Annotated in this window: 71 protein-coding genes and 1 other RNA gene; 36 read left to right on the top strand and 36 right to left on the bottom strand. The window is 74.1% G+C overall.

Annotated elements, in window-relative coordinates; translation table 11 throughout:
• Positions 1-341 precede the first annotated feature (341 nt).
• Entirely contained in the window at positions 342-2,183 is a 1,842-nt protein-coding gene (locus tag ACFVHB_RS19120) for a regulator (RefSeq protein ID WP_380323088.1), read from the bottom strand.
• Between the two features lie 320 nt (positions 2,184-2,503).
• Here ACFVHB_RS19120 and ACFVHB_RS19125 point away from each other — a divergent pair, with 320 nt between their 5' ends.
• The 7 genes from ACFVHB_RS19125 (at position 2,504) to ACFVHB_RS19155 (ending at position 10,191) form a co-directional block, all read left to right on the top strand.
• Positions 2,504-3,265 (top strand): 3-hydroxybutyrate dehydrogenase, encoded by a 762-nt coding sequence (locus ACFVHB_RS19125; RefSeq protein ID WP_380323091.1) that lies wholly within the window; start codon positions 2,504-2,506, stop codon positions 3,263-3,265.
• Positions 3,266-3,458: 193 nt separating this feature from the next.
• Positions 3,459-4,832 carry an MFS transporter gene (locus ACFVHB_RS19130; protein WP_380323094.1) on the top strand — a complete coding sequence of 458 codons (1,374 nt, stop codon included), beginning with the start codon at positions 3,459-3,461 and terminating at the stop codon, positions 4,830-4,832.
• Positions 4,833-4,933: 101 nt separating this feature from the next.
• Positions 4,934-6,892 (top strand): helix-turn-helix domain-containing protein, encoded by a 1,959-nt coding sequence (locus ACFVHB_RS19135; RefSeq protein ID WP_380323097.1) that lies wholly within the window; start codon positions 4,934-4,936, stop codon positions 6,890-6,892.
• 99 nt (positions 6,893-6,991) lie between these two features.
• Positions 6,992-7,756, top strand: coding sequence for a lipoyl(octanoyl) transferase LipB (gene lipB, locus ACFVHB_RS19140; protein ID WP_380323298.1), 765 nt, complete (start codon positions 6,992-6,994; stop codon positions 7,754-7,756).
• Positions 7,757-7,897: 141 nt separating this feature from the next.
• Positions 7,898-8,851: a lipoyl synthase gene (lipA, locus tag ACFVHB_RS19145; RefSeq protein WP_380323100.1), complete on the top strand. Its 954-nt coding sequence runs from the start codon at positions 7,898-7,900 to the stop codon at positions 8,849-8,851.
• A 334-nt stretch (positions 8,852-9,185) separates the two neighbouring features.
• Complete coding sequence (locus ACFVHB_RS19150) at positions 9,186-9,383, top strand: hypothetical protein (RefSeq protein WP_380323103.1); 198 nt, start codon at positions 9,186-9,188, stop codon at positions 9,381-9,383.
• 109 nt (positions 9,384-9,492) lie between these two features.
• Positions 9,493-10,191 carry a DUF4191 domain-containing protein gene (locus ACFVHB_RS19155; protein WP_380323106.1) on the top strand — a complete coding sequence of 233 codons (699 nt, stop codon included), beginning with the start codon at positions 9,493-9,495 and terminating at the stop codon, positions 10,189-10,191.
• 209 nt (positions 10,192-10,400) lie between these two features.
• Here the strand turns inward: ACFVHB_RS19155 and ACFVHB_RS19160 are convergent, their stop codons facing one another.
• Positions 10,401-10,868, bottom strand: coding sequence for an RDD family protein (locus ACFVHB_RS19160; protein WP_380323109.1), 468 nt, complete (start codon positions 10,866-10,868; stop codon positions 10,401-10,403).
• Positions 10,869-11,145: 277 nt separating this feature from the next.
• Here ACFVHB_RS19160 and glnA (ACFVHB_RS19165) point away from each other — a divergent pair, with 277 nt between their 5' ends.
• Complete coding sequence (gene glnA / locus ACFVHB_RS19165; protein ID WP_380323112.1) at positions 11,146-12,558, top strand: type I glutamate--ammonia ligase; 1,413 nt, start codon at positions 11,146-11,148, stop codon at positions 12,556-12,558.
• A gap of 372 nt (positions 12,559-12,930) precedes the next feature.
• On the opposite strand, the gene ACFVHB_RS19170 is transcribed toward glnA (ACFVHB_RS19165), so the two are convergent.
• The 4 genes from ACFVHB_RS19170 to ACFVHB_RS19185 all read right to left on the bottom strand — a co-directional run bounded on the left by ACFVHB_RS19170 (position 12,931) and on the right by ACFVHB_RS19185 (position 21,872).
• The gene (locus tag ACFVHB_RS19170; RefSeq protein WP_380323115.1) at positions 12,931-14,292 is read right to left on the bottom strand and encodes a protein kinase; all 1,362 of its coding nucleotides are present in this window, start codon (positions 14,290-14,292) and stop codon (positions 12,931-12,933) included.
• A 15-nt stretch (positions 14,293-14,307) separates the two neighbouring features.
• Complete coding sequence (locus ACFVHB_RS19175) at positions 14,308-16,821, bottom strand: AAA family ATPase (protein ID WP_380323123.1); 2,514 nt, start codon at positions 16,819-16,821, stop codon at positions 14,308-14,310.
• Positions 16,818-20,351, bottom strand: coding sequence for a protein kinase (locus ACFVHB_RS19180; protein WP_380323126.1), 3,534 nt, complete (start codon positions 20,349-20,351; stop codon positions 16,818-16,820). Before ACFVHB_RS19180 ends, ACFVHB_RS19175 begins: the two co-directional genes overlap by 4 nt.
• A 303-nt stretch (positions 20,352-20,654) precedes the next feature.
• The gene (locus tag ACFVHB_RS19185; protein WP_380323129.1) at positions 20,655-21,872 is read right to left on the bottom strand and encodes a cytochrome P450; all 1,218 of its coding nucleotides are present in this window, start codon (positions 21,870-21,872) and stop codon (positions 20,655-20,657) included.
• Positions 21,873-21,989: 117 nt separating this feature from the next.
• On the opposite strand from ACFVHB_RS19185, the gene ACFVHB_RS19190 reads away from it, so the two are divergent.
• Complete coding sequence (locus ACFVHB_RS19190) at positions 21,990-22,355, top strand: arsenate reductase family protein (RefSeq protein WP_380323132.1); 366 nt, start codon at positions 21,990-21,992, stop codon at positions 22,353-22,355.
• A gap of 23 nt (positions 22,356-22,378) precedes the next feature.
• Here the strand turns inward: ACFVHB_RS19190 and ACFVHB_RS19195 are convergent, their stop codons facing one another.
• Entirely contained in the window at positions 22,379-22,849 is a 471-nt protein-coding gene (locus ACFVHB_RS19195) for a pyridoxamine 5'-phosphate oxidase family protein (protein WP_380323135.1), read from the bottom strand.
• 133 nt (positions 22,850-22,982) lie between these two features.
• Between ACFVHB_RS19195 and ACFVHB_RS19200 the strand changes: the two genes are divergently transcribed.
• Positions 22,983-23,549 carry a DUF1697 domain-containing protein gene (locus ACFVHB_RS19200; RefSeq protein WP_380323138.1) on the top strand — a complete coding sequence of 189 codons (567 nt, stop codon included), beginning with the start codon at positions 22,983-22,985 and terminating at the stop codon, positions 23,547-23,549.
• Between the two features lie 123 nt (positions 23,550-23,672).
• Positions 23,673-24,218, top strand: a complete 546-nt coding sequence (locus ACFVHB_RS19205; RefSeq protein ID WP_380323141.1) for an FHA domain-containing protein — start codon at positions 23,673-23,675, stop codon at positions 24,216-24,218.
• Between the two features lie 24 nt (positions 24,219-24,242).
• Here the strand turns inward: ACFVHB_RS19205 and ACFVHB_RS19210 are convergent, their stop codons facing one another.
• The gene (locus tag ACFVHB_RS19210; protein ID WP_380323144.1) at positions 24,243-25,205 is read right to left on the bottom strand and encodes a DUF1152 domain-containing protein; all 963 of its coding nucleotides are present in this window, start codon (positions 25,203-25,205) and stop codon (positions 24,243-24,245) included.
• Between the two features lie 60 nt (positions 25,206-25,265).
• Between ACFVHB_RS19210 and ACFVHB_RS19215 the strand changes: the two genes are divergently transcribed.
• The gene (locus ACFVHB_RS19215; RefSeq protein ID WP_380323147.1) at positions 25,266-25,859 is read left to right on the top strand and encodes a DUF6891 domain-containing protein; all 594 of its coding nucleotides are present in this window, start codon (positions 25,266-25,268) and stop codon (positions 25,857-25,859) included.
• A 54-nt stretch (positions 25,860-25,913) separates the two neighbouring features.
• Here ACFVHB_RS19215 and ACFVHB_RS19220 read toward each other — a convergent pair whose 3' ends face one another.
• Positions 25,914-26,567 (bottom strand): TetR/AcrR family transcriptional regulator C-terminal domain-containing protein, encoded by a 654-nt coding sequence (locus ACFVHB_RS19220; protein WP_380323150.1) that lies wholly within the window; start codon positions 26,565-26,567, stop codon positions 25,914-25,916.
• A gap of 155 nt (positions 26,568-26,722) precedes the next feature.
• On the opposite strand from ACFVHB_RS19220, the gene ACFVHB_RS19225 reads away from it, so the two are divergent.
• Positions 26,723-28,219, top strand: a complete 1,497-nt coding sequence (locus ACFVHB_RS19225) for an FAD-dependent monooxygenase (RefSeq protein ID WP_380323153.1) — start codon at positions 26,723-26,725, stop codon at positions 28,217-28,219.
• Between the two features lie 83 nt (positions 28,220-28,302).
• Here the strand turns inward: ACFVHB_RS19225 and ACFVHB_RS19230 are convergent, their stop codons facing one another.
• Together ACFVHB_RS19230 and ACFVHB_RS19235 are read right to left on the bottom strand one after the other, a co-directional pair.
• Complete coding sequence (locus ACFVHB_RS19230) at positions 28,303-29,061, bottom strand: hemerythrin domain-containing protein (protein ID WP_380323156.1); 759 nt, start codon at positions 29,059-29,061, stop codon at positions 28,303-28,305.
• A gap of 383 nt (positions 29,062-29,444) precedes the next feature.
• Positions 29,445-30,518 (bottom strand): alpha/beta hydrolase, encoded by a 1,074-nt coding sequence (locus ACFVHB_RS19235; protein WP_380323159.1) that lies wholly within the window; start codon positions 30,516-30,518, stop codon positions 29,445-29,447.
• A gap of 392 nt (positions 30,519-30,910) precedes the next feature.
• Between ACFVHB_RS19235 and ACFVHB_RS19240 the strand changes: the two genes are divergently transcribed.
• Positions 30,911-31,672 (top strand): SDR family oxidoreductase, encoded by a 762-nt coding sequence (locus tag ACFVHB_RS19240; RefSeq protein WP_380323162.1) that lies wholly within the window; start codon positions 30,911-30,913, stop codon positions 31,670-31,672.
• Between the two features lie 118 nt (positions 31,673-31,790).
• Here ACFVHB_RS19240 and ACFVHB_RS19245 read toward each other — a convergent pair whose 3' ends face one another.
• Positions 31,791-33,536 (bottom strand): carbohydrate-binding module family 20 domain-containing protein, encoded by a 1,746-nt coding sequence (locus ACFVHB_RS19245; protein WP_380323165.1) that lies wholly within the window; start codon positions 33,534-33,536, stop codon positions 31,791-31,793.
• Between the two features lie 226 nt (positions 33,537-33,762).
• Between ACFVHB_RS19245 and ACFVHB_RS19250 the strand changes: the two genes are divergently transcribed.
• Together ACFVHB_RS19250 and ACFVHB_RS19255 are read left to right on the top strand one after the other, a co-directional pair.
• Complete coding sequence (locus ACFVHB_RS19250; RefSeq protein ID WP_380323168.1) at positions 33,763-34,284, top strand: SigE family RNA polymerase sigma factor; 522 nt, start codon at positions 33,763-33,765, stop codon at positions 34,282-34,284.
• Between the two features lie 48 nt (positions 34,285-34,332).
• Entirely contained in the window at positions 34,333-35,283 is a 951-nt protein-coding gene (locus tag ACFVHB_RS19255) for a hypothetical protein (protein ID WP_380323171.1), read from the top strand.
• 61 nt (positions 35,284-35,344) lie between these two features.
• Here the strand turns inward: ACFVHB_RS19255 and ACFVHB_RS19260 are convergent, their stop codons facing one another.
• The 4 genes from ACFVHB_RS19260 to pulA all read right to left on the bottom strand — a co-directional run bounded on the left by ACFVHB_RS19260 (position 35,345) and on the right by pulA (position 45,762).
• Positions 35,345-35,683, bottom strand: a complete 339-nt coding sequence (locus ACFVHB_RS19260) for a P-II family nitrogen regulator (protein ID WP_380323173.1) — start codon at positions 35,681-35,683, stop codon at positions 35,345-35,347.
• Entirely contained in the window at positions 35,680-37,005 is a 1,326-nt protein-coding gene (locus ACFVHB_RS19265; protein ID WP_380323176.1) for an ammonium transporter, read from the bottom strand. Before ACFVHB_RS19265 ends, ACFVHB_RS19260 begins: the two co-directional genes overlap by 4 nt.
• A 252-nt stretch (positions 37,006-37,257) precedes the next feature.
• Positions 37,258-39,594, bottom strand: coding sequence for a M4 family metallopeptidase (locus tag ACFVHB_RS19270; RefSeq protein ID WP_380323179.1), 2,337 nt, complete (start codon positions 39,592-39,594; stop codon positions 37,258-37,260).
• A 642-nt stretch (positions 39,595-40,236) separates the two neighbouring features.
• Positions 40,237-45,762 (bottom strand): pullulanase-type alpha-1,6-glucosidase, encoded by a 5,526-nt coding sequence (gene pulA / locus ACFVHB_RS19275; protein WP_380323182.1) that lies wholly within the window; start codon positions 45,760-45,762, stop codon positions 40,237-40,239.
• Between the two features lie 319 nt (positions 45,763-46,081).
• Here pulA and ACFVHB_RS19280 point away from each other — a divergent pair, with 319 nt between their 5' ends.
• Positions 46,082-47,047, top strand: coding sequence for a phosphatase PAP2 family protein (locus ACFVHB_RS19280; protein ID WP_380323185.1), 966 nt, complete (start codon positions 46,082-46,084; stop codon positions 47,045-47,047).
• A gap of 93 nt (positions 47,048-47,140) precedes the next feature.
• Here the strand turns inward: ACFVHB_RS19280 and ACFVHB_RS19285 are convergent, their stop codons facing one another.
• Positions 47,141-50,164: a bifunctional [glutamine synthetase] adenylyltransferase/[glutamine synthetase]-adenylyl-L-tyrosine phosphorylase gene (locus ACFVHB_RS19285; protein WP_380323188.1), complete on the bottom strand. Its 3,024-nt coding sequence runs from the start codon at positions 50,162-50,164 to the stop codon at positions 47,141-47,143.
• 247 nt (positions 50,165-50,411) lie between these two features.
• On the opposite strand from ACFVHB_RS19285, the gene ACFVHB_RS19290 reads away from it, so the two are divergent.
• The gene (locus ACFVHB_RS19290) at positions 50,412-51,173 is read left to right on the top strand and encodes a class E sortase (RefSeq protein WP_380323191.1); all 762 of its coding nucleotides are present in this window, start codon (positions 50,412-50,414) and stop codon (positions 51,171-51,173) included.
• 166 nt (positions 51,174-51,339) lie between these two features.
• Here ACFVHB_RS19290 and ACFVHB_RS19295 read toward each other — a convergent pair whose 3' ends face one another.
• A complete protein-coding gene (locus tag ACFVHB_RS19295) occupies positions 51,340-52,686 on the bottom strand; it encodes a hypothetical protein (RefSeq protein ID WP_380323194.1) in 1,347 nt (448 codons plus the stop codon).
• 235 nt (positions 52,687-52,921) lie between these two features.
• Positions 52,922-54,283: a type I glutamate--ammonia ligase gene (gene glnA, locus ACFVHB_RS19300; protein ID WP_380323197.1), complete on the bottom strand. Its 1,362-nt coding sequence runs from the start codon at positions 54,281-54,283 to the stop codon at positions 52,922-52,924.
• Between the two features lie 151 nt (positions 54,284-54,434).
• On the opposite strand from glnA (ACFVHB_RS19300), the gene ACFVHB_RS19305 reads away from it, so the two are divergent.
• On the top strand, positions 54,435-56,189 hold the full coding sequence (locus tag ACFVHB_RS19305) for an NAD+ synthase (RefSeq protein WP_380323200.1): 1,755 nt from the start codon (positions 54,435-54,437) through the stop codon (positions 56,187-56,189).
• Positions 56,190-56,228: 39 nt separating this feature from the next.
• Here the strand turns inward: ACFVHB_RS19305 and ACFVHB_RS19310 are convergent, their stop codons facing one another.
• The 3 genes from ACFVHB_RS19310 to ACFVHB_RS19320 form a co-directional block, all read right to left on the bottom strand.
• The gene (locus ACFVHB_RS19310; RefSeq protein WP_380323203.1) at positions 56,229-57,392 is read right to left on the bottom strand and encodes an endonuclease/exonuclease/phosphatase family protein; all 1,164 of its coding nucleotides are present in this window, start codon (positions 57,390-57,392) and stop codon (positions 56,229-56,231) included.
• 250 nt (positions 57,393-57,642) lie between these two features.
• Complete coding sequence (locus ACFVHB_RS19315) at positions 57,643-58,329, bottom strand: TetR/AcrR family transcriptional regulator (RefSeq protein ID WP_380323206.1); 687 nt, start codon at positions 58,327-58,329, stop codon at positions 57,643-57,645.
• Positions 58,330-58,544: 215 nt separating this feature from the next.
• Entirely contained in the window at positions 58,545-60,170 is a 1,626-nt protein-coding gene (locus tag ACFVHB_RS19320; RefSeq protein WP_380323208.1) for a DHA2 family efflux MFS transporter permease subunit, read from the bottom strand.
• A 286-nt stretch (positions 60,171-60,456) separates the two neighbouring features.
• On the opposite strand from ACFVHB_RS19320, the gene panB reads away from it, so the two are divergent.
• The 3 genes from panB (at position 60,457) to ACFVHB_RS19335 (ending at position 63,375) form a co-directional block, all read left to right on the top strand.
• The gene (gene panB, locus ACFVHB_RS19325; RefSeq protein WP_380323211.1) at positions 60,457-61,326 is read left to right on the top strand and encodes a 3-methyl-2-oxobutanoate hydroxymethyltransferase; all 870 of its coding nucleotides are present in this window, start codon (positions 60,457-60,459) and stop codon (positions 61,324-61,326) included.
• A gap of 214 nt (positions 61,327-61,540) precedes the next feature.
• Positions 61,541-62,563, top strand: a complete 1,023-nt coding sequence (locus tag ACFVHB_RS19330; protein WP_380323214.1) for an ATP-binding cassette domain-containing protein — start codon at positions 61,541-61,543, stop codon at positions 62,561-62,563.
• Positions 62,560-63,375, top strand: coding sequence for an ABC transporter permease (locus ACFVHB_RS19335; RefSeq protein ID WP_380323217.1), 816 nt, complete (start codon positions 62,560-62,562; stop codon positions 63,373-63,375). The genes ACFVHB_RS19330 and ACFVHB_RS19335 overlap by 4 nt, the downstream gene beginning before the upstream one ends.
• A 45-nt stretch (positions 63,376-63,420) precedes the next feature.
• Here ACFVHB_RS19335 and ACFVHB_RS19340 read toward each other — a convergent pair whose 3' ends face one another.
• The gene (locus ACFVHB_RS19340) at positions 63,421-66,852 is read right to left on the bottom strand and encodes a BTAD domain-containing putative transcriptional regulator (protein WP_380323220.1); all 3,432 of its coding nucleotides are present in this window, start codon (positions 66,850-66,852) and stop codon (positions 63,421-63,423) included.
• A 177-nt stretch (positions 66,853-67,029) separates the two neighbouring features.
• Here ACFVHB_RS19340 and ACFVHB_RS19345 point away from each other — a divergent pair, with 177 nt between their 5' ends.
• Complete coding sequence (locus tag ACFVHB_RS19345) at positions 67,030-67,848, top strand: site-2 protease family protein (protein ID WP_380323223.1); 819 nt, start codon at positions 67,030-67,032, stop codon at positions 67,846-67,848.
• A gap of 32 nt (positions 67,849-67,880) precedes the next feature.
• On the opposite strand, the gene ACFVHB_RS19350 is transcribed toward ACFVHB_RS19345, so the two are convergent.
• Positions 67,881-68,066 (bottom strand): hypothetical protein, encoded by a 186-nt coding sequence (locus ACFVHB_RS19350; RefSeq protein ID WP_380323226.1) that lies wholly within the window; start codon positions 68,064-68,066, stop codon positions 67,881-67,883.
• A gap of 130 nt (positions 68,067-68,196) precedes the next feature.
• Positions 68,197-68,889: an NADPH-dependent F420 reductase gene (npdG, locus tag ACFVHB_RS19355; RefSeq protein WP_380323229.1), complete on the bottom strand. Its 693-nt coding sequence runs from the start codon at positions 68,887-68,889 to the stop codon at positions 68,197-68,199.
• A gap of 47 nt (positions 68,890-68,936) precedes the next feature.
• On the opposite strand from npdG, the gene ACFVHB_RS19360 reads away from it, so the two are divergent.
• From ACFVHB_RS19360 to ACFVHB_RS19370, 3 genes are all read left to right on the top strand, one after another.
• Complete coding sequence (locus ACFVHB_RS19360; protein WP_380323232.1) at positions 68,937-69,536, top strand: hypothetical protein; 600 nt, start codon at positions 68,937-68,939, stop codon at positions 69,534-69,536.
• 157 nt (positions 69,537-69,693) lie between these two features.
• On the top strand, positions 69,694-71,037 hold the full coding sequence (locus ACFVHB_RS19365; protein WP_380323235.1) for an MFS transporter: 1,344 nt from the start codon (positions 69,694-69,696) through the stop codon (positions 71,035-71,037).
• A 68-nt stretch (positions 71,038-71,105) separates the two neighbouring features.
• Positions 71,106-71,780, top strand: a complete 675-nt coding sequence (locus tag ACFVHB_RS19370; RefSeq protein ID WP_380323238.1) for a GNAT family N-acetyltransferase — start codon at positions 71,106-71,108, stop codon at positions 71,778-71,780.
• Between the two features lie 3 nt (positions 71,781-71,783).
• On the opposite strand, the gene ACFVHB_RS19375 is transcribed toward ACFVHB_RS19370, so the two are convergent.
• Positions 71,784-72,017, bottom strand: coding sequence for a hypothetical protein (locus ACFVHB_RS19375; RefSeq protein ID WP_380323241.1), 234 nt, complete (start codon positions 72,015-72,017; stop codon positions 71,784-71,786).
• A gap of 110 nt (positions 72,018-72,127) precedes the next feature.
• Between ACFVHB_RS19375 and map the strand changes: the two genes are divergently transcribed.
• Positions 72,128-72,973 (top strand): type I methionyl aminopeptidase, encoded by an 846-nt coding sequence (gene map / locus ACFVHB_RS19380; RefSeq protein ID WP_380323244.1) that lies wholly within the window; start codon positions 72,128-72,130, stop codon positions 72,971-72,973.
• A 43-nt stretch (positions 72,974-73,016) separates the two neighbouring features.
• Here the strand turns inward: map and ACFVHB_RS19385 are convergent, their stop codons facing one another.
• Complete coding sequence (locus ACFVHB_RS19385; RefSeq protein WP_380323247.1) at positions 73,017-73,718, bottom strand: bifunctional DNA primase/polymerase; 702 nt, start codon at positions 73,716-73,718, stop codon at positions 73,017-73,019.
• A gap of 427 nt (positions 73,719-74,145) precedes the next feature.
• Here ACFVHB_RS19385 and ACFVHB_RS19390 point away from each other — a divergent pair, with 427 nt between their 5' ends.
• Both ACFVHB_RS19390 and ACFVHB_RS19395 read left to right on the top strand, forming a co-directional pair.
• Complete coding sequence (locus ACFVHB_RS19390) at positions 74,146-74,376, top strand: hypothetical protein (protein ID WP_380323249.1); 231 nt, start codon at positions 74,146-74,148, stop codon at positions 74,374-74,376.
• Positions 74,377-74,452: 76 nt separating this feature from the next.
• Complete coding sequence (locus tag ACFVHB_RS19395) at positions 74,453-74,608, top strand: hypothetical protein (RefSeq protein WP_380323252.1); 156 nt, start codon at positions 74,453-74,455, stop codon at positions 74,606-74,608.
• Positions 74,609-74,644: 36 nt separating this feature from the next.
• Here the strand turns inward: ACFVHB_RS19395 and ACFVHB_RS19400 are convergent, their stop codons facing one another.
• Positions 74,645-75,313 (bottom strand): PadR family transcriptional regulator, encoded by a 669-nt coding sequence (locus ACFVHB_RS19400; RefSeq protein ID WP_380323255.1) that lies wholly within the window; start codon positions 75,311-75,313, stop codon positions 74,645-74,647.
• 163 nt (positions 75,314-75,476) lie between these two features.
• Here ACFVHB_RS19400 and ACFVHB_RS19405 point away from each other — a divergent pair, with 163 nt between their 5' ends.
• The gene (locus ACFVHB_RS19405) at positions 75,477-75,875 is read left to right on the top strand and encodes an ACT domain-containing protein (protein ID WP_380323258.1); all 399 of its coding nucleotides are present in this window, start codon (positions 75,477-75,479) and stop codon (positions 75,873-75,875) included.
• A gap of 165 nt (positions 75,876-76,040) precedes the next feature.
• Positions 76,041-76,301, top strand: coding sequence for a Prokaryotic metallothionein (locus ACFVHB_RS19410; protein WP_380323261.1), 261 nt, complete (start codon positions 76,041-76,043; stop codon positions 76,299-76,301).
• 99 nt (positions 76,302-76,400) lie between these two features.
• On the opposite strand, the gene rnpB is transcribed toward ACFVHB_RS19410, so the two are convergent.
• The 5 genes from rnpB to ACFVHB_RS19435 all read right to left on the bottom strand — a co-directional run bounded on the left by rnpB (position 76,401) and on the right by ACFVHB_RS19435 (position 80,636).
• Positions 76,401-76,799, bottom strand: an RNA gene (gene rnpB / locus ACFVHB_RS19415) — RNase P RNA component class A.
• A 13-nt stretch (positions 76,800-76,812) separates the two neighbouring features.
• Positions 76,813-78,324 carry an MFS transporter gene (locus ACFVHB_RS19420; protein ID WP_380323264.1) on the bottom strand — a complete coding sequence of 504 codons (1,512 nt, stop codon included), beginning with the start codon at positions 78,322-78,324 and terminating at the stop codon, positions 76,813-76,815.
• Positions 78,325-78,350: 26 nt separating this feature from the next.
• Complete coding sequence (locus tag ACFVHB_RS19425; protein ID WP_380323267.1) at positions 78,351-79,826, bottom strand: RNB domain-containing ribonuclease; 1,476 nt, start codon at positions 79,824-79,826, stop codon at positions 78,351-78,353.
• Between the two features lie 61 nt (positions 79,827-79,887).
• Complete coding sequence (locus ACFVHB_RS19430; protein ID WP_380323270.1) at positions 79,888-80,259, bottom strand: type II toxin-antitoxin system death-on-curing family toxin; 372 nt, start codon at positions 80,257-80,259, stop codon at positions 79,888-79,890.
• Positions 80,256-80,636 carry a hypothetical protein gene (locus tag ACFVHB_RS19435; RefSeq protein WP_380323273.1) on the bottom strand — a complete coding sequence of 127 codons (381 nt, stop codon included), beginning with the start codon at positions 80,634-80,636 and terminating at the stop codon, positions 80,256-80,258. Before ACFVHB_RS19435 ends, ACFVHB_RS19430 begins: the two co-directional genes overlap by 4 nt.
• A 138-nt stretch (positions 80,637-80,774) precedes the next feature.
• On the opposite strand from ACFVHB_RS19435, the gene ACFVHB_RS19440 reads away from it, so the two are divergent.
• Together ACFVHB_RS19440 and yaaA are read left to right on the top strand one after the other, a co-directional pair.
• Positions 80,775-81,215 carry a DUF3995 domain-containing protein gene (locus ACFVHB_RS19440; RefSeq protein ID WP_380323276.1) on the top strand — a complete coding sequence of 147 codons (441 nt, stop codon included), beginning with the start codon at positions 80,775-80,777 and terminating at the stop codon, positions 81,213-81,215.
• A 121-nt stretch (positions 81,216-81,336) separates the two neighbouring features.
• Complete coding sequence (gene yaaA, locus ACFVHB_RS19445) at positions 81,337-82,122, top strand: peroxide stress protein YaaA (protein WP_380323279.1); 786 nt, start codon at positions 81,337-81,339, stop codon at positions 82,120-82,122.
• Positions 82,123-82,182: 60 nt separating this feature from the next.
• Here yaaA and ACFVHB_RS19450 read toward each other — a convergent pair whose 3' ends face one another.
• From ACFVHB_RS19450 to ACFVHB_RS19460, 3 genes are read right to left on the bottom strand one after another with little or no spacing between them, the layout of a single operon-like run.
• Positions 82,183-83,340 carry a bifunctional RNase H/acid phosphatase gene (locus ACFVHB_RS19450; RefSeq protein ID WP_380323282.1) on the bottom strand — a complete coding sequence of 386 codons (1,158 nt, stop codon included), beginning with the start codon at positions 83,338-83,340 and terminating at the stop codon, positions 82,183-82,185.
• 4 nt (positions 83,341-83,344) lie between these two features.
• Entirely contained in the window at positions 83,345-84,088 is a 744-nt protein-coding gene (locus tag ACFVHB_RS19455) for a zinc ribbon domain-containing protein (protein WP_380323285.1), read from the bottom strand.
• Positions 84,089-84,111: 23 nt separating this feature from the next.
• Positions 84,112-84,948, bottom strand: a complete 837-nt coding sequence (locus tag ACFVHB_RS19460; RefSeq protein WP_380323288.1) for a Nif3-like dinuclear metal center hexameric protein — start codon at positions 84,946-84,948, stop codon at positions 84,112-84,114.
• 620 nt (positions 84,949-85,568) lie between these two features.
• Between ACFVHB_RS19460 and lanL the strand changes: the two genes are divergently transcribed.
• The 3 genes from lanL to ACFVHB_RS19475 all read left to right on the top strand — a co-directional run bounded on the left by lanL (position 85,569) and on the right by ACFVHB_RS19475 (position 91,041).
• Positions 85,569-88,730, top strand: a complete 3,162-nt coding sequence (gene lanL, locus ACFVHB_RS19465; protein ID WP_380323291.1) for a class IV lanthionine synthetase LanL — start codon at positions 85,569-85,571, stop codon at positions 88,728-88,730.
• A complete protein-coding gene (locus tag ACFVHB_RS19470) occupies positions 88,727-90,751 on the top strand; it encodes an alpha/beta fold hydrolase (protein ID WP_380323294.1) in 2,025 nt (674 codons plus the stop codon). Before lanL ends, ACFVHB_RS19470 begins: the two co-directional genes overlap by 4 nt.
• A 146-nt stretch (positions 90,752-90,897) precedes the next feature.
• Positions 90,898-91,041, top strand: coding sequence for a VenA family class IV lanthipeptide (locus ACFVHB_RS19475; RefSeq protein ID WP_153882823.1), 144 nt, complete (start codon positions 90,898-90,900; stop codon positions 91,039-91,041).
• Positions 91,042-91,109: the final 68 nt, after the last annotated feature.

Here is a 91,109-nt window from a genome sequence, read left to right on the forward strand (position 1 = left end):
AGCCCTGGCGGGGTGGGTGCCCACTGGTGGCCCCCCCACCCCCCCACCCGCCGCACCGAATTCCGGGGGACCACCCGGCGGGCCCCCGCCGGGCGGGTCCCCGGGCCACCCGGCCGGTGGCCCCCCCCCGCGGCCGCGATCGCGGTGGACGCCGGGTACCCGCCGTCCTCCACCGCGGCCGCGCCGGTCGGCGCGGGCGTGCTCCCGGTGCCGGCGGTTCCCGCTGCTCGCCCCGCGGCCGCGCGGGGACGTCCGCCCGCCGGCCGCCGTCGAGGGCGACCGGCCGCGGGTGAACGCCGAGAGCTGGTGGCCCCCGCCCCCGCGGGCGTGTCGGACACCCCCTAGATCACCCCCGCCTGGCGGGCCGCTTCCTCGAAGGCGCGGGCCACCGGGCTGCCGCGGTACGGGGTGAGCCGGCGGTGGAAGTCCCGCACGTACTCCAGCGAGCGGGCCGAGCGCATCTCGCCGGCCGCGCGCAGGGCGTCGGTGGCCATGGAGCACGCCTCGTCGAGGTCGCCCATGCCGAGCCGGGCGGTGGCCAGCACCAGCCGGCAGAAGATCCGGCTGCGGGCGTAGGCGGGCGAGCGCAGCCGCAGCGACTTCTCGGCGTGCTGGGCGGACGTCCGCCACTGCTGGAGGTCCCGGTAGCAGTGGGCGAACTCGTCGGAGAGCTGGGCCTCGTCGAAGTACCGCGCCCAGGAGGGGAGTTCGTCCCCGACCCGGGCCGCGGCCAGCGACCGCTCGGAGCGCACCAGCGCGGTCGTGCAGGCCCGGACGTCGCCGAGCAGGCCGTGCCCGCGCGCCTCGGCGGCGTGCAGCAGCGCCTGCACGGTGGGCGGAACGGCGGTGCCGACGCCCTGCTGGGCGACCCGGGCCAGCTGGACGGCCTCGCGGCCGTGGCCGAGGTGCACCGCCTGCTGGCTCATCGTCACCAGCACGTACCCGCCGAGCGCGCGGTCCCCCGCGGCCTGGGAGAGGCGCAGCGCCTGGACGAAGTAGCGCTGGGCCAGGCCGTGCGCGGCGATGTCGAAGGACGTCCAGCCGGCCAGCCTGGTCAGGTCGGCGACGGCGCCGAACAGCGCCCGGCCGATCTGCTCGCCGTACCGGCCGCGCAGCATCGGCTCGGCCTCGCTCTCCAGGTAGCGGACCAGCGCCTGGCGGGCGTGGCCGCCGCCGTAGGCGTGGTCCAGCGCGCGGAAGAGGTCGCCGACCGCGCGGATGGCGGCGATGTCGCCACGGCCGACCCGCAGCGCCGGGCGCGGCTCGCGGGCCGGGTCCGTGTACGGCGGCTCGACGGCGATGGGCGGGCGGCGGCTCTGGGTCGGCACCCGGCCGAGGGCGGTCGCCCCGGCCTGGGCGGCGGCGGCCGCGGCGGCGGGGACCCGGGCGGACGGCGCGGCGGAGCCGCCGGAGGCCGGGCCGCGGGCCGGGGCCGCGGCGGACGCGCCCGGGGCGGCGGCGGGCTGGGGGCCGGTGGCGTCCGGCCGGGGCAGGGTGGAGCCGTCCCGGGCGACCCGCTCGTCGGTCCGGCCGATCAGCCAGTCACGGCTGGGCACGACCAGCCCGGCCGGGGTGAAGGCGATCCGGCGCAGCTCGGACTGCGGGCCGTTGTCCTTGCGCCACATGCTCGCCACGATGTCCACCGCCTCCTGCGGCGTCTCGGCGAACTCCAGGCCGGCGTAGACCGGGGCGCAGGCGTCCAGACCGAGGTCCTGGGCGGTGAGGCGGCGGCCGAGCCGGCGGGTGAAGACCTCGGCGATCAGCGCGGGGGTGGCGCCGCGCGGCTGCTGGCCGCGGAGCCAGCGGGTGACCGAGGTCTTGTCGTACCGCAGGTCGAGGCCGTGCTCCAGGCCGAGCTGGTCCACCCGGCGGGCCAGGCCGGCGTGCGAGAAGCCGGCCTCCTCGATCAGCGCGGCCAGCTGGCCGTTCTGCGGGCCCGGGCCGGAGTGGCCGGCCGCGGGCGGCGGCGGGGCGGGTGCGGGCGCGGCGGACTCGTCCGGCTCGGTGACGGCGCCCTGGTGCGGTTCGGGGGTGACGGACGTGACCTGCACGGGCACTCGCAACTCGTCGGCGGTCGGGGCGTCGGGGGCGTCCGGAAGGGCCCGGCCGACCGGACCTCGGTGCTGGTCGAGCGGGTCGAGCGGTCCGTACGCCGGGCTGTCGGTTGCAGGCCGTTGGGGCATAGTCAGTCAACACCTCTCGGACGCCGCACCGGCTCCACCAGCCCATCGGCTGCCCGTGGCGGCGCCCCCTGTCGGGAATCGGCGTGAATGTAGCGAGCATTCGGGCGCTATGGGCGGTTCTGACCGAGCAATCCTCCGAACGGGTGAAGCATCGGCGCCCATTGTGGGGAAGCCAGGACAGGATGGGTTTGGCTGGTGACGGTCGGACGGCCGTTCGCCGGCCGCGGTCCGGTCATGGTGGCGTCCACCACAGTTCAACCGGGTGCTGTAGTGGCCCGCTCCATAGGAGGTGGGCTGCCGGATTCCTACCGTTCTCGACCATGGACACCACTTCAGCCCGCCCGCTCGACGGCCGCACGGCCCTGGTCACCGGTGCCGCCTCGGGCATCGGCCGGGCCTGCGCGGAGGCCCTCGCCGAGGCCGGCGCCCGGGTCCGCGTCGTCGACCTCGCGGCCGCTCCGGCCGAGGAGCTCGCCGAGCGGATCGGCGGCGTCGCGCACGTCGCGGACCTCTCCGACCCGGAGGCGGTGGAGGCCCTGCCGGACGACGCCGACATCGTGGTCAACAACGCCGGCCTCCAACACGTCGCGCCCGTGCACGAGTTCCCGCCCGACCGGTTCACGCTGATCCAGCGGGTGATGGTCGAGGCCCCGTTCCGCATCCTGCGCCGCACCCTGCCGCACATGTACGCGCGCGGGTGGGGGCGGGTGGTCAACATCTCCTCCGTCCACGGCCTGCGCGCCAGCGCCTTCAAGTCGGCCTACGTGACCGCCAAGCACGCCCTGGAGGGGCTGAGCAAGACGGTCGCCCTGGAGGGCGCGCCGTTCGGCGTCACCAGCAACTGCGTCAACCCGGGGTACGTCCGCACCCCGCTGGTGGAGCGCCAGATCGCCGCCCAGGCACTGGCGCACGGCATCCGCGAGGACGAGGTGGTGGAGCGGATCATGCTCGACCGCACCGCCGTCAAGCGCCTCATCGAACCCGACGAGGTGGCCCGCCTCGCCGTCTGGCTCTGCTGCCCGCACGCCTCCTACATCACCGGCGCCAGCCTCCCCGTCGACGGCGGCTGGACGGCGCACTGACCGGCGCGACGGCCCTGCACCCGGGCCGGCGGCGGGCGCGGCCCCTGCGGCGCCGCACCGGCCGCCGCCGCCGAGCACCTGGCCTTCTCCCCTATATCGCGCGGCAAGAGTATGTGCCCCGCCCACATGGGCCGCCGACCGGCGGATTCCTACCTTGTGGCAACACCGACCCCCCGTCCGGAAGTGGTGACCCATGAGCGGCTCCGACGCCCCGAAGAACACCAGAGCCTCACTGCCACGCGTCGTGGCCGCGAGCCTGATCGGCACGACCATCGAGTGGTACGACTACTTCCTGTACGGCACGGCCGCCGCGCTCGTGTTCGGCAAGCTGTTCTTCCCGACCAGCGATCCGCTGACCGGGACTCTCCTCTCCTTCCTGACCTACGCGATCGGCTTCGCGGCGCGGCCGCTCGGGGCGCTGGTCTTCGGGCACTTCGGGGACCGGGTGGGGCGGAAGAGGCTGCTGGTGGTGAGCCTGCTGCTGATGGGCGGCTCGACCACGCTGATCGGGCTGCTCCCGACGTACGACTCGGTCGGAGCCGCCGCGCCGGTGCTGCTGACCGTGCTGCGCCTGGTCCAGGGGTTCGCGCTCGGCGGGGAGTGGGGCGGGGCGGTGCTGCTGGTGTCGGAGCACGGCGACCAGCGGCGGCGCGGGTTCTGGGCCTCCTGGCCGCAGGGCGGCGCACCGGCCGGGAACCTGCTGGCGGCGGGCGTGCTCTCGCTGCTGACCACCGTGCAGTCCGACGCGACCTTCCTCTCCTGGGGCTGGCGGGTGCCGTTCCTGCTCTCGGCGGTGCTGGTGGCGGTCGGGATGTGGATCCGGCTGGCGGTGGACGAGTCGCCGCTGTTCAAGGAGGCGTTGAGGAAGGCCGAGGCCCGGCAGCGGGCCGAGCAGCCGCCGCTGGTGGCGGTCCTGCGGCACCACTGGCGCGAGGTGCTGGTGGCGATGGGCGCGCGGATGGCGGAGAACATCTCCTACTACGTGATGACCACGTTCGTCCTCGCGTACGCCGTGACGCACGCGCACTTCGCCAAGCAGACCGCGCTGAACGCGGTGCTGATCGCCTCGGCCGTCCAGTTCGCGCTGATCCCGGTGTTCGGGGCGCTCTCCGACCGGGTCGGGCGCAGGCCGGTGTACCTGGTGGGCGCGGTGGGGGTCGGCGTCTGGGCGTTCGTCTTCTTCGGGTTGGTGGACGCCAGGTCCTTCGGCTCGCTCCTGCTGGCGGTCACCGTCGGGCTGGTCTTCCACAGCGCGATGTACGCGCCCCAGGCGGCCTTCTTCTCCGAGTTGTTCGCGACCCGGATGCGGTACTCGGGCGCGTCGATCGGCGCCCAGTTCGCCTCGGTGGCGGCCGGCGCGCCGGCGCCGCTGATCGCGACCGCGCTGCTCAAGGACTACGGCAGCGCCACCCCGATCGCGGTGTACGTGGCGATCGCGGCGGCGATCACCGTCCTCGCGGTGCTCTGCGGCCGGGAGACCCGGGGCAGCGACCTCACCGAGGCCGGGGCCGAGGCCCCGGAGGCGACGGACGAGCAGGCCGTGACGGGGAGGGCCGCGACCGTCTGACGCCCCGGCGACCGGCGCTCGCCCCCTGAGCGAGCGCCGGCCTGTCGTACGTCTCGCGTACCATCGCGCTTCCCGTTCACTGCCGATTGGCGGCCCGCACCATGAACGACCCGCACACCAGCTCGGCGCCGGCCCTGCGGCGGCTGCTCGACCTGCTCGCCTCCGGCGCCGCCACCGAGGACTTCGCCGACGTGCTGGCCGACGCCCGCCGGCAGGGGGCGCCCGCCGCCGTACTGAACGAGATCGACGGCGCCACCTGGCAGGCGCTGCGGGTGCACCGGACGCTGCGTCAGCACCGCCGCCGGGAGGCCGAGCTGACGGCCCTGTTCGACACCGCCGGGGACCTCGCGGCCTCCCGCGACCTCGACACCGTGCTGCACGCGATCGTGCGCCGGGCCCGGATGCTGCTGGGCACCGACACCGCGTACCTGACCCTCCCGGACGAGGCCGCCGGCGACACCTACATGCGGGTCACCGACGGCTCCGTCTCGGTGCTCTTCCAGACCCTGCGGCTCAGCCTCGGCGACGGCCTCGGCGGCCTGGTCGCCCAGACCGCCCGCCCGTACGCCACCCCCGACTACCGCACCGACGAACGTTTCCACCACACCGGCACGATCGACGCGGGCGTGCTGGACGAGGGCCTGGTGGCGATCATCGGGGTGCCGCTGCTGCTCGGCGGGCGGGTGATCGGCGTCCTGTTCGCCGCCGACCGCTCCCCGCGCGCCTTCTCCCCCGACGAGGTCGCGCTGCTCTGCACGCTGGCCGCGCACGCCGCGATCGCGCTGGACACCGCCAAGTCGCTGGCCGACACCCGGGCCGCACTCGCCGAGCTGAACGGCGCCAACGAGCTGATCCGGGCCCACGCGGCCGCCGTCCAGCGCGCCGAACAGGGCCACGACCGGCTCACCGACCTGGTGCTGCGCGGCGCCGAGGTGCCCGACGTGGCCGCCGCCGTGGCCGTCCTGCTGGGCGGCGAGATAGCCGTGCTGGACACCGGCGGCGAGCCGCTGGCCGGCCGCGCCGCGCCCGCCGAGGGCCTGGCCGAGGCGGTCGCCGCGTCCCGCGCCGAGGGCCGGTCGGTGCGGCACGGCGACGCCTGGGTCTGCGCCGTGCTGGCCGGCCAGGAACCGCTGGGCACGCTGGTCCTGCTCGGCCGGCCGGACCTGGACGACGCCGACCGGCGGCTGTTCGAGCGGGCCGGCGTGGTCACCGCGCTGCTCCTGCTGCTGCGCCGCTCGGTGGCCGAGACCGAGAACCGGGTCCGCGGCGAGCTGCTGGCCGACGTGCTGACCGCGCCCGAGCGCGACCCGGCCGGCCTCACCGCGCGCGGCCGCCGGCTGGGCGTGGACCTCGGCCGCCCGCACCTGGTGCTGGTCGCCGAGCCGGCCGGCGCCGCCCTCGCCCCGGGTGCCGGCGGAAGCACCGCGACCCCCGCCACCGCCGCTGCCGCCACCGACCGCGGCCGGCTGGCGGGCGCCGCCGGGCGGTACCTGTTCGGCTCGCGCGGCATCAGCGCCGAGCACGGCGAGGCCGTCGTCCTGCTGGTCCCGGACGACGGCTCCGCCGGCGCCCCCCAGGAGGCCGCCGAGCGGGCCGCCGAGCGGCTCGCCCGGCTGGCCGGGTTCCCGGTCACCGTCGGCGCGGGCCGGCCGGCCGCCGGACCGGTCGCGCTGGCCGCCTCGTACGCCGAGGGCCTGCGCTGCGTCCGCGCGCTGCGGGTGCTCGGCCGGGCCGGGGACGGCTCGTCGGCCCGGGCGCTCGGCTTCCTCGGGGTGCTGCTCGGCGACGGCCACGACGTGGACGGCTTCGTCGGCGCGACGCTCGGCCCGCTGCTGGACTACGACGCCCGCCGCGGCACCGAGCTGGTCCGCACCCTGCGCGCGTACTTCGACTGCGGCGGCAGCCTGACCCGGGCCAAGGACGAGCTGCACGTCCACGTGAACACGGTGGTGCAGCGGCTGGACCGGGTCGAGGTGCTGCTCGGGCGGGACTGGAACCACCCCGAGCGCTCGCTGGAGCTCCAGCTGGCGCTGCGGCTGCAGCTGCTGTCGGGGGCCTGAACGAGTCCCGAACGGTCGGGCGTACAGTGGCGAGGTTGGTCTCGAACGCCCGGCAAGGAGCAGTTGGTGAGCGAGAACGTGCGTTTTGTGCGCTTGGGCATGGGCGAGGGCGCCGTCCCGTACCAGGAGGCCTGGGAGGAGCAGCAGCGGCTGCACGCGCTGCGGGTCGCGGACGAGATCCCCGACACCGTGCTGCTGCTGGAGCACCCGCCGGTGTACACGATGGGCCGGCGCACCAACCCGGCCGACCTGCCGCTGGACGGCACTCCGGTGGTCGAGGTCAACCGCGGCGGCGAGATCACCTGGCACGGCCCCGGCCAGCTGGTCGGCTACCCGATCGTGAAGCTCCCCGAGCCGATGGACGTCGTCGCGTACGTGCGCCGGCTGGAGGAGGCGCTGATCCGGGCCTGCGGCGAGTGGGGCGTGGAGACCACCCGGGTCGAGGGCCGCAGCGGCGTCTGGGTGCTGGGCGAGACCATCCCGGACGCGGTGGTCGACCCGTCGCAGGTCGTCGACATCGGCAGGCTGACCCTGCGGATGGGCCTGCCGCTCGGCATCGACCCGCGGCTGGCCGGCCCGGAGTACGCGCCGTCCAACGCCGGGCAGCGCGGCGACGACCGCAAGCTCGCCGCGATCGGCGTGCGGGTCTCGCGCGGGGTGACCATGCACGGCTTCTCGCTGAACTGCAACCCGGACATGACCTGGTTCGACCGCATCGTGCCCTGCGGCATCCGGGACGCGGGCGTGGCCTCGCTCTCCGGCGAGCTGGGCCGGGACTTCCCCGTCACCGAGTCGCTGTCCGTGGTCGAGAAGCACCTGGCGGACGTCTTCGCCGAACTGCCGGAGCCGGCGCTCAGCCGCTAGCCGCCCGGGTAACCCGGCGGTTCCGGGGAATCTACCCGCCAGTAGCTCTGTTGCCCTGCGATTGCGGGCCGCAGGCCCTGCGGAGGCCGTACAAGCACAGGCGTACCCTGGGGGTACCCCGTCTAGTTCTAGGAGTCGCACGTGTCCGCTGTCGCACCCGACGGCAGGAAGCTTCTCCGCCTGGAGGTCCGCAACAGCGAGACCCCCATCGAGCGGAAGCCCGAGTGGATCAAGACCCGCGCGAAGATGGGCCCGGAGTACAACGCCCTCCAGTCGCTGGTGAAGAAGGAGGGGCTGCACACGGTCTGCCAGGAGGCCGGCTGCCCCAACATCTTCGAGTGCTGGGAGGACCGCGAGGCCACCTTCCTCATCGGCGGTGACCAGTGCACCCGCCGCTGCGACTTCTGTCAGATCGACACCGGCAAGCCCGCCGAGTTCGACCGCGACGAGCCGCGCCGGGTCGCCGAGTCCATCGTGACCATGGACCTCAACTACGCCACCATCACCGGCGTCGCCCGCGACGACCTGGAGGACGGCGGCGCCTGGCTGTACGCCGAGACCGTGCGCCAGGTGCACGCGATGACGGCCGGCCGCGAGGGCGGCCGCACCGGCGTCGAGCTGCTCATCCCCGACTTCAACGCGGTGCCGGAGCAGCTGGCCGAGGTCTTCTCGTCCCGCCCCGAGGTGCTGGCGCACAACGTCGAGACCGTGCCGCGGATCTTCAAGCGGATCCGGCCCGCGTTCCGCTACGAGCGCTCGCTGGACGTCATCACCCAGGCCCGCGCGGCCGGGCTGGTCACCAAGTCCAACCTGATCCTGGGCATGGGCGAGACCCGCGAGGAGGTCAGCCAGGCGCTGGCCGACCTGGTCGGTGCCGGCTGCGAGCTGATCACCATCACCCAGTACCTGCGCCCCTCGCTGCGCCACCACCCGGTGGAGCGCTGGGTGAAGCCGCACGAGTTCGTCGAGCTCCAGCAGGAGGCCGAGGAGCTGGGCTTCGCCGGGGTCATGTCCGGCCCGCTGGTGCGCTCCTCGTACCGCGCCGGGCGGCTGTACCGGCAGGCGCTGGAGCGCCGCGAGCAGGCCGCGGTCTGACGACGGCCGCACACCGTGGACACCTGAGGGCGGGGCTTCGGCTCCGCCCTTCGGGTTCCCGGGGCCGCACCCTCCGGGGCCCCGGGCCGGACCATCAGGGCCCGGAGCGCCAGGGGCCCCGGGCCGGACCGTCAGGGGGCCCTGCCGGAGCGCCACGGTCCACGGCACCGCGCCGCCCAGATCCAGGGCGCTGCGCCCTTCCGGGTTCCGGGGGCTCCGCCTTCCGGGTTGCCGGGGTTCACCGGGCTTTGACGGCCGGGTCACCGACTGGTAACACGGGGTGGTGAGGATGGGACCGTTCGAATCATTTCCGCCACGAGGGGAGTCGTTCGACATGCAGGTCCGCATGCAGGCCGGAATCCGGTCGATGGGCACCGCACTGCGACTGGCCGAGAGCGTGCTGCTCGCCGGCGGCCAGCGCCAGGCCCGGCGCAACGCCTGGGCGGCGGTCTGCGAGAACCGCCGGTACGCGGCGGACCGGGAGCGCGACGCACGCTCCGGCGCGCCGGCCGCGAAGTCCGCGGGTCGTTGACGCGCGGTACCGCGTTGGTTCCGGTACGGAGTCGCGCCGGTCCGCCCGGGTCACGGTTCGGGGCGAACGGGTACCCGGGCTTGGATATCCCGTACCCACGCCACGTACCATGAGCGTTATGGCGAGGGAAACATCCGAGAACCCCGGGCGGCTGAAGCAGATCCGCCTGGCGTACACCATGACCAAGAAGGTCGACACCAAGATCGGCCTGATCATCGCCGGCGTCGGCCTGCTGACCTTCGGCGTGTTCCTCGCCATCGGCTTCGCGATCGACCACCCCATCTACCTGGGCATCCTGGGCTTCATCGTGGCCTTCCTGGCCATGGCGATCGTCTTCGGGCGCCGGGCCGAGCGCGCCGCGTTCGGGCAGATGGAGGGACAGCCGGGAGCCGTCGCGGCGGTGCTGAACAACATCCGGCGCGGCTGGAGCGCCAGCTCCACCCCGGTGGCGGTGACCCGTAACCAGGACGCGGTCTACCGCGCCGTGGGCCGGGCCGGCATCGCGCTGATCGGCGAGGGCAACCCGAACCGGGTGCGCCAGCTGCTGGCGTCCGAGAAGAAGAAGATGGCCCGGGTCGTCGGCGACGTGCCGGTGCACGACATCGTGGTGGGCAACGGCGAGGGCGAGATCCCGCTCAAGAAGCTGCAGATCCACCTGATGCGCCTGCCGCGCGCCATCACCCCGGCGCAGGTCACCGAGACCAACGACCGGCTGCGCGCACTGGGCGACCTGCTCTCCAAGGCGCCGATCCCCAAGGGCCCGATGCCCAAGGGCGCCCGGATGCCCAAGGGCGGCCAGGTCCGCTGACCCACCCCTCCCCATTCGCACGAAACGGCCCCGCCGCGGAAGCTCCGCGGCGGGGCCGTTCGACGTTGCCGCCCCTCGGGTCGCGCCCTCGGGGCCCGCGCCCCACTGTCGCGCCCCCGGTCGGACCGCTCGGGGTCGTGCCGCCCCTCGGGGCCACCCCTCGGGGCCGCCCCCCGGGTGCGGCCCCCGGGTCGGTCAGCTGCGGACGGTCAGATCCGGACCTCGACCGTGCCGACCGCCTTGTCGTGCAGGCCGCGGGTGTCGCGGTCCCAGACCAGGGCCGGCACCAGCAGGCAGAGCAGCACGGTGCGCAGCAGCACCTGCGGGATGGTGGCGCGGCTGCCGTCCAGGCGCATCACCCGCAGGCCGAACAGCCGCTTGCCGATGGTCGTCCCGGTGGTGGCGAGCAGCAGCACGGTGACGGTGAAGAACAGCGGGGTGGTCCACATGTTGGCCGAGGCCGGGGAGCCCTTGGCGATCAGCCCGAAGGCGACCAGCGAGACCAGCCAGCCGTCGACGAACAGCGCGCCCAGCCGTCGGCCGGGGCCCGCGATCGAGCCGGGGCCCTCCTCGGGCAGTCCGAGGCGCTCACCGCGGTAGCCGAAGTCGGCGCCCATCTTCTCGGCGGCCGCCTTCGGGCCGTCGATCCACGATCCCAACGCTTCTCTGGTGTCCACGAATCCACACTAACCGGGCGCACGGTCCGGGCCCGCACCGCCTCCCCGTGCCGCCGCCGCGCCGTCTCCCCCGGAGGGTGAATCGCGCTTCCCCGCACCCCCTGAGTGGTCCAGACCACTTGGCGGATGCGGACCGCACGGGCGTAGCGTTTTGCCCCGGAGCGTACGACTTTGCCGCCCGCGCGAGGGCGGCGGTTAACATTCAGGAAACGACCGGGTCACCGGTTGGAAACGGGCCATTCCTAGGGTGACCCCATTCGCACGCCGAGGAGGATGGATGTTCAACAACGCCGCCGAAGTGAAGCAGTTCATTCAGGACAACGATGTGAAGTTCATCGACGTCCGGTTCTGCGATCTCCCGGGCGTCATGCAGCACTTCTCCGTGCCCGCGGCGACCTTCGACCCGTCCGAGACCCTGATGTTCGACGGCTCGTCGATCCGCGGCTTCCAGGCCATCCACGAGTCCGACATGGCACTCGTCCCCGACCTGGCCACGGCCCGCCTCGACCCGTTCCGCAAGGACAAGCACCTCAACATCAACTTCTTCATCCAGGACCCGGTCACCGGCGAGGCCTACAGCCGCGACCCGCGCAACGTCGCCAAGAAGGCGGAGGCCTACCTCGCCTCCTCCGGCATCGCCGACACCGCGTTCTTCGGGCCCGAGGCCGAGTTCTACGTCTTCGACTCGGTCCGCTTCGACACCAGCGCCAACGCGTCGTACTACCACATCGACTCCGAGGCCGGCGCCTGGAACACCGGCTCCGCCGAGGGCGACGTCCGCGGCTACAAGGTCAAGTACAAGGGCGGGTACTTCCCGATCCCGCCGGTCGACCACTTCGCCGACCTGCGCGCCGAGATGTCGCTGGAGCTGGCCGCGGCCGGCCTGGAGGTCGAGCGCCAGCACCACGAGGTGGGCACCGCCGGCCAGGCGGAGATCAACTACAAGTTCAACACCCTGCTGCACGCCGCCGACGACCTGATGCTGTTCAAGTACATCATCAAGAACGTCGCCTGGCGGAACGGCAAGACCGCCACCTTCATGCCGAAGCCGATCTTCGGCGACAACGGCTCGGGCATGCACGTCCACCAGTCGCTGTGGAGCGAGGGCTCGCCGCTCTTCTACGACGAGCAGGGCTACGCCGGCCTCTCCGACACCGCCCGCTACTACATCGGCGGTCTGCTCAAGCACGCCCCGTCGCTGCTGGCCTTCACCAACCCGTCGGTCAACTCGTACCACCGCCTGGTCCCCGGCTTCGAGGCGCCGGTCAACCTGGTGTACTCGCAGCGCAACCGCTCGGCCGCGATCCGCATCCCGATCACCGGCTCCAACGCCAAGGCCAAGCGCATCGAGTTCCGCGCGCCGGACCCGTCCTCCAACCCCTACCTGGCCTTCTCCGCGATGCTGATGGCCGGCCTCGACGGCATCAGGAACAAGATCGAGCCGCTGGAGCCGGTCGACAAGGACCTCTACGAGCTGGCCCCCGAGGAGCACGCCAACGTCCCCCAGGTGCCGTCCTCGCTCCCGGCCGTCCTGGAGGCCCTGGAGGCCGACCACGAGTACCTGCTCGCGGGCAACGTCTTCACGCCCGACCTGATCGAGACCTGGATCGACTTCAAGCGCACCAACGAGATCGCCCCGATCGCCCTGCGCCCGCACCCGCACGAGTTCGAGCTCTACTACGACCTGTAGGGCCCCCTCCGACCTGCGGAAACGCAGGTTGGTCTCTCATCGTTTCCGCAGGTCAGGCAAGGCCCTGACCTGCGGAAACGTCTCGGGAGGGGTCGACTGCGATAGCCCCTGGGACTCGCGAGGTGAAACGAGTGTGAGCACGCGCAGATCGAACTCGCGATGATCACCCCGTTGCCCTTGCCAGCACTGGGCAGTACGCCATCTCGCCACTTTCCGTAGTCATCGCTCGCGGGCTGCCGACTCGACAGGTTCGATCTTTTGCCAGCAGCCGGGGCCGGCCCGCGCGGCCACGGGGACGACCACCACGCAGTGGGCGCCGTCCTCGCGGTGTTCCGCTGAGTACGGGTACCTGCTCCTGGACGGGCCCTCGGGTCAGAGTGCGGTGAGGAGTGCCCGGCGCAGATCGGCGCTGGTCTCGAAGCCGATCTGGGGCTCCTCCGTGAGAGCGTGGTCGATCACCTCGGCCAGGGCGCGGGGGATGTGGGGCACCCGCTCGCGGATGGGTACGGCCGGTGCCCGGAGGACCGCCAGCCACGGGTCCTGCCCGGCCGGGAAGTCGCGGGGCACGTGGCCGGTCAGGGTCCAGTACAGGCTGGCGGCGAGGGACCACAGGTCCATGGCGGGGGTCGCCCGGCGGAAGTCGACCACCTGCTGTCGCGGCACGAAGGACGGCTTGCCGGCGGTCGTGCCGGTGCGGGTGAGCCCGCTCAGGCCGGCCAGGTCGAAGGCCTTGGCGATACCGAAGTCGCTGATCTTCACGGTCGGATGCCCACCATCATTGTGGTGCAGCAGGATGTTGGAGGGGCTGATGTCCCGGTGGACGACCGAGCGTGCGTGGGCGTGCTCGAGACCTTCCAGCGCCTGGGCGTACAGCCGGACCGCCTCCGGGATCTGTCTCCGGTCCCCGCGGAGCGTGTGGAGTCGATCGAGGCTTCCCCCGGTGCAGAACTCGGTGGTGAGGTAGAAGGTGCCGTTCGCGAATCCGGCGTCGTGGAGGGTCGCGATGTTGGGGTGCCGCATCTCCTGGGTGACGAGTACCTCGCGCAGGAAGCGGGTGCGGGCCATCTGGTTCGCGGCGACCCTGGGCAGCATCACCTTGAGCGCCACCTCGTGCCCGGTGGCCTCGTGCCGGGCCAGGTAGACGGCGCCCATTCCGCCGCGGCCGAGTTCGCGCACCAGCGTGTACCCGGAGATGCCCCGCAGCTCCCCGTCGCCCGTGCGCGCGAGGTCGAGCAGGAGCGCGGCCGCGGCCTGCGGCTCGGTCCGGCAGGCGGCGCACAGGTGGTCGCCCGCGCGGGCGTTCAGCTCGGCGCTCTCCTCGCGGCCGCAACTGACGCAGCGTACGACGGCCGGGGCGAGCTGCTCGCCGCGGATGGTGACGCGGAAGACGGTGCTGCCGATCCGCAGTTCGTCGCCGTCGGCGAGCCGGTGCTCCCGGAAGGCGGTGGCGGCGCCCTGCTCCGGGGTCTGGCCCTCCTCCCGCTGCCCGATCTTCCGGTCGTTCAGGTAGGTGCCGTTGCGGCTGCCGAAGTCCCGGATGCACGCGTCGGGCGGATTGATGTCGAGCAGGCAGTGGTGGCGCGACACGGTCCGGTGGTAGTCGTCGTCGGGCAGCCGCGGGTGGCAGTCGCGGGCGCGGCCGATCAGGCAGGTGGTGCGTTCCTCGAAGGCGAACTCGGTCTTCTCGAGCTGCCCTTGGACGACGGTCAGGGTCACGGCGGCTGGGCGGGGCATGGCTGTCCGGTCTCCTCACTTGATGCCGACGGCGAAGCCGAGCACCCCGTCGGTGCACCGGACCTCGACCGACGCACCGTCGGCGAATTGCCCGTCGGCGAACCCCTCGTCGGCGAGCAGCAGCTGGCCGAGCGGCTGGACGACCAAGCGTTCGACGGCGTGTTCCAGGCCGCGCGCCCCCGCGCGGCCGGCGGCGCGGCCCTCCCGGAGCAGCAGCTCGCGCGCGGACGGGGACAGGGTCAGCGACACGGCGGGGCTCCGGTCGGCGAGTCTGGCGCGGACCTGATCGATGATCTTGTCGAGGATCTGCCCGACCGCCGTCTCGCTCAGCCGGTCGAACACGACGACCTGCCGGATGCGGCCGAGCAGCTCGGGCCGCAGCCGCTGCCGCAGGGCCTCGTGGACCGCCTCCGCCGCGGACGGCTCGGATTCACGCCCCGCCGCGGGTGGCGCGAAGCCGAGCGGCTTACGGCCGGGCGGCTGCCCGGGCACGGCGCCGAGGTTGGAGGTCAGGATGACGACCGCGTCGTTGAACGGGACCCGCCGCCCGTGCGCGTCGGTCAGGGCGCCTTCGTCGAAGATCTGCAGGAACAGGTCCAGGACCTCCGGGTGGGCCTTCTCCACTTCGTCGAACAGGACCACGCTGTGCGGGTGGTCGCGCAGCGGTCCGCTGAGCGCTCCCTCCCGGTCGTGGCCGATGTAGCCGGGCGGCGCGCCGAGCAGACGGGAGATCGCGTGCCGTTCCTGGTACTCGGACATGTCGACGCGGATCAGCCGCCGCTCGTCGCCGAACAGGAACTCGGCCACGGCCTTGGCCAGTTCGGTCTTGCCGGTGCCGGTCGGGCCGGCGAAGAGGAAGGCACCGACCGGGCGGCGCGGGTCCGCCAGCCCGCTCCGCGCGGTGCGCACGGCCGCGGCGACGGCGGCGACCGCCGCGTCCTGGCCGATGACCCGCGCGCGCAGGTGTTCCTCCATGCCGCGAAGCCGCCGCGCCTCGTCGGCCGTCACCTGGGCCAGCGGCAGCCGGGCCCGCCGGGCGACCACGGTGGCCACCTCGGTACGCCCGACGCGCGCCGTGCCCGGGGGCACCCATCCCGGGGGCACGCTGCCCGGGTCCGACGCCTCCGGCGGGACGGAACGGATCCGGAGCGCGGCGCACGCCTGGTCCAGGACGTCGATGGCCTTGTCCGGAAGCCGCTGCTCGGGCAGGTGACGGATGGTGAGGTCCACGGCCGCCACCACCGCCTCCGGGTCGATGGCAACGCCGTGGTGGGCGGTCAGGTCCTCGGCGACGCCCCGGACGATCACCAGCGCCTCCGCCCGGGTCGGCTCGTCGACCCACAGCACCTCGAAGCGCCGTTGCAGGGCCGGGTCGCCCTCGATCGTGCTCCGGTACTCGGCGGGGGTGGTGGCGCCGATGCACCGCAACTCGCCGCGGGCCAGGGCGGGTTTGACGATGTTGGCAGCGTCGGAGGCCCCGCGCCCGCCGGCGCCGAGCACAGTGTGGAGCTCGTCGACGAACAGGATCAGCCCTGGTCGTCGTGCCTCGGCCAGCACAGCATGGAAGCGTTCCTCGAACTCGCCGCGGTACTTGGTCCCGGCCACCAGAGCGGCCACCGACAGCTCCACCACGCGTGCGCCGGCCAGGCCGGGCGGCGGGTCGGCGGAGACGATCCGCCGGGCGAGCTCCTCGACGATGCTGGTCTTCCCGACGCCCGCCTCTCCCACCAGCACGCAGTTGGACTTCCACCGGCGCAGCAGCGACCGGGCCAGGGCCCGCAGTTCCCGTTCCCGGCCGATCGCCGCGGGCAGTTCCCCGGCGCGCGCGAGTGCCGTGAGGTCGCGGCCGTACCGGTCCAGCACGGGTGTCGCGCCGGAGGCGGGGGTGGCGACCTCAGCGCCGGGCTGCCCGGGTGCCGACTGACGGTTCGCCCCGGCGGCGGGCTTCGGTTCGGCCTCGGGCTTCCGGTCGGCCTCGGGCTTCGGTTTCGGTTTCGGCTCCCCCACCGGCTTCGGCCCGGGCCGGTACTCGGGGAAGAACGCGGCGAGCGGGTCCGCGACGCCGATGGAGGCGAGGAGTGCGCGGGTCGGGGCGGAGGGCTGCTCCAGCAGGGCCCGCAGCAGGTGCTGAGCCGTGGCGGTGCTGCCGCCCGCGAGCTCGGCCGCCCGGGTGAAGGCCTGGCGCGCCTGGGCGCTGCGGCGGGGTGCCGCGGCCTCCACATCACCGGGCCCGCCCTGGTCGGGCCCGCCGCCTTGGTCGAGGAGGCCGCGCAGCCGTCGGCGGAAGCGGCGCGGGTCGACGTCGGCCGAGGTGAAGCAGAGCCGCGCCAGGGCCAGTTCGATCCCGAGCCCGAGCCGCTCCTGCGCGTCCAGCCGCTGCCGGTCCAGTACGCCACTGAGGTCAGATCGGCACAGCACGGCCAGCCCCAGGAGCAGATGGTCCGGCCCGACCTCGTGCGCGCCGCCCGCCCGGGCTTCCTGCCGCGCCATCGCGAGCGTGAGCACCACGCCGCCGGCGAAGTCCGTCACCACTCCTCCCTGGCCCGGAGGTCCCAGTCGAGCTCCCACAGCCGCATGACGCCGTCCTTGTCGATCGCGAGGACGAAGTTCGTGTCGGGAGTCACCGCCAGCGCGGGCACGGTCTGCATGTGCCCGCCCAGCGTCCGGAGGCAGCGCCCGGTGGCGAGCTCCCAGAGCCGGACCTCGCTCTCCGTGCCGAAGGACAGCGCGAACTGCCCGTCGGCGCTGATGGCGAGGCTGGTGCCGTGCCTGGAGCCCGCGTCGAAGGTCCGCAGCCGGTCGCCGGTCGTGGCGTCCCACACGTGCAGCCGGCCCAGCACGCTCTCGGGGCCGCGGGCGTCGGGCATGGCAGGGTCGCGGTAGCCCTCCACGGACAGGACGAAGCTCCCGTCGGGGCTGAGCGTCGCGGTGTTGAAGGTCAGCGACGGCGCCGGGACGGCCTGGACGCACCGCCCCGAGGGCAGGTCCCACAGCCGGATCACGTTCTCGCGACCGCAGGTGAGGGCCAGGCGCCCGTCCGCGCCGAGCGACACGGAGGTGATCTTCCGTTCGGGCGCCGCAAGCCGCTGGAGCTCCCGGCCCTCGGCCAGGTCCCACAGGGACATCGTCATCGCCGTCTCCTCCACGACGAACGCGAACCTGCCGTCCGCGCTGAGGGCGGCCCGCGTGAGCCCTCGGAAGGGAAGGGTGGCCAGGCACTCGCCGGTCTCGACCGACCAGGTCTGGACGCTGCCGCCCCCGGCGTGGCCCAGGGAGACGAGTCGCTGTCCGTCCGGGCTGAACTGAACCAGGCTGACGGACCAGTGCCCGGTGTCGATGACCCGTTCGCGTCGGCCCGTGCCGAGGTTCCAGAGCTGGATCTGCCCGTCGAAGTCGGCGCGGGCGCCCGTGCGGGCGTCGGGGGTCAGCGCCACGGCGCGCACGCTGGATGCTTTCCGGGACTCGTCGTTGCCCGTCCGGAGCGACCGGGCGGGCCAGGCTCCGCGCACCCCGGTGCGTACGGTCCGGTCGCCCAACGCACGCAGCGCGCCGAGGACTTCGGGCGCGCGCTCGGAGCCGGGCAGCGCCCGGGCCCGGCCGAGCCGGTCGAGGGCCTCGCGCACCCGGCCGCTCGCCGCGGCCTGCCCGGCCTCCGCCACCAGCGCCTTCAACTGCTCCTCGGCGCCCAGCAGTTCGGTGTGCCGTCGCGGGCGGCGCAGCTGCGTGGGCGCGAGGAAGCCGCCGGGCAGCCGCCACAGCCGCACCGCGTCGTCGTAGCCGGCGGACCAGCCGTGCCCGTCGGCCGTGAACCCCACGCTCCGCACCCGGTCCTGGTGCCCCCGGAAGGTGCGCAGCACGCGGCCGGAGACCAGGTCGCAGTACAGGACCTGCCCGTGGAAGCCGCCGACCAGCAGGGAGCGGCCGTCCCGACTCAGCGCCGTGCAGGTGACGTGGAAGTCCGACTCGAGGTTCACGGTCCGCAGGCAGCGGCCGTCCCGCAGGTCCAGGATCCGGATGCCACCGCCCAGCACCGCGGCCGTGTCCCCGCTCGGGCCGAACCAGATCTCCGACACCGCGACCGGGTCGTCGACGGACCAGAGGCGCTCTCCGGTGTCCGCCCGCCACAGCTGTACGACCGACGACTCCTGGGCCTTGGTGGCGGACAGGACCAGCCGTCCGTCGGCGCCGAGTGCCACCACGCGCGTGTGCGCGGGCGTGTCGAGCGTCGCCAGGTGCCGCCCGGCGATCAGGTTCCAGACCTGGATCCGGCCGTCGACCTCGGCCCACACGGTGACACCGCCGTCGGCGCTCACCCGGACGGGCGAGCTCGCGGTGTGGTAGACGGAACTGTCCGGGTGGGGCCGGTGAACGCTCGGCGTCGGGATACCCGCGGCCTCCTTCGCGGCGTCCTCCCTGCGCTGCTGTTCCCGCTGCGCCGGGCCCCGGCCCTGGTCCCACGGGGTGACCTGGACGCTCCGGACCGTCCGGCCGTCGGTGAGGTCCCACAGCCGCACGGACCGGTCCTGGGCGGCCGTGACCGCATACCGTCCGTCGGCACTGAGCGCGGCGGAGTCGACCCGGTCGGTGTGACCGGTGAGAACCATGAACTGCCGCCCGGTACGGACGTCCCACAGCCTGACGCCGCGGCCGCCGCCGGAGGCGCGGTCGTCGCCGGAGGTGAGGGCGAGCCGGAGGTCCGCGCTGACGTCGATCGTGCAGGACGGGGTGATCCAGGACGGGAAGCCGCTCCGCCACGGCACCTGCCACTGGCCGACACACCGGGCGTCGGCGGCCTGTCCGGAGCTGAGCGCGGTGAGCGCCTGCCGCGTCTCGGGCTCGTCGCCGGCGCCCGTGCCCCGGGGCCGCAGGATGCCGCCGGCGGCCGCGAGGTCGCCGCGCTCCAGATGGACCAGGGCGGCCAGCCGATCGGCCTCCCGCGGGTCGGGCAGGTCCCGGCGCACGGCCTCGATCTCGGCCAGCAGCCGCTCGTCGGTCATTGAACCGTCGCGCCAGCGCAGCAGCCCGGCGTTGTAGACGGCCTGCGGATGCCGGGCGTCGAAGGTCAGCGCCTCGGCGAAGAGCTGCTCCGCCGCCTCCTTCCGTCCCAGGTCGAGCAGCGACAGCGCGCGGTTGTTGAGCTCGTCGGCCCGGAGGTCCGCCATGGCGGGGGCGCGGCGCCGGTAGTCCAGGCCCGTGGTCTCCCGGTGGATGCCGGCGAGCAGGTCGGCGACCTCGGCCATCGAGCCCGGCCGGACGGCGGGGTCGTCGTCCAGGCAGCGTTCGAGCAGGTCGGCGACCTGTCGGGGCATCGGCGGACGCCCCTCCCGGCCCGCCTGCTCAAGCCTGTGCGCCCGCAGCGCGGCACCCGCGGCGACCCCGGCCATCCAGGTGACACCGCCGTTGAACATCTCCAGCACCGACACGGCGAAGCTGAAGACGTCGGTGCGTCGGCCGACCCGCCCGCCCATCGCCTGCTCCGGCGAGGCGTAGGCCGGGGTCATGCCACCACCGGTGACCAGGACGGACAGCTGCCCCGCGGCCGTCACGAAGCCCGGAGCCGTCGACTGCACCGGCCTGGCCCGCGCGAGGCCGAAGTCGGTGACCTTCGCCACCGCGTCCTGAGCGCCGGAGCCGCCGTCCGCCGGGTCCAGCAGGACGTTGGCCGGCTTGACGTCCTGGTGCACCAGACCTCGTGCGTGGGCATGCTCCAGGCCCCAGGCCACCTGAATCGCGAAGTCCAGGATCCGTGCCAGGGAGCGCCGTTCGCCTCCCTCGTACAGCCGCCCGTCATGGATCCAGTCGGCCAGGCTGCCGCCGGTGACGTACTCGGCGAAGACCCGGGGCGAGCCGTCCACCGTCCGCACGTAGTGGCAGCCGCAGACATGCGGGTGCAGCCCCAGCGACACCCAGTGCTCGGCCTCCGCCACGAACCGCTCACGCGCCCGGTCGTCGCGCAGCAGCTCCGGACGCGGGCTCTTGACCGCGAGGTCGATGCCCCAGCCGAGATGGCGCACCCGGTGGACCAGCCCCATGCCGCCCTGCTGATGCACCTTCAGCACCTCGTACCGACCCTCGACAACGTCGCCCACCCGCCACGAGGACGCCCGCGCCACAGCATGCCCGCCGGCTTCCACCACCTGCGTCTCCCCCTCCGTCGCAGCCCGCGCTCCTCAACGCAGTACCCGCGTACACATCAACGCCGCCCCACTCGGCCCGGTTCCACCGGGCCACGGTCAAGCCCGGAGGCTTTCGGCCCGCGGGCCCCGGGCTTCCGCGCTGCGCGCCCTGCACCGACGACCCGCAGTGCGGAACGCCCACCACCGTCCGCGACCAGGACTCCGGCGTCTCCGCGAACCGCCCCGTCAGCGGACGGTGACCGGCAGGGTCTCGTAGCCGCGCAGGACCAGGCGGTCGCGCCGGGTGGGCACGCCGCCGGGGGCGAGCCGGGGGAAGCGGTCGAGCAGCGCCGGAACGGCCACCTCGGCCTCCATCCGGGCGAGCCGCGAGCCGAGGCAGAAGTGCGCGCCGCCGCCGAAGCTGAGCGGCTGGCTGTCGGTGCGGTCCGGGTCGAACAGCTCCGGGCGCCGGTAGCGGGCCGGGTCGTGGTTGGCGGCGCCCAGCAGGACCATCACCCACGTGCCGGCCGGCGCCGGAACGCCCGCCACGTCCAGCCCGTCGGCGACCGCGAGCCGGGTGGTGAGCTGCACCGGTGAGTCGAAGCGCAGCACCTCGTCGGTGAAGAGCGCGGGGGCGACCGCGCCGGTGCGCAGCCCGGCAGCCGTCTCCGGGTGGCGGAACAGCAGCGCGAGCCCGTTGCCCAGCAGATTGGTGGTGGTCTCGAAGCCGGCCACCAGCAACAGGACCAGGTTGGCCAGCAGCTCCCGGCCCGAGATCCGCCCGGGCGCCTCGGCGGCGATCCGGGCGAGGTCGCTGACCAGGTCGTCCTGGGGGCGGGCCCGGCGCTCGGCGACCAGCGCGGTGAAGTAGCCGGCGAGCTCGTCGGCGGCGGTGTCGGCGGCGTCGAGCTCGCCGAGGTCCTGGATCAGCTCCAGGGCGATGGTGAGGTCCCCGGCGAGGCCGCGGAAGCGGTAGCGGTCCTGCGGGGGCACGCCGAGCAGCTCGCAGATCACCTCGACCGGCAGCCGGAAGGCGAAGGCGTCCATGAAGTCGACGGGTGCGCCGTCCGCGCCCCGCTCGGCCAGGCCGTCCAGCAGCCGGGCGACCGCCGCCTCGACGGCCGGGCGGAGCGCGGCCACCCGGCGGGCGTTGAAGGCGGAGGCGAGCAGCGAGCGGACCCGGCCGTGGTCGGGCGCGTTGCGCTGCAGGACCGAGCGGCCGAGCAGCGTGACGGAGGCGTGCGCGGCGAGCCGGGAGTCCGCCTCCACCAGGGCCTCGGTGTCCTCCAGCGCGAAGGCGGGGTTGCGCAGCACCTGGTTGGCGGCGGCGTGTCCGATCGCCAGGACGGTGCCCGCCCCGGCCGGCGCGGCGGCGCCCAGTTCGTGCGCCCGGGCGTACAGCGGGTACGGATCCGACCTGCCCTCGGTGGTCATCAGCCGCTCGATGATCGACGAGCCGTCCATCCCGCCCTCCCCCTCCGGAAGCCCAAGTCCTGTACGGTGAACCGCCGTTGGCCCGGCTGGAGTTCCCGCTCGGTTCGGGTCCGCCCGATCGGGAGGGGCGGTCGGTAGGCTGGCGGCATGGAGATCTGGATCAATCCCCGCTGCGGGAAGTGCCGGACGGCGCTCGGCGAGCTGGAGGCCGTGGGCGCGGAGTACACCGTGCGGCGCTACCTGGAGGACCCGCCGACCGCCGCCGAGCTGGAGCAGGTGCTGCAGCGGCTGGCGCTGGAGCCGTGGGACATCACCAGACTGGACGAGCAGGCCGCCAAGGACCTCGGGATGAAGCAGTGGACCCGGGAGCCCGGCGACCGGGCGCGCTGGATCGCGGCGATGGCCGAGCACCCGATCCTGATCCAGCGCCCGATCATCACCGCGGACGACGGCCACGCCGTGGTGGCCCGGACCCCCGAGGTGCTCAAGTCGGTCCTGCCGCGGCAGGCCTGATCCCGCCCGGACCGGCGCCGCCGTCAGTGCCGCTGGATCCGCTCCACCGGCTTGCCCGGATGCCACGAGGTGATCACCAGGTGCTCCCCCTCCACGGCGGTGTGCACCACCTGCTCCAGGTCCAGCCGGAACGCGTGGTACGGGCCGGGCGGCGGCTCCGGCAGATCGGCCTCGTAGCCGGCCAGCTCGGCCTGGTCGGTGATCTCGACGGCCCGGCCGGAGACCTTGGAGTCGCCGCCCTCCATCGTCTCGTCGCCCGGGTGCGCGTGCAGGGCGAAGCGGCCGTCCCGCTGGAGGTCGCGCGCCTTCACCGCCCCGAACATCGACCCGAGGGTGAGGTCGGCACCGATGAACTCCACCTCGGTGCCGCTCACCCGCGGTGAACCGTCCTTGCGCAGCGTCGCCAGGACGTGGTGCTTGTTGGCCTCGAAGCGGGCCCGTACGGCGGGGGCCAGGTCCGGTGCCTCGTGCTCGAAATCCTGCCAGGTAGCCATGGGCCCAGTGTGGCACCGGTCACCGACGACGCCCGTGCGCGATCGGCCGGACGGCCGGTGGCGCACGGGCGTCGTCGGCGCGCGCGTCCGCGGTGAGCGGGGCGTTGTCGGTGCGTGGTGCCACACTGGCGAGGTGACCACCACGACCACCTACATCGCGTTCCTGCGGGCCGTCAACGTCGGCGGCCGGACGGTGACGATGGAGCGGCTGCGGGCCCTGTTCGGCGAGCTGGGCCTCGGCAACGTGCGCTCGTACATCCAGAGCGGCAACATCTTCTTCACCGTCGACGAGGGCTCGGCCGACGCGGCGGACCGCGCCGCGCTCACCCGGCGGATCGAGGAGCACCTGGCCGCGGCGCTGGGCTACCCCGTCCCGGTGATGCTGCGCACCGTCGAGGAGGTCGAGGCGGTGCTCGCCGCCGAGCCGTTCGCGGGCGTCGAGGCCACCCCGGACGTCCGGCTCGTCGTCAACTTCCTCTCCGAGCCGCTGCCCGCGGACTTCCCCGTCCCGTACACCTCGCCGAAGGGCGACTACGAGGTGATCGGCGCCGATCCGGGCACCGCCTTCGTCGTGGTCCACCTGCGGGACGGCCGCTGGAAGGCCCCCGCCAACCTCTTCGGCCCGTCCTTCCGCGGCTCGGCCACGGCCCGGTTCCTGCACACCACCGCCAAGATCCTGGCCGCCGCCAAGAAGAGCTGACGCCGGGACGGCGGGCGGCGGTTCCCCGGGGGCGGTTCCCGGGGCGTTGCCGGCGGCGGTGCCCGTCCGCGGACGGGACCGGCAATCTGGACAGGTGGGGGCGGGTGAGCCGACAATCGGGCCATGACGTCTCCTGAGATCCGGACGCGCGTGGTCCGGCCGTCCGAGGTCGAGCGGGAGCACGCGCTCGGGGTACTGCGCGAGGGGGCCGGCAGCGGCCGGCTCTCGCACGAGACCTTCCTCGGGCGGATGGAGCTGGTGCTGCACGCCAACAGCCGGGCCGAGCTGGACGAGGCGATGGCGGACCTTCCGGCCGGGAACCGGTTCGGGCGGTTCGTGCTGCGCGCGGTGGGCCAGGTCTCCGCCTTCGGGGTCCGGCTGCGCGGGGCGTGGCGGTTCGAGCGGCTGCCGGGACTGAGCCTGCCGCAGGACGGGGCCGCGCAGTTGACGATCGGTCGGGTGCCGGGCTCCGGGCTGCGGCTGCACGACATCTCGGTGTCGCGCCACCACGCCGAGCTGCGCCGGGAGGGCGACGGCTGGGTGCTGTACGACCTCGGGTCGACCAACGGCACCCATGTGAACGGCCTCCGGATCGCGGGCGGCGTCCGGGTGCGCCCGGGCGACCAGGTCCGGTTCGGCAACCTGGAGTTCCGGCTCGCCTCGGGCTGAGCCGGACGGGCGCCCGGGCGGCCCTCAGTGCGGGAACTGCCGGGGTGGCCGCTGGGCGGGCAGGCCGTCGCGGAACTCCTCGATCACCGTGCTGATCTGACGGGTCAGCACGGTGTGCTCGATCAGCTCCAGGTACCGGTGCTCCGCCGCCAGCGCCTCGACGGTGACGCCGAAGTAGAGCGTCATCAAGGGATTGACGAAGAGCTCGCTGGACCGGGTGCGGTCGGTGAACCGCACGTCGCCGAACTCGCCGCGCAGTGCGGCCGCCACCGAGCCGTTGACGATGCTCGGGTGTTCGGGGAAGGCGGCCCTGGCGTGCTCGACGGCGTCGAGGTAGAGCACGCCCTCCCGGCTGTCGCGCGGGATGGAGAAGGCGCCGAGGTAGCCGCCGGCCCGCTCGATCGCGGCGAGGTTCTCCAGCACCAGCGCGTGGTTGACGCCGTGGAAGGCGTCGACCCCGAAGCCCAGGCAGGCGACCAGGCGCTCGGCCACGCCGGTCAGTCCGGCCACCGCGGCGAGGCTGGCCATGTCCTCCTCCGGGGTGCCCAGCCCGGCCTCGTCGCCGCGCATCAGGATGTCGGTGCCGCCGTCGACCAGCAGGACGGCGTCGACGGAGAGACGGCCGGTGAGCGCCCGGTAGGCGTCGCGCAGCGGCCGCACGCCGACCGAGGGGAACGCCCAGACGGTGTCCGGCATGCGGTGCCGGTGCAGCCAGCGGGCGAGCGTCCGCTCCGGGAAGTAGCCCTCGGGGCCCGGGGTGTCCGGGCCGATCCGGGCGACGTCGGGCTCCAGCCAGACGTCGGCGGGCAGGCCGTAGAGGTGGGTGAAGGAGAGGTTGGCCAGGTGCACCTCCTTGCCGGCCGCGCGCAGCGCGAGGGCCAGCGGGAGGCCCGCGTACACGTCGAAGCCGCCGCCCGCACCGGCGATCAGGATCCGTTCGGCGGCCAGCAGACGGGTGATCAGCGGCGGCTGGAGGAGGGAGGTCACGGCGGGACGGTAGCAGGACCCGGCGGGGCGACTGTCGGTGGGCGGTGCGAGGATGCGGACATGACCCAGGACACCGAGCTCACGTTCGACGTACGACGCGAGGCCGAGGAGCGCGCCCGCGAGTTGATCCGCTGTGGCTTCCAGGAGGCGGACGAGCTGGCCGAGTCGCTGGTCGACGAGTTCGAGGAGGAGGGGCTGACGGAGGAGGACGCCGAGGAGATCGTCGCGCCGCTCTGGCGGGAGCGGCTGGCCGAGCAGGCGTCCTGGCCGGAGACGACGGACGTGGACCGGCTGGAGGAGGCGTTCGACGCGCTGGAGGATCAGGGCGTCGTCGCGGCGATGGACTTCACCTGCTGCGCGAGCTGCGGCTACGCGGAGATCGGCGGCGAGGCGGACGACGACTCGCGCGGCTTCGTCTTCTTCCACCAGCAGGACACCGAGAGCGCGGCCGCCGGGCACGGGCTGATGCTGCGGTACGGGGGGTTCCGGGCCGACGGCGAGTCGAAGGAGTCGGCGGAGCGGCGGACGGTGGAGATCGGCCGCGAGGTGGTGGCGGCGCTGGAGGCGGCCGGCCTGACCGTGGAGTGGGACGGCTCGCCGGCCAAGGCGATCTGCGTCACCCCGCTGACCTGGCTCAACCGCCTGCCCGAGTAGGGCCCGTCCGGCGCGGGCCGCCCCTCACGCCGGGGCGGTGGAGCGCCCGATCCTTCAGGGGGACACCGGAGTCGACGGCGCGAGAACGCTCTCGACGCCGGCCACGACGATGGCCACGCCGCGTTCGAAGCGGCGGTCGAAGTCCCCGAAGATGTCCTGCCCCGCGGCGGCGGCCAGTTCGTGCGCGGGGTCGATCGCGGCGGCCCGCCGCTCCGGGTCGTAGCCGGGTGACCGCTCCCCCGGCACGGGGTGGATGGCCTGCTCCTCGATCACGAAGCCGATGGTGTACGCGTACCCGGTGGTGAACGCCTGCACGGCGTCGGCCAGTTCGAAGCCGGACCGGGTGAACACCGCCAGCAGGGCGTGCTGCGCCCCGGCGTGACCGTGGTCGGTGAGCCGGGTACCGCTGAAGACCTTGGCGCCGTCCCGGTAGCCGAGCAGGGCGGTGCGCAGCCCGCGGCAGGTGAGGGCGAGCGCCTCCTGCCAGGTGTCCGGCGGGGTGACCGGGCCGGCGGACATCCGGCGGAGCATCTCGGTGGCCATCGCGTCCAGCAGCGCCTGCTTGTTGGCGAAGTGCCAGTACAACGCGGGCGCCTTGACGTCCAGTTCGGTGGCGATGCGGCGCAGGGTGAGGCCGTCGAGGCCGGTCTCGTCGAGCAGCCGCAGTGCGGTGTCGACGACCTGCGCGGGGTCCAGCTTCGGTGCCACTGCGGCTCACCCTTCCTGTTTCGGCCCGGCGGTCGGCCGGCTCGGTCCACCCCCTCCGGCCCTCCATCTTCGCCCGTGCTCCGCCGTTGACAATTTAACGCCGTTAAGTGCATGCTCTCCCCACCGGCCGACTTAACGCCGTTAAGGAGAGCACCATGCAGCTTGCCCAGCACCCGGACCAGCACCCTCACCAGCACCCCGAGCGGACCGACGTCCTGATCGTCGGCGCCGGCCCGACCGGCCTCACCCTGGCCTGCGACCTCGCCCGCCGCGGCGTCGCCGCCCTGCTGGTCGAGCGCGCCGGGGCGCTCTTCCCGGGCTCGCGCGGCAAGGGACTGCAGCCGCGCACCCAGGAGGTCTTCGACGATCTCGGCGTCCTGCCCGCCGTGCGGGCGGCCGGCGGGTACTACCCGCGGATGATGTCCTGGAAGGACGGCGAGCGGCAGGGCGAGTGGGACCTGATGGAGCGGAGCACGGCGGCCGACCCGACCGTCCCGTACCCGGACGTCTGGATGGTCCCGCAGTGGCGCACCCAGGAGATCCTGCACGGCCGGCTGCGGGAGCTCGGCGGCGAGGTCCGCTTCGGCGCCGAGCTCACCGGCCTGGAGCAGCACCCCGACCGGGTCGAGGCCACGCTGACCGGCCCGGACGGCACCACCCGGACGGTGACGGCCCGGTACCTGGTGGCGGCGGACGGCGGGCGCGGTGCGGTCCGGCGACTGGCCGGCATCCCGATGGCCGGCGAGCAGGTCGACCCGAACCCGTCCCTGGTCGCGGACGTCGAGGTCGCCGGCCTCGACCGCGACAACTGGCACTTCTGGCAGGACGGGCCGGGCGGGGTGCTGCTGCTCTGCCCGCTGCCCGGCACCGACGACTTCCAGCTGCTGGCCCAGTTCGGCGCGGACGAGCAGCCGGAGGCGTCGGCGGACGCGGTGCGCGAGCTGGTCGCGGCCCGCACCCACCTCGACGCCGCGGCGGTCGGCGCGGTGCGCTGGGCCTCCGTCTTCCGGCCGAGCGCCGCACTGGCCGAGCGGTTCCGGTCCGGCCGGGTGTTCCTCGCGGGCGACGCCGCGCACATCCACTCCCCGGCGGGCGGCCAGGGCCTCAACACCAGCATCCAGGACGCCTACAACCTGGGCTGGAAGCTGGGCCAGGTGCTGCTGCACGACGCGCCCGAGGAGCTGCTGGACAGCTACGAGGAGGAGCGGCTGCCGGTCGCCGCCGAGGTGCTGGAGATGTCCACCGCGCTGCACCGCGCGGGCACCGTCCGCACGACCCGGCGGCGGGGGGCGCGGACGGAGCAGCTGGGCCTCGCCTACCCGGACGGCCCGCTCACCGTGGAGGCGCGCCCGCGGCCCGCCGAGGACGCGCTGCAGGCGGGCGACCGCGCGCCGGACGCGCCGCTGGACGGCTCACCGGCCGGGGGCCGGCTGTTCGACCTGTTCCGCGGCCCGCACGTGACGGTGCTCGCCGTCGGCCGCGAGCTGCCCGCCGTACCGGCCGGGGTGCGGGCGCACCGGGTGGACGGCGAGGTGGCGGTCGGGGCGTACGGCCGGGGGCTCTTCGTCGTCCGGCCGGACGGCTACGTCGGGCTGGCCACCGACGACCCGGCCGACCTGCCGGGGTACCTGGCCCGGCTGGGCATCCGCTGAGCCCGGGAAACCCAAGGCGTGCGGCATATCCGTCCGACATGTGCCACGCGCGTAGATCGCGGGCCCGGAAAAACGGCCCCGGCTCACTCGGCGGCGCCGTCCCGGACGTCGGAGGGGCCCCAGAGCAGGGCGGTGCAGCGCTGGTAGGTCGACTGCCAGTGCGGCCAGTTGCGGGCCACGTCGTCGTCGCAGTCCGCGATCAGCCGCTCGACCACCGCCGGCTCGACGCCGTCCAGCAGCCAGGCCAGCGCGTCGGCGGTGCCGGGCCCGTCGGCCGAGCGGAGCAGGTCCAGCAGCTCCGGCAGGCCGCCGATCCGGGAGGCCTCGGTGAACACCAGCTCCATCCGGGGCAGCAGCTGGCGCTCCTCGATCCGCAGGTGGGTCTCCAGCCGGGCCGCGAGGTCCTCCATCGCGTAGGCGACCGGCCAGGCGCTGCCGGCGTCCCGGCTGGCGATCCGGACCAGGGTGGTGACCCGGGTGAACGAGTGGTCGAGGTTGTGGTGGTCCGCCTCCAGCCAGTTGAGCAGCAGCCGCAGCTCGGGCGCGAAGCGGCTGACGATCGGCCAGATCCGGGTGTCCTGCTGCTCGTGGTGGCAGGTCAGCATCGCGTTGACGAAGTGCCAGTGCCGCAGCAGCGCCTCGCCCTTCTCGTCCTCGCCGGGCTGGAGCAGCCGCAGCGCGTTGGGCAGCCGCGCCAGGTCGCGGCGGAGCGCGGCGTGCACCAGGCGCAGCCCGGCGAACCGGAGGGCCTGCGGCTCCTCGCACGCGGCCCGCTCGCGCTCGGAGCCCGCCTCGGCGGGGACGGCGGGCAGGGACGCTACGGGCAGCAGATGGCTCGGCATGACACTCTCTTCACGGCTTGGCACGGCTGACGGAGTCGCCACGGGCGGATTCGCGGCGGCGGAAGGCGCTCCCACCACAGTGGCCGCAGTTGATCAGAGCCGAATCAATGTCCGATTGACGTGCAGGTCAGAGGCCGGGGAGAGGGTCAGGGCGGGGCCGGGAGCAGAGCCGGGAAGAGGGCCGGTGCGGGGCCGGGAAGAAGGCCCGGAAGAGGGCCGGGTCCAGGGCCGGGGCGAGCCCGGGTCAGCCGTCGGGCGAGGGCCGCGCGAGCCGGGGCCGGCGCCCGGTGCGGAGTCCACCCGCGGAAACACGTCCGCGGAAACACGTCCGCCGGCGCCGGGGGCCACGGGGGGCCACCGGCGCCGGCGGGGCGCGGTACCGATCAGTCGCTCTGCGGGCCCGCCAGGTTCTTGCTGAGCCACTGCAGGGTGTCCGGGATCATCTTCTTGAAGTCGCTGGTGAGGTGCTTGCCGCCGGGCTGCTCGTAGTACTCGATGGAGAGCGGCGGGGTGGCCTTGGCGACCCACGCCTTGACCAGCTTGGTCTCGTACGCGTTGGCGCCGCCGGCGGTCACCAGCATCTTCACGTCGGCCTTGCCGAGGCCGACCAGCGCCTCGGGGCTGTTGGCCTGCCGCTCCTGCTCGTGGCCCTTCCAGAGGCCCGAGTCCGGGTTGAAGTAGCCGTCGATCGGCACGGCCGCCTTGAACTTGTCGGGGTGCTGGAGGGCGAGCTTGGCGCTGCAGAAGGCGCCGGTGGAGGCGCCCATCAGGCCCCAGCCGTCGCGGCCCTTCACGGTGCGGAAGTTGGCGCGGACGAAGTCCGGGATGTCCTCGGCCATCCAGGTGCCCATCTTCGGCTGGCCGGGGATGTCGGCGCAGTCCAGGGCGTTCTTCTCGTCGGAGTTGAAGTTCTGCACCGGCATGATCATGATGAACGGATGGGCCTTGCCGGCCTTCGACAGCTCGGCGTCCACCTGCTGGATCGGGAGCTGGTCGTCGGTCCAGGTGTTGTAGCCGTTGCTCTGCCCGCCCGCGTACAGGGTGAGCACCGGGAAGCCGGTCTTGGCGAACTTCGGGTCGTTGTACTCCGGCGGCAGCCAGACCCAGACCTTTCCGGACACGCCCGACTTGGGCCCGGTCAGCGTGGTCACCAGGATCTGGCCGGCGGCGGTGTCCCGGGCCTTGGTGAGGGCGGCGGCGGGCCCGGTCGGCATCAGCACCTTGCCGGAGGCGGCCGGGGCGCTGCTGGGCGCGGCGGCGGAGGTGCTGCCGGCGGCCGACGGGGTGCCGGGGGTGGTGCCGCCGTTCGCGGTACCGGCGCTCGCGGTACCGGCGGCCTTGGCACTGTCCCCCTTCCCGCTGTCGCCCGAACTGCCACAGGCCGCCAGGGAGGCGGCCAGGGTGAAGGCGGCGGCGCCGGTCAGGACGGCGCGGATGCGGGTGGACTGCGGCTGCACGGTGTGGACTCTCCGACCGGTGTCGCGCCCGCTCCGTCGGGAGGCGGGCGGTGGCCCCCGGGTGGGGCCGGACAGCCCGGGGCGCGACGTCGTTCGTACCCCCCGGGGCGGCGGCGCGCCGACCCTCGCGGGGGCTCGCCGTCCTGCGATCTTATGACGTGGGCCGGAGCGTGCCGGTTGCGCCTCGGCCAGCGCCGATCCAATGTTTGTTCCCGATCCGGTAAAAGTTTCGGTCCGCCCTGCCGATCGGCGGGGACCATCCCCGTCGAACGGCGGGGAGCACAGCCGGACGGGTGCCGGGACGGCCGCGCTTTGGGCCCTCGCACCAGTGACTCCGGGCCCCCGGACCGGGGACGATCAGTTCGCCCGTACCACCGCCGGAGGAGTCCGCCATGCCCCAGCAGATCGCCGTCGTCACCGGAGCCGGGAGCGGGGTCGGGCGCGCCGTGGCCGTGGAGCTGGCCGCGGCCGGCTGGCGGCTGGTGCTCGCCGGACGGCGGGAGGCGCCGCTGCGCGAGACGGCCGGCCTCTGTGCGGCGGCCGCACCGGACGGTTCCGGGGCGGCCGCGGTGCCGACCGACGTCACCGACCCGGCGGCGGTGGACGCGCTGTTCGCCGCGGCGGCCGACCGGTTCGGCCGGGTCGACCTGCTGTTCAACAACGCCGGGACGTTCGGCGCCCCCACCCCGGTGGACGAGCTGGACGTGGCCGAGTGGCGGGCCGTGGTCGACCTCAACCTGACCGGGGCCTTCCTCTGCGCGCGGGCCGCGTTCCGGCAGATGAAGGCCCAGGATCCGCAGGGCGGCCGGATCATCAACAACGGCTCGATCTCGGCGCACGTGCCGCGCCCGCACTCGATCGCGTACACCGCGACCAAGCACGCCGTCACCGGGCTGACCAAGTCGCTCTCGCTGGACGGGCGCCCGTACCGGATCGCCTGCGGGCAGATCGACATCGGCAACGCCGCCACCGACATGACGGCGGCGATGAGCGTCGGCGTGCGGCAGGCGGACGGGCGGGTCGCCGTGGAGCCGACGATGGACGTGGCCGACGTGGCCCGGACGGTGCGGCACATGGCCGGGCTGCCGCTGGAGGCCAACGTGCAGTTCGCCACCGTGATGGCGACCGCCATGCCGTACATCGGGCGGGGCTGAGCCTCCGGCGGGCACCCGGCGGGGCCCGACCCGAGCCACCCGCGCCGCGCGGTCCGCGGCGCGACGGGCCGACGGCCGCCCACCGGCTCACCGGGTGGGCGACCGTCGGGCCGTGCCGTCAGTTCCGCCAGGTGTCGTTCAGCGTCACCGTGCCCGAGGCGGGCACCGTCGCCGTCCGGTTGGCCCCGGACTCCCAGGTCACCGCGCCGGAGGCGTCCTTGCGGACGTACTTGTACTCGAAGGCCGTGCCGGCGGGCATCGCCACGTCCAGCTTCCAGACCGGGTAGGCGGCCGAGGAGAGCGGCAGCGCCCGGGCCGGGTCCCAGTTGCCGAGGGTGGCGTTGTTGCCGACCACGTAGACGTTCTGGCCGTACACGGTGGTGGCGTTGACCGCGAAGGACGCGCCGCCGCTCACCGGGACGCCGCCGGAGCCGCCCGGCGCGCCGACGTACAGCGCCACCGCGTCGCCCGCGCCGACGGTGGCGGTGAACCGGCCGTCCGAGCCGACGGTGTACGACGGGCCGGTGCAGCCGCCCGCGGCCGGGTCGCCGTGCTGGACGTCGCAGTACGAGCCGGCGGGCAGCGAGGTCTGGAAGGTCTGGGTGACCGGGCCGGACTCGCGGTTGACCGCCACGAAGCCCTTGGCGCCCCGGCCGAAGGCGATCGCGTTGTTGCCGTTGGACCACCAGTTGGTGATCCCGGTGCCCGCCACCGCGTTGCGGAAGCCGACCATGTTGGCCACCTGCCGCCAGGCGTGGGTGCAGTTCCAGCCGTCGGTGTAGCAGGCGTTGACGGTGCCCCCGTTCGGCGGGCCGTCGTCGTGGCCGGTGAAGGCGTAGCCGGAGTAGACGTTGGGCGCGCCGTACGGGTGGGCCAGCATGAAGACGTTGGCCAGGGTGTAGGCGGAGCCGTCCTTGTAGGTCAGGGTGGAGCCGTTGCGCTCGGTGTCCCAGTTGTCGACGAAGGTGCGGGCCTTGTCGGTGGGCAGCAGGCCCGAGCCCCAGGTGGCGAGGTCGGCGAGCCGGCCGCCCTGGAAGGCGCTCTTGAGCCAGGTGCCGGAGCGGAACTCGTCCACGTCGCCGGTGCCGGTGTACTCGGAGGGCTGGATCGGCTCGCCGCCGCCGTAGATGACCTCCTGGACCCAGTACGCGTTGGGGTTGGCCGTCTTGCCCTTGATCCCGGCGAGGTCGGTGGCGGCGATGTGCTTGGCCGCGTCGATCCGGTAGCCGTCGACGCCGAGCGAGGCCAGGTCGTCGAGGTAGTGGGCGATGGTCTGCTGGACGTAGGAGCTGCCGGTGTCGAGGTCGGAGAGGTTGACCAGCTCGCAGTTCTGCACGTTGCCGCGGTCGTTGTAGTTGCTGATCGCGGTGCGGCAGGAGTGGAAGTCCCAGTCCTGGTAGTACCCGGGGTAGTTGTACTTGGTGTACGCCGTCCCGCCGGTGCCGGTGCCCGAACCGGCCGACATGTGGTTGATCACCGAGTCGGCGATGACCTTGACCCCGGCCGCGTGGCAGGTGTCGATCATGCTCTTGAAGGACGCCCGGTCGCCCAGGCGCCCGGCTATCTTGTAGCTCACCGGCTGGTAGGAGGTCCACCACTGGCTGCCCTGGATGTGTTCCTGGGGCGGCGAGACCTCGACGAAGCCGTAGCCCTTCGGGCCGAGCGTGTCGGTGCAGGCCTTGGCGACCGAGTCGAAGCGCCATTCGAAGAGCGTCGCCGTGACGTCCTTGCCGCTGCCGGGCGGGGTGGCCAGGGCGGTGGGGGCCGCGCCGAAGGCCGCGGTGAGCGAGAGCGCGAGCGCCGCCGAGGCGGTCAGCGCGCCGGCCGTTCTGGCACGCCGGCGGGTGGGGGCGGTGGTGACCACGATGTCTCCTGGGGGCTGGGGTGGGGGCAGCCTGGGGTACCGCTCGTGAAAGCTTGCTGAAACTTTCCGGAAACTTGCAGCGCCGAACCTAGGCTTGTGGCAAGAGCCCGTCAAGGCCCTGGAAGCAACGTTTCCGCAGCTCCGGAAAACTCGTGTGCGACTTTCCCGCCCGCCGCGGCGTGCAGAGTGATGACAGCACAGCCGACGAACAGCGCACGGGGGACCAATGAGCGGGGCGGGCGACTTCGAGGAGTTCGCGGCCAACCGGGCCGGACGGCTCTTCCAGGTCGCCTACCTGATGTGCGGCGACTGGCACCAGGCCCAGGACCTCGTGCAGACCACCCTGGCCAAGATGTACTCGGTCTGGGGCCGGCTGCGCCGCGGCGAGGACGACCCCTCGCTCGACGCCTACGCCCGCAAGGTGCTGCTGCGCTGCTACCTGTCGCACCGCCGGCTGCGCCGCTCCGGCGAGATCGCCGTCGCCGACCTGCCCGACTCCCCCACTGCGCTCGACGACCTCACCGGGACCGGCACCGAACTGCGGCTCACCCTGGTCGCCGCCCTGCGCACGCTGCCCCCGCGCAACCGGGCGGTGGTGGTGCTGCGCTACCTGGAGGACCACTCCATCGAGGCGGTCGCCGAGATGCTCGGCACCAGCCCGGCCGCCGTCAAGGGCCTCTCCACCCGCTCGCTGGCCCGGCTGCGCGAGATCCTCGCCGACGACCGCGAACTGCTGCTCCAGCCCTGACCCCCGCCCCCCGCACCAGAGCCCCACCGACCCGACGAGGACCCCGCCTTGGCCCCCGCACCGGAACCCGACCCGGACGCCGTCGTCCCGGACCCCACCCCGGACCTGGACCCGGACCCGGCCGTGGCCCTGGACCCGGCCCCGGTCCTGGACCTGGACCTGGACCCGGTCCTGGACCTCGGTCCGGAGGCCGACCGGCGCCTCGAACACGAGCTCGGCCGCCTGCTCAGCGCCGGCGTCCAGGGCCTGCACCCGCCCGTCGCCGTGATGCTCGCCGAGGCCACCCGGCGCGGCCGCGTGCTGCACCGGCGCCGCCGGATCGGCCAGGCCGCCTCGGCCGCCGCCGTCCTCGCGCTGGCCGCCACCCTGGCGCTCACCGGCCTGCCGCGGACGCCCGGACCGGAGCAGGGCGACGCGCCGGCCGCGCCCACCGCCACCGCCTCCCGCGCGCCCGCCCCCGAGCAGCTGCGGGAGCGACAGCGCACCGCCCTGCGCGACACCCTGACCCGCCTGCTCGGCCCCGGCGCCCGGCTGGACGCCGAACCCGGTGCCGACCAGCTCACCCTCGACCCGGCGGCCGACGCCGTGCTGTGGACCAGGTACGACGACGGCCGGGGCGCGGCCACGCTCTCGGTCGAGGTGCACGGCCCGGCCTCCCGGGCCACCGCGCCGTCCTGCGACGACCGCACGGACGCGTTGAACCGGGCCGGCTACCACTGCTCCCGCGAACCCGGCCCCGGCCCGGACCCGCAGATCGTCGAGATCCTGGAGACCTCGGACACCGCCTGGGTCACCTACCGGATCTGGACGCCGTTCCCGGACGGCACCCGGGTCGCGCTCGCCGTCCACAACGGCACCCTGCACGACTCCGACGACCCGTCGTTCAACCCGCGCCGCACCCGGGACACCCCGCCGTCCGAACTGGCCCGGTGGCAGCAGATCACCGCCGACCAGGCCTGGCGGCAGGTCCCGGGGCTCGCGGACCGCGGCACGTCCTAGGGTCCGACGTCGTCCGTGGGATCGGACGGTGTCCGAGGGGCCCGGACGGCGCTCGTAAGGCCTAGACGGCGTCCGGCCCGCGCTCGCCGGTGCGGACCCGGACGATGGTCTCCACCGGCACCGACCAGACCTTGCCGTCGCCGATCTTCCCGGTGCGGGCGGCGCGGACGATCTCCTCCATCACCCGCTCGGCGTCCTCGTCCTCCACCACGACCTCGATCCGCGCCTTGGGCACCAGGTCGATCCGGTACTCGGCGCCCCGGTAGACCTCGGTGTGCCCGTGCTGCCGGCCGTACCCGCTGGCCTCGGTGACGGTCAGTCCGTGCACGCCGACGGCCTGCAGCGCGTTCTTGACCTCGTCCAGCTTGAACGGCTTGACGATCGCGGTGATCAGCTTCATGCGGAGGGGGCCCTGTCGGACGGGTGCGTGAGCACGGTGGTGGTGGCGTGGGCGGTCGTGCCGTGCCCCAGGACGCCGTGATCGTACGCGGTCTCGGCGTGCACGGCGAGGTCCAGACCGGTGAGTTCGTGCTCTTCACTGGCACGGAAGCCCATCAGCCGGTCGATCGCCCACCCGATCCCGTACGTCACGGCGAAGGCGTACAGCGCGACCGCGACGATCGCCACCAGTTGCTTGCCGAGCTGGCCCGCGCCGCCGCCGTGCAGCAGGCCGGCCGGGCCGCCCGTCATCGCGGTGGTGGCGAACAGGCCGATCAGCGCGGTGCCGATGACGCCGGCCACGAAGTGCACGCCCACCACGTCCAGCGAGTCGTCGAAGCCGAGGCGGAACTTCCAGCTGACGGCGTACGAGCAGACCACGCCCGCGGCCAGCCCGATCACCAGCGCGCCCACCAGGTCGACGCTGCCGCAGGACGGGGTGATCGCGACCAGGCCGGCCACCGCGCCGGAGGCCGCGCCGAGCGTGGTGGCGTGGCCGTCCCGGCGCTTCTCCACCAGCAGCCAGCCGAGCAGCCCGGTGCAGCCGGCCGCCTGGGTGTTGAGCAGCGCGGACGCGGCCAGGCCGTTGGCGCCCAGCGCCGAGCCCGCGTTGAAGCCGAACCAGCCGAACCAGAGCAGGCCCGCGCCGAGCAGCACCAGCGGCAGGCTGTGCGGGCGCATCGCCTCCTTCCGGAAGCCGATCCGCGGACCGAGCAGCAGGGCCAGGGCCAGGCCGCTCGCACCGCAGTTGACCTCCACCACGGTGCCGCCGGCGAAGTCCAGCGCGCCGAGCTCCGACAGGATCCAGCCGCCGGGCGCGAACACCCAGTGCGCCACCGGGACGTAGACCAGCAGCGTCCAGACGGCGGTGAAGGCCACCCAGGAGCCGAACCTGGCCCGGTCCGCGATGGCGCCGCTGATCAGCGCGGCGGTGATGATCGCGAAGGTCAGCTGGAAGGTGGCGAACAACACGGTGGGCACGTGCCCGGTGAGCGAGGCGGGGGTGATCCCGGCCATCCCCAGGTGGTCGAGGCCGCCGATCAGGCCCCAGCCGCCGGCGTCCGGCGCGAACGCGAGCGAGTAGCCGGCCAGCAGCCAGACCACGGTGACCACGGCGATCGAGACGAAGCTCATCATGATCATGTTGAGCACGCTCTTGGTGCGCACCATGCCGCCGTAGAACAGCGCCAGACCGGGGGTCATCAGCAGGACGAGCGCGGTGCTGGCCAGCAGCCAGGCGGTGTCGCCGGTGTCGGGGCCGGGCGACGGGTCAGCCAGGAACATACGAGGGCGCCTTCCAACAGGCCTGCGTCAGGGGAGTTCCGCAGGTCGATGGGAGAGTGTTGCGAGAGCGGATTTCCGGTCGCGGACGGCCGCGTTTCACCCGTGTTTCGTGTTGCCCGGGGGTTGCCCGGCCGTTGCCGCGGCGTTTCCGGAACCTCACCGTTCCGGGGCGCACGACACAGGGCCCGGCAGCCGTGGCTGCCGGGCCCTGTCCCTGTCTCACCTGGTTCCGCCGGCGCTACCGGCGCGGGTTCAGCTCGTGGCGATCGAGGTGTCGTCGACCACGAAGCTCGTCTGCAGCGAGGAGTCCTCGGTGCCGTTGAACTTCAGGGTGACCGTCTGGCCCGCGTAGGCCGAGAGGTCGAAGGTGCGCAGCTGGTAGCCGGAGGCCGCGTCCACGTTGGAGTAGGTCTTCAGCGTGGTGCCGTTGACCGAGACGGCCAGCTTGTCGTACACCGTCGAGCCGGACTCGGCGGTGTCGATGTGCAGGTAGAAGCTGAGCGTGGCCTTGCAGTTGGCCGGGATGGTCACCGTCTGGGAGAGGGTGTCCGTGTGGGTCGAGCCGTAGCCGTTCAGCCAGGCCTTCCAGGTGCCGCCGTGCGCGGCCTGCGACGAGCTGTTGTCGACGACGCCGCTGGTGGCGGTCCACGGCGCGGCGGAGCCGGTCTCGAAGCCGGCGTTGCCGAGCAGCTGGGCCGGGGTGCAGTTGGAGGTGGTGTCGGTGACCGCCCAGGTGAAGCTGGCGGTACCGGTCTTGCCCGCCGCGTCCTTGGCCGTCACGGTCACGTTGGACGTGCCGACGGTGGTCGGGGTGCCGGTGATGACGCCGGTCGAGGCGTTGATCGACAGGCCGGCCGGCAGGCCGGTGGCCGAGTAGGACAGCGGGGCGGTGCCGCCGCTGGCCTTGATGGCCAGGTTGACCGCGGTGCCGACCTTGGTGCTCTGGTTGCCCGGGCTGGTGACGGTGACGCCACCCGGGTTCGGGGGCACGGTGCCGACGTTGACGGCGGCCCAGGCGGTGCCGACCTGGATCCACTCGGGGCTGTTCTCGCCGTAGAGGTCCTTGGCGGCGCTCAGCGTCGCGGTGCGGGCGTCGGCGTAGTTGGTGGTGGAGGTCATGTACGTGGTCAGCGCCTTGTACCAGACCTGCAGCGCCTTGTCCCGGCCGATGCCGGTGACGGCGATGTTGTTGTACGTCGGGCTGTTGTAGCTGACGCCGTTGATGACCTTGGCGCCGCCGCCCTCGGCCAGCAGGTAGAAGAAGTGGTTGCCGACGCCCGAGGAGTAGTGGACGTCCTTGTTGCCGACGGTGGAGGACCAGTAGTCGGCCGACTGGCCGTCCTTGGACGGCTTGTCCATGTAGCGCAGCGGCGTGCCGTTGCCGTTGATGTCGATGAGCTCGCCGACCAGGTAGTCCGGGTTGTCGGCGGGCAGGTTGGCGTAGAACTCGACGGCGTTGCCGAAGATGTCCGAGGTGGCCTCGTTGAGGCCGCCGGACTCGCCCGAGTAGTTCAGGTTGGCGGTGGCCGAGGTGACGCCGTGGCTCATCTCGTGGCCGGCCACGTCGAGCTCGGTCAGCGGGTGGGTGTTGGCGTCGCCGTCACCGTAGGTCATGCAGAAGCAGTCGTCGTCCCAGAACGCGTTCACGTAGTTGTTGTCGTAGTGAACGCGGCTGAAGGCGCCGACGCCGTTGTTCTTGATGCCGAGGCGGCCGAAGGTGTTCTTGTAGAAGTCCCAGGTCGCGGCGGCGCCGAACTGGGCGTCGACGGCGGCGGACTCGCTGTTGCTGGCCTGGCCGTTGCCCCAGGTGTCGCTGCTCTTGGCGTAGAGCGTGCCGTTGCCCGTCGTCCCGTGGTTCATGTTGGTGGTGTACTGGCCACCGCGGCTGCCGTCCTTGAGCTGGAACTGCGACCCGCTCTGGGTGGTGGTCAGCGACACGTTGCCGACGAAGACGCCGGTGCCGGAGCCGGTCTTGATGCCCTCGGCCTTGCTCAGCACGGCGCCGGTGGCGGCGTCGGTGACCACGTGCAGGCGGCTCGGGGTGCCGTCCGACTCCTTGCCGGAGACGACGGTCTCCCAGGCGAGCTTCGGGGTGCCCTCGGCGGCCCAGACGACCAGGCGGGGGGCCTTGTCGAGGGCGGAGCCGGCCTCGGCGGCGAGCGCGGCCTCCTGCGCCTTCGGCGCGGCCAGCTTGGGCGTGGTGTCCACGCCGGTCAGAACGGCCTGGCTGGCCTTGGTCACACCCTGGGTGGCACCGGTGGCGTCCTGGTGGACGATCAGGTCGCCGCCGAGCACCGGGAGTCCGGCGTAGGTGCGCTCGTAGCGCAGGTGGCGGGCGCCGTTGGCGTCCTGGACGACGTCCTTGGTGACCAGCTTCTCCTCGCTGCCCAGGCCCAGGCTCTGGGCGAGGGTGGAGGTCTGCTGGGTCGCGGAGGCGAGGAGCTCGGCGCGGCTCGCCTGCTGGGCGGCGACGGCGGCCGGGGCGTCCGGAGCGGCCGCCTGCGCGATGACCGGGATGCCGGTCACCAGCAGCGCGGTGGTGGCGGCCATGACAACCGCCGCCTTCCGGGCCTGGGTGTAACGGGACATGCGGACTCCTTTTCCGACCGACGCGGGTTCGCGAGCGGTGGAGAGAACCTGGCCGCAGGGTTGCGGCGCAGTGGGGGCCCCCGCCGCCGGTGCGCGACGCGGGTGCGGTTTTCGCGGAGCGAGGTGGAGCGGTTTCCGACAGGGGACGCGCTGTTCCTGACCTGGCACGGCCGCACCGGGGGGTGGGGCCCCCTCGTCTGCAGCCGGAGGAATCGTGGCAGCAAACGAGCCGTTAATGACAGATGCATGCCACGGATTGGCCGATTAGCGACCGAAACCGTATACCGGCCGGCCCCTTGACTGTGTTACAGGCGTGGGAACTCGTGACGACCGTTTTCATTTTCGCCGGACCGTTCGGCCACCCCCGGCGGGCACTGACCAGTGCTCCCGACGGCCGCCGCGGCCGCGTCCCGGGCGACAGCGCCGCGCGGGCGCGACACGTCACTGTTCCGGCCGTGCCAGCGACTGTTTTCGGCCAACCGGGGGCCGGCCGGTCCGGAACCGCCCGGGCCCCGCACCGCCACGAGGCGGTACGGGGCCCGTTTCCGGCCGTCCGTCAGCGCTGGAGGGACCCGGCCCGTCAGCGGGGACCCGGCCCGTCAGCGCCGGAGGGACCCGGCCCGTCAGCGGGGACCCGGCCCGTCAGCGCTGGACGAACACCGCCACGGTGCGGCCCGGCACGGTGAACGTGCCGGTCCCGGCGTCGAAGCCGGACTGCTTGACCACCGGGTCGACGCCGCCCGCCTGCACCGGGTGCAGCGCCTGCGCCGTCCCCCTCAGCCCGGCCACGGTCTGCTGCTGCGCCGAGGGCGTGGCGTTGAACACCACGGTGATCCCCTTCTCCGCGCCCGCCAGCCCGGTGCCGTCCAGGTGCAGCGTGATCACCCCGGGCGTCTCGCCGGCCGTGCCGGAGAGCGGGTAGGAGAGCCGCTGCTGAACCGCCGCCAGGGTGGGCAGCGAGAACAGCGGCGAGCCCTGCTTGATCCGCAGGAACTGCTGGTACTGCGCGCTGGTCGCGGCGATGTCCGCGGCGCCCACCCTCAGCTTCGGGTTGGCCAGCAGGGACTTGGCGGCCGGCCACATCTCCTTGTTGTCGGCCGCCGGCGGCAGGCCCCGGCCCCAGCCGTTGCCCTGGGAGGCGTCCCAGTGGATGGCGTTGAACCAGTCACCGGAGTCGTAGGCGTTGGCGTCCAGCGACTTGGAGCGCAGCAGGTCGGTGCCGGCCTGGGCGAAGCCCGGCCCCTGGGTCAGCGCGGTCAGCGAGAGCGCGAGCGCCTGCATCCGGGCCCGGTCGGCGGGCGCCGTGCCGGCCGGCAGCTTGTACGCGAGCGCGTCGAACAGGTCGGCGTTGTCGTGCGCGTCCACGTACTCGATCGCCTCGCCGGGCTTGGCCGCGTACCCGGTCGGGGCGCCGTTGTAGTCGACGCCGGCGCCGGTGACCGTCCGCCCGGAGCTGTCGGTGAAGCTGTAGCCGGCCAGGTTGCCGGTGAGCGCCACCTTCAGCTGGTCCATCTGCTTGAGCAGCCGGGCCTTCTGCTCCTCCGGGGTGCCGTTGGCGGGCGAGCCGTTCGGGTCGGTGAACAGGCCCGAGGCGAAGCCCTGCTGGGGGGCGGAGGAGAGCATGAAGTTGCCGCCCCGGGCGGCGTCCCGGATCCGGTCGTCGAAGGTGGCGATCCCGGTGCCGGCCATGTTGAGCTGGGTGGCCTGTTCGAACCGGGCGTTGTTCGCCACCACGCCGAAGTTCCAGCCCTCGCCGTAGAGCAGGATGTTCTTCCCGTCGACGCCGTCCGAGTCCGGGGTCATCCGGCGCAGCGCGGCCTGCACGTCCAGCATGGTGGACTTCGGGTCCAGGCCCATCAGGTCGAAGCGGAAGCCGTCCACCTTGTACTCGCGGGCCCAGGTGGTCACCGAGTCCACCACCAGGCGGTTCATCATGGCGTGCTCGGGCGCGGTGTCCGCGCAGCAACTGTCGGTGGTCACCTTGCCGTTGGCGTCGAGCCGCTGGTAGTAGCCGGGCACCACCTTGTCCAGCACCGAGTGCTCGGCCTGGCCGCTGGCGGCGGTGTGGTTGTAGACCACGTCCAGCACCACCCGCAGCCCGGCGGCGTGGATCGCCTGGACCATCTGCCGGAACTGCACGGTGCGGGCCGTACCGTTCGGGTCCGTCGCGTACGAGCCCTCCGGCACGTTGTAGTGCAGCGGGTCGTAGCCCCAGTTGTAGGCGTCCTCGGCCGCGACGGCCGCCACGCACTCCTGCTGCTTCTCGCTGTCCGCGGCGAGGGACGCGAGGTCGCAGGCGGGCAGCTTCTGCTCGGCCCGGTTCTCCCGGATGGTGGCGATGTCGAAGGTCGGCAGCAGGTGGACGGTGGTGACGCCGGCCTCGGCCAGCTCGCTCAGGTGCCGCATCCCGGCCGACTGCGACTCGGTGAAGGCCAGGTAGGTGCCGCGCTCGGCGGCCGGCACGGTGGTGTCCTCGACCGAGAAGTCCCGGACGTGCAGCTCCTGGATCTGCTGCTGCGCGGGCGGCACGGCCTTCGGAACGGCGTGGTCGTCCCAGCCCTGCGGCTTGAGCTCCTTGGCGGCGAGGTCGGCGACCAGGCTGCGCCGCGAGTCGGTGGAGAGCGCGACCGAGTACGGGTCGGTGACGGTGTTGGTCACCAGCTTCTGGACGGACGGCGCCCAGACCTTCACCTGGTACAGGTAGTACTTGCCGTCCAGCTCGGCCCTGTCCCTGACCAGTTCCCAGACGCCGGTCTCGTCGTCCAGCTTCAGCGGCACGGTCTTCGGGGTGCCGCCGGCCGGGCCGTCGAAGAGCTGGACGGAGACCTCCTGGGCGGTCGGCGCCCAGACCGAGAGCGCCACCTTGCCGTTGTAGTACGCCGGGCCGAAGTCCACCCGGCCGGTGCGGCGCGCGTACAGGTCGTCGAGCACGCCCGGGATCTGCACCCCGGTGGCGGCCAGGGCGGCGCCGCTGGGCAGGTGCTCGGTGAAGAGCAGCTGGCTGCGCAGGGCCTGGGTGATCCGGCCGGCGTCGCGCGGGTCCACCGTGAAGGCGCGGTAGCCGGCCAGGTGCGGGTACTTGGTCTTCTGCGCGTCGGTCAGGCCGCCCGGGGCGGGCGTCAGCCGGATCCACTGGCCGGGCTTGCTCAGCACGCCCTTGTCGGCCGTGATGCCGCCCGCCGGGTCGTACACCAGCTGGGCGCTGGTCCCGCCGGCCAGGCCGGCGTCGCCCGCGCCGTACGCGGCGGGGACGACCAGCGTCCTCGCGTCGATCCACTGGGCCTTGGCCGAGCCGAGGTCCAGCTGCGAGGAAGCGGCGGCGTTCTGCGGCAGCAGGTAGCCCTCGCGGCCGCCGAGGATCCACACCTCGCGGCCGTTGACCGCGAAGTCCAGCGACTGGTCGCCCGGCAGGTCCTTGTCGTTGCCCCGGTGCAGGATGTAGCTGAGGCTGGTCGCGCCGGGCGCGAGCGGCACCTCGAAGACGGCGCCGAAGGCGTCGCGGCGCACCGGCTGCAGCGGGTTGCCCCAGTCGGTGGGGTTGGCGGCGCCGGTCCAGTCGTGCAGGCCCCAGCCGTCGTAGTCGCCGTCCGCCCGGTTGTAGTGGATGACGGCGGTGTTGGCGGGCGGGGTGGTGACCGGGCCCGGGTTGGCGGTGCGGACCGTCGGGTCGCCCTCCTTGAGCCAGATCTCGCCGGTCGAGCCGACGTCCAGGTGCCGGTCGGCGTCGACGTCCTTGACGCCGTCCTTCTCCACGATGAAGCCCACGTCGGAGGCGCCGGGCTTCAGCTTCACGTAGGCGAAGGCGCCGTACGCGTCCCGGCCGGTGAAACCGTGCCCGGCCGGCCACTGGGTGGACTCGCCGTCGGCGATGTCGCCCCAGGCGTAGAGGTTCCAGCCGTCGTAGTCGCCGTCCTTGCGCTGGTAGTGCACGACGGCGTACGGGCGGGCGGTGGCGCTGGGCACCGGCTTGGGCGCCGGGGCCCCGGTGGTGAAGCTGCCGGTGGCCGAGCGCAGGTGGCCGCTGGAGTCCTGCACCACGGCCTTGTAGCGGACGACGGTGCCGGGGGCGACGGCGGAGAGGTCCTGGGTGACCCGGAAGGTGACCTGGCCGGCGGAGCCGGACGCCCCGCTGTCGGCGGTGCCGAGGTTCTGCCAGGGCGCGTTGCCGATCTGGGCGGCGAAGGTGACCCGGTTGAAGCCGCCGCCGTCGACGTCCGCACCGACGGTGACGCTGCCGGAGGACCCTTCGGCCGGCGGCTTGAGCGCGAGCTGCGGCGCGGCCGCGACCGGGGCGAGCTTGCCGGCGGCCTTGAGCACGACCGACGACAGCGCCGGCACGGTGACGGTGACCTTCCGGTCGGCGCCGCTGGTCAGCCGCTCCCCGGCGACCGGGTAGATCCGGTCGAAGCCCTGGCCGGCCGAGAAGGTGTCCAGGGTGACGGTCTTCGCCTCGGTCGCGTTGTTGACCGCGACGAGGTACTCGACCTGCTCCCCGGCGTCGATCCGGGAGAACGCGTACACACCCGCGCCGTCTGCGGCGTACCGCTCGATCTGGGCGCCGTCGGCGAGCGCCGGGTGGTCGCGGCGCAGCTTCGCCAGCCCTGCGATGCCCCGGTAGAGCTCGCCGCCCTGCCCGTAGCGGTCGGCGGAGCCGGCGGAGCCGCCGAGCACCCGGTCGCCGTTGTAGGAGGGCGTCTGCGAGGCGAAGAGGTCCTGCCGGGCGTCCTTGTCGCCGCCGGCGCCGGTGAAGCCCTGCTCGTCGCCGTAGTAGACGACGGGCTGGCCGCGGGTGAGGAACTGCAGCTCGTTGCCGAGCCGGTCCTTCTTCAGCAGGGTGGCCTCGTCGGCGCCCGGGTTGTCGCTCAGCAGGAAGGAGCCGAAGCGGCCCATGTCGTGGTTGCCGAGGAAGGTCGGCAGCTCGTACGCGTCGGTGTCGGCGCTCGTGTAGCGGTAGTCCTGCCCGTAGACGTCGGCCAGGTTCTTCGCCGAGCCGCCCTGCGAGACGTAGGAGCGGGCCGCGTTCTGGAACGGGAAGTCGAGGGTGGCCTGCAGCCGTCCCTTGGTGACGTACGGCGAGGTGACCGCCGGGTCGCCGGAGTAGACCTCGCCGAACATGAAGAACTTCCGGTTGCCCTGCTTGGCGGCGAAGTCCTTGAGCGCGGGCGCCCACTGCTGCCAGAACGCCATGTTGACGTGCTTGACGGTGTCGATCCGGAAGCCGTCCACGCCGGCGTCCTTGACCCACTGCTGGTAGACCTTCTCGAAGCCCTGCACCACCTTGGGGTTCTGGGTGTCGAGGTCGTCCAGGCCGGAGAAGTCGCCCTCGGTGGCGGACTCGCCGACGAAGGTGGAGTCGCCGCGGTTGTGGTAGAGCGCGGGGTCGTTGAGCCAGGCCGGGGTCTTGGCGGTGGCGTCGGCCGGGTTGCGGAAGACCGGGCTGTACGGGAACGACTCCTTGGTCAGCTTCGGCCAGGCGGCGGCCGCGTCGGCGACGGCGGTCTCGTCGACCGGCCGGCCGTCCGCGTCCAGCACCGGGTAGGCGCCGGTGGAGCGGTAGCCGTACCGCTTCTCCTGGTAGTCGATGACGTCGGCGGTGTGGTTGGTGATGACGTCGAAGAAGACCTTGATGCCCCGCGCGTGCGCCTTGGCTATCAGCTCCTTGAGCTGCTCGTTGGTGCCGAAGTGCGGGTCGACCTGGGTGAAGTCGGTGATCCAGTAGCCGTGGTAGCCGGCGCTCGCGTTGTCGCCGGTGCCCTGGACGGGCTTGTTCTTGAAGATCGGCGCCATCCAGATCGCGGTGGTGCCGAGGTCCTGGATGTAGTCGAGCTTCTGGATCAGTCCGGCCAGGTCGCCGCCGTGGTAGAAGCCCTTGTCCGCCGGGTCGAGGCCGTGCTCCAGCCGGCTGCCGGTGATGCCTCCGGTGTCGTTGGCGTGGTCGCCGTTGGCGAAGCGGTCCGGCAGGACGAAGTAGAACTGCTCCCGGGTGAGGTCGTGCCGCCCGGCGGTGGCGGCGAGCGCGGCGTCCGAGGGCGGGCCGGGCGGGGCGGCGGCGAGGGCTGCCGGGGCGGTGCCGAGGGTGGCGGCGGTGAGCGAGGCGGCGAGCAGCACCGCCGTCCGGCCGGGTCTGCGGGTGGTGCTCCGCCGGCGGCGGGGCGGGAGATCGGCCACTGAGGGCTCCCTGCGGGGGAAGGGGGTGATCGAGTTGCCAGGACGCTAGCGGTCTGCAATATGTTTCAGCAAGATGCAGAAACCGTTTCCGGCAGGGAAAATACGCTTCTCGTACCGATGTCCGCACCCCGATTGCGCCGGCCGATCCGCCCGGCGTGACAATGGGACGTATGCCCGTCCCACCGGTTCGCACCAGACCCAGCCGCACCCGCTACCCCGGTGGGAGCTACCCCCTAGCCCTCAAGGGGGACAGCCGGTGAAGAATCCACTTCCGCAGGATGAGCAGACGGCTACGGGACGTCTGGCAGACTTCTCGTCCATGGGGGAACCGACCGAGACCACGCAGCCCGGCGCCGAGCACGTCGAGCAGGACCACACCGGCGGTTCCGAACCGGTCGCGCCCGGGGGCGGCCGGATCCCCGACGGAGCCACCCGCGCGGCCCAGTCCCGCTCCGCCGCGCTGCGCGGCCGCATCCGCGACCAGCGGCGCTCGCCGGCCCGGCCGCGGATCTGGTTCGAGCTGGCCCTGATCGGGATCAGCTACTGGGTCTACTCCCTCGTCCGCAACGCCGTGCCCGAACAGGCCTCGATAGCCCAGAAGCACGCGACGTGGATCTGGGACTTCGAACAGAGCCTCGGCTTCGCCGTCGAGCGCTCGGTCAACCACGCGGTGGACAAGATCTCGTGGCTGATCGTCGGGATGAACTACTACTACGCGACGCTGCACTTCATCGTGACCATCGGCGTCCTGGTCTGGCTGTACCGCCGCCACCCCGGGCGGTACGTCGCGGCGCGCACGGTGCTGTTCGTCACCACCGGCATCGCGCTGGTCGGCTTCTACTTCTTCCCGCTCGCGCCGCCCCGGCTGATGACCGGCGGCAACTTCGTCGACACCGTGCTGGTCCACCACACCTGGGGCTCGATGGCCTCCGGCCCGGCCCGGCACGTCTCCAACCAGTTCGCCGCGATGCCCTCGATGCACATCGGCTGGTCGCTCTGGTGCGGTCTGGCGATCTTCTTCCTGGCCCGCGCGGCCTGGGTCCGGACGCTCGGCCTGCTCTACCCGGTGGTCACCCTGGTGGTGATCGTCTCCACCGCCAACCACTTCTGGATGGACGCCGTCGGCGGCGTCGCGTGCCTCGCGGTCGGCTTCGTGGCGGCCCGGCTGATCTACCACGTCTGGGCCTACCAGCTGCCCAGGGTCCCGGCCCGGGAGACGGCGGAGCAGCCGATCACCGTGCCCGAGCAGTGGAGTGCGCCCGCCGTGAGCGCCGGCCGGCGCTGACGTCAGGTTCCCGGGGCCCCGCCGTGCCGGCGGGGCCCCTCCGCGTTCCCGGCCCGGCCCGGCTCCACCGCTGCGGGCCCGATCCGTGGAGCCTCACCCGTAGAACAGCCGCTCCACCACCACCCGGGCCCGCCGGGTGGTGCGCCGGTAGTCGTCCACCAGCTCGCCGCTGTGCCCGGCACCGTAGCCGAGGTAACGGGCGACCCCGGCCAGCTCCCGGGCGTCCGCGGGGAAGCTGTCCCCCGGCCGGCCGCGCACCAGCATCACCGCGGACCGCACCCGCGAGGCCAGTACCCAGGCGGCGTCCAGCACCGCCGCGTCCTCCGTCCCGACCAGCCCGGCGTCCAGCGCGGCCGCCAGCGCGGCCCTGGTCCGGCTGGTGCGCAGTGCCGGCAGCTCGTGCCCGTGCTGCAGCTGGAGCAGCTGGACGGTCCACTCGACGTCGGCCAGCCCGCCCCGCCCGATCTTGGTGTGGGTGGTCGGGTCGGCCCCGCGCGGCAGCCGCTCCGCCTCGATCCGGGCCTTGATCCGGCGGATCTCCATCAGGTCCCGCTCCGGCACCCCGGCGCCCGGGTAGCGCAGCGGGTCGATCAGCTGCCGGAACCGCGCTCCCAGCTCCTCGTCCCCGGCCACCGGCTCGGCCCGCAGCAGCGCCTGGCTCTCCCAGGCGTGCGACCAGCGCCGGTAGTACGCCGCGTACGAGGCGAGGGTGCGCACCAGCGGCCCGTTGCGGCCCTCCGGCCGCAGGTCGGCGTCGACCTCCAACGGCGGCTCGGTGGACGGCGCGGCCAGCAGGGCGCGCAGCTCGTGGCAGACCGCCTGGGCGGCCTTCGCGGCGTCGTGCTCCAGCGAGCCGAGCAGCGGCTCGTGGACGAAGAGCACGTCCGCGTCGGAGCCGTAGCCCAGCTCGTGCCCGCCGAACCGGCCCATCGCGATCACCGCGATCCGGGTCGGCAGATCCCCGTGCCGGGCCTCCCAGCCCGCGATGCAGGCGCGCAGCGCACCCTGCAGGGTGGCGGCGTTCAGCGCGGTGAGCGCCTCCCCGGCGGCGTCCAGGGCCTCGGCGGGATCGTCGCCGAGGCGGCCGAGCACGTCGGCGGCGGCCGTCCGGAACAGCTCGCGGCGGCGCACCGACCGCGCGGCGGCGACCGCCGCCCCGGCCGTGTCGGCCCGGCCGACCGCGGCCAGCACCTCCTGCTCCAGCCCGGCCCGGCCGCGCGGCACCAGGCCCTGCGGGTCACCCAGCATGGCCACCGCCTCGGGGGCGCGCAGCAGCAGGTCGGGGGCGAGCCGGCCGGCCGAGAGCACCCGCGCGAGCTGCTCGGCGGCACCGCTCTCGTCGCGCAGCAGCCGCAGGTACCAGGGGGTGCGGCCGAGCGCGTCGGAGACCTGGCGGAAGTTGAGCAGCCCCGCGTCCGGGTCGGCGGAGTCGGCGAACCAGCCGAGCAGCACCGGCAGCAGGGTGCGCTGGATGGCGGCCTTGCGGCTGACGCCGGAGGCCAGTGCCGAGAGGTGGCGCAGCGCGGCGGCCGGGTCGGCGTAGCCGAGCGCCTCCAGCCGGGCCCGGGCCGCGTCCGGGGTGAGGCCCGCCGCACCGGGCGGCAGTTCGGCGACGGCGTCCAGCAGCGGCCGGTAGAACAGCTTCTCGTGCAGCCGGCGGACCTCCACCGCGTGCCGCTTCCACTCCCGTTGGAGGGCGGCGACCGGGTCGGCCCGGGTGTCGTCGTTGATCAGCGGGGCGAGCGAGCGGGCCAGTCGGCGCTGGTCCGCCTCGCCGGTCGGCATCAGGTGGGTGCGGCGCAGCCGGTGCAGCTGGATCCGGTGCTCCAGCGAGCGCAGGAACCGGTACGCCGCGTCCAGCGAGGCGGCGTCGGCCCGGCCGACGTAGCCGCCGCGGGAGAGCGCGGCGAGCGCCTCCAGGGTGTTGCCGCTGCGCAGGGCCGGGTCGGTGCGGCCGTGCACCAGTTGGAGCAGCTGGACGGAGAACTCGACGTCGCGCAGGCCCCCCGGGCCGAGTTTGAGCTGGCGGTCCAGCTCGGTGGCCGGGATGGAGTCGATCACCCGGCGGCGCATCTGCTGCACGTCGGCGACGAAGTTCTCCCGGGCGGCGGCCTGCCAGACCATCGGCTCCAGCGCCGCCAGGTACGCCGCGCCCAGCTCGGTGTCCCCGGCCACCGGGCGGGCCTTGAGCAGGGCCTGGAACTCCCAGGTCTTGGCCCACCGCTGGTAGTACGCGACGTGGCTGGCCAGGGTGCGCACCAGCGGGCCGTGCCGGCCCTCCGGCCGCAGGTTGGCGTCGACCGGCCAGATGGTGCCCTCGCCGGTGGTGTCGGAGCAGAGCCGGGTGAGCGCGGCGGCCAGCCGGGTGGCGGCCTTGAGCGCCTCGTGCTCGTCGACGCCCTCCCGCGGCTCGGCGACGAAGATCACGTCCACGTCGGAGACGTAGTTGAGCTCGCGCCCGCCGCACTTGCCCATGCCGATGACGGCGAGGCGGCAGGCCGCGGCGGCGTCCGGGTCCTGCTCGGCGGCGAGGTCCAGGGCGGTCTGCAGGGTGGCGCCGGCCAGGTCGGCGAGCTCGGCGGCGGTCTGCGCGAGGTCGGTGGTGCCGGTGAGGTCGCGGGCGGCGATGGCCAGCAGGCAGCGGCGGTAGGCGATCCGCAGCGCGTCAGCCGGGCGGCCGGCGCCGTCCGACCGGACGGCCTCGGCGAGCGCGCGCAGGAAGTCGTCCGGGCCGGGGTGCATGTCGCGCAGCTCGAAGGTGACCAGCGCGTGCCAGTCGTGCGGGTGCCGGGCCAGGTGGTCGGCGAGCGCGGTGGACGCGCCGAGCACGCCGAGCAGCCGGTCGCGCAGCGGCTTCGAGGTGGTCAGGGTGTCGCGCAGGGCGTGCCGGTCCGGCTCGTCGGCGGCCTCCAGCAGGCGGGCGAGGCCGAGCAGGGCGAGGTCGGGGTCGGCGGTGGCGCCGAGCGCGTCCAGCAGGACGGGGTCGTCGGCCAGCCCCTCCAGGGCGGGCCCGGCGAGCAGCCGCACGGCCTGCGCCGGATCGGTGAACCCCCGCCGGACGAGCCTGATCTCCGGCCGGCTCACCCGGCTCCCGGCCCGCTGCTCCTCCACCGCCATGGCCCCTCCATCCCTCCGTTCAGCAGGTTACGCGCCCCCACGGCGCGGCGCCGGGCATGACCGCGGAGCGGACGCCGCCCGGCCGGCGGTGTGGCGTGTCGGCTTGCCCGCCCGTCCGGGGCGCGGTGGAGTACGCCCATGACCGGTCCGGACGGCTCGGGCCACGGCGTGCCCGCGGCTGCGCCGTGCGGACCGCGCCCCTTCCCGGTCCGACGTCCGCACCCCGGCCTCAGTCGAAGGACAGCCCATGGCGACCGCGCACCCGCCCGCGGCCCGATCCCCGCGCCGGCGCCCGCGCCGGGCCGCGGTCGGTGCGCTCGGCGACCTGCTGTTCACCGTGGGCGTGCTGCTCGCCCTGCTGGTCGTCCACGCACTGTGGTGGACGGACCTCACGGCCGACCGGCACGCGGATCTCGCCGCCGAACAGCTGCGTCGGCGCTGGTCGACGGCGGTCCCGGCGACACCGCCGACGACGGCGCCACCGACTGGAAGCACGGACGCCGCCGCCCCGGCCCCGTTCGGGGAGGACGACGGCATCGGTTTCCTGCACGTGCCCGCGATGGGCGCCGGCTACCAGGTGCTGATCAAGTCCGGCACCGACGAGAGGACCCTCGCGGAGGGCGTCGCCGGCGCCTACACGGAGCCGTACGCCTCCGCCATGCCCTGGGAACCCCGCGGGAATTTCGCCCTGGCCGCCCACCGGGACGGCCACGGCGCGAAGTTCCACGACCTGGACGTGCTGGAGCCGGGCGACCCCCTGGTCGTGGAGACCCGCGACCGCTGGTACGTGTACCGCGTCGACGCCACGCTGCCGAAGACCTCCAAGGACGACACCGGCGTCATCGCCCCGGTGCCCACCGGCTCCCCCTACACCGGGCCAGGCCGCTACATCACCCTGACGACCTGCACGCCGGTCTACACCTCGCTCCACCGGATGGCCGTCTGGGGCAGCCTGGTCCGGGAGCAGCCGGTGGACGCCGCTCGTACGCCGCCTCCCGAGCTGCGGTAGCCGGGCCCCTCGCAGGGGCGACCGGTGGAGGCCGGCCGACGGACGGGGGCGCGGCGCGCCTCCCCCCCGGCCGACCGTCCCGGCCGTTCAACGGCCGGGACGGCATCCCGGACGACCGCGCAGCGCGGCCCGTGGGTTCACCCGGCGGCCCGGGGGACGGGTGCGGTCATGCACGCCGCCGGCCGACCCGCATCGCCGCCACGCCCGCCGCGAGCAGCGCGGCCGAGAGGCCGATCATGATCGGCATCCCCTGGGAACCCGTCTCGGCGAGCTCGCCGTGGTGGTGCCCGGACTTGTGCTCCGTGTCCTTGCCGTACGGCTTGCCCTGATGGTCCTTGCCGCCGCCGTAGTGACCGCTCTGGTGCTCCTGGCCGGAGGCGTGGTGCACGGGCTTCCCGCCGTGCTCGCCGCCGCCGTGGTGGACCGCCGTGGAGGGCTTGCCCGCCTGCCCGGCGAGGCTGGTCTTGTTCACGTTGTGCGAGGCCTGCTGGTTCTTCTGGCTCTGGGCGTTGGACAGCTTGTTGTCCTGCGAGGCCGACTGGCTGTTGTGCGCCGCGTTCTGCGCGCTGTTGTGCGCCGAGTTGTTCGAGCTGCTGGCGGCGATGTTGTTCGCGCTGTTGTCGAGGTTGTTGGTGACGCTGACGCTGTTCTGCACGACGACGGTCACGTTGACGTGCTGGTCCTGGCCCTGGTTCTGCGCGCCGCTCTGGCTCTGGCCCTGTTCCTGGCCCTGACCCTGCAGCTGGCCCTGGCCCTGGTTCTGGCCCTGGCCTTGGCCTTGGCCCTGGTTCTGGCCGTTGCTCTGGCCCTGGTTCTGCCCCTGCCCCTGCTCGCCGTGGCCCTCGTGACCACCATGGCCCTCGTGACCCTCGTGGCCCTCGTGGCCGCCGTGACCCTCGTGGCCGCCGTGACCCTCGTGACCCTCGTGGCCCTCGTGGCCGCCGTGACCCTCGTGACCACCGTGGCCCTCGTGACCACCGGACTCGCAGTCGCAGTCGGACGGCCCGTGACCGTCGCCGTGGCCCTGCCCGTTCTCGGCGCAGTGCTCGCCGTGCTCGCCGCCACCGGTCGGCCGCCCCTCGGGGGTCACGAGCTCCGGCGACGACGAAGCCGCCGGCCGGGTGCGCACGATGCCGTCCTCGCCCAGCTGGGCCGGCTCGTCCTGCTCCACGCCGTCGCCCCCGCCCGACTCGGCGGACTCCCACGCCGGGCCGTCGGCCCAGGCGGCCTCGGCCTCGGCGTCGGTACCGGTCTCGGCCCGGTGCGCCGGGCGGACCACCGGCGAGGAGTGGATGGTGCTGCGACCGGTGAAGGTCCAGGTGCTGGCGGCTGAGCCGGTGTCCTCCTCGGCCAGGCGCAGGAGGCTGTCGACCCATTCGCCCTGGGCCTCCACGGATTCCGAGGCCACGCCGTGGTCGACGAGGGGTGAGGCGTAGGCCGTGCCGTCCGCTCCCCAGACGAGGGCGGCCGAGGCCAGTCCGGACAGGACCAGGGTGGTGATTCGAGTACGCATGACGCTCCAGGATGATCCGCAAAACGGATCTTCTGAATACGCCCCTCCGTCATCCGTTCACGGTTCGCACCGCTGGGGTGTAACCGCATCGGCCTAACGAATTAGCGTGCGCGGGGGACACCGCCCTGGCACGCCCGCTCCACCCTCAACGCCCACCGGCACGGGCGCCCGTCTCCACGAACCACAAGTGGGCCCACTCCGAACGGAGCAAGCCCACTGGGTAGTTGACAGGCCGTCAGAGAACCTGGAGGTTCTTCCGCAGCTCGAAGGGGGTGACCTCGGAGCGGTACTCCTCCCACTCCTGGCGCTTGTTGCGCAGGAAGAAGTCGAACACGTGCTCGCCGAGGGTCTCGGCGACCAGCTCGCTGCGCTGCATCAGGTCGATGGCCTCGCCGAGGTTCTGCGGCATCGGCTGGATGCCGAGGGCGCGGCGCTCGGAGTCGGTGAGGGCCCACACGTCGTCGTCGGCACCCGGGGGCAGCTCGTAGCCCTCCTCGATGCCCTTGAGGCCGGCGGCGAGGGTGACGGCGTAGGCGAGGTAGGGGTTGCAGCCGGTGTCGAGGGAGCGGACCTCGATCCGGGTGGAGCCCTGCTTGCCGGGCTTGTACATCGGCACCCGGATCAGCGCGGAGCGGTTGTTGTGGCCCCAGCAGATGTACGAGGGGGCCTCGCCGCCGGCGCCCGCGGTGCGCTGCGAGCCGCCCCAGATCCGCTTGTAGGAGTTGACCCACTGGTTGGTGACGGCGGCGGTCTCGGCGGCGTGCTTCAGCAGGCCCGCGATGAAGGAGCGGCCGACCTTGGAGAGCTGGTACTCGGCACCGGACTCGTGGAAGGCGTTGCGGTCGCCCTCGAACAGCGAGAGGTGGGTGTGCATGCCCGAGCCGGGGTGGTCGGAGAACGGCTTCGGCATGAAGCTGGCGTGCACGCCCTGCTCCAGCGCGACCTCCTTCATGACCAGGCGGAAGGTCATGATGTTGTCGGCGGTGGAGAGCGCGTCGGCGTACCGCAGGTCGATCTCCTGCTGGCCGGGGGCGCCCTCGTGGTGCGAGAACTCCACCGAGATGCCCATCGACTCCAGCATGGTGATCGCCTGGCGGCGGAAGTCGTGGCCCACCCCGCGCGGGGTGTGGTCGAAGTAGCCGGACTGGTCGGCGGGGATCGGCGGGGTGCCGTCGCCGGGCAGGTTCTTCAGCAGGAAGAACTCGATCTCGGGGTGGGTGTAGAAGGTGAAGCCCAGGTTGGAGGCCTTCTCCAGGGTGCGCTTCAGCACGAACCGCGGGTCGGCGAAGGAGGGCGAGCCGTCCGGCATCAGGATGTCGCAGAACATCCGGGCCGTCCCGGGCGTCTCCGAGCGCCACGGCAGGATCTGGAACGTGGTCGGGTCCGGCTTGGCGATCATGTCGGACTCGTAGACCCGGGCGAAGCCCTCGATCGCCGAGCCGTCGAAACCGATGCCCTCCTCGAAGGCCTGCTCCAGCTCGGCCGGCGCCACGGCCACCGACTTCAGGAACCCGAGCACGTCGGTGAACCACAGCCGGACGAAACGGATGTCACGCTCTTCGAGCGTCCGAAGCACGAACTCCTGCTGCTTGCCCATGGGGACAGTCTCACCTCTGCTCTTTACGTTCGTGTTACGCCCGGAAACCACCCGAGAGCGGCTGCCCCCATCATGGCGGATCACCGCCGCCGAGGGCAGCGGCGACCCCCGCCCGAGGACATCGCGTCAGTTAGACGATTAGACTCGGGCCATGCCCAATCTCCGTCTCGCCCTGAGCCAGATCGACCCCTGGGTCGGTGACATCGCCCGCAACAGCGATGAGGTGGTGCAGTGGACCAAGCGGGCCGCCGAGGCCGGCGCCCAGCTGGTCGCCTTCCCCGAGATGGTCCTGACCGGGTACCCGGTCGAGGACCTCGCCCTGCGCGGCTCGTTCGTCGAGGCCTCCCGGTCCGCGCTGGTCGAGCTGGCCGGCCGGCTGGCCGCCGAGGGACTGGGCGGGCTGCCGGTGGTGGTCGGCTACCTCGGCCGTTCCGAGCACGCCTCGCCGCGGTTCGGCCGCCCGGCCGGGTCGCCGCAGAACTGCGCCGCCGTGCTGCACCGGGGCGAGGTGGTCACCCGGTTCGCCAAGCACCACCTGCCCAACTACGGCGTGTTCGACGAGTACCGCTGGTTCGTCCCCGGCGACCAGCTGCCGGTGCTGCGGCTGCACGGGGTGGACGTGGCCCTGGCGATCTGCGAGGACATCTGGCAGGACGGCGGCCGGGTGACCGCCGCCCGCGAGGCCGGGGCCGGCCTGCTGCTGGTGATCAACGGCTCGCCGTACGAGCGGAACAAGGACGACATCCGGCTGGAGCTGGTGCGACGGCGCGCCGCCGAGGCGGGCTGCCCGCTGGCGTACGTCAACATGGTCGGCGGCCAGGACGAGCTGGTCTTCGACGGCGACTCGATCGTGGTCGGCGCGGACGGCGAGGTGCTGGGCCGCTCCCCGCAGTTCGAGGAGCACCTGCTCGTGCTGGACCTGGACCTGCCGGCCGCCAGCAGCGACCACACCGACGGGCTGCTGCTCAGCGACGGCCTGCACCTGGTCCGCGCCGAGCTGGGCGGCGAGGAGCGGGAGTCGCCCGCCGAGCGGCTGCGGGCCGAGGTGGCCCCGCGGGTCTCGGACGAGGCCGAGATCTGGGCCGCGCTGGTCTCCGGCACCCGGGCGTACGTGCGCAAGAACGGCTTCCGCTCGGTGCTGATCGGCCTGTCCGGCGGCATCGACTCGGCGCTGGTGGCGAGCATCGCGGTGGACGCGCTCGGGGCCGGGAACGTGTACGGCGTCTCGATGCCGAGCCGGTACTCCTCGCAGCACTCCAGGGACGACGCGGCCGAGCTGGCGCGCCGCACCGGGCTGCACCTCCGGACGGTCCCGATCGCCCCGATGTTCGACGCCTACCTGGCGGCCACCGAGCTGACCGGCCTGGCCGAGGAGAACCTGCAGTCCCGGCTGCGCGGCACGCTGCTGATGGCGATCTCCAACCAGGAGGGGCACATCGTGCTCGCGCCCGGCAACAAGAGCGAGCTCGCGGTCGGCTACTCCACCCTCTACGGCGACTCGGTCGGCGCGTTCGGGCCGATCAAGGACGTCTACAAGTCGCTGGTCTTCCGGCTGGCCCGCTGGCGCAACGAGGAGGCGGAGCGGCGCGGCGAGGTACCGCCGATCCCGGAGAACACCATCAGCAAGCCGCCGTCCGCCGAGCTGCGGCCGGACCAGGTGGACACCGACTCGCTGCCCGACTACGACCTGCTGGACACCGTGCTCGACCTCTACGTGGAGGGCGACCAGGGCCGGGACGCGATCGTGGCGGCCGGCTTCGACCCCGCCGTGGTGGACCGCGTCGTCCGGCTGGTCGACACCGCCGAGTACAAGCGGCGGCAGTACCCGCCGGGCCCCAAGATCTCGGTCAAGGGCTTCGGCCGGGACCGCCGCCTCCCCATCACCAACCGGTGGCGCCGGGGCTGACCGGTACCGGGCCGGGGCCGAGCAGTACCGGTAGGCCGATCAGTACCGGTAGGTGGCGGCCACCGCGAGGTGGTCGCTGCCGTCCCGGCCCAGGGTGCGGGAGTCGGTGGGCCGCAGGCCGCCCTTGCTCATGATCTGGTCGATCCGGGCCATCGGGAAGGACGCCGGCCAGCTGAAGCCGAAGCCGTCGCCGGCCGCGCCCTGGGCCGAGCGCATCTGCGAGGTGACCGGCGCCAGGCTCCGGTCGTTCATGGTGCCGTTGAGGTCCCCGAGCAGCAGCACCTTCTTCAGCGGCTCGGCCTGGATGGCGTCGCCGAGGGCCTGGGCGCTGGCGTCCCGCTGGTGGACGGTGAAGCCGCCCTCGGCCTTCAGCCGGACCGAGGGCAGGTGCGCGACGTACACCGCGACCGGGCCCTGCGGGGTGGTGACCTGGGCCCGGAACGCCCTGGTCCAGCCCATCTTGATGTCCACCACGGAGACCCCGCCGATCGGGTACTTCGACCAGAGCCCGACCGTGCCCTCCACCGCGTGGTACGGGTAGGTGTCGGCCAGCCCGGTCTCGTACGTGCGCAGCGCCTTGCCGGCCAGTTCCTGGAGGGCGACGATCTGCGCGCCGGACTCCCTGAGCAGCTTCACCGTGCCCTGGGTGTCCGAGTTGGCGGCGGCCACGTTGTGGCTGACCACCGTCCAGTCCCCGGTGCCGCCGCTCTTGTCGGTGAGCAGCCCGCCGAACATGTTGAGCCAGATCAGCACCGGTACCAGCAGCGCGACCAGCGCGGTCGCGGAGCGGCGCAGCAGGGCGGGCACCAGCAGCAGCGGGACGGCCAGGCCGAGCCAGGGCAGGAAGGTCTCCAGCAGGCTGCCGAGGTTGCCGACGGTGTTGGGCACCTCGGCGTGGAAGGCGAGCAGGGCCGCGGTGAGCAGGGCGAGGGCGGCGACGACCAGGCCGCGCCGCCAGGTGGTGCTGCCCCGGCCGTCCCGGCCCCAGCCGCGCAGGCCCAGGAAGCCCGCGCCCGTGGAGCCCGCGCCGCCGGAGCCGCCCGAGCCGCCGGGGCGACCGTCGGCGCTACCGGGACCCTCGGCGGCACCGGGTCCCTCGGCGGGGCCCGGACCCTCGGCGGCGCCCGGACCGTCGGCGGGACCGGGGCCGCTGCCCCCCGCCTCCGGTGCCGCCGCCCGGTCCGCCCTGTCCGCCTGCGTCATGCCGTGGCTCCCGTCGTTCGTGCCGCCTGCCGGTCCGGTGGGCGCCGCCGGTGGGCGGGCGCGGGTGCCGGACTGGTGCCGGTTTGATCGGATTCCCGGCTCAGCCTATGCCGGGACAGACGCGGGGCCGGTGGAGCGGGTTCCGGCGTGGCCCGGTTTGGTGAGCCAGGCCACGCCGCACGGCCCGGACGGGTAGGGTGCCGGCCGGCGGCGGGCGGTTCCGGAATGTTCGCGTCCGGAAAGGCGCAGGTCAGCCCCGGTCGTCCGGCACGCCCCGGTCGTCCGGCACGCCCCGGTCGCGCTGCCTGCTCCGGGCGGCCGGACCGGCCAGGCCCTCCAGCAGCGTGTCGACCATCCGCACGGCCAGCGTCGGATCGTCCAGGTCGGAGTCGTCCCAGAGGATGCTGCGGGCGAGGATCGGGCCGAGCAGCAGGTCGCCGAGCAGCTCGTCGTCGAGGTCGGAGCGGAGCTCGCCCTCGGCGATGCCGCGGAGGACCACCTCACGGGCGTGCTGCCGCCGCGGTGTGATCACCCGTTCGCGGTAGGCGGCGTGCAGTTCGGGCCAGCTGTGCATCTGGCTGAAGGCGGCCTTGAGCACCCAGCGGGAGCGCTTGGTCAGGCCGCGGATCCGCATGTACTCGATCATCGCCACCAGCTCGTCGCGGGCGGACCCGCCGGTGGGCTGGGGCAGCGGCGCCTCCAGCCGGCTGACCATGTCGACCAGCAGCGCCTCCTTGTTGGGCCAGCGCCGGTAGATGGTGGCCTTGCCGACGCCGGCGGCGGTGGCGATGCCCTCGATGGTCAGCTCGGTCAGGCTGGTGCCGCCGGCCATGAGTTCCTCGACGGCGGTGAAGATGGCCTGCTCGGCCGCCTCACTGCGCGGACGGCCCCGACGCGGCCCGGTGCAGGTCGGCTCGACCGTGGTGTCCGTCTTCATCCCGCTCGTTCTCCCTCGGTGCTCGCGGGCGCGCGGCGCCGTCCCCACTCCCGATTGTCGTCCGCGCCCCGGCCCGGTGGAAGCCGCGGTACGGACGGTGGCCCCGTCCGCCCGGAGGGTTCCGGGTGGACGGGGCCCCATTCTCGCTCAGCGTGGCCGTCGACACGCCCGCCCGCCCCCGGGGCGGGTCACGGCCGGGCGGCCGCGGTCACCGGTCAGGCGCCGGCGGACTCGGTGGCCCGGACCTGCTCGGCACGGTCGGCGGTCCGCTCCGGGGTGGGCGCACCGCCGGGGCCGCCGGCCGGCAGCCGGCCCGGGAGCAGGAACCAGGCGAGCAGCGCGCCGAGCACGGTGACGCCGGCCGAGAGTCCGGCCACCACGTGCATGGCGCCGATGAAGGAGTCGTTGGCCGGACCGACCAGGTCGGCGCCCTGCGGGCCGAGCCGCCCGGCGACGGCCAGGGTGGCCTCCAGGGACTCCCCCGCCTTCTCGCGCAGCGCCTCGGTCGGCAGCCGGTCCAGCTCGTCGGCCATGCCGTCGCGGTAGACGGTGGAGAGCACCGCACCGAGCACGGCGACCCCGAGCGAGCCGCCGACCTGGCGGAACGTGTTGTTGATCGCCGAGCCGGCGCCGGCCTTCTCCCGCGGCAGCGAGCCCATGATGGCGACGGTGACCGGCGGCATCACGTGCGCCATGCCGGCCCCCATCAGCAGGCCGAGCACCACCAGCACCCAGATCGGGCTGTCGACGTCCAGCAGCTGGTAGCCGACGAAGCCGGCCGCGATCAGCGCCATGCCGCCGGCGCAGGTGGCGCGGACGCCGAAGCGGTCGACCACCAGCCGGGCGCGGGGCGCGAACACCAGCTGGGCGCCGGCCAGCGGCAGCATCAGCACGCCGGCCTGGAGCGCGCTGTAGCCGCGCACGCTCTGGATGTAGAAGACGCCGAAGAAGGAGACGCCCATCAGGGCGAAGAACACCACGCCGACGACCACCACGGAGGCGCTGAACACCTTGTCGCGGAACCAGGTGACGTCCAGCGCCGGGTGTGCCGTGCGCTTCTCGAACCGGACGAAGGCGACCAGCGCCGCCAGGCCGACCAGCATCGGCGCCCAGGCCCCGACCGCGGTGAAGTCGGCGAGCTCGCCGCCCTTGATGATGCCGTAGATCAGCGTGACCAGGCCGACGATCGAGAGCAGCACGCCGACCGGGTCGAGCCGGCCCGGGGCCGGGTCCTTGGACTCGGGCACCAGCAGCGCCATCGCGACCAGGGCGACGATCACGATCGGGACGTTGATCAGGAAGACCGAGCCCCACCAGAAGTGCTCGATCAGCAGGCCGCCGGTGATCGGGCCGATGGCGATGGCCAGGCCGACCGCGCCGGCCCAGATGCCGATCGCCTTGGGCTGCTCGGAGCGCTCGAAGACGTTCATGATGATGGCCAGCGTGGCCGGCATCGCCAGCGCGCCCCCGACGCCCATCAGGGCGCGGTAGCCGATGAGTTCACCGGGCGAGGCGGCCAGCGCGGACAGCAGCGAGGCGATCCCGAAGACCACCATGCCGGCCAGCAGCGCGCGTTTGCGGCCGAACCGGTCCCCGAGCAGGCCGGCCGTGAACAGCAGCCCGGCGAAGACCAGGGTGTAGGAGTTGATCGACCACTCCAGGTCGCTCTGGCTGGCGCCCAGGCCGACGGGCGCCGGGGTCGCGATGGTCTTCATCGCGACGTTGAGGATCGAGTTGTCGAGGACGACGACGAGCAGGGCGAGCACCAGGGTGCAGAGGATCGCCCAGCGCCGACGGTGGATGGCTTCCGGCACACGGCGTGGCGCGGCTGCGGTGGTCATTGCGGTTCCCGTCCGTGGTGGCGTGTCACTGGCGGGTAATTCCGAGTCGTGAGCGTCTCGTAACCCCCCGATCAGCGTAGCGCCGATTTTCGATACGAGACGACTCCGTTTCGTAAAGTTCGGGCAAAGGACCGGGCCCACCCGCCCGCCGGAGGCCTGGTGTGTCCTGGATCGCACCGCACTCGGCGCACACCTCTTTGCGCCCGTGCGGGGTCGTGCAAGCATGGAGGTGATCCGGGGACGCCATTCGGCGCCACGAGACGACAACCCTTCAGGAGCCTGTTCGATGAACGCTTCTTCGCCTTCGCCTGCCCAGAACCAGGCGTCGACCGCCACGCTCTACGGCGGGGTCACCAACCGCCGCGTCACCGTCCGCGACCTCGCCGCCGCCAAGCAGCGCGGCGAGAAGTGGTCGATGCTCACGGCCTACGACGCCCTCACCGCGGGCGTCTTCGACGAGGCCGGCACCCCGGTCCTGCTGGTCGGCGACTCGGCGGGCAACTGCCACCTCGGCTACGAGACGACCGTACCGGTGACCATGGATCAGATGGTGATGCTCTCCGCCGCCGTCGTCCGCGGCACCAAGCGGGCCATGATCGTGGCCGACCTGCCGTTCGGCTCCTACCAGGAGTCCCCCGCGCAGGCCATGCGCAACGCCGCCCGGCTGATGAAGGAGGCCGGGGTCGGGGCGGTCAAGCTGGAGGGCGGCGAGCGCAGCGCCCGCTCGATCGAGCTGCTGGTCGAGGCCGGCGTCCCGGTGATGGCGCACATCGGGCTCACCCCGCAGTCGGTGCACGCCTTCGGCGGCTACCCCGTCCAGGGGCGCGGCGACGAGGCGGCGCACCAGCTGCTGCGCGACGCCAAGGCCGTCCAGCAGGCCGGCGCCTTCTCCGTCGTCCTGGAGGCCGTGCCCGCCGAGCTGGCCGCGCAGGTGACCGAGCAGCTGGCCATCCCCACCGTCGGCATCGGCGCCGGCGTCGACTGCGACGCCCAGGTCCTGGTCTGGACGGACTTCGCCGGCATGACCGCCGGCCGGGTGCCGAAGTTCGTCAAGCAGTACGCCAACCTGCGGGCCGTCCTCGGCGACGCCGCCCGCGCGTTCGCCGAGGACGTGCAGTCCGGCGCCTTCCCGGCGGCGGAGCACACCTTCCACTGACGGAGGGGCAGACGCTGGGCCCCGCTCCCGTCCTCGGGGAGCGGGGCCCGGTGCTGTTCTCCTGGCGCCAGGCGCGGTGCCGCCCTCCTGGAGCGGGGCCCGGTGCCGCCCCGACAGCGGCACGACAGCGACCCGACAGCGGGATGACAGCGGGCCGCCGTGCCCGACCGGGCGCTGACAGCCCGCTGACAGCCGGGCCGGACAGCCTGGGGGCATGACACGAATCACCACCGCCCCGACCGACCGGGGGCCCGCCGCGGGAAACGCCGTGGAGGTCCGCGGCATCGTCAAGCACTACGGCGAGACCAAGGCGCTCGACGGTGTCGACCTCACCGTCCGCGAAGGCACCGTGCTCGGCGTGCTCGGCCCCAACGGCGCCGGCAAGACGACCCTGGTCCGCATCCTCTCCACCCTGATCAAGCCGGACGCCGGCACCGCCTTCGTCGGCGGCTACGACGTGCTGCGCCAGCCCAAGCAGCTGCGCCGCACCATCGGCCTCACCGGCCAGTACGCCTCCGTCGACGAACTGCTCTCCGGCTACGAGAACCTCTACCTGATCGGCCGGCTGCTCGACCTCTCCAGCAAGGAGGCCAAGGCCCGCGCCGCCGAACTGCTGGAGCGCTTCTCGCTCACCGAGGCCGCCAAGCGGGTGGCCAAGACCTACTCCGGCGGCATGCGCCGGCGGCTCGACCTGGCCGCCTCCATGATCGGCCGCCCCCGGGTGCTCTACCTGGACGAGCCCACCACCGGCCTGGACCCGCGCACCCGCAACGAGGTGTGGGACGAGGTGCAGCGGATGGTCGCCGAGGGCGCCACCGTACTGCTCACCACCCAGTACATGGAGGAGGCGGAGCAGCTCGCCGACGAGCTGACCGTCATCGACCGCGGCCGGGTGATCGCCAACGGCGGCGTGGCCGACCTCAAGGCCAGGGTCGGCGGCCAGACCCTGCAGGTCCGTCCGGTGCACTCCGCCGACCTGCCCGAGATGGCCCGCTGCCTGCACGAGACCGGCATCGCCGCCGCCACCTTCTCCGCCGACACCGGCGTGCTCTCGGTGCCGATCACCGGCGAGGAGCAGCTCACCGCCGTGGTCGGGGTGCTCGGCACCCGCGGCTTCGCCATCGCCGGCATCGACACCAAGGTGCCCAGCCTGGACGAGGTCTTCCTCGCCATCACCGGCAAGCCCGCCACCGTCGCGGACGCCGCCCCCAGCCTCGCCAAGGAGCCCGTCGCATGAGCACCGCAACCCTCTCCCCCGCCCGGGTGGAGGACACCCGGATCGGCCTGGCCGGCACCCTGCGCCACGTCGGCGCGCTGACCCGCCGCAACCTGATGCGGATCAAGGCGGACCCGGAGTCGATGTTCGACGCCGTGCTGATGCCGATCATCTTCACCGTGCTGTTCGTCTACGTGTTCGGCGGCGCGATGATGGCCGGCGACCCGGACAAGTACAAGCAGTACATGATCCCGGGTCTGATGGGGCAGACCGGTCTGACCCTGGCGATGGCCGTCGGCACCGGGCTGAACAGCGACTTCCAGACCGGCGTGATGGACCGGTTCCGGACCCTGCCGATCGGTCGCGCCTCGGTGCTGCTCTCCAAGATCATGGCGGAGATCTGCCGGGCGCTGGTCTCCTTCACGATCATGATCGCCTTCTCGCTCTGCATCGGCATGGAGATCAAGACCGGTCCGCTGGAGGTGCTGGCGGCGATCGGCCTGTCGCTGCTGTTCGGCATGTCGATCGTCTGGATCTCGATGCTGCTCGGCATGTCGCTGAGCAGCGCCCAGGCCGTCCAGGGGGTGTCCATGCTCGTCCTGATGCCGATGCAGTTCGGGAGCTCGATCTTCGCGCCGACCGACACCATGCCGGGCTGGCTGCAGTCCTTCACCAAGGTGAACCCGCTCTCCGCGCTCGCCGACGCCTGCCGCGCGCTGTTCAACGGCGAGGGCGCGGTGGCCCACCCGGTGCTGATCGTGGTGGGCTGGTCGATCGGCATCACCGCGGTCTTCGCCCCGCTCGCGGTGGCCCGGTTCCGCAAGCGGACCTGACGCCCGGGCGCACGACCGCCGGCCGGCCGGCCCCCGGGGACGGGGTCAGCCGGCCGACCAGTCCGCCATCAGGTCCAGCAGCGTGTTGGTCTGGTGCACCGACATCCCGACGCCCTCGGCCAGCGCGGCCTCGAACGCCGCGTCACCGAGCAGCGCCCGCAGGCTCGCCAGCGACCGCTCCCGCTCGACCCGGTCGAGGTAGCCGCCCTTCGGGCCGTTCAGCTCGCTGTGCGCCCCCAGCAGGACGGCGGCCCGGCGCGCCGGCTCCGGGTCGCCGTCGCGCTCGGCGAAGGCCCGCAGCACCCCCGCCACCGGCGGCACCAGCATCACCGACATCTGCTCCGCGAAGCCGCTCAGGGCGCCCTGCACGGTGTGCAGCAGCCTCCGCCCCTCGTAGACCAGTTCGAGCCCGCGCTCGGGATCCCCGGCGCGGGCGACGATCCAGCCGCGGGTGACCGTCAACATCCCGCCGACCACGTCCGGGGCGAACGCGTCGGCCCTGGTCCAGCGCAGCGCGTCCAGCTCGGCCAGGGCCTCGTCGAACTCGCCGCGCTGGGCGTGGATGCCGCACAGCATCAACCGGCCGAAGAGCAGCGCGCCGTTGGTCGCCTGGGCCGCGCCGGGCTCGATGCCCGCCACCGCCTCCCGGATGGTCCGCTCGCCCTCGGCGAGGTCCCCGTCCAGCAGCGCGCCGCCCAGGTGCACCCGCAGCATCGGCACCTCCTGCGGGGCGCCCAGCTCCTCGGCCAGCTCGATCGCCCGCCGGTACGCCTCGGCCGCCTCGGCCGACCGGCCCTGGTTGGCCATCGACTCGCCCCGCGCCGCCAGCGCCTGGGACATCCCCCAGAGGTCGCCGGCGCTGCGGAACAGCTCCAGCGACTCGTCGCCGTCCCGGACGCTCTGCTCGGCGCCACCCGGCCAGTCGTTCAGCATCTTGGCCCGGATCTGCAGGATGAACGCCAGGTCCACCGGGGAGCCGTGGACGCGGCAGCCCGCCACCGCGTCGTCCAGCAGCTCCCGCATCTCGTCCATCCGGCCGGTCAGGAAGGCGGTGAACACCCGCATCAGCCCGGGGAAGCGGTACGCCTGCGGCAGGTCCGGGGTGTAGAGGTCGAGCAGGTGCCGGCCGACGACGACCGCCTTCTCGTCCCCCAGCACGTCCAGGTTGCCCTCGAACAGGCTGACCAGCCGGTACATCGCGATCATCCGGCGGGCCTCCTCGCGCACCCCGTCCGGCATCGGCACCCCGTACTCCAGGATGCCGCGCTCCAGCGGCACCGGCCGCGGGGCGTCCGGGGCGAACGGGTCCGGGCCGATCGTCGCGACCGCGTCGTACCAGGCCCGGGCCTCCAGGCTGTAGCCGCGCAGCGACCAGTACCAGCTCATGCCGAGCGCGAGGACCAGCGCCTCCTGCTCGTCGCCGAAGTCCACCGCCCGGCGCAGCGCGACCCGGATGTTGTCCTGCTCGCGCTCCAGCACGACCAGCCAGTCCAGCTGCTCCGGGCCGTGGACGTGCAGGTCGGCGGTGCGGACCAGCTCGCGGAAGTGCTCCAGGTGCCGGCGCTCGACCTCGGCCCGCTCGGCGGCCTCGGCCAGCCGCTCCTCGGCGTACTCGTGGATGGTCTCCAGCATCCGGTAGCGCGGCGGGCCGTCCTCGTCGAGGTCCGCCACCAGCAGGGACTTGTCGACCAGCGAGAGCAGCTGGTCGGCGACCTCCTCGCGGGGCACCTCGGTGTCGTCGGCGCAGATCGCCTCGGCGTCCTCCAGCGTCCAGCCGCCGGCGAACACCGAGAGCCGGCGCAGCACCGCCCGTTCGCGCTTGCCGAGCAGGTCCCAGCTCCAGTCGACCACCGCGCGCAGGGTCTGCTGGCGCGGCAGCAGGGTCCGGCTGCCGCCGGTGAGCAGGGCGAACCGGCCGTCGAGGCGGTCGGCGATCTGGCGGGCCGTCATCACCCGGAGCCGGGCGGCGGCCAGTTCGATGGCGAGCGGCAGGCCGTCCAGCCGGCGGCAGATCTCGGCGCAGGCGTCCGGGTCGCTCCGCGGGTCGAAGCCGGGGCGGGCGGCGGCGGCGCGCTCGGCGAGCAGCCGCAGCGCCACCGGGTCGGGCAGCGGCTCGACCGGCACCACGGTCTCGCCGGGCACGCCGAGGGGCTCGCGGCTGGTGGCGAGGACGGTCAGACCGGGGCACTCGGCGAGCAGCTGGTCGGCGAGGTCGGCGGCGGCCTGGATCAGGTGCTCGCAGTTGTCCAGGACGAGCAGCATCCGGCGGTGGCCGCAGTGGTCGACCAGCCGGCGCAGCGGGTCCTCGACGCGGGTCTCGATCACCTCGGTGACCATGCTGCTGCTGGTGTGCAGGACGGTTTCGCGCAGCCCGAGCGCGGAGACCACCGCGGCCGGGACGGCGGCCGGGCTCTCCAGCGGGGCGAGCTCGGCCAGCCAGACGCCGTCCGGCCAGCGGCCGACGCCCTGCTCGGCGCGGCCGGCCTCGACCGAGAGCCTGGTCTTGCCGGAGCCGCCGGGGCCGGTCAGGGTGACCAGCCGGCTGTCCGTCAGGGTGGCGCGCAAGGCGGCCAGGTCGCCCTCGCGGCCGACGAAGCTGGTGAGCCGGCCGCGCAGGTTGCCCGCGCTGCGCGCCCCTCCGGGCGCCGACGGGCCGGCCTGCTCGCGCACGGGGGACGGCGCATGGGACGGGGACGGCGCGTGGGCCGGGGACGGCGCGTGGGCCGGGGACGGCGTGCCCGCCGAGGGCGGCCGGGGCGTCTCCGCCGGTGCGAGCAACTCGGCGTAGACGGCCTGGAGTTGGCGGCCGGGGTCGACGCCCAGCTCGTCCGCCAGGGCGCGTCTGGTCCGCTCGTAGTGGCGCAGCGCCTCGGCGGTGCGGCCGCTCTCGTGCAGCGCCCGGACCATCAGGTACTGCAACGACTCGTCCAGCGGCTGCCGTTCGCACAGCTCGGCGAGTTCGGCGACCAGCTCGGCGGCGCGGCCGAGGCCCAGGTCGGCGGTGATCCGGTGCCGGCCGGCCTCGTCCCGCTGGGCCTCCAGCCGGGTGGCGGGGCCGCCGCGGTCGGGCAGGTCGGCGAGGGCCGGGCCGCGCCAGAGCGCCAGGGCGGCCCGCAGCCGCTCGGCGGCCAGCGCGTGGTCGGCCGCCTCCAGCGCCCGGCGGCCCTCGCCGGCCAGCCGCTGGAACTCGCCGAGGTCGGTCCGCGGCTCGACCAGCCAGTAGCCGGCCGGGCCGGAGCCGACCCGGTCACGGCCGATGGTGCGGCGCAGCCGCCCGACCAGGGTCTGCAGCGCGGCGGAGGAGTCCTGCGGCGGCTCGGTGTCCCACACCTCCTCCACCAGGAGGTCGGCCGGCACCGGTCGGCCCTCCCGCAGGGCCAGCGCGGCGAGCAACGCACGCAGCCGGGCCCCGCCGAGCGGCACGGGCGTGCCGTCGTCGTGGTGGGCCGTGGTGGTACCGAGGATGCCGTAGTGCACCCGCCCATTCTGGTGGATGGCCGCCGCCGGCACGCACAATTGTCCGGGCCCGCTCCCGGCGGACCCGGAACCGCCGCGGGGGCACCGTACGTTCACCGTGGACGGCTTGTCCGGCAGCGGGCCGGACCGGCATGATCGATCCCCTGACCACCCCCAGACACCCGGAGCATCCACGCCATGACCTTCGCCGCAACGCAGCGCTCGCGCAGCGAGGACCGCAGGATCAGCCCGGTGTTCTGGGTGCTGCTCGCGATACTCGCCACGTCCGGCTGGGCGGTCCACGCGGGGTACGGCAACGCCCGGTTCGGGGTGTTCCTGTTCGTGGTGGCGGGCTGGATGGTCTCGCTCTGCCTCCACGAGTACGCGCACGCGCGCACCGCGCTGCACGGCGGCGACCTCACCGTCGGCGCCAAGGGCTACCTGACGCTGAACCCGCTCAAGTACGCCAACATCCTGCTCAGCTTCGTGCTGCCGATCGTCTTCGTGCTCCTCGGCGGCATCGGCCTGCCCGGCGGCTCGGTCTGGATCGAGCGGCACCGGATCAACGGCCGGCTCAAGCACAGCCTGATCTCGGCGGCCGGCCCGCTGGTGAACCTGGTCTGCGCGGCGCTGCTGCTGGTCCCGGTCGGCGCGGGCTGGCTGGACGACCCGGCCACCCCGGTCGAGTGGCACGGCATCCAGCTGCCGTACTCGCCGCTGGCCTGCGCGTTCGCCTTCCTCGGCCTGCTCCAGCTGAGCGCGGCGCTGCTGAACCTGCTGCCGGTGCCGGGCCTGGACGGCTACGGCATCGTCGAGCCCTGGCTGTCGTACCAGACCCGGCGGGCGGTCGAGCCGTTCGCGCCGTACGGGATGCTGGCGGTGTTCGCGCTGCTCTGGCAGCCCGAGGTGAACCGGTTCTTCTTCGACGTGGTGTACGGGCTGATGCACCTGTTCGGCGTGAGCGACGACAACTTCGCCGGCCTCGGCCACGACCTGTTCCGCTTCTGGCAGGACTAAGGCGTGTCTTCCGGATCGGCCCTGCTCGGCGGCTAACCCTGCTCGGCGGCGGCCTTCGCCAGCTTCGCGCGGCGCACGTTCAGCCAGAGCACGTTGCTGGCGATGCCGGCCAGCGGGAGCCAGATCAGGCCGATCCACCAGCCCTGCACCACGGAGAGCACGGCGGCGACCAGGGCGAGGACGACGACGATCGAGGCGAACAGGGACGTGCGGGGCATGGCGGTGGCTCCTAGCGCGGGCTGACGGACGGCACCCATTGTCGCCGACCTCACCTCCGGACCGCTCCAGGGGTGAGGCCGGCGCCCGGCGCGTCCCGGGGACTCGCGGGCGCCGGACCGGTCCGGGCGATCAGACGTCGGTGATCCGCAGACCCGCGTGGGCCTTGTACCGGCGGTTGACCGAGATCAGGTTGGCGACCAGCGACTCCACCTGGTGGGCGTTGCGCAGCCGGCCCGAGAAGATGCCGCGCATCCCCGGGATCCGCCCCGCCAGCGCCTGCACGACGTCGGTGGCGGCGCGCTCGTCACCGAGCACCATCACGTCGGTGTCGATCCGCTCGATCGTCTCGTCCTGGAGCAGGACGGCCGAGAGGTGGTGGAAGGCGGCGGTGACCCGGGAGTCCGGCAGCAGCGCGGCGGCCTGCTGGGCGGCACTGCCCTCCTCGGGCACCAGGGCGTACGCGCCCTGCTTGTCGAAGCCGAGCGGGTTGACGCAGTCCACCACGATCTTGCCGGCCAACTCCTCGCGCAGCGCGGAGAGGGTCGCGGCGTGCCCGTCCCACGGGACGGCGACGATCACGACGTCGCTCTCCCGCGCGGTGGTGGCGTTGTCGGCGCCGCGCACGCCGAGGCCGATGGCGGCCGCCGAGGCCTCGGCGCGGGCGGCGTCGCGCGAGCCGATGATCACCCGCTGGCCGGCCTTGGCCAGCCGCAGGGCGAGCCCCCGCCCCTGGTCGCCGGTGCCGCCGAGGACGCCGACCACCAGCTGCGAGACGTCCGGCAGCTCGTGGGCCGGGTTTGTCGCTGAATCGAGGGAAGTCATGGGCCGATCCTGCCAAACGCCCGGCCCGCCGCGACATTCTGTGCCCCATGGACGCGGTGAGAGTTTCGGCACTCCGGGAGCGGCTGGCCGGTACGGGCTGGCTGGAGGCGGTCGGCTGCTTCGCCGGTTCGCTGCGGCACGCGGTCGGGCGGCGCGGCGCGGAAGGGCTGCTGCTGGTGGGCACCGAGGCGTACGAGCCCTGGCACCTGGCCGCTCACCTGGAGGACGAGGCCGCCTGGTCGGACGTCCCCCGGCTGGCGCCGACCCTGCTGCGGCACCGGGTGCCCGAGCACGCCCCCGCCCACCTCGCGAACGGCCTGCGGCGGCTGGCCGAGGCCGGCCGCGGGGCGACGGTGCTGGTGGTGGCCCCGGCGGCGGCCGGGACCGGCCTGCTGGAGCGGGTGCGGGACGCCCGGCGCGGCGGCGCGACGGTGCTCGCCCTGGACGGCGCCGCCGGGCCGACCGACCTGGCCGGCCTGGCCCACGAGCGGCTCGCCGTCGGCACCGCCGAGGAGGAGCCGTTCGACCTCGCCCAGCACCTGGTCAGCGCGGCCGCCGGCGAGCGACCGGCCCGCCGCTCCGCGCTCGGCCGGCTGGCCGACCTCGCCGGGCGGCTCGGCGCGGGGCCGTCGATCCGCCGCTGGTAGACCGCCGGCCGCCCGGACAGTCCGGCAGTCCGCCCGTCCACCGGGAAGCCCGGTCCGGCAGTCCGCCCGTCCGCCCGTCCGCCACCCCGTGCCCCTCCGCGGCCGCCCCGGAAAACCCGTTGCGGGGCCGTGAGCGGGCCGCCGAGGATGGTGCTTCGTGAACGATGCCGAACCATCCCGGACCGGTCGATCGCGGACACTGCTGCGCACGCTCCGCCCCGACCTCTCCCCCTGGCACTCCTCCCGGGACTTCCGGTTCCTCTGGCTCTCCGGCTGCGTCACCAGCCTCGGCAGCTTCCTCACGTACGTGGCCGCGCCGATGCAGATCAAGGAGCTCACCGGCTCCTCCTTCGCGGTCGGCCTGGTCGGCGCCTTCGAGCTGGTGCCGCTGATCGTCTTCGGGCTCTGGGGCGGCGCCCTCGCCGACGCGCTGGACCGTCGCAGGCTGGTGCTGCTCTCGGAGGCCGGGCTCGGCCTGCTCACCGGTGTGCTGCTGCTCAACGCACTGCTGCCGACCCCGGTGCTGTGGCCCGTCTACGTGGTGGCCGCCCTGGTCGCCGCCGCCGACGGCCTGCAGCGCCCGGCCCTGGACTCGCTCACCCCGCGGATCGTCCCGCACGACCAGCTGACCGCCGCCTTCGCACTCAAGTCCCTGTACCACAACGCCGGTTCGGTGATCGGTCCGGCGCTGGCCGGCGTCATCGTGGCATTCGCCGGCGTGCAGACCGCGTACGCGCTGGACGTGCTCACCTTCGCCGTCTCGCTGCTGCTGCTCGCCCGGATCCGTGCGGTACCGCCGCCCACCGGCGCCGGGAAGCCGTCGGTCCGCGCCGTCCTGACCGGCGTCCGGTACGCCTGGGGGCGCAAGGACCTGCTGGGCACGTACGCCGTCGACCTGGTCGCGATGCTGTTCGCCTTCCCGGTGGCGATCTTCCCGTTCCTCGCCTCGGAGCTGGACGCCGACTGGGCGCTCGGCCCGATGTACGCCGCCTCCGCGGTCGGCGCGCTGGCGGTCTCGGCGACCAGCGGCTGGACGTCGCGGATCCACCGGCAGGGCCGGATGCTGGTGGTCGCGGCCCTGGGCTGGGGCGCGGCGATGGCCCTGGCCGGGTTCTCCCCCTCGGTCTGGCTCGTGCTGCTCTTCCTGGCCCTGGCCGGCGGCGCCGACCAGATCAGCGGCATCGCCCGCGGCACCATGTGGAACCAGTCCATCCCGGACGCGGTGCGCGGCCGGATGGCCGGCGTGGAGCTGCTCAGCTATTCGGTCGGCCCGCAGCTCGGCCAGGTCCGGGCCGGCGGGACGGCCGGGCTGGTCGGCGTCCGGGCGTCGGTCTGGGCCGGCGGCGTGGCGTGCGTGGTCGGCGTGCTCGCCCTGGTGGCGGCGCTGCCCAGCCTGCTGGCGTACGACGACCGCACCGACCCGCACGCGGCCGCCGTCCGTGCCGAGCACGAGCGGGCCGCGGCGGAGCGGTCCGAGACCGAGGCGGTCGCCCCGAAGTAAGTGACACGAAGGCATTGCACCTATTACGCTGAGCCTCGTACAGACACGCCGAACGGAGGGGGTGGGCCGTGCTCCGGACCACGACGGAGAACGTCGTCCGCAGCTGGGTCGACGGGTGGATCGTGTCGCGGTCGGCGGCGCCGCCCGTGGTCGAACCCTGGGGCTACACCATCGACGTGGGCGTGTCCGGCCACGTCACCCGGCACGTCCTCGACGCCACCGGTGACGCCGTACGGGAGGCCGACGTGCGCAAGGTCGCGGGTGCGGTCCGCGCCGAGGGGACGTGGCTCAAGGTCTTCGCCGACCCGGCGGCCGTCGCCCCCTGGCTCGGGCCCGACTGGTGGATCGACCCGGAACCCGGCTACCTGATGACCACCCCGCTGACCCCGGCGCCCGCCCACCGGCTGACCGCCCCGGACGGCTACCGCCTGCGCACCTGGACCCGCGGCGGCGTGATCCGCGCCCTGGTCACCGCCCCCGACGGCGCCCTGGCGGCCCGCGGCCAGATCGCCCCCACCGGCGCGACCGCCGTCGTCGACCAGATCGAGACCTCCCCCGGGCACCGCCGCCGCGGCCTCGGCAGCCTGGTCATCCGCACCCTCACCACCGCCGCCCACGACCAGGGCGCCCAGACCGGCGTCCTGGCCGGCACCCCGGACGGCCACGCCCTCTACACCGCCCTCGGCTGGCACACCCTGGCCCCCCTGACCAGCGCGAAGTACCAGCAACCCGACGGCGACTGACGGTCACTCGGGCCGGCCGTCGTTCTCCGTCCTGTCGCTCCAGCGCGGGTCGTTCTTCCACTCGCGGTTGCGCTCGTCGGCGAGTTCCAGGGCGCGGGCGGCCTCCTCGCGGGTGGCGTACGGGCCCAGGCGGTCCTTGGCCGGGCACTCCGGGCCCTCCTCCACCTTGGCGTGCTTGATGCAGTAGAACCACTCGCCCGGCTTGCCGGTCGGCTTGCGGTGGAATCCCAGGGGCATGGCGCTCACTCCCGTTTCGGCGCGGTACACACGACGTACCGATCATTCCCGGCCGGGAGGTCTCCGCACACCAACCGGGCGCGACAGGGGCGGCGGATAGACTCGCGGCCATGGCTCTCGTACCCGGCATCCAGTCCCCCACCCGCAAGGTCCCGGCGCACATCGCGCGCCCCGAGTACGTCGGCCGGCCCGCGCCGGCGCCGTACACCGGGCCCGAGGTGCAGACCGCCGAGACCATCGAGAAGATGCGGATCGCGAGCCGGATCGCCGCCCGGGCGATGGAGGAGGCCGCCAAGCTGATCGCGCCGGGCGTCACCACGGACGCGCTGGACGCCGTCGCCCACCAGTACATGTGCGACCACGGCGCCTACCCGTCGGACCTCGGCTACCGGGGCTTCCCGAAGTCGATCTGCACCTCGATCAACGAGGTGATCTGCCACGGCATCCCGGACTCGACCGTGCTGCAGGACGGCGACATCGTCAACATCGACGCCACCGCCTACATCCACGGGGTGCACGGCGACCTCAACGCCACCTACCTCTGCGGCGACGTGGACGAGGAGTCCCGGCTGCTGGTCGAGCGGACCCGCGAGTCCCTCAACCGGGCGATCAAGGCGGTCAAGCCGGGCCGGCAGATCAACGTGATCGGCCGGGTGATCGAGTCCTACGCGAAGCGCTTCGGCTACGGCGTGGTGCGGGACTTCACCGGGCACGGCATCAACACGTCGTTCCACTCCGGCCTGATCATCCCGCACTACGACAGCGAGCGGGCCACCGAGGTGATCAAGCCCGGGATGACCTTCACCATCGAGCCGATGCTCACCCTGGGCACCTACGACTACGAGATCTGGCCGGACGGCTGGACCGTCGTCACCAAGGACCGCAAGCGCACCGCCCAGTTCGAGCACACCCTGGTGGTCACGGCGGACGGCGCGGAGATCCTCACCCTGCCGTAGCCGGCACCCGCCCCGGAGGGCGGCGCCGCGGTGGGCGCCGCCCTCAGCCGATGAGCCACTGCTCCTCGGCGACGGCGCCCACCTCGGTACAGGCGTCGGTCAGCACGTCGAGGACGCGCAGCGGGTCCGGCAGGGGCTGCTCGGGCCCGCGCAGCCACCGCACCTCGGAGCCGTCCGGCAGCGCGGCCGGCGGCAGCAGGGTGTACGAGCCGCGGCAGTGCCAGCGCAGGCCGGGGTGCTCGGACATGGTGTCCGGGGTGGAGTCGAGCGCGCTCGGCCACCACTCGTCCTCGTCCACCGGGGTGCCCCGGGTCGCGGTGAAGAACAGGTAGCGGTCCTCGCCGACGGCGGCCACCGGGCCCTCGACGCCCAGTGCGGTGAGCCGCTCCAGGGCCAGCCGGCCGGCCTCGGCGGGCACGTCCAGCACGTCGTGGGCGCGGCCGGTGGCGGTGATGAAGTTGGCCTGAGGGTCCCGGGAGAGCCAGCGGCCGACCTGCTCCGGGTCGGTGGTCGCCTGGGTCTGCCAGGCGAAGGAGACCGGGTGCTGGGCGGGGGCCGGACAGGCGACCCGGTCACAGGAACACCGGTGGCCGGCCGGGTGCGCGGCGGGCGCCAGCGGGAATCCGGCGCGCACGGCGCCCAGCAGCTGATCCAGTCGGGCGGCCGGACCGTCCGCGTCGGCCGGGCGGGCCCGCTGACGATCACGCTTCTGCCACCAGGTCGTCCACCTGCTGCCGGATTCCATCGGGCCCCTCTCCGCGCACTGCCGTGCCTGGTGTGACACAGCACTCGACGTACCACTCCGACGCAACGCGCGGCGCCCCCCGCTTGCTTCCCGGGGTGGTGCTGGCCCTGCCGTCCTCGCCCTGCCGGCCGGAGCCGGGGTCACCGGACGGCCGACGCCCGGGTCACGGTACGGAGTCGGGGAAGCACGCAGACTGCGGCTCGGCGGCCCGGCGGGGCACACCGACGTGCGCCTCACCCGGCCCGTACGGGGCCCGCTGACCCGGGTGAACCCCGAGGGCGTAACAGGAAGGATAAGGGTGCGCGGGGCCTCCGGATGACCGGGGGCGGTGCCTCTCCGGTCACACTCCCGGCACCCGCACGTCACAAGCCCTCCCCGGGACCGCCTCCGGCGCCGGTCACCCGGACGGGGGTGAGACCCTGGTGGGGTGAAGAGCGCGGACACCGAATTCGTGGGCGGGCCCCTGGACGGCCGGATCCTCCCGATCCCGCTGGGGCCGATGTACGGCGTGCCCAAGACCTACAAGGTGCCGGTCCCCGCGCACGGGGAGACTCCCGCGCGCACACTGGTGTACGTCCGGGCCAAGCAGGTGCGGGGCGCCCGCTGGTACTGGCGCTACGAGTACGACGAGGCGGCCAGCGCCCGCGCCTCCGGGTGACGACCGCCACTCTCCCCGGAGGGCGGCCATGGCGAGGACCGCACGATCCCACCACCCCAGGACCAGGTCCGGGGCGGTGACGCACCACAACCACCAGGTGGCCGCGGTCACCGCCGGACTGCTGATCCTGGTCAGCGTCTACAGCGCGGTGCTCGGCCCGAACGGCTGGCTCTGGTTCGGCTGGACGGTGCTGCTGCTCGCGTGCGTGGCGCTGTTCGTCGTCCGCCCCTGAGCAGCCGCACCGTCCGCCGTTCTCCCCCCTGGCCGGTCAGTCATCCTCGGCGAGGATCAGGTAGAGCTTCTTGCGGGCCTCGTTGAGCACCGCGAGGCCCTTGGCGCGCTGCGCCTCCGTCCCCGTCGTCATGACCTGCCGGATCGCGTGGTCGACCGCGCCGAGCGCCTGGCCGACCTCCTGGACGGCCTCCCAGTCGACCTCCCGGCCGGCCTCCGCCCACGGCTCGGCGGGCCCCGACTCGGCCTCCGCCCGGCCCGCCTCGGTGAGCGAGACGAGCCGCTTGCCGCCGACCTCCTCCGCGGTGATCAGGCCCTCCTCCTCCAGCAGTTGGAGGTTCGGGTAGATCGAGCCCGGGCTCGGCCGCCAGGCGCCGTTGGTCCGCTCGGTGATCTCCGCGATCATCTCGTAGCCGTGCATCGGCCGCTCGCGCAGCAGCGCGAGCAGCGAGGCGCGCACGTCCCCGCGCCGGGCCCGGCCACCGCGCCGGCCGCGCGGACCGTGCCCGCGACCCCCGTGCCCGCGGAAGCCGGGGCCGAACGGCCCGACCGGCGGGCGCCCCGGGCCGAACGGCGGCGGGCCGAAGGGGCCGAACGCGCCGCGCCCCTCGAAGCCCTCCCCGGGCACCCCCTCGAACTCCGGGCCCGGCCCGCGGCGCCTGCCGCCGCGCGGGCCCTCGTCACGGAATCGTCGTCCTGAGCGCATGGCTCCTCCTCCTGTTCCATGGTGATCGTTCGGACAGTCGTGTCACTGTCTCGATAACTCGACGATATATCGGTGACTGTCGCTCGTCAACGGTTTCCGACACGGCCGGCGACCCGGCCGCCGCACCGGGCCGCGCGGCGGCCCAGCCGTTACGGTGGCGGGCATGGCCGGTGAACGAGACCTTGCGACCCTGCTGCGCGGCATGCGCCCGCAGCTCAATCCGGGGCGGTACGTCTACTGCACGCTGCCCGCGAAGGTGCCCGCCGGGATGAGGCCGGTGGTCACGGTCGCCGAGCCCGAGGGGGTGACGGTGGTGGTGGCCCAGGAGGAGGCGGACGCGCTCGGCCTGCGCTACGACTACGTGGCCGCCTGGATCACGCTGCAGATCCACTCGGCGCTGGAGGCCGTCGGCCTGACCGCCGCCGTGGCGGGCCGGCTGGCCGAGGAGGGCATCAGCTGCAACGTGGTGGCCGGCTTCCACCACGACCACCTGTTCGTCGCCGCCGGGGACGCCGACCGGGCGGTGCGCGCCCTGGAGGAGCTGTCGGCCGCGCCCGGCTGACCCTGCGGCGGGACCTGCCCGGCCGGCGCGCGCGGACCCGCCGGCGGACCCGTCCGGCCGGTGCGCGCCCGGCACGCCCGAGTGGCCGGTCCCGGGCCGCGCTCCGACACTGGGAAGGGCCGGGCGCCCGACCGGGCGGCCCCCACCGGAAGGGAGACGGCCACCATGGCCATCTGCGACACCTGCGGCAACGACTACTGGCTCGCCTTCGAGATCAAGACGATCACCGGCGACACCTACACCTTCGACAGCTTCGAGTGCGCGATGGAGAAGCTCGCGCCGCGCTGCGAGCAGTGCCAGGTCCGGATCGTGGGCCACGGCGTGGAAGTGGCCGGCCGGTTCTTCTGCTGCGCCAACTGCGCCCGCGTCAACGGCGGTCTCGGCGACCAGATCCGCGACGCCGTCGGCGCCCACCCGTCGTCCTGAACGGTCCGCCCCGGAGGAACACCCGCGGAGCCACGCGGGCAGGAACACCCCCGCGCGAACACGAACACCCGCGCCGACCGGGTCGGGGCGGGTGAGGGGCGGAAGAGTCGGCCTGTACGCCGGGTTCTGTCTCCCTGGTCGCTCGCGCGGCCGGGGGAGGCGGCCATCCATCTAGGGCTGCCGTTGCCGACAGCCTCGTGCGGTCTACCCGCGGACTCGGGCGAGCAGCCCTCGGACATCCGCGCACGGCGCCCGGAGGCACCGATCTTGACCTTGCTCCAGGTGGGGTTTACCGAGCCGGCCGGGTCACCCCGGTCGCTGGTGGTCTCTTACACCACCGTTTCACCCTTACCCGTCGCCGAAGCGGCGGGCGGTCTGTTTTCTGTGGCACTGTCCCGCGGGTCACCCCGGGTGGGCGTTACCCACCACCCTGCTCTGTGGAGCCCGGACGTTCCTCGGCGGGTCCTGAGGACCCGTCGCGACCGCCCGGCCGGCTCTTCCGCCGTAGTGGTCATGGTAGCCGCTCGGGCGGGGCCTCCCGAACGCCGGGCCGGGCGGCGGGCGGTTCGCCGCCGAGGCGGGCGGCCACCCGGGCGGCGGTGCCGGTGGCCCAGGCGGTGGTGGTGACCAGGCCGAGGACGAGGATGGCGGCACCGAGGCCGGTCACGATCCACCAGCCGGCGTGACTGGCCGGCGCGAAACCGGTGACGACCGGGCCGACCACGGCCGAGGCGACCACCGTGCCGATCACCGCGACGCCGAGCGACTGGCCGACCTGACGGCTGGTCGAGGCGACCGCCGCCGCCACGCCCGCCTGGGCGCGCGGCATGCCGGAGACGGCGGCGTTGGTGATCGGCGCGTTCACCATGCCGAAGCCGAAGCCGAACAGCGCGTAGGCGACCAGCAGCAGGGCGGGCGGGGAGTCCGCGGCCAGCCGGGTCAGCAGCAGGCCGCTGGCGCCGAGGCCGAGGCCGGCCGCGACCAGCGGGCCGCGCGGGCCCCGGCTGCCGACGATCCGGCCCGAGAGCGGCGCGCAGACCAGCATCATCCCGGCCATCGGCAGCGTCCAGAGGCCGGCCTCGACCGGGCTGTAGTGGCGGACGTCCTGCAGGTAGAGCGTGTTGAGGAAGAGGAAGCCGCCGAGCGCCGCGAAGGCGCAGACCGCCGTCACGGTGGCGCCGGTGAACGGCGCGCTGCGGAAGAACCGCGGGTCCACCAGCGGCTCGGCGACCCGGCGCTCCCAGAGCGGGAAGGCCACCAGCGCCGCCAGGGCGGTCGAGGCCAGCGCGAGGATCAGCGGGGAGGTCCAGCCGTGCTCGGGGCCCTCGATGATCGCGGCGGTGCCGCAGCCGAGCAGCACCACCATCAGCACCTGCCCGACCGGGTCCAGCCGGCGGGGCCGCGGCGCCCGGGACTCGGGGACGTAGCGGGCCGTCAGCAGGCACGCGGCCAGGCCGACCGGGACGTTGATCAGGAAGATCGACGGCCAGCCGGCGCCGTGCACCAGGAAGCCGCCGAGGAGCGGGCCGAGCGCCATCGAGATGCCGACCACCCCGCCCCAGACGCCGATCGCCTGGGCCCGTTCGCGCGGCTCGGTGAAGGTGTTGGTGATGATCGACATCGCCACCGGGTTGAGCATCGAACCGCCGACGGCCTGCACCGCCCGGAACGCCACCAGCCACTCCAGACCCGGCGCCAGGCTGCAGAGCAGCGAGCCGAGCACGAACAGCAGCAGGCCGGTCTGGAACACCCGGCGCCGGCCGATCCGGTCGGCCACCGAGCCGAACAGCATCAGCAGCGAGGCGAGCACCAGGGTGTAGGCGTCGATGATCCACTGCAGGCCGGAGGCCTGCGCGGCGAGGTCCTGCTGGATCGCCGGCAGGGCGATGTTCACCACCGTGTTGTCGAGCCCGACGATGAAGAGGCTCAGGCAGCAGATCGCCAGGATCAGCAGCCGGTGACGCCGGCCGGGCGCGGGCGCCACGGGGTTCGCGGGAAGCGCGGGGGGAGTTGGGGCGGGCACGATGCGATCCTCCCACGCGGCCGTGATCAGACCGCGGCGAAGCGGACCGTCCGGGTGGCGGGGTCGGCCACCGTCAGCCGGGCCAGGATCCGCCCGCCGAGCGGCAGAGCGCCGCCGCTCCCGGCCGCCGACCCGCCGTCGACCCGGTCGCAGCGGGCCCGGACGGCCGGCTCGCGCAACTGGACGGTGCCGCGGGTGGGCCGCTGCTCGTCCACGTCGATGACGAGCGCCGGGAAGTCCTCCCCCTCCCGGCCCGCCAGCAGCTCGGCCTCCACCAGGTCCACGCAGGCCCGCTCGACCTCGGCCGAGCGGCGGTCCCCGCCCGCCATCAGCCCGGGCACGCCCGGCAGCGCCTCGCGGGCCCAGTCGGGCACCGACTCGCCGGCGGCGACGGCCGCGCAGACCTCCTGCGCGAACCGGTCGCCCAGCCGGCGCAGCGGCGCGGTGCAGTGCGCGTACGGCGCGGCCAGCGCGGCGTGCCCTGGGTCGGCCGGCGCCGGCAGGCCCTGGGTCTCGTCGAAGGCGTGGTAGCCGGCGCCGCGCAGCAGGCCGGTGCACTCGTTGAGGAACGCGGCGTGCAGCGGGACGTCCGGGTCGAGCGAGCGGACCAGCTCGGGGTACGGCAGGCCGTCCGGCCAGTCGACGTCGAGCGCGCGGGCGGTGCGGCGCAGCCGCTGGTACGCCTCCGGCGGGGCGGCGGGCAGGGTGCGCAGCAGGCCGACCCCGGCGTCCAGCATCAGCTCGGCCGCGGCCATGCCGGTGAGCAGCGAGATCTGCGCGTTCCAGCCGTCGACGGGGGTGGGTGCGCGGTAGCCGAGCACGTAGCCGTGCAGGGTCTCCTCGATCTCCTGTTCCGGGACGGGCAGGCTGATCCCGCCGCGGGCGCGCTCCTGCTCCTCGCGCAGCCGGCCGACGGTGGCCAGCAGGGCGAGCTGTTCGTCGGCGCCGCCGGCGTCGAGGGCGCGCTGCACCCCGGCGTGGTCCAGGCGGCGGTGCGAGCGGACCAGGGCGCGGCGCAGGTCGGCGAGGACGACGGCGCCGTCCGCGTCCAGGTCGAGCTGCCAGAGCAGGGCCGGGCGGGTCTCCCCCGGCAGCAGGCTGGCCGCGTCCTCGGAGAGCCGGGCTGGGTGCAGCGGGACGCGGTGGTCCGGGAAGTACAGGGTCTGGACGCGGCGGCGGGCCTCCGCGTCGATCAGGCCGCCGGGCCGGACGAAGGCGGCGACGTCGGCGATCGCGTAGTGGACCCGGTAGCCGCCGCCCGGGCGGTGGGTCAGGTGCATGGCCTGGTCGAGGTCCCGGGAGCCGGGAGGGTCGACGGTGAACAGCGGCAGCTCGGTCGCGTCGTACTCCGGCAGCCGGGGTGTCCGGGCCGCCTCCTCCGCCTCCGCGAGCACCGGGTCGGGCCACTCGGCGCGGATCTCCAGGTGGGCCCGCAGCTCGGCCAGTTCGGCGTTGATCCGGGCGGAGTCGGCGGCCTTGACGCGCAGTTTTCGGCGAGGCATGGAGGCAGCGTAGGGCGAATCGGGTGATTCCGGGCGGACCTGGACGACGGACGCGCCGCGCTCAGCGGCCGAGCATCGAGCGGAGGTCCTTAGCGGCGAGGGCGACCGCGTCGTCGTAGCCGCCGGTGGCCAGGCGGAGCATGAAGGCGACCGCCTCGTCCGGGTCCGGGTCGGTGTAGGGCTCGTCGTTGTAGTCGAGGAAGAGCAGCATCGCCTCGAAGGCGGTGCGCTTGTTCCGGTCGACCAGCGGGTGGTTGCGGGCGAGGCTCTGGCCGAGGGCGGCGGCCTTGGTCCAGAGGTCCGGGTAGGCGTCCCGGCCGAAGACGCTCGCCCGCGGACGGCCGAGGGCGGAGTGCAGCGCGCCGAGGTCGCGGATGTTCTCCGGGCCGCCGGCCAGGTAGGTGACGTCCTCCAGGTCGAGGTACTCGGTCACAGGTCCTTGAGCCTCTCCAGCGTCTCCGCGTTGGCCGCGCGGATCCGGCCGACCATGGCGGCGCGGCGTTCGGCGCGGCTCGGCGCCGGCTGGGCGTCCGGCTGCTCGGGCCCCGGCTGCTCGGGCCCCGGCTGCTCGGCCAGCGCGTCCGGCAGTTCGGACTGGCGCACGTCGAAGGCCAGCTCGGCGCGGTCGTCCTCGTCCGGCGCCCCGGTGACCCGCACCCGGCCGGCCAGGACCGCCCGGGCGGCCGCCTGCAGCGCGAACTCCAGGGCCTGCCTGGTCCCGGCCGGCAGGTCGGCGGGCAGGCGGACGGGCAGGGACTCCTCCACGGCGTCGTCGTCACCGGGGACCAGGTCCAGGGGGCGCAGGGTCATGTCGTCACTCTCCTTGTCCAGGTCGACGGTAGAGCGGGCCGGCGGCGGCGACCACCGATTTGCGGGGGCGGCGCGGCGGGCGCGTAAGGAGTCGTAGCGTGGGGCGGGTCATCGGTGTGCGGCGGAGGGGGTTCGGCGATGGGTGCGGTGAAGGTCACGGGGGCGGCGGTGGCCGGGGTGCTGGCGGCGACGGGAGCGCTGCACGCGGTGTGGGCGGTGACGCCGTGGCCGCTGCGGACGCCGGAGGAGTTCGCGGACGCGGTGGCCGGTACGGACGGCGGGATGCCACCGGCGGCGGCGTGCGTGGCGGTGGCCGGGCTGCTCGGTGCGGCGGCGTACCTGGTGGGCGCGGAGGCCGGCGTGCTGCCGGAGGCCGGGCCGGCCCGGGTGCGGCGGCAGGGGGTGCGGGCGGTCGCCGGGGTGATGCTGGCGCGGGGCGCGGGCGGGCTGGTGCTGGTCGGCGGCGGCCTGGTGGCGCGCTCGGAGCGGTTCCGGCGGCTGGACACCCGGTACTACTCGCCGCTGTGCCTCGCCCTCGGCACCGGGGCCGCCGTGGTCGCGGCGGCGGGCCGGAAGTAGCGCGACCGCCCGGGGGCCGGCCGTGGGGCGGCCGCCCACGGGCCGGACCGGGGCCCGGGAGCGGGGTGGTTGTGCGTAGGGTGGCGGGGATCGTCCGCCACGAAGTGTTGAGGAGTCCGCTGTGCTGGTGCTGTTGCCGCCCTCGGAGGGCAAGGCCGCGTCCGGGGACGGGGTGCCGGTGGCGCTCGACGGGCTGTCGCTGCCGGGGCTGACGGCGGCGCGGGCGCAGGTGCTGGAGACGCTGGTCACCCTCTGCCGCGGGGACGCGGACACCGCCGCCGAGGTGCTCGGGCTGAGCCCGGGCCTGCGCGGCGAGGTGGCGAAGAACGCCGGGCTGCCGACGGCGGGTGCGCGGCCGGCCGGCGAGGTGTACACCGGGGTGCTGTTCGACAACCTCGGCCTGGCCACGCTGGACGAGGCCGCGTACGACCGGGCCGGGCGTTCGCTGCTGGTGTTCTCGGGGCTCTGGGGCGCGGTGCGGATCGGCGACCGGATCCCGTCCTACCGCTGCTCGATGGGTGTGAAGCTCCCCGGCCTGGGGGCGCTCGGGGCCTACTGGCGGGGCGCGATGGCCTCCGTGCTGCCGGAGGTGGCGGACGGGCTGGTGCTCGACCTGCGCAGTTCGGCGTACGCGGCGGCGTGGAAGCCGGCCGGCGAGGTGGCCTCCCGGACGGCGAGCGTCCGGGTGCTCCAGGAGCGGAACGGCAAGCGCACCGTGGTGAGCCACTTCAACAAGGCGACCAAGGGTCGGCTGGTCCGCGACCTGCTGGTGGCGGGCGCCGAGCCGAAGACGCCCGGCGAGCTGGTGGACGCGCTGCTGGAGCTGGGCCACCGGGTGGAGGTCGCGGCGGAGGGCACCGCGCGCAAGGCTTGGCAGCTGGACGTGGTGGTCACCGAGGTGCACTGACCCGCCGGAGCGTGCCGACGGCCGGTGGCGGTTCCTCTCGGGGGCCCGCCACCGGCCGTGTCAGCGCAGGTGCCCGGTGTCGTTGAGCAGCCGCAGCGAGGCGTTGCCGTCCGCGTAGTACTGGACGGCGCAGAGCGAGGCGGCGGACAGCTCCATCCGGTAGAGCGAGTCCGGCGGGGCGCCGAGCACGAGCCGGACCAGCGTCTTGATCGGGCTGACGTGCGAGACCACCAGCACCGTCTTGCCGGGGTAGCGGGCGAGGATCTTGTCGCGGGCGACCCCGGCCCGGTGGGTGAGCGTGGCGAAGCTCTCGGCGCTGCCGGTCGGCTTGGCCTTGGGCGAGCCGAGCCAGGCGGTGAGGTCGTCCGGGTAGCGCTCCCGCACCTCGGCGAAGGTGAGGCCCTCCCAGGCACCGAAATCGACCTCGCGCAGGCCGTCCTCGTACCGGACCTCCAGTCCGAGGCGGGCGGCGACGATCTCGGCGGTCTCCCGGGTGCGGCGCATCGGGGAGGCGACCACGGCCTGGACCGAGCCGCGGGCGGCGAGCGCCTCGGCGGCGCGCTCGGCCTGCCAGCGGCCCTTCTCGGAGAGCTCCGGGTCGCTGCCGCCGCTGCCGGAGAAACGCTTCTCCGGGGTGAGGTGGGTCTCGCCGTGGCGGAGCAGGACGAAGGTGGTCGGGGTGCCGAGGTCGGCGGGGGCGGCCCAGCCGGCCTTCGGCACGGCCTTCTCCAGCGGCGGCTCGGCGGCCGGCTCGGCCACCACCGGGGCGGCGGCCTTCAGCGGCTTCGGCTCCCACTGGCGGCCGGCCTTGCCGGCGTCCATCGCCTCGTTGGCGAGCCGGTCGGCGTCCTTGTTCTTCTCGCGCGGGATCCAGGTGTACTTGACCTGGCCGCGCGGGAGGATCGTCCGGGCCTCGGCGGCGAGCGGCTGCATGTCGGGGTGCTTGATCTTCCAGCGCCCGGACATCTGCTCGACCACCAGCTTGGAGTCCATCCGCACGTCCACCGAGGCGTCCGGGTCGATCTCCCGGGCCGCCTTCAGACCGGCGATCAGGCCCCTGTACTCGGCCACGTTGTTGGTGGCGTGGCCGATGAACCCGGCGGCCTCGGCGATGATCAGGCCGGTGTCACCGTCCCGGACCACCGCGCCGTAGCCGGCCGGCCCCGGGTTGCCCCGGGAGCCGCCGTCGGCCTCGACGATGAGCCTGCGCCCCGCCACCGCGTCAGACGCCCGAGTCGGCGGTGCGGACCAGGATCCGCGAGCAGTTCTCGCAACGGACCACCTTGTCGGCCGGCTCGGCCTTGATGGCGTTCAGCTCGGTGATGGAGAACTCGGTGCGGCAGCCCTCGCAGCGGCGCTGGTAGAGGCGGGCCGCGCCGACGCCGCCCTGCTGCTCGCGCAGCTTGGTGTAGACCTTCAGCAGGTCGGCCGGGATGACGGCGGCGACGGTCTCGCGGTCACGCCGGACCTTCTCCGCCTCGGCGTCGATCTCGGCGAAGGCGGCGTCGCGGCGCGCCTCGGCCTCCGTGAGCACGACGGTGGAGTGCTCCAGGCGCGCGGTCAGCTCGGTGACCCGGGTCTGGGCGGACTCCAGCCGCTCCATGATCTCCAGCACGACCTCCTCGAGGTCGCCCTGGCGCTTGGCCAGCGAGCCGATCTCGTGCTGGAGGTTCTCCAGGTCCTTCGGCGAGGTGATCGCGCCGGAGTCCAGCCGCTGCTGGTTGCGGGCGGACCGGGCGCGGACCTGCTCGACGTCCTGCTCGGCCTTGGTCAGCTCGCGGGCGGTGTCACCCTGCTGGGCCTGGGCGGCGACCACCAGGTCCTTGAGCGCGGTGTGGTCGGCGGTGGCCTTCTCGATCTCGGCGTGCTCGGGCAGGCTGCGACGCCGGTGGGCCAGCTGGTCGAGCTTCGAGTCGATGGCCTGGAGGTCGAGCAGGCGGATCTGGTCGGCGGGCGCGGCGTTCAAGCGGAGAGCTCCTGTGAATCGGGTCAGGCGGTGAAGGACATGGGGGCGTGCGCGGTCCACGGGTCGGTGACCTGGTGGGAGACCTTGGTCTCCACGGCCCAGCCCCGCTTCCCGGCGGCGCCTTGCAGCGCCTGCTCGGCCAGGGTGAGCCAGGGCCACTCGGTGGCCCAGTGCGCCGCGTCGAGCAGTGCGATCGGCGCCGCCTCGGCGGCCTCGGAGGCCGGGTGGTGGCGCAGGTCGGCGGTCAGATAGGCGTCGACGCCGGCCGCCCGCACCTCGGCGAACAGGCTGTCGCCCGAGCCGCCGCACACCGCGACCCGGCTGACCAGGCGGTTCGGGTCACCGGAGACCCGGACGCCGGCGGCGGTGGCGGGCAGGCCCTTGGCGACCTGCGCGGCGAAGGCCGAGAGCGTGATCGGCGGCTCCAGCAGGCCGACCCGCCCGGCGCCCCGGCGGCCCAGCGGGTCGGTCGGGTCCGGCACCAGCGGTCCGGTGACCCGGACGCCGACCGCCTCGGCCAGCGCGTCCGAGACGCCCGGGTCGGCGTGGTCGGCGTTGGTGTGCGCCACGTGCAGGGCGATCCCGTTGCGGATCAGCGTGTGCACGACCCGGCCCTTGAAGGTGGTGGCGGCGACGGTGGTGGTGCCGCGCAGGTAGAGGGGGTGGTGGGTGACCACCAGGTCGGCGCCCCACTCGACGGCCTCGTCGACGACCGCCTGCACGGGGTCGACGGCGAAGAGCACGCGGCGGACCTCGGCCTGAGGGTCTCCGCAGACCAGGCCGACGGCGTCCCAGGACTCCGCCCACTGCGGCGGGTAGACCTCTTCGAGCGCGGTGATGACGTCGGACAGTTTCGGCACCTGTCGAGACTACCGTGCGCGCGGGGGCGCCCGAGCCGCCCGGCCGGGGCGTTCCGGGCCGCGGGCCGGGCCGGACGGCGCCCCGGCCCGGCCCCCCCGGGGCCGCGAACGGGCGCGCCCCCGGTGCGGGCGACGGGAACGGGCGCCGTGCCCGGTGTGGGGGACGGGACGCACAGGTGCGCGTCAACCCGCGGTCGGGCGCGTTCGGACGGCGCCCGGGCACGGCGCCGGCGCCGCCCGCGGGCCGCCCGGGCGCCCTTTCCGCCGGGGTACGCGGGGATCACCGCTCACAGCGAACGGCTCGTACATATTCGAAACGGTGCCGAGATCACCCTTACGAGTGAAGTGACTCGCTACGCGTTGAGTCCGCGCCAAAACCGAAAGTAACTTCACTTCTGCGAACGGGAGTTGCCCCGACCGGGGGGTCGGGAAGGCGCTCCGCCGGCGCGCGGGCCCAGGTCAGCGGGGGCCCGCGCCGGGCCTTGGCGGGGCCCTCGGCGGAGGCGGCCTGGGCGGCGCTCCCGTACTTCCGAGAACCGATCAGGCCGTGGCCGGGTGCCCGGGTGCCGGAGCAGTGGGCACCTGCGGGCACCGGACGAGACGAAGGGATGTGAGAGCGGATGGGGGCGGGCACATCGCTTCGGACGGCCGGGGGAACGGGATCGGCGGGCCGCGGGCCGCAGGCGGGCGGCGCGTGGCCGGAGGTCGCGCGGGCGGCACTGGCCGGTACCACCGGAGGCCGGGGAGGCGACGGGGACTGGGAGGTCACCGTCGAGGGCTTCTGGTGCACGGCCAGGCCGTCCGCCGCGGAACTCGCCGACGAGGGCTGGAAGATCCACGTCAGCGCGGCGTCGGCGGTCGGGGGCGCGGTGCTGACCGCCGTCGCCGACGTCCTGGCCGACGACCCCTGCGCGTTCAAGTTCGCCACCGGGCCGGAGCAGCTCCACGAGCTGAACTCGCGCAACAGCGACCGTGGTTCGGCCGGCAAGTTCGTCACCGTCTACCCGGAGGGCGAGGAGCAGTTCCGGCGGCTGGCGGCCGCGCTGCACAGGGCGACCGACGGCCTGCCCGGGCCGGTCGTGCTCTCCGACCGCCCGTACCGGCCCGGCAGCCGCGTCCACTACCGGTACGGCGCCTTCGCGGCCCGCGCCGAACTGGGCAACGACGGCGGGTACCGGTCGATGCTGCGCGGGCCGGGCGGCGAGCGGGTCGAGGACGTGCGCGGCGCGTCGTACCGCTGTCCGCCGTGGGCGCGCGACCCGCTGGCGGAGGGGCGCGGGCTGCCCGCCGAGGGACGCGGGCCGGGGGCGGGCAAGCCGGCCGCGCCCCGGCGCGGGGCCGGCGGGGTGCTGCTGGCCGGGCGGTACGTGATCACCGGCGCGATCCGGCACGGCGCCAAGGGCGGCGTCTTCCACGGCCGGGACACCGACGGCGGTGCGGAGGTCGTGGTCAAGCAGGCCCGCGCGCACATCGAGGTGGACCGGGCCGGTACCGACGCCCGTGCCGCGCTCCGGCACGAGGCCGCGCTGCTCACCCGGCTGGAGGGGTTGGAGCTGGCGCCGCGGCCGGTCGAGCTGATCGAGCAGGACGACTCGCTGTTCCTGGTGCAGGAACGAATCGCCGGGCAGCCGCTCGGCAGCTGGGTCAGCGCCCGGCTGCGGCGCGACGGCAGCCCGGACGTCGACTGGGCCGAGGCCGGTCCGCTGGTGCACGCGCTGCTCGACCTCGTCGAGCGGGTGCACGAGCTGGGCCTGGTGCTCCGCGACCTCTCCCCCGGCAACGTCCTGGTGCAGCCCGACGGGACGCTGCGGCTGGTCGACCTGGAGCTGGCCGCCGAGGCCGGGCGCCGCGCCGGCTCGGCCGGCACCCCCGGTTACCGGGCCCCCGAGCAGGGGCCGGGGCGGCTCGCCCTGGTCCCGCCCGGGTTCGCGAACGGGCGCCCGAACGGGCTCGCGAACGGGCTCAGGGCGGGTGGGCCGGCCGGGGGCGGCATCTGCGTGGCCGAGCCGGCCGCGGACCTGTACGCGCTGGGCGGCCTCTTCTTCCTGCTCGCCACCGGGCACGACCCGCTGCTGCCCGAGGACCTGCCGCTGGCCCGTCCGGTCGCCGACCGGCTCGGCCGCTGGCTCGCCCTCGCCGCCCGCTCCGGCGACACCGCGCGGCGGCTCGCGCCGGCGGTGCTGGGGCTGCGGGCCGAGGAGCCGGAGCAGCGGTGGAGCCTGCACCAGGTCCGGGAGGCCCTCGCGGGGGGTGCCGCCTCGGCGGCCGACACCTCCGCGGCCGGTGCCCCGGCAGCCGGCGCTCCGGCAGTCGGCGCCTCGGTGGTCGACGCTTCCGCGACCGGCGCTTCCGCAGCCTGCGCCTCGCCGGCCGGTGGCGGATCCGTCGTCGACCGGGTCCTGCACGACGGCCTGCGGCACCTCGCCGCGACCGCCACGCCGCTGCGGCGCGACCGGCTCTGGCCGACCGTCCCGGCCGGCGAGCGGTCCGACCCGTGCAACGTGCAGCACGGCGCCGCCGGCGTCCTGGCGCTGCTCGCCCGCGCCGCGGTGACCGACGGGCTGCCGGACGAGCTCCGGGCGCAGGCCCGGCAGACGACGCGGACGGCCGTCGAGTGGATCGAGCGCCGCTGCGCCGACGAGCCGGTCGTCCTGCCGGGGCTGCACTTCGGGCGTTCGGGCGCCGCCTGGGCGCTGCTGGACGCCGCCGGGGCGCTGGCCGACCGGCCGCTCGCCGAACGCGCCGCCGGGCTGGCCCGCCGGATAGCCGTCGAGTGGCCCAACCCGGACGTCTGCCACGGCGCCGCGGGCGCGGGCTTCCTCCAACTGCGCTTCGCCGCGGCCGATCTGGGCCCGGACTCCGCCCGGCGGTTCCTGGCCCGGGCGGCGCACTGCGGGCACCGCCTGCTCGCCGCCGGCCGGCCGACGCCGTACGGCACGGTCTGGCCCGTCCCCGAGGACTTCGACTCGGCGCTCGCCGGAATCACCCACCTCGGCTTCGCCCACGGGGTGGCGGGCGTCGGCGCGTTCCTGCTGTCCGCCGCCGAGGCCACCGGCGACCGGGCGCTGCTCGACGGCGCCGCCGAGGCCGGGCGGACGCTCGCGGCCACCGTCCGGCGGGAGTTCGGCGCCGGCGCGGAGGAGAGCGCCTGGTGGCCGCAGGACGCCGACGACCCCGAGCAGGTCAGGCTCGCCCACTGGTGCAGCGGCTCGTCCGGCGCGGGCACCTTCCTGCTCCGGCTCTGGCAGGTCACCGGCGACGCGGGCGCCCGCGAACTCGCCCTCGCCGCCGGCCGGGCGGTGCTCGCCGGACGCTGGCACTGCGGCGTCAGCGCCTGCCACGGGCTGGCCGGCGACGGCGAGTACCTGCTCGACCTGGCCGAGGCCACCGGCTCTCCCGACTTCCGCTCCGGAGCCGAGGAGTTGGGCCAGCTGATCACCGCCCGGACGGCGCTGCGGAACGGCCTGCTGGTACTGCCGGACGAGACCGGCACCGGCTGCGCCGCCGCGTACGGGACCGGCACGGCGGGTGCGCTCGCCTTCCTGCTGCGGCTGCGGCACGGCGGCCCCCGGCTCTGGGTGGACCCGGTGCCGCCGTCGTTCCCGGCCGGCGCCCCCGGACTGCCACCCGCAGCGGCCCGCCCGAGCGCGGACGGCCCGACGGCCAACGGCCGGGGTGCGGACGACCCGAAGGCCAACGGTCGGGGTGCGGACGGCCCGAGCGCGGACGGCCCGGGCGGTCCCGACGACCACGGCGGTCCCGACGAGGCGAGGGCGACATGACCGTGGCCACCCGGACCGCGACGCAGGCCCTGCGCCGTCTCAGCTTCACCTTCGCCGCCGACGGCGGCCACGCCGCCTGCCTCGCCTCCGCGGCCGACGGCGGCTGGTACGCGGAGAGCTGGCGACTGCCGGCGAGCGGCCCGGCCCTCCCGCTCGCCCTGACCCTGCCGGGCAACCGGTCCGAACACCTGCGCTCGCAGCTGGTCGCGCTCCCGGACGGCTCCGTCCTGGTCTGCCGGCACGACGGCGAGCGGCACGACCTGGTGGTGCTCGACGCCGCCGCGCCGGGCCACGAACCGGCCACCACCGAGCGGCAGTTGGCCACCCTGAAGCGCCCCGGCCTGCGGGTGCTGCCGCTTCCGGCCCAGGCCCCGGCGGGGCCCGGCGCCCCGGTCGCCGTCGCGCTGGGCAGCGACACCCGCCCGGCCACCACGGTCTGGCTGGTGACGGCCGACGGCAGCGAGCCCCGGCAGGTCGCCGAGATCCCCGGCCTGCACGGCGGCGGCGTCTGGCTCGACCACACCGGCGCGCTGCTGGCGCTCGACCGGGTCAGCGAGGGCGCCGTCCGCACCGTCGTCCTGGACCTGCGCAGCGGCGCCGTCACCCCGCTGCTGGAGATCGGCGAGCACAGCAACGACCGGCTGGTGCTGTTCGACCCGGACAGCCGCTTCGCGATCGTCCGCAGCGATGCGCCCGGCACCGACCGGCTCGGCTGGGGCGTGCTGGACGGCGGCGAACCGCTGCGGTTCCCGGAGTGCCTGCACGTGGCGGGCGTGTTCCTGCGCCCGGTGGCCGTGCGGCCCGGGCCGGACGGCGCCCGGGTGGTGATCCAGATCGACCACGGCGCGGGCTCGGCGCTGGCGGTGTGGCGGCCCGCCGCCGGACGGCTGGACCCGCTGCCGGTGCCGGCCGGACGGCTCGGCGCGGTCGGACACTGGTCCGAGGCCGGCCTGCGGATGCCGTACTCCGCCCCCGACCACCCGGCCGCGCTGGCAACGCTGGACGTGGACGCGCTGCTGGCCCAGGGGCCGGCCGCCGCCGGGTCCGGCCCGATGCCGCTACCGCTGCCGCTGCAGCTGGCCCCGCTCGGCTGCGGGCAGCCCGCCTCCGGCCTGCCGACCCCCTGGCGGGACACCATCCTGCCCTGGCAGCCCGGCGTGCCGCGCGCCCCGCGGGCCGCGGCCCCGGCCGGTTGGCGGCTGGACGGCTCCACCCAGCCCGGTGACGGCGGCCGCTGGCACCCGGCCCAGAGTCTCGAACTCGCCGGTCCGGCGGGCCCGTTGGAGGCCGTGGTGTACGGCGGTGACGCCTGGCTGAGCAGCCCGCACCTGGTGCTCGCGCTGCACGGCGGCCCGGCGGACGCCTGGCGGCTGGAGTTCGACCCCGCGCTGCAACGGATGGCGGCCGAGGGCCTCGCCGTCCTCGCGCCGAACCAACGCGGCTCCACCGGCTACGGGGTGGCGCACGCGATGGCCATCCGGGGCGCCTGGGGCGGGCCGGACCTCGACGACATCCTGTACCTGCTGGACGCCCTCGCGGGTCAGCGCGCCGCGCTCGGCCTGGAGCCGCCGGCCCTGTTCGGCGTCAGCTACGGCGCGTTCCTCGCCCTGCTGACGGCCGCGCACGCGCCGGCCGAGCAGGTCGCGCGGTGCGCGGTGGTCGCGCCGTTCCTCTCCGGCGCCCGGCTGCTGGCCGAAGCCGCGCCCCCCGTGCGGGCGTTGACCACCCGACTGGGCGGCGGCGAGCCGATCGCCGACGCCCGCGGCCCGCGTGACGTGCTCCAGCTCGCGCACCGGATCGGCGCGCCGCTGCTGGTGGTCCACGGTGACCGGGACGAGGTCGTCCCGGTGAGCCAGTCCCGTTCGCTGCGGCACGAGTTGCTGCGGATCGGCCGCAGCGAGGGCGCCGACTTCCGCTACGTCGAGGCGGCCGGCGCCGGCCACGAGGTGCTGGCCGAGGACGGCGCCGCCGTGCTGCACGAGCTGCTGGCCGCCTTCCTGCGGACCGGCCGGCCGGGATAGCACCCGGCCCTGCCCACACAGACTCCCGGGCCCGACGGGCCCGGGGCGGTACCCGCGGTGGTGGATGGAGGCCGCCGCGGGGCGCACCACCGAACGCCCGTACCGCAGGTCGCGGCGGGCGTCAGCACCCGGGGAGGAACCCGATCATGGAGAACATGGTGGACTTCGAGACCGACCTCGCGGCCCTGCAGGAGCTGCCCGAGACCGAGTCCGTCGAGCTGACCGGCCACGGCGGCGGCTGCCAGTACACCTGTCTCATCCTGACCTGCCTGATCTTCACGATCAGCTAGTCGCGCACGGCAGCAGCCGGTCACCCGCTCGCGCGGTGACCCCGGGCGCCGTTCCCGCCTGTCCGGAC

It is taken from the genome of Kitasatospora sp. NPDC127111, from assembly GCF_042677465.1.
Classification (GTDB): Bacteria; Actinomycetota; Actinomycetes; order Streptomycetales; family Streptomycetaceae; genus Kitasatospora.

What these genes read in the sequence shown, in the direction of transcription:
- ACFVHB_RS19120 (WP_380323088.1), bottom strand. Translation starts at nt 2,183, where the DNA reads ATGCCCCAACGGCCTGCAACCGACAGCCCGGCGTACGGACCGCTCGAC.
- ACFVHB_RS19125 (WP_380323091.1), top strand. Translation starts at nt 2,504, where the DNA reads ATGGACACCACTTCAGCCCGCCCGCTCGACGGCCGCACGGCCCTGGTC.
- ACFVHB_RS19130 (WP_380323094.1), top strand. Translation starts at nt 3,459, where the DNA reads ATGAGCGGCTCCGACGCCCCGAAGAACACCAGAGCCTCACTGCCACGC.
- ACFVHB_RS19135 (WP_380323097.1), top strand. Translation starts at nt 4,934, where the DNA reads ATGAACGACCCGCACACCAGCTCGGCGCCGGCCCTGCGGCGGCTGCTC.
- lipB (WP_380323298.1), top strand. Translation starts at nt 6,992, where the DNA reads ATGGGCGAGGGCGCCGTCCCGTACCAGGAGGCCTGGGAGGAGCAGCAG.
- ACFVHB_RS19150 (WP_380323103.1), top strand. Translation starts at nt 9,186, where the DNA reads ATGCAGGTCCGCATGCAGGCCGGAATCCGGTCGATGGGCACCGCACTG.
- ACFVHB_RS19155 (WP_380323106.1), top strand. Translation starts at nt 9,493, where the DNA reads ATGAGCGTTATGGCGAGGGAAACATCCGAGAACCCCGGGCGGCTGAAG.
- glnA (WP_380323112.1), top strand. Translation starts at nt 11,146, where the DNA reads ATGTTCAACAACGCCGCCGAAGTGAAGCAGTTCATTCAGGACAACGAT.
- ACFVHB_RS19170 (WP_380323115.1), bottom strand. Translation starts at nt 14,292, where the DNA reads ATGCCCCGCCCAGCCGCCGTGACCCTGACCGTCGTCCAAGGGCAGCTC.
- ACFVHB_RS19185 (WP_380323129.1), bottom strand. Translation starts at nt 21,872, where the DNA reads ATGGACGGCTCGTCGATCATCGAGCGGCTGATGACCACCGAGGGCAGG.
- ACFVHB_RS19190 (WP_380323132.1), top strand. Translation starts at nt 21,990, where the DNA reads ATGGAGATCTGGATCAATCCCCGCTGCGGGAAGTGCCGGACGGCGCTC.
- ACFVHB_RS19195 (WP_380323135.1), bottom strand. Translation starts at nt 22,849, where the DNA reads ATGGCTACCTGGCAGGATTTCGAGCACGAGGCACCGGACCTGGCCCCC.
- ACFVHB_RS19205 (WP_380323141.1), top strand. Translation starts at nt 23,673, where the DNA reads ATGACGTCTCCTGAGATCCGGACGCGCGTGGTCCGGCCGTCCGAGGTC.
- ACFVHB_RS19215 (WP_380323147.1), top strand. Translation starts at nt 25,266, where the DNA reads ATGACCCAGGACACCGAGCTCACGTTCGACGTACGACGCGAGGCCGAG.
- ACFVHB_RS19225 (WP_380323153.1), top strand. Translation starts at nt 26,723, where the DNA reads ATGCAGCTTGCCCAGCACCCGGACCAGCACCCTCACCAGCACCCCGAG.
- ACFVHB_RS19230 (WP_380323156.1), bottom strand. Translation starts at nt 29,061, where the DNA reads ATGCCGAGCCATCTGCTGCCCGTAGCGTCCCTGCCCGCCGTCCCCGCC.
- ACFVHB_RS19240 (WP_380323162.1), top strand. Translation starts at nt 30,911, where the DNA reads ATGCCCCAGCAGATCGCCGTCGTCACCGGAGCCGGGAGCGGGGTCGGG.
- ACFVHB_RS19250 (WP_380323168.1), top strand. Translation starts at nt 33,763, where the DNA reads ATGAGCGGGGCGGGCGACTTCGAGGAGTTCGCGGCCAACCGGGCCGGA.
- ACFVHB_RS19260 (WP_380323173.1), bottom strand. Translation starts at nt 35,683, where the DNA reads ATGAAGCTGATCACCGCGATCGTCAAGCCGTTCAAGCTGGACGAGGTC.
- ACFVHB_RS19265 (WP_380323176.1), bottom strand. Translation starts at nt 37,005, where the DNA reads ATGTTCCTGGCTGACCCGTCGCCCGGCCCCGACACCGGCGACACCGCC.
- ACFVHB_RS19270 (WP_380323179.1), bottom strand. Translation starts at nt 39,594, where the DNA reads ATGTCCCGTTACACCCAGGCCCGGAAGGCGGCGGTTGTCATGGCCGCC.
- ACFVHB_RS19280 (WP_380323185.1), top strand. Translation starts at nt 46,082, where the DNA reads ATGGGGGAACCGACCGAGACCACGCAGCCCGGCGCCGAGCACGTCGAG.
- ACFVHB_RS19285 (WP_380323188.1), bottom strand. Translation starts at nt 50,164, where the DNA reads ATGGCGGTGGAGGAGCAGCGGGCCGGGAGCCGGGTGAGCCGGCCGGAG.
- ACFVHB_RS19290 (WP_380323191.1), top strand. Translation starts at nt 50,412, where the DNA reads ATGGCGACCGCGCACCCGCCCGCGGCCCGATCCCCGCGCCGGCGCCCG.
- ACFVHB_RS19295 (WP_380323194.1), bottom strand. Translation starts at nt 52,686, where the DNA reads ATGCGTACTCGAATCACCACCCTGGTCCTGTCCGGACTGGCCTCGGCC.
- glnA (WP_380323197.1), bottom strand. Translation starts at nt 54,283, where the DNA reads ATGGGCAAGCAGCAGGAGTTCGTGCTTCGGACGCTCGAAGAGCGTGAC.
- ACFVHB_RS19305 (WP_380323200.1), top strand. Translation starts at nt 54,435, where the DNA reads ATGCCCAATCTCCGTCTCGCCCTGAGCCAGATCGACCCCTGGGTCGGT.
- ACFVHB_RS19310 (WP_380323203.1), bottom strand. Translation starts at nt 57,392, where the DNA reads ATGACGCAGGCGGACAGGGCGGACCGGGCGGCGGCACCGGAGGCGGGG.
- ACFVHB_RS19315 (WP_380323206.1), bottom strand. Translation starts at nt 58,329, where the DNA reads ATGAAGACGGACACCACGGTCGAGCCGACCTGCACCGGGCCGCGTCGG.
- ACFVHB_RS19320 (WP_380323208.1), bottom strand. Translation starts at nt 60,170, where the DNA reads ATGACCACCGCAGCCGCGCCACGCCGTGTGCCGGAAGCCATCCACCGT.
- panB (WP_380323211.1), top strand. Translation starts at nt 60,457, where the DNA reads ATGAACGCTTCTTCGCCTTCGCCTGCCCAGAACCAGGCGTCGACCGCC.
- ACFVHB_RS19330 (WP_380323214.1), top strand. Translation starts at nt 61,541, where the DNA reads ATGACACGAATCACCACCGCCCCGACCGACCGGGGGCCCGCCGCGGGA.
- ACFVHB_RS19335 (WP_380323217.1), top strand. Translation starts at nt 62,560, where the DNA reads ATGAGCACCGCAACCCTCTCCCCCGCCCGGGTGGAGGACACCCGGATC.
- ACFVHB_RS19345 (WP_380323223.1), top strand. Translation starts at nt 67,030, where the DNA reads ATGACCTTCGCCGCAACGCAGCGCTCGCGCAGCGAGGACCGCAGGATC.
- ACFVHB_RS19350 (WP_380323226.1), bottom strand. Translation starts at nt 68,066, where the DNA reads ATGCCCCGCACGTCCCTGTTCGCCTCGATCGTCGTCGTCCTCGCCCTG.
- npdG (WP_380323229.1), bottom strand. Translation starts at nt 68,889, where the DNA reads ATGACTTCCCTCGATTCAGCGACAAACCCGGCCCACGAGCTGCCGGAC.
- ACFVHB_RS19360 (WP_380323232.1), top strand. Translation starts at nt 68,937, where the DNA reads ATGGACGCGGTGAGAGTTTCGGCACTCCGGGAGCGGCTGGCCGGTACG.
- ACFVHB_RS19375 (WP_380323241.1), bottom strand. Translation starts at nt 72,017, where the DNA reads ATGCCCCTGGGATTCCACCGCAAGCCGACCGGCAAGCCGGGCGAGTGG.
- map (WP_380323244.1), top strand. Translation starts at nt 72,128, where the DNA reads ATGGCTCTCGTACCCGGCATCCAGTCCCCCACCCGCAAGGTCCCGGCG.
- ACFVHB_RS19385 (WP_380323247.1), bottom strand. Translation starts at nt 73,718, where the DNA reads ATGGAATCCGGCAGCAGGTGGACGACCTGGTGGCAGAAGCGTGATCGT.
- ACFVHB_RS19400 (WP_380323255.1), bottom strand. Translation starts at nt 75,313, where the DNA reads ATGCGCTCAGGACGACGATTCCGTGACGAGGGCCCGCGCGGCGGCAGG.
- ACFVHB_RS19405 (WP_380323258.1), top strand. Translation starts at nt 75,477, where the DNA reads ATGGCCGGTGAACGAGACCTTGCGACCCTGCTGCGCGGCATGCGCCCG.
- ACFVHB_RS19410 (WP_380323261.1), top strand. Translation starts at nt 76,041, where the DNA reads ATGGCCATCTGCGACACCTGCGGCAACGACTACTGGCTCGCCTTCGAG.
- ACFVHB_RS19425 (WP_380323267.1), bottom strand. Translation starts at nt 79,826, where the DNA reads ATGCCTCGCCGAAAACTGCGCGTCAAGGCCGCCGACTCCGCCCGGATC.
- ACFVHB_RS19435 (WP_380323273.1), bottom strand. Translation starts at nt 80,636, where the DNA reads ATGACCCTGCGCCCCCTGGACCTGGTCCCCGGTGACGACGACGCCGTG.
- ACFVHB_RS19440 (WP_380323276.1), top strand. Translation starts at nt 80,775, where the DNA reads ATGGGTGCGGTGAAGGTCACGGGGGCGGCGGTGGCCGGGGTGCTGGCG.
- lanL (WP_380323291.1), top strand. Translation starts at nt 85,569, where the DNA reads ATGGGGGCGGGCACATCGCTTCGGACGGCCGGGGGAACGGGATCGGCG.
- ACFVHB_RS19470 (WP_380323294.1), top strand. Translation starts at nt 88,727, where the DNA reads ATGACCGTGGCCACCCGGACCGCGACGCAGGCCCTGCGCCGTCTCAGC.
- ACFVHB_RS19475 (WP_153882823.1), top strand. Translation starts at nt 90,898, where the DNA reads ATGGAGAACATGGTGGACTTCGAGACCGACCTCGCGGCCCTGCAGGAG.